At 57.6% G+C, this 115,343-nt stretch carries 101 protein-coding genes (2 of these 101 cut by a window edge); 53 read left to right on the forward strand and 48 right to left on the reverse strand.

Annotated features, from left to right (window positions below):
- From SBL51_RS16185 to SBL51_RS16195, 3 genes are all read left to right on the forward strand, one after another.
- Window positions 1–544, forward strand: partial view of a DUF502 domain-containing protein gene (locus SBL51_RS16185; RefSeq protein WP_317932131.1) — the 3' portion only. 77 nt of this gene lie to the left of the window's left edge; 544 of the gene's 621 nt are visible here — the last part of the coding sequence; its start codon lies beyond the left edge, outside the window; it ends in the stop codon at window positions 542–544.
- 242 nt (window positions 545–786) lie between these two features.
- Complete coding sequence (locus SBL51_RS16190) at window positions 787–3,123, forward strand: TonB-dependent receptor domain-containing protein (protein WP_317932132.1); 2,337 nt, start codon at window positions 787–789, stop codon at window positions 3,121–3,123.
- Between the two features lie 63 nt (window positions 3,124–3,186).
- Window positions 3,187–4,329, forward strand: coding sequence for an alkaline phosphatase family protein (locus SBL51_RS16195; protein ID WP_317932133.1), 1,143 nt, complete (start codon window positions 3,187–3,189; stop codon window positions 4,327–4,329).
- Between the two features lie 9 nt (window positions 4,330–4,338).
- Here the strand turns inward: SBL51_RS16195 and SBL51_RS16200 are convergent, their stop codons facing one another.
- The gene (locus SBL51_RS16200; protein ID WP_317932134.1) at window positions 4,339–5,229 is read right to left on the reverse strand and encodes a DMT family transporter; all 891 of its coding nucleotides are present in this window, start codon (window positions 5,227–5,229) and stop codon (window positions 4,339–4,341) included.
- 117 nt (window positions 5,230–5,346) lie between these two features.
- A complete protein-coding gene (locus SBL51_RS16205; protein ID WP_317932135.1) occupies window positions 5,347–6,210 on the reverse strand; it encodes a YicC/YloC family endoribonuclease in 864 nt (287 codons plus the stop codon).
- A 162-nt stretch (window positions 6,211–6,372) separates the two neighbouring features.
- On the opposite strand from SBL51_RS16205, the gene rph reads away from it, so the two are divergent.
- A complete protein-coding gene (rph, locus tag SBL51_RS16210) occupies window positions 6,373–7,089 on the forward strand; it encodes a ribonuclease PH (protein ID WP_317932136.1) in 717 nt (238 codons plus the stop codon).
- 36 nt (window positions 7,090–7,125) lie between these two features.
- Here the strand turns inward: rph and SBL51_RS16215 are convergent, their stop codons facing one another.
- A complete protein-coding gene (locus SBL51_RS16215; RefSeq protein ID WP_317932137.1) occupies window positions 7,126–7,896 on the reverse strand; it encodes an exodeoxyribonuclease III in 771 nt (256 codons plus the stop codon).
- Between the two features lie 96 nt (window positions 7,897–7,992).
- Between SBL51_RS16215 and pyrE the strand changes: the two genes are divergently transcribed.
- A complete protein-coding gene (gene pyrE, locus SBL51_RS16220) occupies window positions 7,993–8,640 on the forward strand; it encodes an orotate phosphoribosyltransferase (RefSeq protein ID WP_317932138.1) in 648 nt (215 codons plus the stop codon).
- Window positions 8,641–8,713: 73 nt separating this feature from the next.
- Window positions 8,714–9,301, forward strand: a complete 588-nt coding sequence (locus SBL51_RS16225) for a hypothetical protein (RefSeq protein WP_317932139.1) — start codon at window positions 8,714–8,716, stop codon at window positions 9,299–9,301.
- On the opposite strand, the gene slmA is transcribed toward SBL51_RS16225, so the two are convergent.
- The 4 genes from slmA to coaBC form a co-directional block, all read right to left on the reverse strand.
- Window positions 9,298–9,912, reverse strand: a complete 615-nt coding sequence (gene slmA / locus SBL51_RS16230) for a nucleoid occlusion factor SlmA (protein ID WP_317932140.1) — start codon at window positions 9,910–9,912, stop codon at window positions 9,298–9,300. The genes SBL51_RS16225 and slmA overlap by 4 nt on opposite strands.
- Before the next feature lie 364 nt (window positions 9,913–10,276).
- A complete protein-coding gene (gene argB, locus SBL51_RS16235) occupies window positions 10,277–11,185 on the reverse strand; it encodes an acetylglutamate kinase (RefSeq protein ID WP_317932141.1) in 909 nt (302 codons plus the stop codon).
- 111 nt (window positions 11,186–11,296) lie between these two features.
- Window positions 11,297–13,711: a phosphomannomutase/phosphoglucomutase gene (locus tag SBL51_RS16240; protein ID WP_317932142.1), complete on the reverse strand. Its 2,415-nt coding sequence runs from the start codon at window positions 13,709–13,711 to the stop codon at window positions 11,297–11,299.
- Between the two features lie 43 nt (window positions 13,712–13,754).
- The gene (coaBC, locus tag SBL51_RS16245; protein ID WP_317932143.1) at window positions 13,755–14,960 is read right to left on the reverse strand and encodes a bifunctional phosphopantothenoylcysteine decarboxylase/phosphopantothenate--cysteine ligase CoaBC; all 1,206 of its coding nucleotides are present in this window, start codon (window positions 14,958–14,960) and stop codon (window positions 13,755–13,757) included.
- A 262-nt stretch (window positions 14,961–15,222) separates the two neighbouring features.
- Here coaBC and radC point away from each other — a divergent pair, with 262 nt between their 5' ends.
- From radC to rpmG, 3 genes are all read left to right on the forward strand, one after another.
- Entirely contained in the window at window positions 15,223–15,897 is a 675-nt protein-coding gene (gene radC / locus SBL51_RS16250) for a RadC family protein (RefSeq protein WP_317932144.1), read from the forward strand.
- A 217-nt stretch (window positions 15,898–16,114) separates the two neighbouring features.
- Window positions 16,115–16,351, forward strand: a complete 237-nt coding sequence (gene rpmB / locus SBL51_RS16255; protein WP_317932335.1) for a 50S ribosomal protein L28 — start codon at window positions 16,115–16,117, stop codon at window positions 16,349–16,351.
- A gap of 29 nt (window positions 16,352–16,380) precedes the next feature.
- Window positions 16,381–16,536, forward strand: coding sequence for a 50S ribosomal protein L33 (rpmG, locus tag SBL51_RS16260; protein WP_317932145.1), 156 nt, complete (start codon window positions 16,381–16,383; stop codon window positions 16,534–16,536).
- A 708-nt stretch (window positions 16,537–17,244) separates the two neighbouring features.
- On the opposite strand, the gene SBL51_RS16265 is transcribed toward rpmG, so the two are convergent.
- Window positions 17,245–19,266, reverse strand: a complete 2,022-nt coding sequence (locus tag SBL51_RS16265) for a hydantoinase/oxoprolinase family protein (RefSeq protein WP_317932146.1) — start codon at window positions 19,264–19,266, stop codon at window positions 17,245–17,247.
- Window positions 19,267–19,399: 133 nt separating this feature from the next.
- Between SBL51_RS16265 and mutM the strand changes: the two genes are divergently transcribed.
- Window positions 19,400–20,224, forward strand: coding sequence for a bifunctional DNA-formamidopyrimidine glycosylase/DNA-(apurinic or apyrimidinic site) lyase (gene mutM / locus SBL51_RS16270; RefSeq protein ID WP_317932147.1), 825 nt, complete (start codon window positions 19,400–19,402; stop codon window positions 20,222–20,224).
- A 28-nt stretch (window positions 20,225–20,252) separates the two neighbouring features.
- On the opposite strand, the gene coaD is transcribed toward mutM, so the two are convergent.
- Both coaD and rsmD read right to left on the reverse strand, forming a co-directional pair.
- The gene (gene coaD / locus SBL51_RS16275) at window positions 20,253–20,732 is read right to left on the reverse strand and encodes a pantetheine-phosphate adenylyltransferase (protein WP_317932148.1); all 480 of its coding nucleotides are present in this window, start codon (window positions 20,730–20,732) and stop codon (window positions 20,253–20,255) included.
- A gap of 97 nt (window positions 20,733–20,829) precedes the next feature.
- The gene (gene rsmD / locus SBL51_RS16280) at window positions 20,830–21,432 is read right to left on the reverse strand and encodes a 16S rRNA (guanine(966)-N(2))-methyltransferase RsmD (RefSeq protein ID WP_317932149.1); all 603 of its coding nucleotides are present in this window, start codon (window positions 21,430–21,432) and stop codon (window positions 20,830–20,832) included.
- Window positions 21,433–21,564: 132 nt separating this feature from the next.
- On the opposite strand from rsmD, the gene ftsY reads away from it, so the two are divergent.
- The 7 genes from ftsY (at window position 21,565) to SBL51_RS16315 (ending at window position 27,350) form a co-directional block, all read left to right on the forward strand.
- Window positions 21,565–22,662, forward strand: a complete 1,098-nt coding sequence (gene ftsY / locus SBL51_RS16285) for a signal recognition particle-docking protein FtsY (RefSeq protein WP_317932150.1) — start codon at window positions 21,565–21,567, stop codon at window positions 22,660–22,662.
- A 60-nt stretch (window positions 22,663–22,722) separates the two neighbouring features.
- Window positions 22,723–23,424 carry a cell division ATP-binding protein FtsE gene (gene ftsE / locus SBL51_RS16290; protein ID WP_317932152.1) on the forward strand — a complete coding sequence of 234 codons (702 nt, stop codon included), beginning with the start codon at window positions 22,723–22,725 and terminating at the stop codon, window positions 23,422–23,424.
- Complete coding sequence (ftsX, locus tag SBL51_RS16295; RefSeq protein ID WP_317932153.1) at window positions 23,417–24,454, forward strand: permease-like cell division protein FtsX; 1,038 nt, start codon at window positions 23,417–23,419, stop codon at window positions 24,452–24,454. The genes ftsE and ftsX overlap by 8 nt, the downstream gene beginning before the upstream one ends.
- 157 nt (window positions 24,455–24,611) lie before the next feature.
- Complete coding sequence (rpoH, locus tag SBL51_RS16300) at window positions 24,612–25,472, forward strand: RNA polymerase sigma factor RpoH (RefSeq protein ID WP_317932154.1); 861 nt, start codon at window positions 24,612–24,614, stop codon at window positions 25,470–25,472.
- A gap of 100 nt (window positions 25,473–25,572) precedes the next feature.
- Window positions 25,573–25,965, forward strand: coding sequence for a DUF423 domain-containing protein (locus SBL51_RS16305; RefSeq protein WP_411860493.1), 393 nt, complete (start codon window positions 25,573–25,575; stop codon window positions 25,963–25,965).
- 21 nt (window positions 25,966–25,986) lie between these two features.
- Entirely contained in the window at window positions 25,987–26,694 is a 708-nt protein-coding gene (trmB, locus tag SBL51_RS16310) for a tRNA (guanosine(46)-N7)-methyltransferase TrmB (RefSeq protein WP_317932155.1), read from the forward strand.
- An 89-nt stretch (window positions 26,695–26,783) separates the two neighbouring features.
- Window positions 26,784–27,350: a hypothetical protein gene (locus SBL51_RS16315; protein ID WP_317932156.1), complete on the forward strand. Its 567-nt coding sequence runs from the start codon at window positions 26,784–26,786 to the stop codon at window positions 27,348–27,350.
- A 30-nt stretch (window positions 27,351–27,380) separates the two neighbouring features.
- Here the strand turns inward: SBL51_RS16315 and SBL51_RS16320 are convergent, their stop codons facing one another.
- The 11 genes from SBL51_RS16320 to SBL51_RS16370 form a co-directional block, all read right to left on the reverse strand.
- Window positions 27,381–28,379 carry a hypothetical protein gene (locus SBL51_RS16320; RefSeq protein WP_317932157.1) on the reverse strand — a complete coding sequence of 333 codons (999 nt, stop codon included), beginning with the start codon at window positions 28,377–28,379 and terminating at the stop codon, window positions 27,381–27,383.
- A gap of 142 nt (window positions 28,380–28,521) precedes the next feature.
- Window positions 28,522–29,004, reverse strand: coding sequence for a sigma D regulator (gene rsd / locus SBL51_RS16325; RefSeq protein ID WP_317932158.1), 483 nt, complete (start codon window positions 29,002–29,004; stop codon window positions 28,522–28,524).
- Between the two features lie 189 nt (window positions 29,005–29,193).
- Window positions 29,194–30,321, reverse strand: a complete 1,128-nt coding sequence (locus tag SBL51_RS16330) for an osmoprotectant NAGGN system M42 family peptidase (RefSeq protein WP_317932159.1) — start codon at window positions 30,319–30,321, stop codon at window positions 29,194–29,196.
- Window positions 30,321–32,105, reverse strand: coding sequence for an N-acetylglutaminylglutamine synthetase (ngg, locus tag SBL51_RS16335; protein WP_317932160.1), 1,785 nt, complete (start codon window positions 32,103–32,105; stop codon window positions 30,321–30,323). The genes SBL51_RS16330 and ngg overlap by 1 nt, the downstream gene beginning before the upstream one ends.
- Before the next feature lie 2 nt (window positions 32,106–32,107).
- Window positions 32,108–33,880, reverse strand: coding sequence for an N-acetylglutaminylglutamine amidotransferase (locus SBL51_RS16340; protein ID WP_317932161.1), 1,773 nt, complete (start codon window positions 33,878–33,880; stop codon window positions 32,108–32,110).
- Between the two features lie 430 nt (window positions 33,881–34,310).
- The gene (locus tag SBL51_RS16345; RefSeq protein ID WP_317932162.1) at window positions 34,311–34,616 is read right to left on the reverse strand and encodes a chaperone modulator CbpM; all 306 of its coding nucleotides are present in this window, start codon (window positions 34,614–34,616) and stop codon (window positions 34,311–34,313) included.
- Between the two features lie 12 nt (window positions 34,617–34,628).
- Window positions 34,629–35,579, reverse strand: coding sequence for a DnaJ C-terminal domain-containing protein (locus SBL51_RS16350; protein ID WP_317932163.1), 951 nt, complete (start codon window positions 35,577–35,579; stop codon window positions 34,629–34,631).
- 149 nt (window positions 35,580–35,728) lie between these two features.
- Window positions 35,729–36,925, reverse strand: coding sequence for an ABC transporter permease (locus SBL51_RS16355; RefSeq protein WP_317932164.1), 1,197 nt, complete (start codon window positions 36,923–36,925; stop codon window positions 35,729–35,731).
- Window positions 36,926–36,927: 2 nt separating this feature from the next.
- On the reverse strand, window positions 36,928–38,139 hold the full coding sequence (locus SBL51_RS16360) for an ABC transporter permease (RefSeq protein ID WP_317932165.1): 1,212 nt from the start codon (window positions 38,137–38,139) through the stop codon (window positions 36,928–36,930).
- Window positions 38,136–38,819 (reverse strand): ABC transporter ATP-binding protein, encoded by a 684-nt coding sequence (locus tag SBL51_RS16365; protein WP_317932166.1) that lies wholly within the window; start codon window positions 38,817–38,819, stop codon window positions 38,136–38,138. Before SBL51_RS16365 ends, SBL51_RS16360 begins: the two co-directional genes overlap by 4 nt.
- Window positions 38,812–39,951 (reverse strand): efflux RND transporter periplasmic adaptor subunit, encoded by a 1,140-nt coding sequence (locus SBL51_RS16370; protein WP_317932167.1) that lies wholly within the window; start codon window positions 39,949–39,951, stop codon window positions 38,812–38,814. Before SBL51_RS16370 ends, SBL51_RS16365 begins: the two co-directional genes overlap by 8 nt.
- Before the next feature lie 175 nt (window positions 39,952–40,126).
- Between SBL51_RS16370 and ftsH the strand changes: the two genes are divergently transcribed.
- Window positions 40,127–41,971, forward strand: coding sequence for an ATP-dependent zinc metalloprotease FtsH (gene ftsH, locus SBL51_RS16375; RefSeq protein WP_317932168.1), 1,845 nt, complete (start codon window positions 40,127–40,129; stop codon window positions 41,969–41,971).
- Here the strand turns inward: ftsH and SBL51_RS16380 are convergent.
- Together SBL51_RS16380 and SBL51_RS16385 are read right to left on the reverse strand one after the other, a co-directional pair.
- Window positions 41,968–42,627, reverse strand: a complete 660-nt coding sequence (locus SBL51_RS16380) for a hypothetical protein (RefSeq protein ID WP_317932169.1) — start codon at window positions 42,625–42,627, stop codon at window positions 41,968–41,970. The two genes, ftsH and SBL51_RS16380, sit on opposite strands and share 4 nt — an antisense overlap.
- Before the next feature lie 182 nt (window positions 42,628–42,809).
- Window positions 42,810–44,369, reverse strand: coding sequence for an amidase (locus SBL51_RS16385; protein ID WP_317932170.1), 1,560 nt, complete (start codon window positions 44,367–44,369; stop codon window positions 42,810–42,812).
- 165 nt (window positions 44,370–44,534) lie between these two features.
- On the opposite strand from SBL51_RS16385, the gene SBL51_RS16390 reads away from it, so the two are divergent.
- Together SBL51_RS16390 and SBL51_RS16395 are read left to right on the forward strand one after the other, a co-directional pair.
- On the forward strand, window positions 44,535–46,496 hold the full coding sequence (locus tag SBL51_RS16390) for a tetratricopeptide repeat-containing diguanylate cyclase (RefSeq protein WP_317932171.1): 1,962 nt from the start codon (window positions 44,535–44,537) through the stop codon (window positions 46,494–46,496).
- A 32-nt stretch (window positions 46,497–46,528) separates the two neighbouring features.
- The gene (locus SBL51_RS16395) at window positions 46,529–46,915 is read left to right on the forward strand and encodes an ankyrin repeat domain-containing protein (RefSeq protein ID WP_317932172.1); all 387 of its coding nucleotides are present in this window, start codon (window positions 46,529–46,531) and stop codon (window positions 46,913–46,915) included.
- Window positions 46,916–47,068: 153 nt separating this feature from the next.
- On the opposite strand, the gene SBL51_RS16400 is transcribed toward SBL51_RS16395, so the two are convergent.
- Both SBL51_RS16400 and SBL51_RS16405 read right to left on the reverse strand, forming a co-directional pair.
- The gene (locus SBL51_RS16400; protein WP_317932173.1) at window positions 47,069–47,425 is read right to left on the reverse strand and encodes a VOC family protein; all 357 of its coding nucleotides are present in this window, start codon (window positions 47,423–47,425) and stop codon (window positions 47,069–47,071) included.
- A gap of 54 nt (window positions 47,426–47,479) precedes the next feature.
- Window positions 47,480–47,941 (reverse strand): Lrp/AsnC family transcriptional regulator, encoded by a 462-nt coding sequence (locus SBL51_RS16405; protein ID WP_317932174.1) that lies wholly within the window; start codon window positions 47,939–47,941, stop codon window positions 47,480–47,482.
- Between the two features lie 242 nt (window positions 47,942–48,183).
- Here SBL51_RS16405 and leuA point away from each other — a divergent pair, with 242 nt between their 5' ends.
- Window positions 48,184–49,869 carry a 2-isopropylmalate synthase gene (leuA, locus tag SBL51_RS16410; protein WP_317932175.1) on the forward strand — a complete coding sequence of 562 codons (1,686 nt, stop codon included), beginning with the start codon at window positions 48,184–48,186 and terminating at the stop codon, window positions 49,867–49,869.
- A gap of 125 nt (window positions 49,870–49,994) precedes the next feature.
- Here leuA and SBL51_RS16415 read toward each other — a convergent pair whose 3' ends face one another.
- Entirely contained in the window at window positions 49,995–50,618 is a 624-nt protein-coding gene (locus SBL51_RS16415; protein WP_317932176.1) for a TetR/AcrR family transcriptional regulator, read from the reverse strand.
- A 113-nt stretch (window positions 50,619–50,731) separates the two neighbouring features.
- Between SBL51_RS16415 and SBL51_RS16420 the strand changes: the two genes are divergently transcribed.
- Both SBL51_RS16420 and SBL51_RS16425 read left to right on the forward strand, forming a co-directional pair.
- Window positions 50,732–52,195 carry a sodium:solute symporter family protein gene (locus tag SBL51_RS16420; protein WP_317932177.1) on the forward strand — a complete coding sequence of 488 codons (1,464 nt, stop codon included), beginning with the start codon at window positions 50,732–50,734 and terminating at the stop codon, window positions 52,193–52,195.
- Between the two features lie 1,132 nt (window positions 52,196–53,327).
- Window positions 53,328–54,242: a PHB depolymerase family esterase gene (locus SBL51_RS16425; protein WP_317932178.1), complete on the forward strand. Its 915-nt coding sequence runs from the start codon at window positions 53,328–53,330 to the stop codon at window positions 54,240–54,242.
- Between the two features lie 50 nt (window positions 54,243–54,292).
- Here SBL51_RS16425 and SBL51_RS16430 read toward each other — a convergent pair whose 3' ends face one another.
- The 8 genes from SBL51_RS16430 to SBL51_RS16465 all read right to left on the reverse strand — a co-directional run bounded on the left by SBL51_RS16430 (window position 54,293) and on the right by SBL51_RS16465 (window position 62,482).
- Window positions 54,293–55,378, reverse strand: a complete 1,086-nt coding sequence (locus tag SBL51_RS16430) for a nucleoside hydrolase (protein ID WP_317932179.1) — start codon at window positions 55,376–55,378, stop codon at window positions 54,293–54,295.
- Window positions 55,379–55,523: 145 nt separating this feature from the next.
- A complete protein-coding gene (locus tag SBL51_RS16435) occupies window positions 55,524–56,441 on the reverse strand; it encodes an HDOD domain-containing protein (RefSeq protein WP_317932180.1) in 918 nt (305 codons plus the stop codon).
- Window positions 56,442–56,713: 272 nt separating this feature from the next.
- Complete coding sequence (locus SBL51_RS16440) at window positions 56,714–57,139, reverse strand: diacylglycerol kinase (RefSeq protein ID WP_317932181.1); 426 nt, start codon at window positions 57,137–57,139, stop codon at window positions 56,714–56,716.
- 31 nt (window positions 57,140–57,170) lie between these two features.
- The gene (locus tag SBL51_RS16445) at window positions 57,171–57,563 is read right to left on the reverse strand and encodes a DUF971 domain-containing protein (RefSeq protein ID WP_317932182.1); all 393 of its coding nucleotides are present in this window, start codon (window positions 57,561–57,563) and stop codon (window positions 57,171–57,173) included.
- Window positions 57,564–57,605: 42 nt separating this feature from the next.
- Window positions 57,606–58,925 carry an ATP-dependent protease ATPase subunit HslU gene (gene hslU, locus SBL51_RS16450; protein ID WP_317932183.1) on the reverse strand — a complete coding sequence of 440 codons (1,320 nt, stop codon included), beginning with the start codon at window positions 58,923–58,925 and terminating at the stop codon, window positions 57,606–57,608.
- A gap of 40 nt (window positions 58,926–58,965) precedes the next feature.
- The gene (gene hslV / locus SBL51_RS16455; protein WP_317932184.1) at window positions 58,966–59,505 is read right to left on the reverse strand and encodes an ATP-dependent protease subunit HslV; all 540 of its coding nucleotides are present in this window, start codon (window positions 59,503–59,505) and stop codon (window positions 58,966–58,968) included.
- 87 nt (window positions 59,506–59,592) lie between these two features.
- On the reverse strand, window positions 59,593–60,177 hold the full coding sequence (locus tag SBL51_RS16460; RefSeq protein WP_317932185.1) for an SPOR domain-containing protein: 585 nt from the start codon (window positions 60,175–60,177) through the stop codon (window positions 59,593–59,595).
- A 100-nt stretch (window positions 60,178–60,277) separates the two neighbouring features.
- Entirely contained in the window at window positions 60,278–62,482 is a 2,205-nt protein-coding gene (locus SBL51_RS16465; RefSeq protein ID WP_317932186.1) for a primosomal protein N', read from the reverse strand.
- 164 nt (window positions 62,483–62,646) lie between these two features.
- Between SBL51_RS16465 and rpmE the strand changes: the two genes are divergently transcribed.
- Entirely contained in the window at window positions 62,647–62,859 is a 213-nt protein-coding gene (rpmE, locus tag SBL51_RS16470; protein ID WP_317932187.1) for a 50S ribosomal protein L31, read from the forward strand.
- A 74-nt stretch (window positions 62,860–62,933) separates the two neighbouring features.
- Here rpmE and SBL51_RS16475 read toward each other — a convergent pair whose 3' ends face one another.
- Complete coding sequence (locus SBL51_RS16475) at window positions 62,934–65,669, reverse strand: penicillin-binding protein 1A (RefSeq protein ID WP_317932188.1); 2,736 nt, start codon at window positions 65,667–65,669, stop codon at window positions 62,934–62,936.
- A gap of 154 nt (window positions 65,670–65,823) precedes the next feature.
- Between SBL51_RS16475 and SBL51_RS16480 the strand changes: the two genes are divergently transcribed.
- From SBL51_RS16480 to SBL51_RS16535, 12 genes are all read left to right on the forward strand, one after another.
- Window positions 65,824–66,891 (forward strand): pilus assembly protein PilM, encoded by a 1,068-nt coding sequence (locus SBL51_RS16480; RefSeq protein ID WP_317932189.1) that lies wholly within the window; start codon window positions 65,824–65,826, stop codon window positions 66,889–66,891.
- Window positions 66,891–67,472, forward strand: coding sequence for a PilN domain-containing protein (locus SBL51_RS16485; RefSeq protein WP_317932190.1), 582 nt, complete (start codon window positions 66,891–66,893; stop codon window positions 67,470–67,472). Before SBL51_RS16480 ends, SBL51_RS16485 begins: the two co-directional genes overlap by 1 nt.
- Window positions 67,473–67,475: 3 nt before the next feature.
- On the forward strand, window positions 67,476–68,081 hold the full coding sequence (locus SBL51_RS16490; protein WP_317932191.1) for a type 4a pilus biogenesis protein PilO: 606 nt from the start codon (window positions 67,476–67,478) through the stop codon (window positions 68,079–68,081).
- Window positions 68,082–68,093: 12 nt separating this feature from the next.
- Window positions 68,094–68,660 carry a pilus assembly protein PilP gene (locus tag SBL51_RS16495; protein WP_317932192.1) on the forward strand — a complete coding sequence of 189 codons (567 nt, stop codon included), beginning with the start codon at window positions 68,094–68,096 and terminating at the stop codon, window positions 68,658–68,660.
- A gap of 3 nt (window positions 68,661–68,663) precedes the next feature.
- Complete coding sequence (locus SBL51_RS16500) at window positions 68,664–70,811, forward strand: type IV pilus secretin PilQ family protein (RefSeq protein WP_317932193.1); 2,148 nt, start codon at window positions 68,664–68,666, stop codon at window positions 70,809–70,811.
- Between the two features lie 13 nt (window positions 70,812–70,824).
- Window positions 70,825–71,358, forward strand: a complete 534-nt coding sequence (aroK, locus tag SBL51_RS16505; RefSeq protein WP_317932194.1) for a shikimate kinase AroK — start codon at window positions 70,825–70,827, stop codon at window positions 71,356–71,358.
- A gap of 41 nt (window positions 71,359–71,399) precedes the next feature.
- Entirely contained in the window at window positions 71,400–72,500 is a 1,101-nt protein-coding gene (aroB, locus tag SBL51_RS16510; protein WP_317932195.1) for a 3-dehydroquinate synthase, read from the forward strand.
- A 44-nt stretch (window positions 72,501–72,544) separates the two neighbouring features.
- Window positions 72,545–74,053, forward strand: a complete 1,509-nt coding sequence (locus SBL51_RS16515) for an SPOR domain-containing protein (RefSeq protein ID WP_317932196.1) — start codon at window positions 72,545–72,547, stop codon at window positions 74,051–74,053.
- 250 nt (window positions 74,054–74,303) lie between these two features.
- Window positions 74,304–78,752, forward strand: coding sequence for a glutamate synthase large subunit (gene gltB, locus SBL51_RS16520; protein WP_317932197.1), 4,449 nt, complete (start codon window positions 74,304–74,306; stop codon window positions 78,750–78,752).
- 32 nt (window positions 78,753–78,784) lie between these two features.
- Window positions 78,785–80,203 carry an FAD-dependent oxidoreductase gene (locus SBL51_RS16525; RefSeq protein WP_317932198.1) on the forward strand — a complete coding sequence of 473 codons (1,419 nt, stop codon included), beginning with the start codon at window positions 78,785–78,787 and terminating at the stop codon, window positions 80,201–80,203.
- A gap of 92 nt (window positions 80,204–80,295) precedes the next feature.
- Window positions 80,296–81,360 carry a uroporphyrinogen decarboxylase gene (gene hemE / locus SBL51_RS16530; RefSeq protein ID WP_317932199.1) on the forward strand — a complete coding sequence of 355 codons (1,065 nt, stop codon included), beginning with the start codon at window positions 80,296–80,298 and terminating at the stop codon, window positions 81,358–81,360.
- A 260-nt stretch (window positions 81,361–81,620) separates the two neighbouring features.
- Complete coding sequence (locus tag SBL51_RS16535) at window positions 81,621–83,000, forward strand: HD-GYP domain-containing protein (RefSeq protein ID WP_317932200.1); 1,380 nt, start codon at window positions 81,621–81,623, stop codon at window positions 82,998–83,000.
- Window positions 83,001–83,113: 113 nt separating this feature from the next.
- On the opposite strand, the gene SBL51_RS16540 is transcribed toward SBL51_RS16535, so the two are convergent.
- Together SBL51_RS16540 and SBL51_RS16545 are read right to left on the reverse strand one after the other, a co-directional pair.
- On the reverse strand, window positions 83,114–84,184 hold the full coding sequence (locus tag SBL51_RS16540) for an acyltransferase (RefSeq protein ID WP_317932201.1): 1,071 nt from the start codon (window positions 84,182–84,184) through the stop codon (window positions 83,114–83,116).
- 223 nt (window positions 84,185–84,407) lie between these two features.
- Entirely contained in the window at window positions 84,408–85,343 is a 936-nt protein-coding gene (locus tag SBL51_RS16545) for a helix-turn-helix domain-containing protein (protein WP_317932202.1), read from the reverse strand.
- A gap of 132 nt (window positions 85,344–85,475) precedes the next feature.
- On the opposite strand from SBL51_RS16545, the gene SBL51_RS16550 reads away from it, so the two are divergent.
- The 4 genes from SBL51_RS16550 (at window position 85,476) to SBL51_RS16565 (ending at window position 89,635) form a co-directional block, all read left to right on the forward strand.
- Window positions 85,476–85,886 (forward strand): rhodanese-like domain-containing protein, encoded by a 411-nt coding sequence (locus tag SBL51_RS16550; RefSeq protein WP_317932203.1) that lies wholly within the window; start codon window positions 85,476–85,478, stop codon window positions 85,884–85,886.
- 105 nt (window positions 85,887–85,991) lie between these two features.
- Window positions 85,992–88,259: a hypothetical protein gene (locus tag SBL51_RS16555; RefSeq protein ID WP_317932204.1), complete on the forward strand. Its 2,268-nt coding sequence runs from the start codon at window positions 85,992–85,994 to the stop codon at window positions 88,257–88,259.
- Between the two features lie 168 nt (window positions 88,260–88,427).
- Window positions 88,428–89,333, forward strand: a complete 906-nt coding sequence (locus tag SBL51_RS16560; protein WP_317932205.1) for a lactate/malate family dehydrogenase — start codon at window positions 88,428–88,430, stop codon at window positions 89,331–89,333.
- A gap of 95 nt (window positions 89,334–89,428) precedes the next feature.
- The gene (locus SBL51_RS16565; protein ID WP_317932206.1) at window positions 89,429–89,635 is read left to right on the forward strand and encodes a hypothetical protein; all 207 of its coding nucleotides are present in this window, start codon (window positions 89,429–89,431) and stop codon (window positions 89,633–89,635) included.
- A gap of 433 nt (window positions 89,636–90,068) precedes the next feature.
- Here SBL51_RS16565 and stpA read toward each other — a convergent pair whose 3' ends face one another.
- Entirely contained in the window at window positions 90,069–91,316 is a 1,248-nt protein-coding gene (stpA, locus tag SBL51_RS16570; RefSeq protein WP_317932207.1) for a glucosylglycerol 3-phosphatase, read from the reverse strand.
- Window positions 91,317–91,542: 226 nt separating this feature from the next.
- Window positions 91,543–91,833, reverse strand: a complete 291-nt coding sequence (locus tag SBL51_RS16575; RefSeq protein ID WP_317932208.1) for a DUF6156 family protein — start codon at window positions 91,831–91,833, stop codon at window positions 91,543–91,545.
- Between the two features lie 145 nt (window positions 91,834–91,978).
- Here SBL51_RS16575 and SBL51_RS16580 point away from each other — a divergent pair, with 145 nt between their 5' ends.
- The 6 genes from SBL51_RS16580 (at window position 91,979) to SBL51_RS16605 (ending at window position 98,253) form a co-directional block, all read left to right on the forward strand.
- Complete coding sequence (locus tag SBL51_RS16580) at window positions 91,979–92,731, forward strand: enoyl-CoA hydratase/isomerase family protein (protein ID WP_317932209.1); 753 nt, start codon at window positions 91,979–91,981, stop codon at window positions 92,729–92,731.
- 101 nt (window positions 92,732–92,832) lie between these two features.
- Entirely contained in the window at window positions 92,833–94,239 is a 1,407-nt protein-coding gene (locus tag SBL51_RS16585; RefSeq protein ID WP_317932210.1) for an ethanolamine ammonia-lyase subunit EutB, read from the forward strand.
- A complete protein-coding gene (eutC, locus tag SBL51_RS16590) occupies window positions 94,239–95,075 on the forward strand; it encodes an ethanolamine ammonia-lyase subunit EutC (protein WP_317932211.1) in 837 nt (278 codons plus the stop codon). Before SBL51_RS16585 ends, eutC begins: the two co-directional genes overlap by 1 nt.
- A gap of 226 nt (window positions 95,076–95,301) precedes the next feature.
- Window positions 95,302–95,808 carry a TRAP transporter small permease subunit gene (locus tag SBL51_RS16595; RefSeq protein WP_317932212.1) on the forward strand — a complete coding sequence of 169 codons (507 nt, stop codon included), beginning with the start codon at window positions 95,302–95,304 and terminating at the stop codon, window positions 95,806–95,808.
- Window positions 95,808–97,130, forward strand: a complete 1,323-nt coding sequence (locus SBL51_RS16600; protein WP_317932213.1) for a TRAP transporter large permease subunit — start codon at window positions 95,808–95,810, stop codon at window positions 97,128–97,130. The genes SBL51_RS16595 and SBL51_RS16600 overlap by 1 nt, the downstream gene beginning before the upstream one ends.
- Window positions 97,131–97,212: 82 nt before the next feature.
- Entirely contained in the window at window positions 97,213–98,253 is a 1,041-nt protein-coding gene (locus SBL51_RS16605; RefSeq protein WP_317932214.1) for a TRAP transporter substrate-binding protein, read from the forward strand.
- A gap of 52 nt (window positions 98,254–98,305) precedes the next feature.
- On the opposite strand, the gene SBL51_RS16610 is transcribed toward SBL51_RS16605, so the two are convergent.
- Complete coding sequence (locus tag SBL51_RS16610; RefSeq protein WP_317932215.1) at window positions 98,306–99,067, reverse strand: hypothetical protein; 762 nt, start codon at window positions 99,065–99,067, stop codon at window positions 98,306–98,308.
- Window positions 99,068–99,548: 481 nt separating this feature from the next.
- On the opposite strand from SBL51_RS16610, the gene SBL51_RS16615 reads away from it, so the two are divergent.
- Complete coding sequence (locus tag SBL51_RS16615; protein WP_317932216.1) at window positions 99,549–100,106, forward strand: hypothetical protein; 558 nt, start codon at window positions 99,549–99,551, stop codon at window positions 100,104–100,106.
- Between the two features lie 97 nt (window positions 100,107–100,203).
- On the opposite strand, the gene SBL51_RS16620 is transcribed toward SBL51_RS16615, so the two are convergent.
- The 3 genes from SBL51_RS16620 to SBL51_RS16630 all read right to left on the reverse strand — a co-directional run bounded on the left by SBL51_RS16620 (window position 100,204) and on the right by SBL51_RS16630 (window position 103,667).
- On the reverse strand, window positions 100,204–100,731 hold the full coding sequence (locus SBL51_RS16620; protein ID WP_317932217.1) for a hypothetical protein: 528 nt from the start codon (window positions 100,729–100,731) through the stop codon (window positions 100,204–100,206).
- Window positions 100,732–100,979: 248 nt separating this feature from the next.
- Window positions 100,980–102,290, reverse strand: coding sequence for an MFS transporter (locus tag SBL51_RS16625; RefSeq protein WP_317932218.1), 1,311 nt, complete (start codon window positions 102,288–102,290; stop codon window positions 100,980–100,982).
- Window positions 102,291–102,866: 576 nt separating this feature from the next.
- Window positions 102,867–103,667 carry a class III extradiol ring-cleavage dioxygenase gene (locus tag SBL51_RS16630; protein WP_317932219.1) on the reverse strand — a complete coding sequence of 267 codons (801 nt, stop codon included), beginning with the start codon at window positions 103,665–103,667 and terminating at the stop codon, window positions 102,867–102,869.
- 206 nt (window positions 103,668–103,873) lie between these two features.
- Here SBL51_RS16630 and SBL51_RS16635 point away from each other — a divergent pair, with 206 nt between their 5' ends.
- Window positions 103,874–104,725 (forward strand): AraC family transcriptional regulator, encoded by an 852-nt coding sequence (locus tag SBL51_RS16635; RefSeq protein WP_317932220.1) that lies wholly within the window; start codon window positions 103,874–103,876, stop codon window positions 104,723–104,725.
- Between the two features lie 104 nt (window positions 104,726–104,829).
- Here the strand turns inward: SBL51_RS16635 and SBL51_RS16640 are convergent, their stop codons facing one another.
- On the reverse strand, window positions 104,830–105,198 hold the full coding sequence (locus SBL51_RS16640; RefSeq protein WP_317932221.1) for a DsrE family protein: 369 nt from the start codon (window positions 105,196–105,198) through the stop codon (window positions 104,830–104,832).
- Between the two features lie 150 nt (window positions 105,199–105,348).
- Here SBL51_RS16640 and SBL51_RS16645 point away from each other — a divergent pair, with 150 nt between their 5' ends.
- Together SBL51_RS16645 and SBL51_RS16650 are read left to right on the forward strand one after the other, a co-directional pair.
- Window positions 105,349–106,038, forward strand: a complete 690-nt coding sequence (locus SBL51_RS16645) for a helix-turn-helix domain-containing protein (protein ID WP_317932222.1) — start codon at window positions 105,349–105,351, stop codon at window positions 106,036–106,038.
- A gap of 150 nt (window positions 106,039–106,188) precedes the next feature.
- Entirely contained in the window at window positions 106,189–108,285 is a 2,097-nt protein-coding gene (locus SBL51_RS16650; RefSeq protein WP_317932223.1) for a PQQ-binding-like beta-propeller repeat protein, read from the forward strand.
- A 15-nt stretch (window positions 108,286–108,300) separates the two neighbouring features.
- Here the strand turns inward: SBL51_RS16650 and SBL51_RS16655 are convergent, their stop codons facing one another.
- Both SBL51_RS16655 and SBL51_RS16660 read right to left on the reverse strand, forming a co-directional pair.
- Window positions 108,301–110,025 (reverse strand): diguanylate cyclase, encoded by a 1,725-nt coding sequence (locus tag SBL51_RS16655; RefSeq protein ID WP_317932224.1) that lies wholly within the window; start codon window positions 110,023–110,025, stop codon window positions 108,301–108,303.
- A 133-nt stretch (window positions 110,026–110,158) separates the two neighbouring features.
- Window positions 110,159–111,343: a MaoC family dehydratase N-terminal domain-containing protein gene (locus tag SBL51_RS16660; protein WP_317932225.1), complete on the reverse strand. Its 1,185-nt coding sequence runs from the start codon at window positions 111,341–111,343 to the stop codon at window positions 110,159–110,161.
- Between the two features lie 133 nt (window positions 111,344–111,476).
- Here SBL51_RS16660 and SBL51_RS16665 point away from each other — a divergent pair, with 133 nt between their 5' ends.
- Entirely contained in the window at window positions 111,477–112,919 is a 1,443-nt protein-coding gene (locus SBL51_RS16665) for a PLP-dependent aminotransferase family protein (protein WP_317932226.1), read from the forward strand.
- 6 nt (window positions 112,920–112,925) lie between these two features.
- Here SBL51_RS16665 and SBL51_RS16670 read toward each other — a convergent pair whose 3' ends face one another.
- Together SBL51_RS16670 and SBL51_RS16675 are read right to left on the reverse strand one after the other, a co-directional pair.
- Complete coding sequence (locus tag SBL51_RS16670; RefSeq protein ID WP_317932227.1) at window positions 112,926–113,543, reverse strand: DUF2799 domain-containing protein; 618 nt, start codon at window positions 113,541–113,543, stop codon at window positions 112,926–112,928.
- A gap of 175 nt (window positions 113,544–113,718) precedes the next feature.
- The gene (locus SBL51_RS16675) at window positions 113,719–114,315 is read right to left on the reverse strand and encodes a TetR/AcrR family transcriptional regulator (protein WP_317932228.1); all 597 of its coding nucleotides are present in this window, start codon (window positions 114,313–114,315) and stop codon (window positions 113,719–113,721) included.
- Between the two features lie 265 nt (window positions 114,316–114,580).
- Here SBL51_RS16675 and SBL51_RS16680 point away from each other — a divergent pair, with 265 nt between their 5' ends.
- Together SBL51_RS16680 and SBL51_RS16685 are read left to right on the forward strand one after the other, a co-directional pair.
- Window positions 114,581–114,898 (forward strand): 2Fe-2S iron-sulfur cluster-binding protein, encoded by a 318-nt coding sequence (locus SBL51_RS16680; RefSeq protein ID WP_317932229.1) that lies wholly within the window; start codon window positions 114,581–114,583, stop codon window positions 114,896–114,898.
- A 95-nt stretch (window positions 114,899–114,993) separates the two neighbouring features.
- Window positions 114,994–115,343, forward strand: the beginning of a protein-coding gene (locus SBL51_RS16685; RefSeq protein ID WP_317932230.1) for a cytochrome P450. The gene runs 928 nt beyond the window's last position; the window shows 350 of its 1,278 coding nt (coding positions 1–350); it begins with the start codon at window positions 114,994–114,996; the stop codon falls past the right edge of the window.

Genomic DNA, 115,343 nt, shown 5'->3' on the forward strand with positions numbered 1-115,343 from the left:
TTGGTTGGCGGCTACCTTGGAGACTCTCTGTCGCGAGCTGTTGATTCTGCTGTTGCCCAATTTTTGGTATTTCCCGGGCTTGGGTTTGATCACGGCCCTGGCGCTGTTGGTGGCCGGTGGCCTGCTGATGAATGTCTATGGCATGCGCTACCTGGTTGGTCTGGCCAATCGCCTGGTGCAGAAGATTCCCCTGGCCAAATCCATCTATGCCTCCATCAGCGATATCATCACCGTCTTCAGCCTGGGTAAAAACAGCGACCTGAGCAGTGTGGTGAGTGTCGATATGGGTAACGGTTATTACCAGATCGGTTTTGTCACCGGTGAAAATGCCGGGGCCAAACTCTTTCCCGGCCAGGATCGCGTCGGGGTTTATATGCCCATGAGTTTTATGATTGGCGGCCACACCATGTACATTAAGCGCGACCAGTTAATACCACTCGATATCGGCATCGAAGAGGCGATGCGTTTGGCGATTACCGGCGGCGCGCAAAAAAAGCAGGAGCACAAACCCGCTGCCGTGGTTAAACCGCTGGAGCAAAAATAGATGGCTGGCGTTTGGCAAAACCGAACGTAACTATTGAACGTTACTTCTACTTGCCGGCGCGCCCGCACCGCCATTTACCTTTGGCTTCCCTTCCTCTAAAAATTGCCACGCTTAGCCATCGTCGGCTTCAGCCGACGTCATCTATTGTTCATCTTCTTTAAAATAAAACGTCACACAAGCTAAATAAACTTCGCGCCCAGCAAACCCCTACGAAAAATCACGAACACATTAGGTGCTGGGCCATGATCACACGCAAACTTCTTGTTACCGCTATTGCGGTAGCGAGCACCACCGCCGCTTGGGCGGAGACCTCCGAAACAGAAATCGACTCTTCCGTGCTGGAAGAGGTGGTAATTATTGGCAAGTACAAAACCTACGCCAATAACGCGGTGACTGACTCCATGTTGGATCAGCAGGCGGGGCTGACCAGCGTTACTGCGGTTATCGATAATATTCCTGGCGTGCTGGTGAACGAAGGCGATACCTTTGGTGCCGACGACTGGTCCACCACCGTCAGCATGCGCGGCTTTCAGTTGAGTTTGGATGCCCAGCAGATTGGTATGACCATCGACGGTATCCCCAACGGCAACTCCAACTACGGTGGTGGCTCTAAAGCTAACCGTTTTATCGACACGTTGAACCTGGCCGGTGTTGAGGTCTCCCAGGGTACCGCCGATATCTCCTCCCGCTCTCACGAAGCGCTGGGTGGTACGCTCAACTTTTTAACCAGTGACCCGGAAAGCGAACGCGGCTTTACCGTCAGTGGCGATGCTGGCGAGTACGATGCGAAAAAAGTGTATGTGCGTATGGATACCGGCGAGCTGTTTGGTAACACCTACGCCTGGTTAAGCTACTCCAATGCTGAGAGCAGTGACTGGATGGAGGGCTCTGCAGAAAACCAACGCAAGCACGTGGCGGCTAAATTTATCAGCGAGCTGGGCGATTACAAACTCACCGGTTACTACGCCTACGATGACACCGAGGAGGATAACTACCAACGTATCACCGCCACGGAATTTGATATCAACGACGAGTGGGACCGTTTGACCGGCGACTGGACCGGCATTCCCTATGTCGATCAGGTTTACCGTCGCGCCTGGTCGACCCTGCGCGAAAATAATCTGGCCTACTTAAAACTGAATTTCGACAACGGCGCGCTGAAGGCCGAAGCCGCCACCTACTATCACGTCAATAGCGGCCGTGGTGACTGGGTACCGCAATACGTGGTCGATCCAAATAGCGGCAACCGCATCACTTTCGTCGATGGTAACGGCAATACTCTGGCCTTTATTGGTGCCGACGGCTCCGACAACCCCTCCATTGCCGGCTGCTCCGGCAGCTTGGACTTCCCCTATGGCGGCACCAGCTATGGCGCCTACGATCCGGCCTGCCAGGTTGACGGTGCCATTCCGGTGGGCTCTTATCGTCACACCCACTACAACAAAGAGCGCTTTGGTATAACCGCCGATTTTGAGTGGGCCGTGGCGTTGGGTGATAACATGAACACTTTGCGCGGTGGTTTGTGGTATGAAGATTACACCCGTGAAGAGTCGCGCAACTGGCACCAGGTAAAAGACTCCCGAGTGAGCTTCAGCTACGAAGGCGCACCCTACTGGTTGCAGTATAAAAATGAATTTCCGGTCGACACCACCATGGTCTATCTGGAAGACAGCTTCCAAATTGGCGGGGTTACCCTGCGCGCCGGTGGCAAACAGTTTTTTGTCGAACTGGATAAAAAAGATAAGTTGAGTGGCGTTAATGGTCCAAGCCTTAACTCCGATTCTGACCTGCTGCCCTCGTTCGGTATCCTCTACCAGACTCCAGTCGATGGTCTGGAGCTGTTTGCCGGCTACGCCGAAAACTTTGCGGCGATTAAAGATGTGGTATTGGAGTCGGCTGAAGCCACCGCTGACCTGGAGCCGGAGACCGCCGACAACCTGGATGTGGGTGTGCGCTATCAGAACGACCAGCTGCAGTTGAGTGCGGTCTACTACGAGATCGAATTTGATAATCGCATCACCTACATTGCCGGCGTTGATAACGGTACCGGTCAGAACGACTACCTGAATGAAGTGGAAGGCACCTACCAAAACGTGGGCGGTGTTGAGTCCAATGGTGTGGAACTGGCCGCGACCTATTTTCTAAATTCCAATTTGTCCGTCTATAGCGCCTACACCTACAACGACGCCACCTACGTCGGTACCGGTAATGCCGCTATCGACGCGGCGGTGGGTGTAGTGCCGGGCAACACCGTAATCGGTTCGCCGGAAAATATGTGGGTGTTGTCGCTGGATTGGACGCTGGGCAACTACCGGGCCGGTATCAGCAACAAGTGGGTGGACGACCGCTTTATCACCATCGATAACAGCGCCGCCAATGTGGCGCCGGACTACTCGGTGGTGGATCTCTACCTGGGTGCGGAGATTCCCTTTAACTCGGCCTATGTCGACAGTGTCGATCTCCACCTGACCGTGAACAACCTGTTTGACGAGCGCTACCTGGGCGGTATCGCCGGCAACTACGGCGCCTGGCTGGGAGCGACCCGCACAGCGGTGCTGGGTGTAACGGCGAAATTTTAATTAACAAAACAAAACCGAAAACTGCGGGGCTTAGGCCCCGTTTTTTTTCACCGCGAGGATGAGATGAAAAATTATTTTGGCGTGGTCGCCGGGCTGCTGTTACTGGGTTTCGGCCTGGCCGCCAATGCGGCCGACAATTTGGTGCTGGTGACCTTGGATGGCCTGCGTTGGCAGGAGCTGTTTCGCGGTTATGACGAGGCGCTGCTCAACGACGAAAATTATACCGAACAGGCTGAGGCGTTAGCGGCGCGTTTTGGCGGCGCCAGCAATAGCGTTCGGCGGGAGAAACTGATGCCCTTTATTTGGCAGCAGGTGGCGGCCAACGGTGTGCTGGTGGGCAACCGCGATGCCGGCTCGGCGATGGCGGTTACCAACCCCTGGTGGTTCTCCTACCCCGGTTACAACGAAATTTTAACCGGCCTGGCCGACCCGGGCATCGACTCCAACGCCGCCACACCCAACCCCAACGTCACCTTTCTGGAATGGTTGAATCAGCAGCCGGGCTATAACAACAGCGTCGCGGCGTTTGGCAGTTGGGATGTTTTTCCGGCGATATTAAATGTGGGCCGCAGCCGGCTGCCGGTGAATGCCGGCTTTATGCCCGCCGCATGGCCAGAGCTTTCAGAGCGGGCCGAGGCGCTGAATGAGTTGCAGGCCCAGACGCCGAGCCCCTGGCACAATGTGCGCCTGGATGCCTTTACCATGGGTTTTGCCAAGGAGTATTTGTTGGCAAAACAGCCGAAGGTGCTGTTTGTCTCATTGGGGGAGACCGACGACTTCGCCCACGATAAGGAGTATCACCAGTACCTCAACTCCGCTCATCGGGCGGATACGTTGATTGCCGACCTCTGGCAGACCTTGCAGTCACTGCCTGGTTATCGCAATAACACCAATCTGATTATCTCGGTCGATCACGGCCGCGGTTATACGCCCAGCGGCTGGCCCCACCACGCCAGCGCCCGCGCGGCGACCACCATGTTCAAGGGCGTGGATGAGTTTAAGGCCGGGATTGTGGGTTCGGATCAGATCTGGCTGGCGGCCATCGGCCCGGATATCAAAGCCCTGGGTGAGCTGCATAACAGCCCGGCCTATTTTCAAAATCAGATTGCGGCCACGGCGCTGCGCCTCTTGGAGCAAAACCCTGAGCAGTTCAATCCGGCGATAGGTAAACCGTTAACCGCACTTGTGGCGGTGGGCGCAGATTAGCCTGCCTGTCTAACGGGCTTGCAGCAGCCACTGGCGCAGCATCGGCCAGCGGTTGATGAGCATGGCGCAGAAGATCAGCACACAGCCGAGCAGTTGCAATTGGCCCAGCTGCTCGCCAAACCAGAGCACGGCGGCGATGGCCGTCCAGACCGGCTCCAGAATCATAATAATGGCGCTGTGGCTGGGGGCGGCCAGGCCCATGGCGTGAGTCTGCAGCAGAAAGCGGATGCAGGTGGCGATGATCAGGCTGGCGGCAAACCAGCTCCAGGTGGCGGCCGTAAAATCGAGACTCCAGGGCTCCATGGGCCAGGAGGCGACGGCGGTGATTACGCCGGTGCAGAGCATCTGCACCGAGGTGAGTGCCAGAGTGGGAATGCGGGCGGCGGCGTGAGCGATCAAAACAAACATCACCGCCAGCAGCAGCGCCGAGAGCAGGAAAAAGCCTTCGGCCGGGCCCAGTTGGAACTCCCCATCCAGTGACAAGCAGGCCAAGCCGCCAATGGCGACAGGCATCGCGATATAGACGTATTTGCCGGGGCGATCACCCGCTAACAGGCTGATCACTGGCACCATCACCAGCCCCATATTGCTGAGAAAGGCGCCCACGCCCACGTGGCTGGTGAGCTTCAGCCCCATAATCCAAAACACCATGGCGACGCCGAAGAGGGCGCCGACACCACTGGCCAGCCGCCACTGGGTCGGCGTCAGCCGCACCAGATGGCGCCAGCCAAGCAGCGCCATCAAACTGCCGGCTAGAGTAAAACGCAGCGCCATAAACAGCAGCGGCGGCATGCCGGCTACGGATTCGCGCGAAAAGATCCAACCCGCGGCGGCCAGTACGGTGACCAGCAGCAGGATCAGGTCGGCTTTCAGGTGTGTAGGCAGTGACTTAGTGGACACAGAATAGATCTTGGCTGAAGGGAGATGGCCCAATGGGCGCCAACGAGGCCGCTATTCTGCCTGTGAAATGTGGTTAGCTCAATTGGCGCTTGGTCGGTTGGCCAGGCGTTGGCAGGGTTACTCGATATTTTGCACCTGCTCGCGCATCTGTTCGATCAGTACTTTAAGATCGACCGCAACCTGGGTGGTGTCGCTGACGGTGGATTTGGAGGAGAGGGTGTTGGCTTCGCGATTGAACTCCTGCATCAGGAAATCCAGCCGGCGGCCAATGGGGTTGCTCTGTTTAAAACAGTGGCGCACTTCGGTGACGTGGGTGGTGAGGCGATCGAGCTCTTCGTCGACATCGGCTTTCTGGGCGAAGTAGACCAGCTCCTGCTCCAGGCGACCCTGGTCGACATCCACCTGCAGGCTCTCAATCTTCTCTAAAATCTTCTGGCGCTGATTGGCGGTAATCACCGGCAGTAGCGTGCGTACTTTGGCCACCAACTCCAGTACGGTGGTGAGACGGGCCTCGATAAAGCCCTGCAGCTCGGCACCCTCGCGGCTGCGCTGTTCGATCAGTTTGGTCAGTGCCTGATCAAAGCAGCCAAGGGCGTCGATTTCGATCTGCTCCTGATCTACCGGCCGCTCCTGAATAATGCCAGGCCAGCGCAATACCTCCAGCGGATTGACCGGCGCCGGGTTAGCGAGGGTGGCGGCGACTGTGTCAGCGACGTTGGCGAGATCGACCAGAAAGGGGGTATTGAGTGTGAGTGAGGACTCCTGCTGCAGCGGGTGCAATTGCAGATTGACCTCAACCTTGCCACGGCTCAGCTGATGACGCAGCCGATCGCGCAGTTTTGGCTCCAGTGGGCGCATATTCTCCGGCAGGCGAAAGTGCGGCTCCAGGTAGCGGTGGTTGACGGTGCGAATTTCAAACGCCAGGCTGCCCCAAGCGAAATTACCTTCGTGGCGGGCGAAACCGGTCATGCTGCGTGTCATTGCCAATACCTTGCTGTGCGAGAAGTGGAATGGTTAGACGCTCTTCTTCGGGAAGGGTTTCAGCGCCGGCCGTGCATGTTAACACAGCCAAGCTTGGTTATAATCCCGGGCCCAAGTGCACTTTACATACAACAGCGGGTTAACCGCCAAGAGAGTTCCGTTATGACAAGACCCAGCGGTCGTCAGCCTAATCAACTTCGTCCCATCCGTTTTCAACGCAACTACACCAAACATGCCGAAGGGTCGGTGCTGGTGGAGTTTGGTGATACCAAGGTGCTCTGCACCGCCACGGTGGAGGAGGGGGTGCCGCGTTTTATGCGTGGCGAAGGACGTGGCTGGGTAACGGCGGAGTATGGCATGCTGCCACGCTCCACCGGCACGCGCATGGACCGGGAGGCGGCACGCGGTAAACAGGGTGGCCGCACGGTTGAGATTCAACGGCTGATCGGCCGCTCATTGCGCGCGGCGATCGATCTCACCGCGCTCGGCGAAAACACCGTCAAAATCGATTGCGACGTGATTCAGGCCGATGGCGGCACCCGCACAGCGGCTATCTCCGGCAGCTGCGTTGCCCTGGCCGATGCGATCAGTTTTCTGGCTGGCAAAGGGCTGATCAGCGGCGAACCACTGCCGAAGATGGTGGCGGCGGTGTCGGTGGGCATCTATGAGGGTAGGGTGGTGCTGGATCTGGATTATCCGGAAGATAGCGCTGCCGAAGCCGATATGAATATTGTGATGTGCGAAGGCGGTGGTTTGGTTGAGGTACAGGGTACAGCGGAAGCGGACCCGTTCAGCGAGTCACAGTTTGCCGAGATGTTGAGTTTGGCGAAAGCGGGTTTGGCGGAGATTCACCAGCTGCAACGTCAGGCGCTGGCCTAATTTATTTAGGCAAGCGATCGAGCTTTGAGCGGGGGTTCAAAGCTCGATGTCGTAGTCGATAATTACCGGCAGGTGCGATGAGAACTCTCGGTTTTTGTAGATCACGCCGTACTCGACCCGGTTTTTCAGGTTGTTCGACACCACTTGTAAATCAGTGCGCCAACCGTCGCCCTTGCCGATCTGGCCACTGGGCCACCAGGTGTACTCGTCGTTATCTTTATTGACCTTGCGGAAGGCATCGACATAGCCAATCTGGCGATAGAGCTGGTCCATCCACTGGCGCTCGTGGGGCAGATAGCCGGAGTTGTCTTCGTTGTTGGAAGCGTGTTGGACATCACTGGGGCGGTGGGCCATTTGCCAATTACCGCAAAAGATGTACTCTCGGCGTTTGCGGGTGATTTTGTGCAGGTGGGCCTGGAAATCGTCGAAGAATTTAACCTTCACTTCGAAGGATTCCATCTCTGACGAGGCGCTGGGCGCCAGCAGAGAGCCGATACTGATATGTTCGAAGTCGGCTTGCAGGTAGCGGCCTTCCATATCGACACCGCTGCTGAATCCCAAGCCGTAGATCAAAGCTTTGGGCTGATGGCGGGTATAGATGGCGACGCCGTTGTAGTGCTTTACGCCGGAATCAAAGAAGTAGGCGAAGTAGCCTTCCGGATGAAAAATATCGTGGTCGAGTTCGTACTCTAGAGCACGCAAGTCCTGTAAGCATACGATATCCGCGTCTTGCTCGGACAACCACTCGTATAGACCTCGCTGGGCGGCCTGATGGATGCCGTCCACGCTCAAACTGATAATTCGCATATTCGCCCCTTTATAACGGACTGTGTATGATACCGGCGTTTTAAGAAATATGTTAGATAGTCGCAGTTGATATCTGATTTACATGAGTATTCTTTAATGCAGCCATTCCAAAAAGCCTTCATTCAACTGGCCATTGCCCAGCAAGCCCTCAGCTTTGGCGAATTCACCTTGAAGTCTGGCCGTAAGAGCCCATACTTCTTTAACGCCGGTCGCTTTCAAACCGGCGCCGCCTTGGCGGAGTTGGGGCGTTTTTACGCCGAGGCTCTCGTGCACTCTAACGTGCCTGTGGATATGGTCTTCGGCCCGGCGTACAAGGGCATTCCTCTGGCGGCGGCCACGGCGATCGCGCTTTACGATCGGCATCAACGCGATCTCCCCTACTGCTTCAATCGCAAGGAAGCAAAAGATCATGGCGAGGGTGGCCTGTTGGTGGGCGCACCGCTGACCGGACGGGTGGCGATTGTCGATGATGTGATTACCGCCGGAACAGCCGTGCGGGAAGTGATGTCTATAGTGGCTCAGGCAGGCGCGACACCGGCGGCGGTTTTAATTGGCCTTAACCGGCAGGAGCGGGGCCAGGGCAGTACCAGCGCCATCCAAGAGGTGGAGCAGGAGTTCGGCGTGCCGGTGATCAGCATCGTCAGCCTGACGGATATTATCGATTATCTAATGACTGAGACCGAGGGGCAGGAGTCCCTGATCGCTCGGGTAAAAGCGTATCGTGAAGAGTTTGGAGTGGATTAGTTTGCTTAGCTGTTCTCGCCAATGGTGGTTAAAAAACGGGAAGCTTAAAAACGGGTGGCTGCCAAGCCTGCTGGTGTCTGTTTGGGCGCTGGCGCTGACCCCCGCCCGCGCCGAAGAGCTGTTGATGTATCGCTACCTCAATGATCAGGGGGTTAAGGTGATCAACCACACCATCCCCCCCGAATACGCGCAAAAGGGTTACGAGGTGGTCAATATCCACGGCGATGTCCTGCGGGTGGTGGAGCCCAGCATCGACCCTGAACAGCTGGCTGAGCTGGAGCGCCAACGCGAACAGCAGGCAGCCATGGAGCAGTGGGATAAGGCACTGCTCTCGCGTTACAGCAGTGTTGGCGATGTCGAGGCCGCCAAAAAACGGCGCCTGCAGGAGATCGATGCGGCCTTGGCGATGTTGAAAGGGAATATTGTCGGCTTGGACTCTCAAATTGCCCGGGAGCAGGCCAAAGCGGCGGAACGTGAGCGCAACGGTCAGAATGTGCCGGAAGCGATTCTGTTGAACATCAAGAACTTCAAAACCGAAAAAGAGGCCAACGAGCGGTTAATTGAAACCCGGGAGTCGGAGTATATCGACGTCTCGGCCAGCTTCGACCGCGACATCGAGCGCTTTAAGGTGATTCAGGATAGGATCGGTCGTCGCCGTTAGTTGACACCGGCCAGGGCCTGGCGAAAGAAACTCGCCGTTAACAGGCCCCACTGTTCCGCCCAATTCTCTGTGGGTGGGCGTTTAAATCCACTGCGCACATATTGCGCTATCCGCCCTTCGGCGGTGGCCATCAGCAGGTTGGCTGCGGCTGTCAGGCCAATTTGTGGCCGTACCCCCTCGCGTATCTCTGCTTCGCGAATAATCTGTTTGATCTGTGTTTCCAGGCGGTCATAGAACTGTACCACGCGATTGTGCAGGCGTTCATTTTCGCCGGTCAGGGCGTCGCCGGTGAGGATGCGGGTGATGCCGGGATTGCGCTCGGTAAAGGTGAGCAGCAGCATCAGGATCTTTTCCAGGCGGATGAGCGCCTCGGCGTGCTCGCTTAAAATCAGATTGATGCGGGTGAACACCGTCTCTTCAATGAATTCAATCAGCCCCTCGAACATTTTCGATTTGCTGGGGTAGTGCCGGTAGAGCGCGGCTTCAGAAAAGCCGACCTGCTTGGCCAGCGCGGCGGTGGTAATTCGGGTGCCGGGCGAAACCTCAAGCATGTGGGCAAGGGCTTGCAGTATCTCCTGCCGCCGGGAGACTTTCTGTTCAGATTTGGTCATATTGGGAGGCGATGATTGTTGTAGTGGTTAGTCTGTGTTTATCCATGGTTGCGCCACGCGCGCGGCTAACCAATTCCTTATCGATACAACGCTGTTTCGGAGGGGGAAGGCTACTCTCCTCCCGGTGGCGGCCAAAAAATAGCTGGCCGCAACAACAGGTTACTTCTGGTAGGTTGCGGCTTCGGGCGCTCAGTCGTTGTACAGAAACAGAGCGCGGATGGTGCCGCAGTCTTCTCCTGTGACAGCTGTCACGGTTTGATCCTAGCGGCATCGGGCCTGCTCATCAATAGATGCGCTAGTAATTTCCCCATTTCCTGAAACGAATCAATGGCCAAACACCTTACACAGCCAGAGGTTGTTGCGGTCAGCTGGTGGGTTTGCGGTTGGTGATCAGGGTGCCGACTCCGGCATCGGTGAAGATCTCCAGCAGCACGGCGTGATCAACCCGGCCATCGATGATGTGAGCGGAGTTGACACCGCCCTTGACGGCGTCCAGGGCGCACTGAATTTTCGGCAGCATGCCGCCGTAGATGGTGCCATCTTCGATCAGGTCGTCCACCTGCTGAGTGCTGAGCCCGGTTAATACCTCGCCGGTTTTACTCAGCAAACCGGAGACGTTGGTCAGCAGCATCAGCTTCTCTGCACCCACCACTTCGGCGATTTTGCCGGCCACCAGGTCGGCGTTGATGTTATAGGAGGCGCCATCGGCACCGACACCAATCGGCGCGATAACAGGAATAAAGTGGCTGTTGACCAGCATGTCGATGACGCTCTTGTTGATCGACTGCACCTCGCCCACGTGGCCGATATCGATAATTTCCGGCACGCTCATCTCTGGAGTTTTGCGTTTTACCGAGAGTCGTCGGGCGCGGATCAGCTGGCCATCCTTACCGGTAATGCCGATCGCCTGGCCGCCGTTGTTGTTGATCAGGTTGACGATCTGTTTGTTGACCGTGGCGCCCAGCACCATCTCCACCACATCCATGGTGGCGCTGTCAGTGACGCGCAGGCCATCGATAAACTCCGACTGGATATTGAGCTTCTCCAGCAGCTGGCCGATTTGCGGACCGCCGCCGTGGACCACGATGGGGTTCATACCCACGGTCTTCATCAGCACCACATCGCGCGCGAAACTGTTTTGCAGCTCCTCACCCTCCATCGCGTTACCGCCAAATTTGACGACAATGGTCTTGCCGGTGAAACGTTGAATGTAGGGCAGCGCCTCGGTTAATACCTGGGCGATATTCATGGCGGCGGTGCGATCCAGGGACATGGGGCGGCTTCCTCGTGCTGGCTGTGTGGCGTGGTTGGTTTGAATGGTTGGGTTTGAATTATCGGGTTGTGGGCGGCCTGGCCGGCGCCGGTGGCCGGCCCACGGCCCGACTTAGAAATCGAGCGGCAGGCTGGCGTCCACTTTGGTCAGCTCGCGCTTGAACAGCAGTTTCAATTGCGCGATCACCTCCTCGGTATCGCCCTCAAAGCGCAGGGTCAGCTCCGCGCCGGTGTTGGAGGCTCTCACCAGCCCCCAGCCTTTGGCGAAGTCGACCCGCAGACCATCGACGGTGGTGGCGGTGCCACTTTGAAAATCACCGGTCTCGATCAGGTTTTGAATGATAGAGAATTTTTTCTCTTCTGGCACCGGGATGCGTATCTCGGGCGTGGCCGGCAGCACCGGGAAGGAGGCGAAGATGTCGTCCAGGCTCTGTTCGCGCAGCGACATAATCTCCAGCAGGCGAGCCGCTACCAGCAGGCCATCATCGAAGCCATACCAGCGGTCTTTAATGAAGATGTGGCCGGAAAACTCGCCGCCAAGCAGGGCTTCGGTCTCCTGGATTTTGGCCTTCATGTGGGCGTGGCCGGTCTTCCACATAATTGGGCGGCCGCCGTAGCTGCTGATCAGGCTGCCCAGCTGGCGGGTACATTTCACATCAAAGACGACATCGGTACCGGGGTTGCGCGAGACAATATCTTTGGCAAACAACATCAGCAGGCGGTCGGCGGTGATCACCTGGCCACTTTCGGTCACCACAAAGATGCGGTCGCCATCGCCATCAAAGGCGACACCCAGATCGGCCCCCTCCTCAATCACCCGATCGATAAGATCCTGGAGGTTGTCGGCGTTGCTTGGGTCTGGGTCGTGGTTGGGGAAGTTGCCGTCAAAATCGCAATAGAGCGGCACCACCTCACAGCCCATCTCGGAGAAGAGCAGTGGTGCGATATCGCTGGTGGCGCCGTTACCGGCATCGATCACAATTTTGACATCGCCCATCAGGGCGACATCGGAGAGGATCTCATCGATGTAGGGTTCCACCACCTCCACCTGCCGGGTGGAGCCGTGGCCGGTTTGGAAATTGCCGGCTTCCATCGCCTGGCGCAGCTGCTGGATCTCGTCATCCGCCAGGCTCTGGCCGTTAAGGGTGATTTTGAAGCCGTTGTAGGCGGCACCGTTGTGGCTGGCGGTGACGATAACGCCACTTTTGCAGTTATCGCTGGTGGCGACCGCGTAGTAGAGCAGGGGCGAGGGGATGAGCTCCAGCTCCAGGGTGTTGGCGCCGGTGCTGAGAATGCCGTCAATCAGCGCGTTGTAGAGTTCTGGGCTGGAGTTACGGCCATCGCGGCCGACGAACAGCGCATCGCCACCATCGGCCAGTACCCGGGTGCCGAGGGCTCTGCCCAGTTGCGTGGCCAGTTCCCGGGTGATCTCCTGGCCGGCCAGGCCGCGAATATCGTAGGCGCGAAAGACGTGGCCGGGGAACTGAATATTCACCGGCTCCGAGGGCTGGCTGCGCTTGCGACCGGCAGATTCACCGGCCAACAGCTGCTGGTCTTCCTTGGCGACTTTGACCTTCATCACCGCATCGAGGGCGGGTTTACTACCACCAGCGCTAAGCCCCTCGGCGGTGGGCTTGCGGGTCAGCTGCTGGCGCTGTTGCTGTTTGGCCAGCCAGCGGGAGGAGGCCCAGTGCGCCAAAAAGAGCGATAACAGCAGCGCCACGAACCACAGGCCATAGAGCCAGATGGGGTAAAACCTGGATTGCTTGATGAGGGCTTCGTTGGCCTGAAACTGCACCGTCCAAAACTGATTATAACGGGCGCTGACCACCGGGCCGGCGCCATCACCCACCTCGATAACCGGTTTCGCATTGCTCCCGTCAAAGCCCTGCTGCAGGCGCACCAGGCCATCGGGAGTGCCATCACCGCGCAGGGCACTGCGCAAAATGGCGGTGGGCAATCTGGCGATGACGGTGCCAACGATAGGGCTGTCTTGGTTGAGCCGGGCCGGCGCAATCAGTGAGAAGGTCTGGTTGGGCGCGCGTCCGCCCACCTCCGGTGCCGGTTTATCGCCCTTCTCGGCATGGTTGATCATGTCGAGCTCGGCAAAGCGAAAGCCGAACTCCGGGTATTGGCTCTCGGGCGCGGCGTAGGCCCGCACCAGCGCGGCCTGATTGCCCTCGGGCAGCAGCTGTTGCAGGCTCGAGAGCCAGGGGCTGAGATCGGTGGATTGCACGCTGAGCGCGGCCACCAAGGCCTGGCGTTGACCGTATTGATCGAGCATGGTCTGCAGCTTGTGCACCTGAAAGCCGAGGCGCTCGATGGCGGACTGAGCCTGCTTCTGGCTGAGGGCTGTCAGCCGTTGCTCCTGTTGCACGGCGATATACCACTGGTAACTGGAGAAGATCAGGCCGGCATTGATGGCCAGTGCCGCGGCAAACGCGCCGATTTTTGCCATGGGCAGAGCGGCTTTGGGTTTGGCTTCAGTGTCGTCGGACGCTGTCTTTTTACGGGATAAAGAGAGCACTCGGGATCCTTAGAGTCTAGTGTTCTTGGCCATTGATCGGTGGTTATTGCGGGGGTAGGCGCTCGGCGATAATCGCCATGAGTCGTTCAGCCAGCTCCGCCTTACCCAAGTTGGGCAAAGCCTGCTCCCCCTCTGGCCAAAATAGGCAGACTTCATTGTTATCGGCATTAAAGCCAATATCTGAGCGCGAGACATCATTGGCGATAACCATATCCAATTTTTTACGCATCAGCTTATCTTTGGCGTAGGAGGCAACCTGATCGGTCTCAGCGGCGAAGCCAACGGTAAAGGGCTTCTCCTCCAGAGCGGCCACGGCGGCGATGATATCGGGGTTCTTTATCAGGTTGATCTGCAGCGTGTCGTGGCCGCTCTTTTTGATTTTGTTGTTGGCCACCTGCTCTGGCCGATAATCGGCCACCGCCGCCGAACCGATGAACAGGTCGCAGCCGGCCAGATTGGCCATCACCAGCTCGTACATGGCTTGGGCGCTGTCGGTATCGATGCGGGTGACGCCGTCGGGGGTGGGCAGCTGAGTTGGGCCGCTGATCAAGGTTACCTGGGCGCCCATGGCGGCCGCGGCGGCGGCCATGGCGTAACCCATCTTGCCGGAACTGTGGTTGGAGATGTAGCGCACCGGGTCGATGGCCTCGCGGGTAGGACCGGCGGTTAACAGCACCCGTCGGCCCGCCAGCAGGGGGGCGGGGCTGGTGAACAGGTCGCTTACCAGGCTGACCAGCTCTGCCACCTCCAGCATGCGCCCCGGGCCGATATCGCCGCAGGCCTGGCTGCCGCTGCCCGGACCCAGGCGCAAAATGCCGAGATCATCCAGGCGTGAGATATTGGCCTGGGTAGCGGGGTTGCTCCACATAGCCTGGTTCATCGCCGGTGCCACCGCCAGCGGGCAGCGGCGGGCCAAACAGACAGTGGTTAACAGGTCGTCGGCCAGGCCGTGGGCAATGCGCGCGATGACATTGGCGCTGGCCGGAGCAATCAGGATAAGGTCGGCCCAACGGGCCAGCTCAATGTGGCCCATACCGGCTTCGGCCTCGGGGTTGAGCAGCTCGGTGTGTACCGGATTGCCCGACAACGCCTGAAAAGTCAGCGCGGTGACGAAATCTTGCGCCGCTGCGGTCATAGCGACACGCACATCGGCGCCGGCCTCTTTTAAGCGGCGGACCAGGTCGGCAGATTTGTAGGCGGCTATTCCCCCGGAGACTCCCAGAAGGATTCGTTTGTCCTGTAACGGCATGGTGCGGTTCTTCTTCTACTTCTTCTTTTATTACGTCGATATGACAGCGGTAGTGGTTTGGCCATCCATCCTACCGAACCTCTAAGTTTAATGCTCGAATTGGATGTTGATGACGGCTTAGTGCAAATTGGTTCACAAAAAGTAGCGAAAACTGTTGAGTTTACCCCGCCTGTGGGCGATGGCGAGAGTTTGGGCCGCACAAGTGTGATCGAACAACGACACCCAGACAATCGAAACCCTTTACTTTGTGCAGGTGGAATCCATGGCAATTGCTGACTGGCCCAGTGCGGAACGGCCCCGTGAAAAGCTGCTGCAACAGGGGGCGCACAGCCTCTCCGACGCCGAGCTGCTGGCTATTTTCCTGCGTACCGGCTGTGCCGGGAAGAGCGCGGTTGATCTGGCGCGGGAGCTGCTGCACGAGTTTGGCAGCTTGCGGGCGCTATTGTCGGCCAGCCAGACGGCGTTTTGCCAGGCCAATGGCCTGGGTCCGGCCAAGTATGCGCAGCTGCAGGCGGTGATGGAGATGGCCAAGCGCAACCTGGCGGAAGTGCTCAAGCGCGGTGCCGCGCTCACCGACCCCGGCCGGGTGCGCACGTTTCTGAAGGCGCAATTGCGCCACCAGCCGAGCGAGGTGTTCTGCGTGCTCTATCTCGACAGTCAGCACCAGATGATCGCCTACGAGCCGCTATTCCATGGCACCATCGACGCCGCCGCGGTCTACTGCCGGGAGGTGGTACGCAAGTGCCTGGTTAATAATGCGGCGGCGGTGATCTTCGCCCACAACCACCCCTCCGGGGTGGCGGAGCCGAGCCTGGCCGACCGGCAGCTCACCGAGCGGTTGATTGAGGCGCTGGCGTTGGTGGATATCCGGGTGCTCGACCATATGGTGGTGGGTGAGCAACGAGTGGTCTCATTTGCCGAGCGGGGCTGGTTATAGAGGACTTAAAATAGGGGGCTGAAACAGCGCTAATCCGAGTTTCCGGTTGCTATTGGCAAATGCTTCTGGTATAAAACGCGGCTCTTCGCGGAGGGGTCGTTATTGCCCAGGGCATTGGGCCTTAAAAACGGACCTCCTACCATACAAAATTACTTGCCTAAGCCAGCCTGTGTCACAGGCACAGTCTTTGGCGTTCAACAGCAAACGAGGCTATACGATGTCCAGAGTATGCATGGTCACCGGCAAGCGTCCGGTTACCGGAAATAACGTATCACACGCTAAGAACCACACTAAGCGTCGCTTCCTGCCCAATCTGCAAACACACCGTTTTTGGGTTGAGTCAGAAAACAAATTTGTGAAGCTTCGCATCTCTACCAAGGGTATGCGAATCATCGACAAAAAAGGCATCGATCAGGTGCTGGCTGATCTCCGCGCCCGCGGCGAAAAAGTTTAACTGCCCCACCGGATTAAAGGAGCTATCCCATGCGTGAGAAAATCCGTCTGAATTCCAGCGCCGGCACTGGTCACTTCTACACCACGACCAAGAACAAGCGCACCATGCCAGAAAAGATGGAGATCAAAAAGTTTGATCCCGTCGTTCGCAAGCATGTTATCTACAAAGAAGGCAAAATTAAGTAACTTGCCTTCGGTGGTGATCAGCCGGTCACCACCAACTCCCCCTCCCTCCTAGATAAAATCCCCATATTACTTAAGCGTAATATAACTATTCCCAAAGTTATCCACAGAAACTTTTAAATTTTTGCTGGCTTATGGCAGCTTTCCTACACGAAGGTTACTGTTTTGTAATCTTTTGGAATGGAGCAGTGCCACGCCAGCCGAAATTGAATGGCCATAGCGGAATTTGGTCAAGAATAGTTGTTAGCCCCTGTATTGGCCTATAAAAGGTTGAATTTATTGATAAAAAGATATGATCCACAGCGTATCAATATAAATTACTGACCAAATGGACAATATTTATGGGCGTCCGCAGATGGGGTGCCCGGCTAGGCAGTAACCTGCTTGTCACCGTTATGTAACATACTAACCAAAGCTTGTAAGGTTCAAACGCTAACTGCTGCTGATTTTTATTCACAGAAAAAATTTTGCTAAATCTGCTGTGGATAAAATTTGCACAAGGGGTGATTTAGTCAGGAATAGAGAGCAATTCAGGCCCGCTGGCAGGGCTGATTTTCCCTGTGCGCGAGAGTGGACGGCCTGTTTAACAGTTTTTTACATTGGTTTTGAAAAGTTGACTTTGGCGCGTCAATACAAATTGGACCTCTTGGCTTGGATCACAACCATTTGCCGATAGAGTGATGCTGCAAGGGGCTGCCGGTAAGTAGTTACTCAGCTTCTTGTCAGCAAGATATTCCCAAAGTTATCCACAGTGGCATGCCAGCCAGCAGCTACCAGGGTGGTGGCCAGTGGCTCCCAAATTATTGCCGGCCCGGTGAGAGTTTCGCCGGGTGTCAGGCTTTGCCGGGCACGGATTTTCGTTGCTCCCAACTGCGCTAGTTCAACACTGGCGATGGATTTGTTCAAATGCCTGCCATTTTCGGTAGAGCCCCCGTCTTGCATAGGCTCCAGCAATTCCGCTGGCGCACTCACCCGAACCCTGATAGTGACCAGTTCCACCGGCAGAGAGAGCCGATGGCCGTACAGTTTTTCGTGCTGTGTATGAAAATCCTGCTCCGCTTGTGCGACGTTGTGATAGCCGACATTGAGTGTGAAAGACTGCCCCTGATAGCGCAGATCGACACTGGCACGATGTTCTATGGAAGAGATATCCACACCCTCCGCAGCGAGTTGTTCACTGCCTTGTCCACTGAGGGCGGCGATAGCCTGTTGCAGCTGACTGTGGTCGTACTGCCGCAACAGACCTGGCTTGGAGAGGGAGAGTTGGCGGACCTTCTCGGCGGTGAGCATGCCCAGGGCGGAGAAGACCCCGCCCATGGCCGGTACCACCGCGCGGGTCATGCCCAGGTTGTCGGCCAGGGCGCACACATGCAGGCCGCCAGCGCCGCCAAAACAGCAAAGGGTGAACGCCCGTGGATCCCGCCCCCGGTTCACGGAGATGACCCGCAAGGCGGCGGTCATGTGTTCGTTCACCAGAGATACCACACCAGCGGCGGCCGCCTCGACCGAGAGCTGCAGGCGCTCTGCCAGCCGCTGCAGGGCATGTTCGGCCGCTGCGCGATCCAGCTGCAGATGGCCGCCCAGGGGGCTGTCACTGGGCAGGCGACCGAGCACCAGATTGGCATCGGTGACGGTAGCCTCAATGCCGCCGCGGCCGTAGCAGGCGGGTCCGGGGCTGGCGCCGGCCGACTGGGGGCCTACCTGCAGCAGGCCGCCGCCATCAACCCTGGCTAAAGAGCCACCGCCGGCGCCGATGGTGTGCATATCGACCATTGGTACCGCCACCGGCCAGTCGGCCAGGCGGCCGTGGGTGGTAAGGCTGATGTCGCCGTCAATCAAGGCGACATCGGTGGAGGTGCCGCCCATATCAAAGGTGAGAAAACGACTTTCACCCAGCGCCCGGCCCAGGAATTGGGTGGCGGCCAAGCCGCCAGCGGGGCCGGATAGCAACAGGTTTACCGCCCGCTGGCTGGCCTGTTCGGCATCGATGGTGCCGCCGTTGGACTGCATCACCGAGAGTGGGCAGGGCGCAACCTGCTGCTTTAATTGATTGAGGTAGCCCTCGACCCGGGGCCCCAGATAGGCGTTTAACCAGGTGGCCATACCGCGTTCGTACTCGCCGGGTTCGGGCAGCACATACGAGGAACGGGCGACAAAGTAATCTGCTGCCAGGGCGGCGGCAAGCCGCTGCTCATCGCTGTCATCCAGGTAGGAGAAGAGTAGATTGATGGCCACCGCCTCGGGCTGCAAACGCCCGACTTCGGCCACCAGTTCGGCGATGGCTTGGTCGGTTAGGGGAGTGACGGTTTCGCCCTGGGCATTGAGGCGGCAGTCCGCCTCCAGGCAGAGCTGCTCGGCGACTGGTGGTTCAATCGGCGCGACCTGCAAATGGTAGAGGTGGGGCCGGGTTTGGCGGCCGATGCTGAGCAGGTCGGCCAGGCCGCGGTTGGTGATAAACGCCGTACGCACACCTTTGCGCTCCAGGGCGGCGTTGGTGGCGACGGTGCTGCCATGCACCAGGCAGAGGCGGCCGCTGCTGAGCTCCCCCGCCAGACCGAGATCGTTCAGCCCCTGCACAATCGCCAACGCCGGATTGGCTGGCGTCGACAGCACCTTGTGAGCGCGGAACTGGCGACTTGAGAGATTAAAGGCCACGAAGTCGGTGAAGGTGCCCCCGGTATCGACACCCACCAGATGGCTGAACGGTCGGGTTTGGCTGGAGTGGGTGGTCAAGTGGGTGGCCTTGGTTGGATGGCAGCGAAGCGTTGCAACATAACAAAAAAGCGACAAGGGTTGAATGCAGTTGCGTTATCATCGCCTGCTTTTGTCAGCCCTGTTTTAACCCCCATGTATTGGACAGACCGCCATGCCTGAATTACCGGAAGTAGAAACCACTCGCCGTGGCCTGGAACCCCACGTCGTGGGCCGCACCGTGAAAAGCCTGGTGGTGCGCAACCCCAATCTGCGCTGGCCGGTGCCCGCAGAGCTGGCTGCAGCCATCAGCGGCAAAAAGCTGAAAGCGATCGAGCGGCGCGGCAAATACCTGCTGTTGCACTTTGCCAACGGCACAGCACTCTGGCATTTGGGTATGTCGGGCTCGTTGCGGGTGTTGCAGGGTGAGCTGCTCAAGCAGCCCGCGGCGGTGCACGACCATGTCGACCTGGTATTGAGCGGCGGCGTGGCCGTGCGTTTTACCGACCCGCGCCGGTTTGGTGCGCTGCTCTGGACCACCGAGCCGCTGGCGGAACATCCACTGCTCGCGCACCTGGGGCCAGAGCCGCTCACCGATGCTTTCAATGCCAACTACCTCTACGCCAAAACCCGCAAGCGCAGCCAACCCATCAAAACACTGATTATGGACAGCAAAGTGGTGGTGGGGGTGGGGAATATCTACGCCAACGAGGCGCTGTTTGCAGCGGGTATTCGGCCGGGTACCGGGGCGGGGCGGCTCAGCAAGCCAAAAATCGCCGCTCTGGTTGAGGAGATCAAAAAAGTGTTGGCCAGTGCCATCACCCAGGGTGGGACTACGCTGCGGGATTTCACCGGCGGCGATGGCAAGCCGGGTTACTTCGCCCAGCGGTTGTCGGTCTATGGCCGGGGGGGCAAACCCTGCCGGATCTGTTCACAGCCGCTAGTGGAGGTGCGCATGGGCAATCGCTCGACGGTCTACTGCCGTCAATGCCAGAAATAGCTGTCAAGGTGGCGCAAATAGCCGCGAACTAACGGTTAAATTTCTCTTTCAGGCTGTTAACAACGATGGGGGGTACGAAGTTGCTGACATCACCCCCCAGGGAGGCGATTTCACGTACCAGGGAGGAGGAGATGTAACTGAGGTGCTCGGCGGGGGTGAGGAACAGGGTCTCCATCTTGTCGGAGAGCGCCCGGTTCATATTGGCCAACTGGAACTCGTACTCGAAGTCGGAGACAGCGCGCAGACCGCGCATCACCGCCTGGGCGTTGAGCTGCTCCACCAGGTTGGCGAAGAGAATATCGAAACCGATGACGGTGACGTTATCCAGGTGGGCCAGCACCTGTTGTACCTGATTCACACGTTCATCCAGGTCGAACAGGGGGTTCTTTTTGGTGCTGGCGGCAACCGCTACTACCACGTTGTCGAACAGGCGGCAGGCGCGCTCGACCAGATCCACGTGACCATTGGTGATAGGGTCAAAGGTGCCAGGATAGACGACTTTTTTCATAAATTACTCCCAATTGACCCTTTTTCCGTCATGGTCGATGAGTTTGCGGCAATGTTACCAATTTGCTGCAACAGCACAAAGAGCCGCGATTTATACCTCAGCCCGCCACCTGAAACAATTGAAATCTGATCGTTCCGGCGGTTTTGCTGCGATGCAGGCGCCACTGGACAGGGACTGTCACGGCTTCATCCTTGGGTGTTTCTATGTAAATCCAGGCGTCGCTGGCCAGTAGCGGGCTCGCGGCCAGGGCCTCAATCGCTTCGGCCCAAAGCCCTTTGGCAAAGGGCGGGTCGCAAAAGACCACCTGCACTGGTGTTTGGCCGCTGTGCAGACTAGCAGCCGATTGTTGCAGCCAGGTAACGGCGTCGGTCTGCAGCACTTGGGCGGCTGTACAGCTGAGCTTGGCCAGGTTGGCCTTAAGGGCCTGGCAGGCGCTGGCCTGGCTGTCGATGAATGTGCAGTGGGCGGCGCCCCGGGAGAGCGCTTCCAGCCCCAAGGCGCCGGAGCCGGCGAAGAGGTCAAGGCAGCGGGCGCCGGGCAGTTCCGCCTGCAGCCAGTTGAAGAGGGTTTCGCGGATGCGGTCGCCGGTGGGTCGCAAGCCGTCCAGGGCGGGAAAGGCCAGCTTTCGCCCGCGCCACTGGCCAGCAATAATACGCAGCTGGCCGTCGGCGGTGTGGCGTGGTTTGGAATGTCTCGTCATGGGTTGCGGGGCTCGTGCAGAAGTTAGGGGCTTGCGGTATTGGCCGGAGATAACTGGTGATAGAATGCCGCGTTCGATGGTCCACCAGAACAAGTGGTGATCACGCCACCAAGCAGTGCGGAATTCCAATTTATGTTTTTTAAGCGCAAAAACAAAAAGCAGCCCGAGGCTGCAGTCAGTGCCGACGAAATTATACGCACGGAGCAAAACCCGGGGCCAGCAGATCAACCCCCGGCCGATTCGGAGCCGGTTGCAGACGAACCGGCTGCTGTCGTAACAGAAGCGGCCAGTGAGCCCGCCCAAGCCGAGAAGCTCGGTTTCTTCCTGCGCATCAAAAAGGGGCTGTCGCGCACCAGCTCGTCACTGAGCAGTGGCCTGGCCAACCTGCTGCTGGGCAAGAAAGAGATCGACGAAGAGCTGCTCGAAGAGATCGAAACCCTGCTGCTGACGGCGGATATCGGTATTGACGCCACCTCGGAGATTATCGACGAACTCACCGCCAGTATTGAGCGCAAGCAGCTGACCAACGGCGACGCCGTCTACCAGGCGTTGCAAACTCATCTGGCCAACCTGTTGATCCCGGTGGAGCGGCCACTGGAGATAGACACCGCCAAAAAACCCTACGTCATTCTGGTGGTGGGGGTGAATGGCGTGGGCAAAACCACCACCATCGGCAAGCTGGCCAAGTACCTGATGGGCAGTGGCAAAAAAGTGGTGTTGGCGGCTGGCGATACCTTTCGGGCGGCCGCCGTCGAACAGCTGCAGATCTGGGGTGAGCGCAATCAGGTACCGGTGGTTGCCCAGCACACCGGTGCCGACAGCGCCTCGGTTATCTTCGATGCCATTCAGTCGGCCCAGTCCCGCGGTGCCGATGTGGTCATCGCCGATACCGCCGGGCGCTTGCACAACAAAAGCAATCTGATGGAAGAGCTCGCCAAGGTTAAGCGGGTGATGGCCAAGCTCGACGACAGCGCCCCCCACGAGGTGCTGTTGGTGCTGGATGCCGGCACCGGCCAGAACGCACTCAACCAGGCGGAGCAGTTTAAAAGTGCGGTGGGGGTCTCTGGACTGGTGCTCACCAAGCTGGATGGCACCGCCCGCGGTGGAATCATCTTTGCGTTAAGTAAGCGCTATAACATACCGGTGCGCTTTATCGGCGTTGGCGAAAGTGCCGAAGATCTGCAGCCCTTCTCGGCGCAGGCCTTTATCGATGCTCTGTTTGACCGCTAACCGGTGTGGCCAAAAACCGCGCCCAATCCAAAAAACGGAATTTTACCAAAGCCGACGACCATGATCCGATTCGACCACGTCGCCAAGCGTTACGAAAACCAGGATGCCTTGACCAACCTCTCGTTTGAACTGGCGTCGGGGGAGTTCGCCTTCCTGACGGGCCATTCGGGCGCCGGCAAAAGTACCCTGCTGAAGCTGATCATGCTGATCGAGCGCCCCTCCCGCGGCCAGGTGCTGGTGCTCAATCAAAACCTGAGCCGCCTGAGTGACCGCCACATACCGGCGCTGCGGCGGCAGGTGGGGGTGGTCTTTCAAAACCACCAACTGCTGTTTGATCGCAACGTCTTTGAGAATGTCGCCCTGCCGCTGCACATCGCCGGTATTCGCGGGCGCGAGCTGGGCCGCCGCGTGCGCGCCGCGCTTGATAAGGTGGGCCTGCTCAATAAAGAGAAGCACAACCCGGTCACCCTCTCCGGCGGTGAGCAGCAGCGGGTGGGTATTGCCCGGGCGGTGGTTAACAAGCCGCCGGTGCTGCTTGCCGATGAGCCCACCGGTAACCTCGACCCGGAGCTGTCGGCCGAGGTGATGAACCTGTTCCAGCAGTTTAATCAGGTAGGGGTGACGGTTTTGATCGCCAGCCACGATATCGCCTTGATCCGCACCATGGGCAAGCGGGTGCTGGGGCTGGCCCAGGGCCGCTTGGTGCACGATGGCATACTGGTGGCCCGCTCGGAGATGGCCGGGGAGCGCGCCGATGGCTGAGGGTAATCGACGGCGACAGGGAAAGCCCGTGCGCCGGGAAGCACCCCGCCCGGCCGCCAAGCCGGAGCCGCGCCCAGCCAAAAAGGCAGTGCGGCGGGTAGAGATAACCGTGGTTGAGCGGCTGGCGGCCTACTTTCGCCACCACCACACCAGTGCCCAGGAGGCCTTCTTACGCTTGGTGCAGAGCCCCGGCCAGAGCCTGCCCACCTGCCTGGTGATCGCCATCGCCCTGGCCCTGCCGGCTATGCTCTACCTGGGCTTGATCAACCTGGAGTCCCAGGCCAATCGCTGGCAGGCGCCGGCACAGCTGTCGGTGTTTCTGCACAAGCGGGCCAGCAACACGGCTATCACGGCTCTGCGCGAGCAACTTGCCACCCGTACCGATATCGAATCGACCCGATTCATCACCGCCGACCAGGCCTTAAAGGAGTTTGAGCGGGTCTCCGGTTTTAGCGATGTGTTGAACTCCCTGGAGAGCAACCCGCTACCGGCGGTACTGGTGATCACGCCGGCCAATTTGTCGGTGGAGGCCCTGGCCAAGATGCAGACGGAGCTGAGCGCGCTCACCATAGTCGACAGTGTGCAGCTCGACCTGGAGTGGGTAGCCAGGCTACAGCAGATTACCGCCCTGGTGGGCCGTATTGTCGGTGCTCTGGCGCTGTTGCTGGCGGTGGGGGTGATCCTGATAGTGGGCAATGTCATCCGTCTGGCCATCGCCAACCGCAAGGATGAGATCGTCATCGCCAAGCTGGTGGGCGCCAGCAACGGCTTTGTGCGGCGGCCATTCCTCTACACCGGCCTCTGGTACGGCTGTTTTGGGGGTATATTGGCGCTGTTGATGCTGGCCGCGGCCCAACTTTGGCTGGCCGGGCCCATCGCGCGCCTGGCGCAGCTCTACAACTCCGAGTTTGAGCTGGCCGGGCTTGGCTTTGCCGGTAGCTTCAACTTGGTTTTGGCGGCCGCCGTGCTAGGCTCTATGGGAGCCGTTTTATCCGTATCGCGCCACTTGGCGGCCATCAAACCCAGTTAACCCGGGCTGGGGTTGAAAACACGGAAACTGGCCCCAAGCTCTCTCAAATTGATTTGATCTGGATAAAATTAGCAGGTAAATCAATGAACTATCCGGTTTCTGGTAGTCTAACCTTGGCAATGATAGACTACCGCCCCTTACTCATCTGGAGGTATACATGGGAACCAACTTACTGCCTGTACAAGTGCTTGCCCCTGGGCAGAACCTAAACTCGTACATTCAGGCTGTAAATAGCTTCTCTATTCTCACCGCCGACGAAGAAAAACAGCTGGCTGAGCAGCTCTACTACGAAAATGATCTGGAAGCTGCCCGCCGCCTGGTAATGGCACACCTGCGCTTCGTGGTGCATATCGCCAAATCCTACGCCGGTTACGGCCTCAACCAGTCTGATCTGGTGCAAGAGGGTAACGTCGGCCTGATGAAGGCGGTTAAGCGCTTCAACCCGGAAAAAGGCGTGCGTCTGGTCTCCTTCGCGGTGCATTGGATCAAGGCCGAAATCCACGAATTCATTCTGCGCAACTGGCGCATTGTGAAGGTGGCCACCACCAAAGCGCAGCGCAAGCTGTTCTTTAATCTGCGTGGCGCCAAAAAACGACTGGCCTGGCTCAACAACGAAGAAGCCGCCGCCGTTGCCGCCGACCTGAATGTCGATGTCAAACAGGTTCGGGAGATGGAGGGTCGCCTGGCGAGCACCGATATGGGCTTTGACGCCGGTGTTGATGACGACGACGATACCGCCTTCCAAGCGCCGGCTAACTACCTGGAAGATGCCCGCTACAATCCGGCAACTCAGTTAGAGGAGTCCGATTGGGAGACCAACAGCGTCAACAACCTGGAGATGGCACTGGATCAACTGGATGAGCGCAGCCGCGATATTCTGGCCAGCCGCTGGTTAACCGACGACAAGCTCACCCTGCACGATCTGGCGGATCGTTATGGTGTCTCTGCTGAGCGAATTCGCCAGCTGGAAAAAAACGCCATGAAGAAGATCAAAGCGATGATTGAGGTGAGCGCCTAAAACGCGGGCCCTCAATCAGCGAAACAAAGCCGTGCACTAGCGCGGCTTTTTTTTGGGCGGAAAACCGGGTGCATTAAGAGTCATCCACAAGGGGAGATGAGTGATAAAATTTTTCGCAAGCTTTGCCTCAATCAGCGGCTTGTTGGCGGTGGTGCTTGGCGCCTTTGGTGCTCACGGTTTGAAGGGTAAAATTGCCGACCCGTTGTTAAGCGCTTATGCCACCGGTGTGCAGTACCACTTCTACCACACTCTGGCGCTGCTGTTTGTGGTGGTGCTGCTGTTGCTGCAGGGGCCGTCGCGCCTGCTGGGCGCCAGCGCTGGCTTTTTTATCGCGGGTATTGTTGCCTTTTCCGGCAGTCTCTACCTGCTGGCCCTGGGTGGGCCAAAATGGCTGGGCCCGGTGACGCCGCTGGGCGGCCTCTGCTTTATGGTGGGCTGGGTGTTGCTGGCCGCCTATTTCCTATTCTCTTTTTCCAAGTCTGCTTCTGTGTAGGCAGCATAACGACAGAATCGAATGACCGACGCCAGTTTTCCCCTGAAACCCGAATTTAAAAATAAATCGATTCGCAGCTTTGTGATTCGAGCCGGCCGCATGACCGATGGCCAGAAAAACGCCTTTGCCCGCAGCTGGCAGCAGTATGGCGTCAGCCTGTTTAGCGGGCCGATTAATGTCGAGCAGCTGTTTGGTCGCCAGGCGCCACTGGTGGTTGAGGTGGGCTTTGGTATGGGCGACTCACTGTTGCAGATGTGCAAGCTGGAGCCGGAGAAAGACTTTATCGGCATTGAGGTGCACCCGCCTGGTGTTGGTCGGTTAATTAATAATGCCGAATTGGACGGGGTGGCTAACCTCAAGGTCTTTATGGCCGACGCCACGGATGTATTGGAAGATTGCATCGCCGACAGCTCCCTGGCGCGCTTTCAGCTCTACTTTCCCGACCCATGGCACAAGAAAAAACACCACAAACGGCGTATCGTGCAGCCTGAGTTTGTGGCGCTGATACAGCGCAAACTGCAACCTGGCGGCATCTGCCATTTTGCCACCGACTGGCAGGAGTACGCGGAGCAGATGCTGGAGATTTTGTCCGCTGCCGAGGGGCTGGACAATTGTGCCGGTGCTGGTAATTATCACCCGCGCCCGGAGCACCGGCCGGTAACCAAATTTGAAAGGCGCGGCGAAAATCTCGGCCACGGTGTTTGGGATCTGATGTTTGCCAAACGTTAATCGATTTTGGGTGGTGGCGGCTGAGGGCAAGATGGCCCGGGGCTTGGTTGGCTGCCGACACCGGTGGTGTAAACAGTAAGAGATGGATGATGAGCTATCTGAATTTTGGTCGACAACGATTGTTGGTGGTCTTGGGCACAATGCTGCTGTTAGCGGGTTGCGAAACCGGGCATCTGCTCAGCCTCTACTCCCTTGGCTTTCAAAAGCGCGATGTCTATCTCGACAATCTGGCCGATGCCCGCGACGCCATGCGTTACTGTGTCGCACGCCTGGCGCCGGCGGTCGCTGCCGATAGCGAAGTGAAAAAGGCGATTAAGCGCTGCGATGAGTCGACGGCGGAATTTGCGTCAAAACTGAAAACCAGCAACCGGGTGGCGAAAGATTGGTTGGGCGACTGGCACAAGCATCCTGAAGAGTTCCAGTCGGGTAAGGCTTCTGTGGTTGAGGTTGAAACCGAGCAGCGCTTGCTGTTGCAACAGGGCCGGCAGTTGGCCGAATCGCTTAACGATGGCAGAAAAAACCTCGATCGAGGCGTAGCCATTGCTCCGGGCTGGCTGGCGGAGGCCGAAGCTTGGCTGGCGGCGGCCAACCAACACATCATCTGGCTGGAGTCGAGCAACAGCGGCTACCCTGTGCCCAAATCCGCTAATCCTTGAGTTAAGCCTTAGATCACTTAAGCCGGAGGCTTAGCGGCGTAGCTCGTGCTGAAAGCCATTCGCTGATAACGCCTGAAATACACCGGTGCCGGGGCCAAAGCCCACCGCCACCACCGCCGCGCCGGTGGGTTTCCAGGCGTTGCGTTTGGGCAGGTGCCACTCCTTCACCAAGCTCAGGCGTGCGGTATCCCACAGCTGCACCACCCGGTCCGGGCTGCCGGTCAGCAGCAGGCTGCTGTTGGCGCTGAATTCGGCGGCGGTAAAGCGGCTGCCACGCTTTAAGTGTTCCGCAGCCAGCGGCAACTCGCCAATCACCTCGCCATTGCTGGTGCGCCACAGCACCGCTTTATCGTACTGCGCCGCCGACAGCGCCAGGCGGCCGTCGGGAGACAATGCCACCTGTTGGACGTCGTCCTGGTGCTTAATGGTGAAGAGCGGCCGGCCGCTCTCCAGGTCCCAAAGCACGGCGGTGGTATCTTCCGAGCCGGTCAACGCCAGGCGGCCATCGTCACTGAGCGCCACACTGCGCACTGTGTTGGCGTGGTTCAAAACCCGCACGACACTGCGCTGGCGCAGGTTGTAGAGCAGCGCTTCGTTGCCGGTGGTGCCGACCAGGGCGTAGTTGCCGTTCTGGCCAAGCGCCACGTCGAGAATCTGGGCCGGGGCGGAGAGATAAACCACCGCCTTGCCGGTGGTGGCCGACCACAGTACCAGTGTCTGATCTTCCGCCGTCACTGCCCATTGACCATCGGGCGAAAAATCGGTGGCGACAATAGCACTCCTCTCCCCCGCTTTATGATTCCAGTTGAACAGCCGCTCACCGCGGCTGCTCCACAAGCTGCCGCCGTGGTAGATGGAGCCAATTACGAAATAGTCGCCACTGGGGCTGATGGCGCCGCTGTAGAGCCCCTTGGCGGCGACTTCGGTGGTGGCACTGGGCCCCGGGGCGGGATCACAGGCGGTTAGCAGCAGTGTGATCAACACCAGCAGAGGGAGGGGCAGGAGCCGACCCGTTAGGGTACACGTCATAGGATATCCAAACCGTTGTGCGAGTGGTGAACCACCCGCCTGTCAATTGCCGGCAGGGCCGGCAGCGCTCCGAAGGGTTATCGGCCGCTTTTGGAAAAGGTTAAACAGAGTGTAGCAATGTGGGGCGGCGGTGCGGGCGGGATTACTTGGTAATTTCCGGTTCCAGCAGTTGTTGGTGGGCGGTGTGCAGAACATCAATCATGGCGTCTTCGGCTTCAAACCGTTCCGCCAGGGTTTCACCCATGGTAGAGAGATCATTAACCAGGGTGGAGAGGTCGTCGACCTCCTGATACTTATCGTTGAAGTCGAGCAGGCTTTCGGTGGTGCCGTCGATGGTCTGATAAAGTTCGGCGGCCTTTTTCAGCCCGTCGGTATCGTCAAACTGTTTGCCTTCCTGGATCAGTTTTTCATACACCTCAAAGTGGCCGGCGGAGACGTAATCGACCAACAGTTGGCACAGTCGGCGAATTTTGGGGCCGTACTCGTCGTCGTTATCGGCAAAGGATTTAATACCGGAAAGGCTGCAGAAAATGACCAGAAGCTCTTTGCGCTCATCTAACCAACGATCGACGAGTTCATTAACACCACCCCATCGTTCGCGAGCTGTTTGGCAATTATCAAGCATGGTCAATTCCTAAAAATCAAAGAGGTTAGTTCGCGGTTTGCGTCGGTTCGCGGGAGAGTCAGAGTAAAATAACCGAGCGTCAGGGGCAAGAAAAACCGCTCGCTGCAATGGATTGGAATTAAACGGCGCAGGGTTATTAGGCCAGTGAACAACCGCGGCAAATGCAGGCTGTTCACTAGCGTTTGCCCATCAGAAACGCATGCGTTCGCTGGAAGAGATGAGCGGGTAATCCTGATCGTTGCCGATCACATTTTCGTGCTCGCCAAACAGCGGTTGTGAAAGCATGTACTGCGCCAGCAGCTGCGCGACGGCGGAGAGTGAACGCAGATGCGAACGTTCCCAACCGTGGGAGGCATCCAAGGCAAAACAGACCAGCGCCGTGCGAATATCATTACCGGCCTCCAGCGCGGCGGCGGCATCGCTGCGATAGTAGAGAAACACATCGCGGGAAAATTCGATCTCGGCGCGCTGGCAGAGGTAGATCAGGTGTTTGGTCAGGTGCCGATCAAACGGGCCGCTGGAGTCCTGCATGGCGATGGTCGCGCCAAATTCACAGGTGTTCTGATCGGGGGCGATGGTGCCGTTATCGACCGAGACCATCTCGGCCACCTCGCCGTGCAGAATGTGCGAAGCGCCGACACCCACCTCTTCTGAGATGGTAAACAGCAGGTGGCAATCGAGCACCGGTTTTTGGCCGCTGTCGAGCAGCGCCTTCGCCGCCGCCAAAATACTGGTGACGCCGGCTTTGTCGTCCAGGTGACGGGCATTAACAAAGCCGTTTTCGTTAAATTCCGGCTGGCTGTCGACGGAGACAAAATCCCCCACCCGGACACCGGTTTCCCAGAGCTGATCGACCGAGACGCTGGTTTCGTCGACGCGGATCTCCAGGTTGTCCCAGGCCGATGGCTGGCTGTCGATCTCTTTGTTGTAGGTATGGCCGGAGGCCTTGAGGGGCAGAATGGTGCCGTTCAGGACGGTGCCGTTGTCACAGTGAATCTTGACCCGGGCGCCCTCGGCGAAGCGGGCGTTCCAGTGACCGATGGGCACCACGCGCAGGCGGCCATTGCGTTTTAAGCCCTTGACCATGGCGCCCAGGGTGTCGAGGTGGGCGGCGATGGCACGCCGGGGTGATGACTGCTGGCCGGGAATGGTGGCGCGAATAGCGCCGCGCCGGGTCAGTTCGTAGTGGATGCCAAGCTTCTCCAGCTCGGCACACACCAGGCGCACCACTTCGTCGGTCATGCCCGAGGGGCTGGGGGTGGCGAGCAGCGTGTGCAGTGTCTGCTGCAGGTACTCATGGTCTATCGCTAATTGCATTACTCTTCCGAATCACTGTGGACGCTTTTGGTATGGGGAAACAGCAGATCGACAAAGCGTTCTACGGTGGGTTGTGGCTCATGGTTGGCGAGCCCGGGGCGCTCATTGGCTTCGATGATCACATAGTCCGGGCCGCTCACGCTAGGCACCAAAAAGTCCAAGCCTACCACGGGAATGTGCAGGGCTCGAGCCGCGCGCCGGGCGGCGGTGATCAGTACCGGGTGCAGCTGCGGTGTCACGTCGTGAATGGTACCACCGGTGTGCAGGTTGGCGGTGGAGCGCACTTTCACACGCTCGCCACTGGGGAGCACATCGTCGAGCTCAAAACCGGCCTGGCGCACACAGCGGGCGGTCTCGCTATCGACCGGGATGGTGCTCTCACCGTGGGTGGCAGCAGCGCGACGTTGGCTGAGTGCCGACACCAGCTCGGCCACGGTTTCACGGCCATTGCCAATAACATAGGGCGGCCGGCGTACAGCGGCGGCCACCACCTGGTAGTCGATAACGATAATGCGCAGGTCATCGCCGTCGACGCACTCTTCCAGCAGCACCTTGTCACTGTAGTTGGCGGCCTCACAGATGGCCTCGTGCACCTCATCGAGTTTGGTCAAGCCCACCTTGATACCGCGCCCCTGTTCGCCGCGCGCGGGTTTCACCACCACCCGGTGGTGGCGGTTGAGGAAGGTGGCCACGGTGTCGGCATCTTCCGAGGTGATCTGCTCGGGCACGCGCAGCCCTTCGTGCTCCAACACCCGGCGGGTAACAGCCTTGTCGTCACAGCGGCTCATGGCGATGGCGCTGGTCAGTTCGCTCAGGGATTCCCGGCAGGTGATCGAGCGGCCACCCAGGGTGAGTTTGAAGAAGCCACCTTCAGCGTCGAGGATTTCAACGCCAATGCCGCGCCTACGCGCCTCCATGGTGATAATTTTGGCGTAGATGTTAAGACCCTCTTCCGGGTCCTCGCCGACGAACCAGCGCTCGTTGATGGAGTTTTTCTTCTTGATGCAGTACACCGGCACCTGCTTGAAACCCAGGCGCTCATAAAGGCGGATCGCCTTGGTGTTGTTGTGCATCACCGACAGATCCATAAAGTCGCGGCCATCGGCCTGCAGCTTCTCGACCAGTGCCCGGGTCAGCCACTCGCCCACGGCAGGAATCTGGGCCTGCGGGTCGGCCACCAGCGCCCACAGGCTGCAGCCGTTGTCCGGGTCGTTGATGGCCAGGCGATGGTCGACACCGGTAACGGCGCCGATAATGTCACCGGTGCTGACATCCTCGGCCACCAGCATGGTGATCGCCGGTATCTCCTTCAACTTGCTGTAGAAGCCGTCGTAGGCGGGCACCATGTTGTGCACCTTATAGAGCCGGTCGATGTCGCGCTGATTGTCGTGCTCGTTAATGGCCCGGATGCGCACCGCCTGGGGCTGATCCGGGCGCGGCTGGTAGTGGCGAAAGTCGAGCCGATAGGTGAGCGACGGGTCGAGGAAGAGCTCTTGAGGGGCGCAGGCGAGAATCAGATTCGGGTCGCGCACGTAGAGGGCGATGTCGCGCTGATCGCGCTTTTCGCGGCGTAGAATCTCGGCCACGGTCTGCGGGTTTTGAAAGGTTTGGCCAAACAGCAGCCGCCCCCAGCCACAGTCCAGCGCCACCTCTTTAGCCATGGGCTCGTCAGTGGGGTCGGTGAGCGGGTCGCCCCAGTGCTTGAGCGAGGCCATCACCGAAGGGTCCATCGGATCGTGGTGTTTGTGGCCGCGCTCGTCGGTAGTGGGTGATTGCTTGGTCATGGTCAGATACCGTGTGTTTGCAGCCACATCTCCAACATGGCCACCTGCCAAAGTTTGGAGCCGCGCAGGGGAGTGATGTGATCCCGGGGGGCGGCCATCAGACTATCCAGATAGGGGCGCTGAAACAGATCGCGCTGGCGGGCGGTGTCGCTGTCGAGGTAGCCGCGCACAAACTCCAGATAGGGCCCTTCGATGTATTTCAGGGCCGGCACAGGGAAGTAGCCCTTGGGCCGGTCGATGACGGCGTTGGGGATAATCTTGCGCGCCACCTCTTTCAAAATGTGTTTGCCACCCTGCTGAATTTTCAGCTCTGCGGGAATGCGCGCGGCCAGCTCCACCACCTCGTGATCGAGAAACGGCACCCGCGCCTCCAGGCCCCAGGCCATGGTCATGTTATCAACCCTCTTTACCGGGTCGTCGACCAGCATCACATTGGTGTCGATGTGCAGGGCCTTGTCGACCGCGTTGGGGGTTTGCAGCTGGTGGAAGTAGTTGTGCACAAACTGCTGGCTGTAGTCCTCGTGCAGGAAGCGCGCGGTCACCGTCTGCGCGTACTCCTCTTCCGAGCGATCAAAAAAGTGCTGGCGGTAGGTGGCCACGGCATCGTCGCTGGCCACCATCGGCGGGTACCAGTGGTAGCCGCCAAAGACCTCGTCGGCGCCCTGGCCGCTCTGCACCACCTTCAGGTGTTTGGAGACCTCGTGCGAGAGCAGAAAGAAACCGACATTGTCGTAGCTCACCATCGGCTCGCTCATCGCCTTGAAGGTCTCCGGCAGGGTATCGAGCAGGCGGCTTGAGGGCACGCGAATCTGGTGGTGGTCGGTGTCGTAGTGGCGGGCGATGATGTCGGAGTATTTGAACTCATCGCCGGACTCACCGCCGGCGGCTTCAAAGCCCACCGAGAAGGTGTGCAGGTCAGTCTGCCCCTGCTCGGCCAGCAGGCCGACGATCAGGCTGGAGTCGAGGCCGCCGGAGAGCAGCACGCCCACCGGCACATCGGCGATGGAGCGGCGCGCCACCGAGCGTCGCATCACCGCCAGCAGTTCCGCCTGCCAATCGGCTTCAGTTTTGTTGGGGTCGTCGCCCACTGGCCCCATGGTCAGCGACCAGTAGCGGTATTCGCGGGTGTCGCCGTTGGCCTCTATTTCGCGCACCGTGGCCGGTGGCAGCTTGCGTACCCCCTGCAACAGCGTCAGCGGTGGCGGCACTACCGCGTGCCACTGCAGATAGTGGTGCAGGGCCACCGGGTCGATATCGGTGTTGATGCCGCCGCTGGCCAATATGGACGGCAGGGAGGAAGCGAAACGCAGGCCGCCGTCGATCTCCGCCAGGTAGAGAGGTTTGATACCAAAACGGTCGCGCGCCATCACCACCTTGCCGCTGTCGCGGTGGTGAATGGCAAAGGCAAACATGCCGTTAAAGCGCTGCACGCAGTCGCTGCCCCAGGCGTGGTAAGCCTTGAGGATCACCTCGGAATCACCGGTGGAGAAAAACTGATAGCCCAGTTGCTGCAGCTCGGCGCGCAGCTCCTGATAGTTGTAGATACAGCCGTTAAAGGCCAGGGTAAGACCCAGGGCCGGATCGTGCATCGGCTGTTGGGCGTGCTCGCTTAAATCAATAATTTTCAGGCGTCGGTGACCAAACACCATATTACTTTGCGCAAAGATGCCGCCCGCATCTGGCCCGCGAGGCACCAGTTTTTCTGCCATACGTTCGACCGCACTAACGGAGGGGAGGTGGTTGTTGAATCGAATTTCGCCGCAGATACCGCACATAATGGTTACTGTTTCGACCTTTTTGTTGTTGCTGAAGGCTCAGAAAATAAATTCTATAAGCCCTCAGACATTCATCGGGGTTCGACACAAGAGCGGAAAATTATTTAACCGAATTGACGCCGAGCTCGTGTGAGTAAAACTCACCGACACTTCAGTGTGCCGTTGTTTTCCGGCGGAAAACGCCGGTCCAACGTATGACTAGCCAAGGGGGCGCTATAACTAGTGCGCAGTGTAACGAAGCAGGTATTTATGAATTTTATTACCCATGCCCATTAACAATTTGTTACAGGAGAAACAAAAAAATGCTAACAAACAGGCTTCGGAATATCCTAGGCCAATCATTGAAAGTAAAACGCCGACCATTCTAACAGATTGAGGCGTTAAAATCAGGCCGGCGTTTTTTGCGGGAAATTAAGCGTTTTGACGACAATTAATCGATAACAATAAAGCGCCGTAACTGCGCGCGCAGGCGCTCGTTTTCACGTTTGAGATCATCAATTTGTTGCAGCAGTTGCATCGCTAGTGCAACACCGGGCCAGTCGATCTCCAACTGACGGTGCAGGCGCCAGGCCTGGCGCGCGGTGGCCAACATATCGATATCAAACTGCCAGTTGCGCTGTTCGCGCCCGGCGGGTTCGACAATGCCCAGGTGCACAATTTCGACAATATGTTCCGGCGCCAGGGGTACCTGCTGGCTGAACTGTTCCAAACTGAAATAGATAATTTGCTCGGTCATTAGTTGTCACCACTATTGCCAATCGGCGCGAGGATTAAATTGTGAGGCCTCCTGCAGCGCCTGCCACTGGGCCTGGGCGGCGGCATCGCTGCTGGCGGGTACCACAATTTTCAGTACGGCGAAGAGATCGGCGCGGCCGGTTTTGGTTTGCAGCCCCTTGCCTTTAATTCGCAATTTTTGCCCTGCCTGTGAGTTGGCCGGCACGGTGATATTGACCTTGCCTTCCAGAGTGGGTACCACAATTTTGGCACCGAGCACCGCCTCCCAGGGGGCGATGGGGACGGTCACCAACAGATTGTGGCCCTGCACATCGAACAGTGGGTGCGGCACCAGCCGGATACGCAGGTAGAGGTCGCCGTTGGCGCCGCCATTGTAACCCGGGCCGCCCTGGTTTTTCAGGCGGATTCGCTCGCCATCACTGACCCCTGCGGGGATTTTCACCTTCAAGGTTTTCGCCACCTTCACCCGCCGGCCCTGAGCATCGACCTGGGGCAGGTGGTACTCGATGGTCTTAGACTCTTCGCTTAAGGTGTCTTCCAGGAAGATGGGCAGTTCGGTTTCGATATCCTCACCCTTGATGGCGTAGCTGCGGCCACCGCCAGCACCGCGTTGAAAGCCGCCAAAGCCGGCATCGCCACCACGGTTGCCAAAAATCGAACTGAAAAACTCGGAAAAATCGCCCTCGTAGTAGCCATCGCCGCCACCGGCCGACTGCCACCCCGGCGGTGGTTGAAAGCGGCCGCCCTGGCCATATTTGCGCAGCTCGTCGTATTCTGCGCGCTTCTCCGGGCTTTTTAACACCTCGTAGGCTTCGGTGACCTCTTTGAACTTCTCCTCCGCCTGGTTTTCGGTGCTGACATCGGGGTGGTACTGCCGGGCCAGTTTGCGGTAGGCGGATTTGATGGCCTTGTCATCGGCGGCTTCGTCGACGCCGAGTATCTTGTAGTAGTCTTTAAACTCCATAGTGCTTGCGCCTGTGCATCAATCGGTGAATTCGTGGGGCTAGGTGATTGCGTCGGTTGTGAATGAATTTAGGCCCTATAAATTGTGCTGTTAAAGATGGGGGTGGCGCCGCCAATCCTCAAGTCTGCCAGCGCGAATGGCGCTTGGCGTTACTCATCGCGAAGCGCCTCAATCGGGTCTAAGCGGGCGGCATGCAGTGCCGGGATAATACCGGCCAGTAGACCGATCACCATCGAGAGCAGCAGGGCCAGCAGCAGGTAGCCCAGGTTGATGGCCAGGGGCAGGCTGGGTACCGCCAACAGCGCCGCGCCCACCAGGCTGACGGCAATAGCAATGCCGGCCACGCCGCCGCTGCCGGCCAGCACCACCGCCTCACCCAAAAACAGCAGCAGGATCTGCAGCCGGCGGGCGCCGAGGGCGCGCAGCAGGCCAATCTCCGGGGTGCGCTCCTTCAAGGCGGTGATCATGATGGTGAGTACCCCCACCGCGCCGACAAACAGCGAGATGCTGCCCAGCCCCGCCACGGCCAGGGTGAGGAAGGAGAGGATGCTGTCCAGGCTGGATAACATATCCTCCTGGGTAAAGAGGGTGAAATCCTCGCGGCCGTGGCGGCTGCTCAGGCTTTGGCGAATACGCTGGCCGATCTCGCTGCTGCTGATCTCCGGCCCAAACACCACATCCACCTCCATCAGGCTCTCCCGGTCGAACAGCTGCAACCCCCGGCCGGTGGGGATGTAGACCACATCGTCGAGGTCGAAGCCGAGCATCTGGCCCTTGGACTCCATCACGCCAATCACCCGGTAGCGGTTACCGCCCACACGGATCAGCTGTCCTAGGGGGTTCTGTTCGCGAAACAGCTCCTGCTTCAGTTTGGCGCCGATCACGGCGTAGGCACGGGCGGCCACCGGGTCGTCGTCGGGCAGGAAGCGGCCCTGAGCGACGGCCATCTGCCAGGCGCGGGCAGCCTCGTGGTTGGCGCCGATAACGTTGGTGTCGCGGCCCAGCGAGCCGGCCTCCACCCGGGCGGTGCCGCTCACCAGGGGCACCACGGCGGTGACGTAGGGCAGGCGTCGCAGGGATTGGGCGTCGTCAACGGTGAGCGGTTTTACCGAGCTGAGCATGCCGGCCATGCCCTGGGTGGTGACCCGCCCCGGGGTGACGGCAATGATGCGGGTGCCAAATTGGGAGAAGCTCTCCAACAGGTAGAGGCGCAGCCCCTCGCCAATGGAGGTGAGCAGGGTGACCGCGGTGATGCCGATGGCGATGCCGAGAATGGTCAACAGGCTGCGCTGGCGCTGACTAAAGACCGCCTTGGCCACCCACAGGAAAGCATCGCCCAGTTGCATGGTCAGCTCCGGTTCTGCAGCGCCACTACCGGCGCCAGGTGGCTGGCCCGGCGCGCCGGCAGCCAGGAGAAGAGTTGGCTGGTGATCAACGCCACCGACACCGCCATCAGCAGCGCCCACAGCGGTGGTTGAAACTGGGCGCCGCTAAACCAGTGGTTGCCGATCAGCACCAGGGCGAAGCCGGCAACCAGGCCAATCAGCGAGCCCAGCGCCGCTAAAATCAGCGCCTCCAGCAGAAACAGGCGCAGCACCTGGCCGGAGGAGGCGCCCAGCGCCTTGAGCAGGCCGATCTCCTGGGTGCGCTGGGTAACGGTGATGAGGGTGATGTTCATAATCAGCAGCCCGGCCACCAGCAGGCTGATGCTGGCGATGGCAGCCACGCCCAGGGTCATGGCGTTGAGAATGTCGCCAAAGGTGCTGAGCAGGGCATCCGGGCTGACCAGGGTGACGTCGAGTTCGCCCTGATGCAGTTCGGTCATCAGGGTCAGAATCTGTGCCTTGGCGCGCTCGAGGTTGGTGCCGGGTTGCATCTGCAGCAGCACGCGAAACAGCGCCTCGGTGTTGAACAGCCGCTGGGCGGAGGCCACGGGCAGCACCAGGCTGTCGCTCAGGTCCATGCCAAAGGCGTCGCCGGTGCCGGCCAAAACGCCCACCACCCGGCAGCGATAATCCTGCACGCGCACAATCCGGCCGATCACCGGCTGGTTACCGAACAGCGCCTGGCGCAGTGTTTCGCCAAGCAGACAGTCGTTATTGCCGCGGCGGATATCGGTAATGTTAAGGCCGTGGCCGAGGGCGAGCTCCATTTCGCGAATGGCGATAAAGGTATCGGTGGTGCCGAGTACTATCACCTCCCGCGACAGGCTGCCAAAGGCCACCTCGGCACTGCCCACCACCACCGGTGCCACCGCCGCTACCGAACTTAAGCGCTGGTCGAGGTAGAACATCTCCTCCAGGGTGATGTTACGGGCGGCGGCACCGGTGACCGGTGGCAGGCCGCCGGTGGTCTCATTGCGGCCGGGGAACATCACCAGCACGTCGGCCCCCAGAAAACTGAACTGCGCCAGCACATAGCGCTTGGCCCCCTCGCCGAGGGCGGTGAGGGTCACCACCGAGGCCACGGCAAAGGCCATGGCCAGCAGGATCATGGCGCTTTTAAAGCGGGTGCGCGCCAGCGCCTGCCAGCTGAACATCAGGTAGTCGCGCAGGCTCATGGGCCGGCGCCCTGAAGGTCTTCAACAATGGCGCCATCGACCATTTTAATGCGGCGGCGGGCGCGGGCACCGAGGGCGGCGTCGTGGGTGACCACCAGCAGGGTGATGCCGTCGCCGTTGAGCTCCTCCAGCAGCTTGACCACCTCAGCGCCGGAGTGGCTGTCGAGGTTGCCGGTGGGTTCATCGGCCAGGAGCAGGGCCGGCTTGCGCACAATTGCCCGCGCCAGGGCCACCCGTTGGCGCTGGCCGCCGGAGAGCTGCTTGGGCAGATGCTGGGCGCGGTCGGCGATGCCGAGCCGCTCCATGGCGGCGGTGGCCAGGCGGCGCCGTTCTTTGGCGGGTACCCCGGCCAGCATCATCGGCAATTCGATATTCTCCAGGCCGGTGAGGCGGGGCACCAGGTGGTAGGCCTGGAAGACAAAGCCGATCCACTGGCTGCGCAGTTGGGCCCGGGCCACCTCGGAGAGGGTGCGGGTGGCGGTCTCCTTCAGCCAGTATTCGCCGGAGTCGGGCCGGTCAAGCAGGCCCAGCATATTGAGCAGGGTCGACTTACCCGAGCCGGAAGGGCCCATCACCGAGAGGTACTCCCCGGCCGCCACGCTCAGGTTGATGTCAACCAAGGCGTGCACCGGCTGTTCGCCCAGGACGAAGGTTTTGTTAACCCCCTCGAGTTTAATCACCGTGGGCGACCGTTAGCCGGCCCTCGGCCAGGTTGGGTAGGTCGGGGCTGCGCACCACCCGGTCGCCGGCCTGCAAACCGCTGGTAACTTCGGTGTAGGTCCAGTTGCTGAGGCCGGTGGTGATCGGCTGGCGATGCAGGCGGTTGTTTTTGTCGATCAGCCAGACGCTGTTGTCGGAGAGGATGGCTTCACTGGGCAGGCGTACAACCGACGCCTTGGCTTGCAGAATAATGGTGATGTCGGCGCTGTAGCCGACCAACAGATGCACCGCTTCGGGCACGGCATCGAGGGTGACATCGACATCCACCGTGCGCGCCTGCTTTTCCAGGTCGAGTACATAGGGGGCAATACGCGAAACGGTACCGTTCAAGGTGATACCGCGAAAGGCGTCCAGCGTCACCCGCGCCGGCAAGCCAACAGTCACCGCGCCGGCGTCGATCTCATCGATGGGGGCGGTCACGTAGAGGCAGCTGTAGTCGATCAGATCGATGGCAGCCGGGGTGGGAATACCCGGTGGCGAGGGGGTGATGTACTCGCCCACCTCGCCGTTAATTTCAGCGATGATGCCGGCAAAGGGGGCGCGCAGCTGGGTGAGTTCGAGCTGTGCCTGGAATTGATCGAGAGTGGCTCTGGCTACCTGGCACTGGTGGCGGGAGGCGGAGCAGGCCAAGCGATGGCTGTCGGCATCGGTGCGGGCGGCGTCGACCTTATCTTCGGAGGTGAGTTTTTTATCGAGCAGCTGTTCCAGCCGTTTGGCTTCGCGCTCTTTTAAATCGGCGGTGAGGCAGGTGCTGCTCTCCTGCTCCTGCAGGGCCAGCAGCTGTTGTTCGGCCTGGTCGACCAGCGCCTGCTTGTCGCGGTTCCACAACTCCAGCAGCAGCTGATTGCCCTCGACGTGGTCACCCTCATCCACCAGCAGGTCGGCCACGGTACCGCCGGTGGGCATGGATAATTTAGAACGGCGACAGGCCTTCACAGTCCCTGTACGGGTGTTGGCGGCGGTCGCCTCCACCAGCCCCTGATCCACCACCACGCTAAACACAGCTATCGGGTGTTCCTGCCAGGGCCGCCACAAGGCGAGAATGACGATGGCAGCAATCACTAAGGCAATTATTAATTTTCGTTGACCCATGAAATCCCCGGTTGCAATGATCTTTCTGTTTATTGTGCAGCTTGGTGTTGTTATCGTGCTGACTTACATCAACGGCCACCCGGCGCCAGATTATCAGACCACAATAAAAGCGATCTGATTTTTTTCCAGCGGCGTTGGTTGGCAATTTTGAATGAGCTGAACCAGATCTACCACTATGGCTGAAACCGCACCCAGCAAACCCGAAAATCTTTGGCCTCAATGGCTGCCATTAATGTTGATGGCCTTCTCCGTTTATTACCTGGTCAAAGTGGTGTTACCCGGGCCCATTGCTAATTTGGCCTACTCCGATTTTGTCGACCAGATAAAAGCCGGTGAGGTGCGCGAAGTGATTATTAAAGGTGATCACATTCGCGGACGCTACAGCAATAATGACAGCGACACTGCTCGCACTCGTGTCGATTTTCAGGTAGTGATTCCGCAACTGGAAAATGAGCGGCTGCTCGATTTAATGCTCGAGCACGAGGTAAAGATTGTGACCGAAACCGATGCTGTTCCCTTTTGGGCACAGCTGGTCGCCGGTTTTTTACCGTGGATATTAATTATCGGCTTTTTTGTTTGGAGCAGCCGTGCGCTGCAAAATCGGTTGGGCAATGGTGCCGGTGGTGGCCTCTACGGATTTGGCCGCTCCCGCGCCCGGCGTTTTGAGAACAACCACGGTGGCCCGCACTACGAGGATATTGCCGGCCTGGAAACGGCCAAACAGGATCTGCAGGAGATAATTGAATATCTGAAAAACCCGGAAAAATTCCGCGCGCTGGATGCGCACATGCCCAAGGGCATTTTAATGATGGGCGCCCCCGGTACCGGTAAAACGATGCTCGCCCGAGCCACCGCCAACGAGGCGGGAGTGCCTTTTTTTTCGGTGAGTGGATCGGAATTTATTGAGATGTTTGTCGGTGTGGGCGCCTCGCGTGTACGCGATATGTTCAGCCAGGCTCGCAAAGAGGCGCCGGCGCTGATCTTTATCGACGAGATCGACTCTGTCGGCCGGGTGCGCGGTACCGGCCTCGGTGGTGGTAACGACGAACGGGAACAGACCTTGAACCAGATTCTGGCGGAGATGGACGGCTTCGAGGCGGAGGAGGCGGTGGTGGTGCTGGCCGCCACCAACCGGCCGGATGTGCTCGACCCGGCGCTGCTGCGCCCGGGCCGTTTCGACCGCAAGGTGACCTTGGAGCTGCCCCAACGGGCGGCGCGGTCGGCCATTGTGCAGGTACACTGCCGCCAGAAGAAACTGGCCGCGGATGTCGACTTCGATGCAATTGGCGCGGCCACACCGGGTTTCTCCGGCGCCGAGCTGGCCAACCTGGTGAATGAGGCGGCGCTGGCGGCGGTGAGTGCCGGGCGCGAGGCGATCGCCATGGATGATTTTCTCAACGCCCGCGACAAGGTGATGATGGGCGCACCGCGCACCGATCTGCTCAACCCCTCCGAGCGGCGCCGCATCGCCTGCCATGAAGCCGGCCACGCTATCACCGCCCACTACGCCGAACACAGCGACCCGGTGCAGAAGATCAGCATTGTGCCGCGTGGGCGGGCGCTGGGTATGACCGAACAGGTACCCGTGGAAGACCGCCACAACCTCAACCAGGATTTCCTGCTGGAGAAGCTGTCGATCTACATGGGTGGCCGTGCGGCTGAGCAGCTGCTCTGCGGCGGAGTGAGCACCGGGGCGGCGGACGACCTGCGCCAGGCGACCCAGCTCGCCTATAAAATGGTGGGCCAGTGGGGCATGGGCAAAAACATCGGCCCGGTGGGTTACAGCGTTGGCGAGGAGCACCCCTTTCTGGGGCGGGAGATGACCGAGCCCAAGGAGTTCAGTGACGAGACCGCCAAGGCCCTGGACGATGAAGTGCGCCGGATTTTAGTTGAGGCTGAAGCCGAAACCATGGCCTTGCTGGCCGAGCATAAGGCGGAGTTGGAGCGTTTGGTGGCGGCGTTGCTCGACCACGAGACCATCACCCACGAGGAGATGGTCACGCTTATCCAACAGCCCTAAAGGCTAATAATATTTTCGGCGATGATGCGGAATTCGATGTCCGCCTCGCGCCCGAAATAGCGTTTGATCACCACCTGTTCGGGCTGATCGCTGACCAGCTCCAACCAGTGCCAGCCGGCACTGGGAATCTCCAACTCATGCACCAACGTCTGCTGATCCAACTCCAGAATACCGCTGATGGTGACCGGCTGGCTGAAATAGACCAGCACCAGTGGGTTACCGCTGTTGCGATCGACAAAGCCGCCACTTCCGGCCGGTTCGCTGTAGTGGGGGTAGGAGTGGTAGGAGGCCAGGCGCACCACCTTGGTGTCGGCGGGGGTGACCACCAGTGACTCGGCTTGTAACGGCTGGGCGTAACGCTCGGCATTGGCGGGGAGGGTTAGGTGCAGTTGTCCGTCATGGGGATTTTCGGTCACCAGAATGGCCTCTGGTGGCTTGCCTAAAATGGCTCCGGGGATCACCCGAAACAGCAGTTGCAGGCCATCTTCGAAGGCGGTTTCACCGAGGCGCTCGTTACTGGCGGAGTACTTGTTGTAGCTGAGGTTGAAGCTCACGGTGGTGGCCGCGGCCGGCTTCGGTTTCTGGCCGCCACAACCCGCCATCGCCAATAGTGTTACCGCCATACCGGCTGCTATCAAAATTCGTAAACTGGCCATGTCTGTCCTGCTGAATACCGCTAACCGTTGGAGTTTACCAACCTGACTGCGGGTCGTCGGTAAGTTTGTTGGAAACTGCAAGGCAGCCCAAATAAAACGGCACTGCTTGGCGCAGCGCAGGCGGTCTGCCTGCCGGCAAAACCGCCAAAAATCACCTAGGACCACAAATTCCGGGAAAAATCCTATGGCGCCAGTGTCGGGATGAATTTTGGTGGCTGCCAACCCTGGTGGCTCTGTTCAAAGGCGTAGGCGAAGCTGATCAGTTTCGGTTCGCTCCACTTTTCGGCAAATAGAACTATTCCCACCGGCAGCTCATGCACGCGCCCGGCGGGCACAGTGATGGCTGGGTAACCCGATACCGCTGCGGCGGTTGAGGTGCCGAGAATGAAACCATCGCCCAATACCGGGTCTATGGGAAAGGCGGGTGTGTAGGCGGGGGCGACGATGGCATCCAGGTGGTACTTCTCCAGGGTGGCGTCAATCCCCTCGGGGCCGGCCAGTCGCTTGGCCGTGGCCAACGCCCGAACATACTCGTCGTCGGTGAGTTCGCCTTTGCTCTGGGCCTCGAGAAAAATATCCTGGCCAAACCAGGGCATCTCGACGCTCGCCTGGCGGCGGTTAAAGGCGATCAGGTCACTCAGGTTGGCCACCGGCAGCCCGCGACGCCGGCCGAGGTAGTGGTTGAGGTCGTGTTTGAAATCGTAGAGTAAAACGGTGTACTCGGGGTCGCCGATATCCTTCAAGGTGGCGATCTCAACATCGTTAACCAGCACCGCCCCCAACTGGCTAATGGTGGCCAGGGCATCGTCAAATACCTGGTCGGTGCCGGCGTGCTGGCCGGTTTTGCTGGCGAGAATGCCGATGCGTTTGCCGCTCAGGGCCTCGGCATCGAGGAACTGACGATAGTTGAGACCGCGTTGTGGCGCCCCCAGGGTGGCCGGGTCCTGGCTGTCCTCGGCGGCCAGCACGCTCAACAGCAGGGCGGCATCGGCCACCGTGCGCGCCATGGGGCCAGCGGTATCCTGGCTGTGCGAGAGCGGAATAATGCCGCTGCGGCTAACCAGCCCGAGGCTTGGCTTGATGCCGACGATACCGTTCATAGAGGCCGGGCAGATAATCGAACCATCGGTTTCGGTGCCCACTGCCAGTGGTGTCAGGCCGGCGGCCACCGCCACGGCGCTGCCCGAGCTGGAGCCACACGGGCTGCGATCCAACACATAGGGGTTGCGGGTTTGCCCGCCGCGCCCGCTCCAGCCACTGATCGATTGATTGGAGCGAAAATTGGCCCACTCGCTGAGATTGGTTTTGCCGAGCACGACGCCGCCGGCCTGGCGAATCCGGCCGACGATAAAGGCATCTTTGGCGGCGGGTTGGTCCGCCAGTGCCCGGCTGCCGGCGGTGGTCAGCATTTTGTCGCCGGTGTCGATGTTGTCTTTGAGGACGATGGGGATACCGTACAGCTCCCCCAGGGGCGGCTGGCCGTCGAGGGTTTTGGCGATCGCTAAGGCATCCGGGTTGAGCTCAATCATGGCGTTCACCTTGGGGCCATTGCGGTCGATGGTCTCTATCCTGGCCAGGGCAGCAGTCACCAGCTGGCTGCTGGTGAACGCCTGCTGTTGCAGTTCGGTGATGGTGGCGTAAGGGTCTGGGTTCTCTGCGTCGGCCAGCGCCAGGCCGGTGACGAGCAGATTGATCAGTAACAAATGGCGTAGGCAAAGTGCTGCTGTTTTTGAACGCGTCATGCTAATTTCCGGTAGTCGTGGAAGTTGATATCAAGATTAATGGAGCTAATGTGCGCTATTCATCGAATGTTGAAACAGGTGCCCCGCTGTGCTTGGCGGTGACGGGCCAGAACTGATAATCTAGCGCGCCCCTTAGGGGTTCTCGCGGTCTCGGTGCAAAAATTAATGAACAACACCCTGATTACACCTCTGCGTCCAGTGGTACCTGCCCCTGTGTTGTTGCGCCGGCTGTTGGCGTTGACACTCTGCTGTTGCACCCTGCAGTGGGCGAGCGCCTGGGCCATTGAGGCACCAAGCAATCACACTCTGGTCGATTTCGCCCCCGCCTTTGGCAATTGTGACGAACGTTTAATTGCCAACCCCAATGCGGTGGTCAGCGAATATTTGGCGTTGGACGATGCAACACTCACCAAAGAGCAGCAAGCCGAAAAGCGCTACTGCCTGGCGGGTGCCTACCTGGCGTTAATCTACCCGCAAAAATCCCTCGAGCAAAGTGAAGCGGCGCTGGCACTGGTTGCTGAGCAGCTACAGCCGCAGCTCTATTACGCTATTCAAGTGGTGCGCGCCGAAGCGCTCGACGCCCTGGGGGAATCCTCTAAAGGCATGCCGGAGTTAAACAAAGCCATTCTTTGGGCGGAATTTAACCAGCAGCGCCACCTGTTGTTTGTTTCGCTAAGGATGCGTGGCTTACTGAAAATTTCGCTGCTCGATTATGTCGGCGCACTGCGCGATTTCAACCAGTCTTATCAGATTGCCGAAGAGCTGGACCGGGAAGATTACCGCATTTCAGTGGCCAGTTATCTGGGCCTGGTTTACGAATATCAAAAAGAGTATGAACTGGCGATTCCCTATTTTGCTCAGGCCGAAAGTTACTATCGGGCGCACGACATCAGCAGTGAGTTGAGTATTGCCCTCTATGGCATGGGTAATGCGAATAACAAATTGGGTAACTACCCCCAGGCCCGCCAGCAGCTGGATGAATCCTATCAAATTGCTTTGCAAATCGATGATCGCCAGGGTGCGGCCTACGCCTTAAAGGAGCTGGCCTATACCGATCTGCGCTCGGGTGACCTGGTGCGTGCCGAGAATCGATTAAAAGAGACCTTAAAAATTGCCGAGCAGTCGCAAAACCCCTACCTGGAAATTAATGGCTGTAAATATCTGGTGGATGTCTATTTAGCCAGTAACCGCCCGGATTTAGCCGAGTTCTATGCCGACCGGGCCGAGGCCATTATCAATATCGATTCCATGCCCTGGCATCATCTGGCGTTGCAGGAGCAGCGGGCAAAAATTGCGGCGGGTCGGGAAGATTACCGCAACGCTTACGAAATATTGCTGTCGCTCATCGCTTTACGTGAAAGCATTCAAAATAAAGAGACGGCCAAGCAGCTGCTGCAGCTGCGTTCCCAATATGAGCTGGACGCCAAGGAGCGGCGCAATCAACTGCTGGCCAAAGAGAAGATAGTCGCGGAAACCGAACTGGAGGTGGAGAAGAGCCGCAATGCCCTGTTGAGCCTGTTGGCGGGGATGATTTTTGTGGTCTGCTGCTTTTTGGTTTACATCGTCTATCGCAGCCGGGTGACCAGCCAGCGGTTGGAACTGCTGGCGCACCAGGATGTGTTAACCGGTGTTTATAACCGCCGGCGGGTGTTGCAGCTGATTGAAAACCAACTCAAGCTGGCCCGTCGCCATGACTACCCATTGGCCGTCGCTATTTTGGACCTGGACCATTTCAAAAGCATCAACGACAACTTTGGCCACCCCACCGGTGACCGTGTGCTGGAGGCGTTTGGCATTCTCTGTCAGCACTCGCTGCGCGAAACCGACATCGTCGGTCGTATTGGTGGTGAGGAGTTTATTGTTGCGTTTCCCCATACCGAGGTGGAGCAGGCACTGGGGGTGATTAAACAGCTGCAGTCGAAAGCGGCCAATATTCCTGCCGTTATCAATAATTCGCAATTAAAAGTGACCTTCTCCTGCGGTTTGTGCAATGGCCAGCGCGAGAACTCCGTCACCGATATTTTGGCGGTGGCGGATAAAGCCATGTACCGAGCAAAAGAGGCCGGCCGTGATCGCATTGAGGTGGCCTCCGCCACACCAGCACAGGCGGAGCCGGCCGAGTCATGATTTTCAGTTTTGATGTTTAAGGCACAGTTGAGATGAGCTCGGCATCGGATGGATGTTCAGAAACAGAACTTCACGCGGCCGCTTGGTCTGGCGATGTAAATTACCTGAAAGAAATTCTCGCTAAAGGGATTGATGTCAATGTGACCGATTCCATCAACGAGACGCCTTTGCACGGAGCCTGCGGCTGGGGTCGCATTGATGTGGTCGACTATCTGCTAGGGCAGGGTGCCAATCCGAATTGTTTTAGCGCTGATGGCTTAACGCCTCTGCATTGGGCTTGCAGTCATGGCACGGTAGAAATTCTTGCATTGCTGATTAAGCACGGGGCTCTACTGCAGGCCAGTAAAGCTGGTTTATCCCCGATGGAGATTGCCAAAAAGCATAACAATCAACGTGTAGTGGCCTGGTTAAAAAAATAGACCTGGGGGCTAAGCCAGCAGCACCTTCATTGGAGGTGATTTCTGGTCATCGCAAGCGGTTCCAGCACCATTGTTATCAAGCTTCTTTTAAACTCTTTTGCTCTCCAATCGTTGAACAAATCACCTTGGTGGTGCGCAGCTGGCTGCAACTGTTTATTCCGCCTCTGACCAAACCGCAAATTCGTTGCCACTGGGTTCGGTGAAATGAAAGCGTCGGCCACCGGGAAAAGCGAAGATCGGTTTAACGATGGTGCCACCCGCGGCGCAGACTGCCTGTTCGGTTTTGCTTAAATCTTCACTGTAAAAAACCAACAGGGCAGCACCGTTTTGGCTGCTTGAGTGCATTGGGCTGCGATAAAAGCCGCCATCCAAACCCTGTTTGGCAAAGGCGCAGTAGTCGGGGCCGTAGTCCTGAAACTGCCAGCCAAACACTTGGCTGAAAAATGCTTTGGTGGCGGTTAGGTCGTGGGCTGGAAATTCAACGTAGTCGAGCTTGTGGTGGCTGGCCATCGGTTAACTCCTTGTGAGAAAAGGTGGAGCAGATCGGATGATCGCGATAGTACATTACAGGGGAATTTCGGTGGTATCTTTAGCCCGCCGCATGACAAAGCTGGACTGCACACCGGTAACCCCCTCCAAGCGGGTTAGCTTACCCAGCAGAAACTGCTGGTAGGTGTCCATATCCTTCACCACCACTTTCAACACATAGTCGGCCGCCTGGCCGGTAATCAGATAGCACTCCTGTACCTCCGGATAGCGGCCCACCTCCTGCTCGAACTGTTCAAAGCGATCGGGGGTGTGGCGATCCATGCTGATGTGAATAAGCGCGGTGAGCGTCAATCCCAGCGCTTTCGGGTCGAGCAGGGTGACGGTTTTGCCGATTACGCCGGTCTCCTTCAAGGCCTTTACCCGGCGTGCGCAGGGCGAGGGCGAAAGCCCCACCCGCTCGGCCAGCTCCAGATTACTGAGGCTGCCATCGCGTTGCAGCTCGGCCAGAATACGGCGATCGGTGCGATCCATTTCCATCGTGCGGGTACCCTTTGCGGTGACTGGTGCTGGGGTGATAGGGAGGTTTTTGCTGTCAATTCTGTTAGGTTGGGTGAAAATAGCTAATTAATTGGCAGTAATTGGCGATTTTAGCCCTATTTATAGTGAATTAACACTAAATTTAGTGAGTTTCGCCCCTCGCCTTTGACTATACTGTGCAACCAATGCTGAGGCCATCCGGCAATAACCCAGTAGATAGCCAACTAAATTTTGAGGAAGTTATGAACACTCCCGCCAGCTTCAACCACAAGAAATACCGTCGCAGCCCGGTGATCAACAAGCCCGATCGCCGCTGGCCGTCGCAAGTTATTGCACAAGCCCCTATCTGGTGTGCAGTGGATTTGCGGGATGGCAATCAGGCTCTGATCGAGCCGATGACGGTGGCTCAAAAGCAAAAGCTGTGGAAGTTGCTGGTTAAGGTGGGGTTCAAGCAGATCGAAATTGGTTTCCCCTCGGCTTCACAACCAGATTACGACTTCTGTCGCTGGTTGATTGAAGAGAATCAGATTCCCGACGATGTCTCCATCCAGGTGTTGGTGCAGGCGCGGGAGGAGTTGATTGCTCGGACCTTTGAAGCCTTGCAGGGTGCCAAACAGGCGATTGTGCATGTTTATAACTCCACCTCACCGGTGCAGCGCGACAAGGTATTCGGCCTGGAAAAGACCGGTATTGTCGATATCGCCCGCCGCGGTGCCGAACTGCTGCGCGATTACGCGGCGCGCTACCCGGAGTGCAAGTTTACCTTCGAGTACTCCCCGGAGAGCTTCTCCAGCACCGAGATCGATTTCGCCATTGAGGTCTGTAATGAGGTGATCGAAGTCTGGCAGCCGACCCCGGAAAACAAGGCGATTTTCAATCTGCCGGCCACGGTTGAGTGCGCCACACCCAATGTCTTTGCCGACCAAATTGAGACCTTCTGTGACGGTATCAATCGCCGCGACTCCATTATCGTCAGTGTCCACACCCACAACGACCGCGGCAGCGCCGTGGCGGCGGGTGAATTGGCATTGATGGCCGGTGCCGATCGGGTAGAGGGCACCCTGATGGGTAATGGCGAACGCACCGGCAACATGGATGTCGTCACTATGGGTATGAACCTCTACAGTCAGGGTATTGATCCGGAGTTGGACTTCGCCAACGCCGACGAAATTGTGCGGGTGGTGAGTGAGTGCACGCAAATTGAAGTGCATCCCCGTCACCCCTGGTTGGGTGAGCTGGTCTACACCGCCTTCTCCGGCAGCCATCAGGATGCGATTCGCAAGTGCCTGGCCAAGCAGGGTGAGGAGGAGGCCTGGGATGTTGCCTATCTGCCTATCGACCCGCGTGATATCGGCCGCGATTATCAATCGGTGATCCGCGTGAACAGTCAGTCGGGCAAGGGCGGCGTTGCCTATATTCTTGAGCAGGAGTTTGGTTTGGCCATGCCGCGCTGGATGCAGATTGAAGCCAGCCGCAAGGTACAGGCCCACGCCGAGCAGGCGGCCAGTGAGGTGAGTTCCAAACAGATTTGGGAGATTGTCAAAGAGGCCTTTATGACCTCCGAAACCGGCTTCCAGTTAACCGCCTACTCGCTCGACCGCAGCAATGACCACGAAGCGGTGCACGCCACCTTGAAAAACGACAAGGGCGAATACAAAACCATTCAGGGGCAGGGTGATGGTGCGCTCTCGGCTTTCTGCCACGGCATTGAGGCGAGCCTGGGCTACACCATTGAGATTGTTCACTACGACCAGCACGCCATTGGCTCGGGTACCGATGCGCAGGCGATTGCCTATGTGCAGGTTAAAATCAACGGCGAACGCTTCTGTGGCATCAGCCGCAACCAGGATGTTTTAAGCGCGAACTTGAACGCGATTTTAATCTGTGTGAACCAGGCAATTGGTGAAGGCCTGCAGATGAGTGCCTAAACGCAGGCAGCCTTTAACGGGGTACGAGATTTGTACCCCGTTTTAATTTAACTTTGCGCTCTCTTCTTTCTGTTTTTTCTTTACGTTCTTTCCGCTGCTCTCGTTTTACTTCCGCCGCTCTTTTTTCAGCCGCACACTTCGCGCAAGCCCGCTGCCATAAACGGCACCATCAATTCATAGGCGGTATCGAAATCGGTGGAGCGACAGCGGTTTTTGGAGAGCCGGTCAATTCGCCCGGTTTGTGCCAGCGTTAACGCCAATGCCCCGGACATATAGTGGTAGCACCAGTGGATTTTCTCATCTTGGGCGTTGGGGAAGATCTCTTTCAGGGCGGCGACAAATTCACTGACACGCTTATCGAATACCTTGCCCATCAGCTCTTTGTTCCAGATGGGCGAGGTCATCACGTAGGAGAGTAGCGCCAGGTAGTTGCGCCAGCCGGGGTCGCCCGTCTGCTGCGCCATTTTTAATGGCAACAGGAAGGCTTCGATAACCTGATCGAGGCTCTGTTGTTTGCCCTGTTCACGTTTTAACACCTCCTGTCGGGTATCACTCAGCAGCTGCGCCCGGCGATCAAATACAGCCTGGAACAGATCGAGTTTTTTGCCAAAGTAGTAGTTGGCCAAGGCCACATCCACCTCGGCGGCGGAGGCGATTTGTCGGATAGAGACGCCATCGTAACCGTGAATGGAGAACAACTCTTCAGCGACATCGAGAATCCGGTCTTTGCGATTTATTTCTTGGGTCATAGCAGTTCAGGCAGCGATTAAGGCGGAGGATAGAGCCATCTTAGAGTCTTGCGCTTGTATATTCAACAGTTGTTGAATATAGTGCTAGGCAAATTTGCTGGAGAATAATCATAATGACTCCTGAGCTTTTCAAGTATCTTTTGTGCGGCGTTTATGTCGTTATCATCTATTGGCTCTCCTGGGTGGGTATGCGCCGCACCCGCGATATCCGCAGCTTTTCCATCGGTAACAAAGATATGGGGCCGGTGTTGATTGGTATCACCTTTGCGGCATCGGTGGCCTCTACCGCCACCTTTGTGATCAACCCTGGTTTTGTTTATGTGCATGGCCTGTCGGCGTTTATTCACTACGGTATTGCCGCCAGTCTGGGCATCGCCTGTGCCCTGATTATTTTATCGCGCCGTTTTTTGCGGGTCGGCACTCAACACCAGGCGCTCACCATCCCGGATTGGATCTACCACCGTTATCAGCACCGCGGTTTTAGTCTCTTCTTTGCCCTGATCAATCTGCTGTCGATCACCTTTGTGGTGTTGATTTTGGTGGGCTGCAGTCTGTTGATGACGGGCCTCTTCCCGATCAGCCAGAAAGCCGCGTTGGTGATTGTGTTGGTGTTTGTCTTCTCCTACGTGTTAATGGGCGGAACCTATGCCCACGCCTACACCAACACCCTGCAGGGCATTATGATGCTGGTGATTGCCGTTGCCCTTTTTGTGCAGGGGATTGGCTATTTTGATGGCGGCTTTTTCTCACAACTGCAGAGCGTGGGTGTCAATTACGCGAAGGTGTTTAACCCGGACAGTAATCTCTACTTCAGCTTTTTTTCGGTTTTCATCTCGGGTTTTATTGTCACCTTCGCGCTGATGTTGCAGCCCCATATTCTGACCAAAGTGCTCTATATAAAAAGTGAAGCGGATGTAAACCGCTTTATATTCGTGGCGGTGCTGGTGGGTTTCTGTTTCTCATTAATGTTGGCCATTGGCTTTTATGCGCGCCTGTCCGGCCTAGAGATAGAACAGCAGGACAGTGTTGTGCGGGAATACCTGTTGTCCGAATTTAGCCACTCCACGTTTGGTCAATATCTGCTGACCTTTGTCTTTATCACTCTGCTGGCGGCGGGCATGAGTACACTCGATGGCATATTGGTGGCGCTGTCGGCCATGGTGGTAAAAGATATTGTGGTACCACTGACCGGTGACCACAGCCGGGGTTTACAGATGTCGCGCTGGGTTTTGGTTGGCGTGGGTGTGATTGGTGGGGTGATCGCCTGGCAGCCGCCGGCGTTGATTGGCCTGTTTGCCCAGAAAGGGGTGTATGGTTTGGCGGCGGCCTCGTTTGTGCCTATTTTATTGGGTGTGATGAGCCAGCGGCAGCTGCCGGTATGGCTGGCCTTTTCCGCTGCGGTTCTGGCACTGGTTACGCACCTGCTGCTCAATTTGGCCATGGGGGTGACCAACCCGGCGGTCTCGGCCAGCTACGCTATTTTACTATCCATGGCCTACTCATTGGTTTGTCTTATTTTTGTTCGCAGTAAAAAGCTGGAGATCATACAAAAAAATAATCTAACATCGACGCCTTGAAATTCAACATCTGTTGAATTAGTCTGTGTCCTATCTTTACCGGCTGCTGCCTGCTTGCGGTTTATGTAAGCGGGCTTCGCAGCTCCACACGCTTTTCCCGCTCGCTATTTTAAAACCGGAAGCTTGGTTGTTAACTGAGTGGTTGATCTGTTCTGCAGTTAAAGGGTTTTAACGCACCACCGTTTGCTCTCATGTTGGTTTATGCTCCGAGCAAGCTTGCTCTTAAACGAGAAAACCGTTCACATAGGGTGTTGGTTATTTTTGGTGAACAACTGGGTGTTACTTGGTGCCTTTGTCGGCTAAGCCACTAATCAATCGACCAAATAACCAATCGACCAAATAACAAATCGATAGTGGTAAAACAGAATTAAAAAATCGCAGGCTGGCACGCGGGCCAGATCAAAAAGGAGCATGGGAAAGCGGTTGCTGATCAGCACTTTCTTGCAGGCAGCTCCTTGAAGGTGGCTTATTGAGGGTGACTTATTGAAGGTGACCCCTTAATAGCGGCTTTTATAAATCGCTTTTTTATGACGTGATCAAATGACGATAATAGAAAGGCGAAATAAAAGCTGGCAGCTATTGGGTGTTACCTGTGGCTGCCGATGATTGGCTGGGTATGGGAGAGTTGGCAACTTTGGAGCACTATTTTTTTAACACTGCCCGTATGATGTTGAGGGCATGTTCGTTTTGGCCTCTTTGTTTGGCCTCTATGTTGGGGATAGCCGCTAGGGAAAGAAGTCAGGGAAAGGCGTCAGGGATAGGGCTCACGGATGGGAGCCAAGGATAAAACCATAGCTAAGACTCATAATTGGAAGTCATGGGTAGAGCTGTTGAATCCAGGCGCAGTCTGTTGTGATCGGCCGCGTAAGCGCCTGGCTCTATTTGCTATTGCGGTATTTCTATTGCTGTATGTCTATTATCTGTATCGCACGCGAGTGAATTTTTTGCTGATTGATATTTTGTTTAACCTCAGATTTTCTCTCCAGGGTTCGGGGGAGGTGTACTCCCCCATTTTTTTGCCCTGCGTCTCTTAATTGCCATGGTTTGATGGTAGCCAAGGTTTAATTTTTCGGTTAGGAAACTATTTATGTCGTCTACGCTGTGTTGCTCTTGGTTTAGGGCGGCTTTGTTTATGCTGGTATCGATGGGTTGCTGTGCGGGAGATTGGCAGAGTACGGTAATTGCCGATATGCCGACCCAGATATACCTGCCGTCGACGCCGGCCAAAGTCGCTAGCGGTCGGGCGCTGATGGTCAGCCTGGGTGGCTGTGGCCAACAGGATGCCGACGACACCGAATTTCGGGATCAGAGCAATTGGCCGGCAACGGCGGATGAATATGGCATGGTGGTGGCCATCCCCAACGCCCCCGATGAGGGGGTCACCTGGGCCGGTTGCTGGGACTACTATAAAAGTGATCACAGCCGCAGTACTCGCCACGATGACAATCTGCTGCAACTGGTGGCCGAATTGATCGGGCGCGCGCAACTCAACATCGACCCCAATCAGGTCTATATCTCGGGCCTCTCATCCGGTGGTGGCATGGTGAATGTGCTGCTCTGCCTGGCGCCGGAGCTATTTGCCGGTGGTGGCATTGCGGCCGGCCCGGCATTGGGCAGCAGTATGTGGCAGACCCGCAAGGTGGCGGTTAGCGTCGAGCAGGTGGTGGCCGGTTGTCGAACCCTGGCTGGTAGTCAGGCGGAGGCACTGCAAACACAAATCGCGGCGATTGTCTGGGGTGACCAGGACTCCTTGGCGGCGCCGGGTTATGCCGAGGTGAGTGCCGCAGCCTATGCCCAGTTGTATGGCGCCACCAAAAATGCTGCGGTTACAGCGGTGCCGGGCGTAAAACTCAATGGCCTGCAGGAGAGCTGGAGCGATAGCCGCGGCCCGCGCGTCTTAGCCATTACCATCGCCGGGCTCGGTCACGCCTGGCCGGCGGGGGGTGGTAGTGGTGCCAGCAAATATATGGATAACAGCTCTATCAACTTCCCCCGGGTATTAACCGATTTTCTATTCGCCAATAACCGAAGGGTGCAGAAGCCTTAGGGGTCGAACAGTGCTTGGCTTAACGTCCCGCTGATCGACCCCCAAGCGCTTTAGAAGCGGTGATTGAGTGTTTGGGTAAACAGGCTGAAGGCCCGCTCGGGAAGGGTGCTGGTGCAGATTTTCACGGGCGGGTTGTCGCCACCCAGGTGGGTGATACCCGATTTGGCCGGGTCCAGGTGGTTGCGTTTGCTGCCGTCGGCGCGCAGGGCGGGGATGTGCTTGGCGTCCCAGGCGCTGGGTTGGTCGGCAACCTGGTACTCCACCCACACCGGCTGCATCTCGCCTTCACAAAAGGCCGGGTCGATCACCACCAGCGCTGCCAGTACATCCCAAAAGTAGTACTCACCAGAGTCGATAAACCAGTCGTTATCGTCCAGCACCATATCCCAAAAATCCGCCGCCGGCGTGGAGGCCTTCTGTTTAAACTCTTTGGCGAAGGCTTGAGTTACCTGTACCTGGTTGGTGACATCCAGGCCAACCACCTCTATGGCCAGGCCGGAGGCAAACACCTGACTGGCGGCGAGGGGGTCGACATAGATATTCCACTCGGCCTGGTTGTTGGGATGGCCATCGGTAAAGCCGGGCACAACGATATTGCCGTGCACCTTGAAGGCACCGCCCATAATCACCAGGCGGCTCACCTTGCTTTTGTCGTCCGGGTATTTGGCCAGCCACTGGGCAATGTTGGTGAGGCTGCCGGTGGCGATGAGGGTGACCGGCTGGCTGGATTTAGCCAGTGATTGATGGATAATCTCCACGGCGTGGGCCTCACTGGCGATGCGGTCTGATGCGGGTACGGCAACGCCGGAGAGGGTATCGGCCTGCTCCCGCCAGGGGTCGGGGAAGACAAAAAAGCCATCCATAGGGTAATCGTCACCACAGCCAAAGCTCACCTCGGCGGCTTTGGTGAGGTCGAGCAGGGCGGGGATATTGCGCAGGGCGGGTTGGCAGTGGGTTTCACCCACGCCGTTGGCGGTTACCGCCAGTAACTCCACGTCTGGGTGGTTGGCCAATAGCAGCAGAGCCGACCAGTCATCAATGGCGACGTCGGTATCGAAAATAACCGGTGTGGCTGAGCAGGCCCCCGCCAGCCAGAAACAACCGCTGACTACGGCGGTTTTAATAAAACGTTTCACTGTCTACCCCTTATATGCGTTGTGCTGCCCTTGATTAATTGGCAGGCGACGGGCTACTGCCGCCAGTCTGCGTTGGGCTGACTAATAACTTTAGATTAAAACGAACGAGGTGGCCTTAACCAACAAGGCCGATTTGCGACAGCGGCTATAAAAAGGTGTTGGCCAGGCGGGCGATGACACTGCGCTCGGCCATCACCAGGGCGAGTTGGCCGCGTTGGTCGGTGGCTTGCAGCGAGGCGGGAAGTTTCTGATAGGCCACCAAATCGGTGAGGGCGGGCAGCTTCAGGCCGGTGGGTAGCATAGTGGCGGCATGGTAGTGAGCCAGGTTGATAACATCGATCAGCTCCAGCTTGCTGCTACCGGCGTAGCCCCAGTTGCCGCACTGTTTGAGGGCGGCCATGTATTCGGGTTCGCATTGCCATTTGCGCAGAATCAGGCTGCCCAAGGAGACCGCATAGCTGCGGCAGAGCAGTTGGTAGCTGGGCAGATCGGGTACCTGGCCGGCGCTGCGCAGAGCCGAGAGAATGGCCAGGGAGCCCAGCTCGGTGTAGATGGCGGCGAGCATGGCCTGGTCGCTGGTGCGAAAATGGAGTTTCTGGGCAAAGAGTGAGGCCAGCGCCGCTTTCAGCGCCAATTGGCGCCAGGTGAACTGGCACAGCGGCTTGAGTTGGCGATCGTGATTGATAAACAGGCTCTTCACACTGTGCAGCATGGTGAGGTTGTTGATGGTGGAGAAGCCCAGCAGCGGGATTACCGTGCGCAGGCTGGGATTGCTTTGCTGGTTGTGGTAGATGGGGCTGGAGGCGGTGCGCAGCAGGAAGGCCGACAGCGCCGGGTCGCGTTCGATCATCTTCTCGAGCTCAGCCACCTGGGTGTTGGGGTTGGCCAAGCCCTTGCGAACCCGCACACACACGGTCGGCAAACTGGGTAGATGTTCGCTGTTCTCGCGAATGTCATTCACAATTTTGCGAAACAGCCCGGTTGGCGTTTTGCCTGAGCCGTTGTCAGCGCCGGTCACGGCCTGATCGTTTTCGATAATATCCTGCGCCACGTAGAGTCCCATTTCACACCCGTTGTTCTCGTCAGTCGCCCTGAGCGGGAAGGTTACACGCCGCTACCGCTGATTATTTTTTCGGCAGGTGTGAACAAAACATGACGAGGATTAAAAGTGTATAGCACAGCCTCGGCGATATGAGGCAAAGCTTATACAAAAAGCGCTAATTTTCGGCTGGGCGGAGGCCCCTGGGCGCTGGGGTGCGCGGCATACTACGGATATCAGTAGTGGTTGGCGGGGTGTTGCAATTGGCGGGGGTGGTTATGGCCGGTGACGGCCAATCAGGTGATGGCAATCACCAGCCAGGTGGCCATGGCCAACAGAATGGCCAGAAAGACGGCGGCAGAGCCGGCATCCTTGGCGCGGCCAGAGAGCTCATTGTGCTCCCGGCCGACGCGGTCGACGATCATCTCGATGCCGGTGTTGAGCAGTTCAACGATCATCACCATCACCACACTGCCAAGCAACATCAGGTAGTCGAGGGCGGAATTGGCGATGAGGTAGGAGAGGGGGACGGCTGCCGCCAGGGCGTAACACTCGAAGCGAAAGGCCTGCTCCTGTTGAAAGGTGGTGCGCAGCCCCTTGTAGGAGTAGTAGCTGGCTTTTTGTAGCCGCTGGCCGGGGGTGACCGAGCGCTTCACCCCATATACGGGTGGCTCTTCAGAGTGCACAGTGTGGGCGGTTGAATTCGATTCGCCTGGTGTCATGGTATAGCCCTGCCCGGAGTGCTCCGGGGAATTAAGTGATCAGTTTGATGACTTGCAGCTCTGGGTCGCGGGAGAGTCCTGCCTGGTGCAGCTTCTCCAGGTAGCTCTGCCACAGTTCTGCCTGGTTGCTGCACAGCTCTTTCAGATAGCCCCAGGAGTAAAGGCCGCTGTCGTGGCCGTCGCTGAACACCAGTTTCAAGGCGTAGTTGCCGCACGGTTCCAGCTTGTCGATGGTGACCCGCTGCTTGCCAAACTGCAACACCGCCTCGCCCTCACCGTGGCCGCGCACTTCGGCGGAGGGCGAGTGCACCCGCAGGAACTCAGCGCTCAGCCGGTAGCTCTGGTCGCCGAAGAGCAGTTCCAGCTCTTGCGTCTGGCGATGGAACTTAATCTTGCTGGGTGGTGCTTGCGCGTCGGATCTCATAGCTCAATAAACCGGACTGCTCTGCCGAAACTGGCACTGATATTAAAGGATATATCGGCTTAGGTCTTCGTTTTGTGCCAGCTGGCCCAGCTGGCTTTCGACAAAGCTGGCGTCGATCTGAATTGTGGTTTCGCCCTTGCCGGAGTTGAAGGAGACCTCTTCCAGGAGACGCTCCATCACCGTGTGCAGGCGCCGGGCACCGATGTTTTCGGTGGTTTCATTAACCTGGTAGGCGGTCTCTGCCAGTTTGCGGATACCATCGGCGGTGAAGTTGAGGGTGACCCCTTCGGTGGCCATAAGCGCGGTGTGCTGCTCGGTTAGCGAGGCGTTGGGCTCGGTGAGGATGCGCTCGAAGTCGTTAGGGGTCAGCGCCTGCAGTTCCACGCGAATTGGCAGCCGCCCCTGCAGCTCGGGGATCAGGTCCGATGGTTTGGCCAAGTGGAAGGCGCCCGAGGCGATAAACAGAATGTGGTCGGTTTTGATCATGCCGTATTTGGTGCTGACCGTGCAGCCTTCAATCAGTGGCAGCAGGTCGCGCTGCACCCCCTCGCGGGAGACATCGGCACCGCTGGCGCCCTCGCGCTTGGCCACCTTGTCGATCTCGTCGATAAAGACAATGCCATTCTGCTCGGCCGCTTCGATGGCTTTGGCTTTGGTCTCCTCCTCGTTGATCATCTTGCTGGCCTCTTCATCGGCCAGCTGCTTCATCGCCTGCTTGATGGTCAACTTGGTTTTTTGGGTTTTGTTCTGATTGATGTTGGAGAACATGTTCTGCAGCTGGCTGGTCATCTCTTCCATGCCCGGCGGTGCCATGATCTCGACCCCCATCTTGGTGGCGGCTACCTCCAGTTCGATCTCTTTGTCGTCCAGCTCGCCCTGGCGCAGCTTTTTACGGAAGACCTGGCGGGTGCCGGAGTCGGCTTTGCTCTCTTCATCCAGGCCGCGGGCGGGGGGCAGCAGGGCATCCAGAATGCGCTCCTCGGCGGCGTCCTGTGCGCGGAATTTTACCTTCTCTTTCTCTTGCTCGCGGTACATCTTGATCGACATATCGACCAGATCGCGGACGATGGAGTCGACATCCCGGCCGACGTAGCCCACCTCGGTGAATTTGGTCGCCTCCACCTTCATGAAGGGGGCATTGGCGAGCTTGGCCAGGCGCCGGGCGATCTCGGTTTTGCCGACGCCGGTGGGGCCGATCATCAGAATATTTTTGGGGGTGATCTCATTGCGCAACTCTTCAGCCAGTTGCAGGCGGCGCCAGCGGTTGCGCAGGGCGATGGCCACGGCGCGCTTGGCGTCCTGTTGGCCGACGATGTGTTTATCGAGTTCGTGCACAATCTCGCTGGGGGTCATGCTGGACATAGTCACTCTCTTAAATCGGTGCTCGAGTGAGCGGCAAACGTTAGTACTCTAAGCACTCAATCACGTGGTTGTGATTGGTGTAAACGCAGATATCAGCGGCTATGGAGAGCCCCTGCTTGACGATGGCTTCAGCGCTCATCTCGGTGTTGTTGAGCAGTGCCCGGGCGGCGGATTGGGCGAAGGGGCCGCCGGAGCCGATGGCGATCAGGTCATCCTCCGGCTGTATGACATCGCCATTGCCGGTAATGATCAGTGACGCCTCCTGGTTGGCCACGGCCAGTAGGGCCTCTAGGCGGCGCAGGGCGCGATCGGTACGCCAATCTTTGGCCAGCTCCACCGCGGCGCGGGTAAGTTGGCCGCCAAAGGCCTCAAGTTTTGCTTCAAAACGCTCAAACAGGGTGAAGGCATCGGCGGTGCCACCGGCAAAGCCGGCCAACACCTGATCGCGGTAGAGGCGGCGCACCTTGCGGGCGTTGCCTTTCATTATGGTGTTGCCCAGGGATACCTGGCCATCGCCGCCAATAACGACCTTATTGCCGCGGCGCACGGAGAGGATGGTAGTGCCTCGGTACTGTTCCACAGGGAGTCCTTGATGATGGTCGGAGGAGAAGTTGAATAGGCACAGTGGGGGCGTGCCCGGGTCATTTCAAGGGAAATGGCGGCCCGCTTACTTGGGCCGCTTGAGTACCAGCGGGTTGATGTTGTTGGCCACCAGCTGGTTGCGGGCCTTGGTCATTTGCGAGCGGTTGCTGTAGGGGCCAACCACAACTCTATGCCAGATCTGGCCGTTGCTTAAGGTGACCTGTTCGACCACCGCATCCAGGTTAAGGAGGATCAGCTCGGCGCGCATGCGGCTGGCATCCGTTGCCTGGCGGAAGGAGCCGGCTTGCAGAATGTACAGGCTGTCGTCGACGGTTTCGCGGATCTCGGGAATCTTGGAGTCCGGGACGGCGACCTCGTTCTCCTTCAACAGGTCGTAAAACTGTAGGCGGGTGTCGGGTACTTTTTCGCTATTACTGGCCTGTTCATTTTTGGTGGTGGGTTCCACGGCTGCCTGGCTGGGAGCGGGCGCTGCCGGTGCCAAGCCGTTAAGGTGCAGCAAAAACATGGTGAAGGCGCCCACCAAACCACCGGTGAGCAGCCAAAGCCAGGCGGGAATGGGTGCTTTGCTCGCCTTTTTCTTGCTCACCCGACGGTTAGGGCGTTTTTTGGCAGGGGTGGCGCTTTTCTTTCTGGCGAAATCTTGGGGCATGTTGGTGTTTTTGAGTAACAGCTTTGGCGGGGTGCCTATTCTAGCCAACTCAATGGGGCAATAGAAAGCTGAATGCCGCAGCGGGGGTTAGTGGCGCGGCTTAGGGTATTTCCATCGGGTCGACATCCAACGACCAGCGCAGGCTCTTTGGCCAGCGCTGCTTGTGCAGCTCTGGGGTGAGCAGGCTGAGCAGCCGGTGCAACAGCTTGCGATCGCTGCACTTTATCTGCAGCACCAGCCGGTAGCGTTGATTGACCCGCTCCATAATGGCCGGCATGGGGCCCAGGTATTGGCACTGCGGGTTGGGCGGCTGCTGGCTGTTGAGCACTCCCTTGGCCAGCTGCAGCAGCGCCTGGGCCTGGCTTGGGTCGGTGGATTCGGCGCGCAAAATGGCGAGGTGGGCAAAGGGCGGCATGTCGCCCTGGTGGCGCTCGTTGAGGATCAGCTTGGTGAACGCCCGGTAGCCCTCGCTAAACAGGGTGGTGAACAGGGGGTGGTCGGGGTTGTGGGTTTGGATAAGCACACGCCCGGGTAGATCGGCTCGCCCGGCTCGACCGGCCACCTGCAACAGCATCTGGCCGGTGCGCTCGGCGGAACGAAAATCGCTGCCGAACAGGCCTCCGTCGGCATCCAATACCACCACCAGGGTCACTTTGGGAAAGTGGTGACCCTTCACCAGCATCTGGGTGCCGACCATCACGCAGGCATCGCCGGCGTGCACCGGCTGCAACAGCTGCTCAAAGGCATTCTTGCGCTGGGTGCTGTCGCGGTCGATGCGGATGATCTTGTGGCGGCCAAAGCGCTCGCCCAAAAACTGCTCCACCTTCTCTGTGCCGGCGCCGAGGAAGAGGAGGTTGCCGCCAAAGCATTGCGGGCACTGCCGGTAGAGTGGCCGCTGAAAATCACAGTGGTGGCAGCGCAGGTGGCTGGGTTGCTGGTGCACGGTGAGGTTGCTGTCGCAGTGGTTACAGCGCGCCTGCCAGCCGCAGTCGTGGCAGAGCAGGGTGGGGGCAAAGCCGCGCCGGTTGACGAACACCAGCACCTGCTGGCCCGCCGCCAGGGTGTTGCCTATCTCAGTCAGTGAGTAGTCGCTAAAACCCTCCTGCAGTGTTTCGCTGCAGAGGTTGTGCAGGTCGATGGTGGCGTGGCTGGCACCCCCCGGGCGGCCCTGCAGGCGCAGATGCTGGTAGCGCCCGAGGGCGATGTTGTGGATTGTCTCCAGGGAGGGTGTGGCGCTGCCCAAAATGACCGGGGCGTTGGCCATCTGCCCGCGCACCACGGCCAAATCCCGGGCCGAGTAGCGCAGGCTATCCTGCTGTTTGAGCGATAGGTCGTGCTCCTCGTCGACCACGATCAGCCCCAGGCGCGGCAGCGGTGCAAAAATGGCAGAGCGGGTGCCAATGACGATGTCGGCCACACCCTGCTGGGCTAACAGCCAATGGGCCTGTCGTTCGCTATCGTTCAACGCCGAGTGCAGGGTGATGATTTGTGCCACGAAGCGCTCCTGAAAGCGCGCCAGCGTCTGTGGGCTAAGGCCAATCTCGGGAATGATCACCAGGGCCTGTTTGCCGGCGGCCAGAGTTTGGGTGATGGCCTGCAGGTAGATTTCGGTTTTGCCACTGCCGGTGGCCCCTTCCAGCATGGTGGTATTGAAGTGAGTGAGTGTTAACTTCGAAAGTGCATCCTGCTGCTCTTCGGTGAGCGCGTGGGGTGCCGGGCGGCTGCTGGGTGGTTGCCGGTGGCGGGCCAACTGCTGCTCTGCTTGCACCAGCCCCTTCTGATGCAGCTGTTTAAGGCTGGTGCGGCTGAGACCGTGCTCTTTCAGTTGGCTATCTTCCACGCTGCCTAACTGGCGTAGCTGATCGAGTGCCGCCTTCTGCTTGGGGGCCTGCTTTAATGAGGTTTCGGCCAACCCCAGAGCCTGTACCGTCAGCTGCCAGATGGTTACGGTGGTGGGTTCGGCACTGGCACCGGCGCGCAGTTTTTTGGGTAGGGCGGCGGCCAGGGTTTCGCCAATGGGGTAGTGGTAGTAGCGGCTCGCCCACTGGCAGAGGGCCAGGATGGCCGAGTCGACCAGGGGTTGCTCATCGATCACCTCGGCGATGGTTTTCAGCCCGGTGGCTGTGTCGCCGTCAGCGCAGGCTTTGTGTGCAACCACAACTCCCACCAGCATGCGGCCAGCGCCGCGCCCAAAGGGGACTTTTACCCTGGCGCCCACGGCAATCGTTGGCGAATCCGCGGGGGGCAGATAGTCAAAGGTGGTGTCGAGCGGGACGGGTAGGGCGATGGCGTAGAGTTGGGGCACGAAGCGATTACAGGCCAATTGATGAAAAGTTAAACGGAAAACTTGCCAAGGATGCGGATTCTGATACTATGCGCCCCCTCTTTAAATACCAGCGCTTAACATTAACCGTAGTGCGGTGCCCAACACAAGCTTGGGTGGCGGCACAAACACGAGTGAGCAGAAACATGAAAGCCGATATTCATCCAGCCTATTCCGAAATTACCGCTACCTGCAGTTGCGGTAACGTCATCCAAACCCGTTCAACCATGGGTAAAGATATCCACCTCGACGTCTGTTCCGTTTGCCACCCCTTCTACACCGGTAAACAAAAAGTAGTCGACACCGGTGGCCGTATCGACCGCTTCAACAAGCGCTTTGGCAGCCGCATCAAAAAGTAAGTTGCCTATTCCGCCGAAGTCAAAAAAGCGCCCCTGGGGCGCTTTTTTTATGGCTGTGATTTGAGGAGCCGTTGTTAAAACAGCTCTTCGATGGTTTCTGTCGCCTCGCTGGCCTCGCCTGCCTCATCCAAGGGTGGCGGTGCATTCTCCTCCCGAAACACTTCAAAAATGGCATCCGGGTCGTCTGAGCGAGCCCGTTCTCCGGTCTCTGGATCGATTTTAATGGAGACGATGCCATCGGGCTGGCGGAACTGATCCTCGGGTACGTTGGCGAGTGCATCCGCCATAAAGTTGATCCAGATGGGCAGTGCCGCCGAGCCGCCAAATTCGCGGGTGCCGAGCAGCTGGTTCTGGTCGAAGCCGACCCAGGTGGTGGCCACCAGGTGGCTGTTAAAACCGGAGAACCAGGCGTCGGTGGGGCCATTGGTGGTGCCGGTTTTACCGGCCAGGTCGCTGCGTTCCAGTACCCGGGCCTTGCGCCCGGTACCGCGGGTAATCACGTCGCGCAACATGGAGTTGATCAGATAGTTGACCCGCTCATCCATCACCCGCGGCGCTTCGGGCAGCGGAGCATCGATTTGTGGTTGGTCGCTGTTGGGGTCAGCCTCAATCGTGGGATCGAGTTCGATGATGGTACTTGCCGCGGCAACATCCTGTTCGGTAATGGCGCTTGGTTCGGGGGTGGTGTCTGGTTCGGCGGTGAGGATGCTCTCGTCGAGTAGCGCCAGCTCGGCGGCGGCCTGGTCGGCCAACAGCTTGCGCTCTTTCTCCTGCTGACATTCGTTGTCGCAGACGGTGACCGGGTTGGCTTGATAGATCACTTCGTCGTCACTCAGTTTTACGGCGTCGAGGAGGTAGGGCGAAACTTTATAGCCGCCATTGGCAAGGATGGTGTAGCCGGTGGCCAGCTCGACGGGTGTTAGTGCGTAACTGCCGAGTGCCAGTGAGAGATCCCGGGGCATGGCGCTTCGATCAAAGCCCAGGTGGCTAAGGCCTGTGAGTGCATTTTCAATGCCGACACTGCGCAACAGGCGGATGGAGACCAGGTTGCGGGAGTTGTAGAGTGCCTCCCGCAGCCGGGTGGGGCCGTAGAAACGGCCGCTGGAGTTCTCCGGGCGCCAGGTGCCTTCCAGGCTGTCGTCATCAAAAACTATGGGTGCGTCATTGATAATGCTGGCGGGGGTAAAACCCTGTTGCAGGGCGATGCTGTAAATAAACGGTTTGAAATTGGAGCCCGGTTGACGCGCGGCCTGCACTGCCCGGTTGAAATGGCTTTGCCGAAAATCGTAACCGCCCACCAGTGCCCGAATAGCGCCGTCGTCGGGATCCAGCGCCACCAGTGCACCCTGTGCGGCCGGTATTTGGCTGAGCTGCCAGCTGTCGCCATCGGCTTTTAATCGAATGACGTCGCCCAAAGCTAGAAATTCTGTCAGTTCAGCGTAGATGGCGCCGCGGCTATTCTCGCTTAAGTAGGCGCGCACCTTATCAAACCCCTGGGCTTGATTGAGCGGCAGTTCCTCGCCACTGGCGAGCAGGAGGGTGAGGTGGTCGCTGTTGATGCGAGTGATGGCGGCGGGGATTCGACCGGCGTAGGCGGGAATTGCCTTGAGCTGTTTTAACCACTCTTCGCGATCAAATTCGGCGGTGGTGTAGAGCTGGCTTTCCGGCAGTGGCTGTTCGATTTCCGGGCTCTCTTCCGCTGCCGGGTGTGCTGTCAAATCGCCACTGTTTTCGGTGGGGGCTTCAGTAATTAATTCATCACTGGTTGCGTCGTTTTCAGCTGGGGTGAAGGGTTCGGGCCACAGAGCTTCGCTGCTGCCAAGCACTGGTAACTTACTTTCCGGTCCTCGATAGCCGTGGCGTTGGTCGTACTCTTCCAGGCCTTCAACCACCGCTTTTTGAGCGCTCAGCTGCAGCCGGCTATCGACACTGACGTAGGCCTGGTAGCCATCGGTGTAAGCGTCGAGGCCGTATTTGTCGATCATCTGTTTGCGGGCCATCTCTGCCACATAGGGGGCATCAACCGCGACCACAGAGCCGTGATTTTTAGCGGTAATCGGTTCCGCTGCCGCTGCCTGGTACTGCTCTTCGGTGATGCGGCCCAGCTCATACATGCGCGACAAAATCCAGTTGCGGCGAATTAATGCGCGTGATGGGTTGGCCAGTGGGTTGTAGGCGGAGGGGGCTTTCGGTAATCCGGCGATCATCGCAATTTGGGCTAAACTCAATTCAGCGATGTTTTTGCCGTAATAAATTTGTGCAGCGGCTTGAATGCCGTAAGCGCGGTTACCGAGATAAATTTTATTAACGTAGAGCGTAAGAATCTCATCTTTTGTGAGCTCCTTCTCAATTTGCAGCGCTAATAAGATTTCATTGAATTTTCTGGTAAATACTTGTTCGCGTGTGAGAAAGAAATTTCTTGCCACCTGCATGGTGATTGTACTGCCGCCGCCTTGAATTTCGCCCGTTTGCAGTATTTGTGATACTGCTCGCAAAAGGCCTTTCAAATCGACACCGCGGTGCGAGTAGAATCTGTCATCCTCCGCTGAGAGGATGGCGTCGATGTAGTTTTTAGGGATTTCGGCAAAGGTAATTGGACTACGGCGCTTCTCGCCAAATTCTCCAATCAACTGCCCGTCACGGGTGTATATCCTGAGTGGAATCTGAAATTTAGTCTCCTTTAGCGTCTCGACATCGGGCAGCTTGGGGGCCAAATAGAGGTAGATTCCTGCGAAAGAGGCAAACAGGCCTCCGGTGAAGGTTAAGGTTAGCCAAAACGTGACGGAGATAACGGATTTAGTGCGCGGCATTTTTTCTATAGGAATTAGTAGCTTAGAGCTCAGAGGGTTGGATTAGATCATTATAAGAGCTTTTTGTTGCATTAACTAATTGTTCTTATATTGCACCTTCAAGTTAAAGTGCTATAACATAAAAACTGGCTAAGTAGCGGAAATAGATAGAAAAATGGGTATTCTCGATATCTTCGAAAGCAAGCCAAAGCCTGTGCTCGGGCTGGATATTAGCTCTACCGCTATCAAGCTGGTGGAGTTGAGCCGTCAGGGTAATGGTTATCGTGTCGAGAGCTACGCAGTGCGTCCGCTTCCGCCTAATGCTGTGGTCGAAAAGAACATCAATGAGGTAGAGCCAGTGGCGGAGGTGTTGCGTAATCTCATCACGCAATCCAAAACCAAATTGAAAAATGCCGCGGTCGCCGTGGCCGGTTCCGCCGTCATCACTAAATTGATTGAGATGCCCGCGGGCCTTTCAGACGATGCGCTTGAGAGCCAAATCACACTTGAGGCTGACCAGTACATTCCCTACCCCTTGGAAGAGGTGGCGCTCGATTTTGAAGTGCAAGGGGAGTCCACCTCTAGCGAGGGTCAGATCTCTGTTTTGTTAGCCGCCTGTCGCCGTGAACACGTTGACTTGCGCGTTGAGGTGCTCTCTCAGGCGGGCATAACCGCCAAGGTTATTGACGTCGAAGCTTATACCATGGAGCGCGCCTTCCAACTGATAGCTGATCAGTTGGAAGAGCAAGAAGAGCAAGTCATTGCTATTGTTGATATCGGGGCCACGATGACAACGTTAAGCGTGCTGGTTTCCGGCAAGACGGTCTACACCCGGGAACAGTTGTTTGGTGGTAAGCAGTTAACCGAAGAGATTCAACGGCGCTATGGCCTCTCTACCGAAGAGGCGGGCCTGGCGAAAAAGCAGGGTGGTCTGCCCGACGATTACCAGGTTGAGGTATTGGAGCCGTTCAAAGAGGCGGTGGTGCAGCAGGTAACCCGTTCATTGCAATTCTTCTTCTCCTCCAGCCAGTACAACGATGTCGACCATATTGTTCTGGCCGGTGGTGTCGCCACCCTTGAAGGGATGGCAGAGATGGTTGAGGAGAAACTCGGAACACAGACGACTGTCGCCAATCCATTCGCCAAGATGTCGGTAGCGTCCAAGGTAAATTCGGTAAGCTTGGCCAATGATGCCCCCGCGCTGATGATTGCGGTGGGTTTGGCGATGAGGAGCTTTGAATAATGGCAAAGATTAACCTTCTGCCCTGGCGTGACGAGCTCCGCGCCGAGAAGAAAAAAGAGTTTTACACAATATTGGCTGGTGTGGCGATATTGGGTGGTTTGGTGGCGTTTGCCTGGATCAGTATGGTGAATGGACAGATTGAGTCGCAAAAAGTACGCAACGACATGCTCAATCGGGAGATTGCCCAGCTCAATAAAAAGGTGGCGGAAATTAAGGCGCTGAAGAAAAAGCGTGCCGACCTGATTGAGCGCATGGAGGTCATTCAAAACCTGCAGGGTAATCGTCCGCAAATCGTGCGCGTATTTGATGACTTGGTGCGTAAAATTCCCGACGGCGTCTATTTGACTGAGCTAAATCGCAAGGGCAAGCAGATCTCGTTTAGCGGTATTGCCGAATCGAACAACCGTGTCTCGTCGTTGATGCGTCAATTGGATGAGTCGCCCTGGTTTGAAAAGCCCAACCTGCTCAGTGTTACCAAAACCCGTAACGGCGGTGGTGACGATGACTACAATCCCAACAGGTTCAATATGACGGTTCTGATTGAGACTCCCAAGGCTGATGACGACAAGGATGGGGCATAATTTATGGCGCTTTCCGATACCTTAGATCAGCTAAAAGAGTTTGACTTTAACGATCTTGATTTTGAACGAATCGGCACTTGGCCACTGCCCGGCAGGATATTTATCTGGGTGTTAGTGTTTATTCTGCTGTTGGGCGGTACCTATCTGCTGAAGGTAAAAGATCTTAATCTGCAGCTGGAAACCCAAGAGAAAAAAGAGCAGCAGTTACGCCAAACCTTTAACAAACGGGCCCATGAGGCCGCCAACCTGGAAGCTTACCGCGCACAGATGGTAGAAATGGAGGCGGCCTTTGGTGCGATGCTGGCGCAGTTGCCCAAGGAGTCCGAAGTGCCGGGTCTGCTGGAGGATATCACCGACCGGGGTGCGACCGCAGGCTTGGAAATTAAAAGTATCCGCCTCGAAAAGGAGGTTGCCCGGGAGTTTTATGTCGAGTTGCCAATTTCGATTCAGGTGGTTGGCAGCTATCACCAATTGGGCGCCTTCGTCAGTGGCGTGTCGGGGCTGCCGCGAATTGTGACTCTCCATGACTACAAAATTACCAAGGCTAATCGTGGATCATTGGATATGGCCATTCAAGCGAAAACCTACCGCTATAAGCCACAAGAGTAGGGGTTGAGCGCAATGGTTAAAATGAAAATGAATATTTGCGTATGTAAAGTTGTTAACACGGTGCTGTCATTGTTGGCGGTGACGATGGTCCTGTTGCTTAGCGGGTGTGGTGGTCGGGCCAATGATGACCTGGTGCAATACATCGAAGAGACCAAGCGTCGACCAGCCGGATCTATTGAGCCACTGCCCAGCTTCCGGCCTTATGAGGCATTCTCCTATTCAGCATCGACCGAACGCAGCCCGTTTGATCCTCCGGTAAAAGCGCTCGACATTTACTACGGCAGCGGCAACAGCGATATCAAGCCGGATTTAACCCGCCGCAAAGAGTATTTGGAAGAGTTTCCCATCGAGTCGTTAAAAATGGTGGGTACGCTGGAGCAGAAAGGGCAGCTGTGGGCCTTGATTGATGATCGACGCGGTGGCATTCACCGTGTCCAGAAGGGCAATTACTTAGGAAAGGATCACGGTAAGATTGTTGCGACCTCCCCAGGGCAACTTACTGTTGTTGAAATTGTGTCCGATGGTGTAGACGGCTGGATAGAGCGTCCTCGGACAATAGAGCTATCAGTGCAGGAATAGAATATGTATAAGTTAAACACTTCCGTCGTATCGGTGCTGTGGAGCGGACTCCTGGCTTTGGTGTTTGCCAGCGCCGTTAACGCACAGGGGTTGGTCTCACTCGACGACATTCAATTCTCTTCGCTGCCCGGTCAAAAATTTGAGGTCAGTTTAAAGTTCTCTGCGCCACCAGAAGATCCGGTGGGTTATATCATTGAGCAGCCGGCACGCATCGTGTTGGACTTTCCCAATGTGGAGAGCAAGCTCAGTGAGAAGCGTTATCCGCTCTCCTTCGGTAACGCCGAAAGCGCCATTGTGCTATCGACTGAAGACCGAACCCGTCTGATTCTCAATCTGACCGAAGCCTCGGCCTACACCACCCGCACCGATGGTGCCCGCTTTATCGTAACCGTTGGTGCTGAGGGCACCAGTGTCTCTTCGGCCATAACCGATGCCGGTGGTAGTGAAGTGTCACCAGCCATGGCTGCGCCCCGCTCAGCCATCACCGCTGGCAGAACCAGCGTCACCGACGTCGATTTTCGACGCACAGAAGATGGCGCAGGCCGGGTAATCATTCGCCTCTCCGATCCATCCGTAAATGTTGACGTGGAAGAGAATGCTTCGGGTATTGTGGTTAGTTTTCTGAATGTGGCGCTGCCGGAAGAGTTCCGCCGTCGTTTGGATGTTACTGATTTTGCAACACCGGTGAGCTTTGTGGACACTGATACCCAGGGGGGTGTTACTACTGTCAAAATTGATCCTCAAGGCGACTATGAGTATCTCGCCTATCAGGCCGATAAAGAGTACGTGGTTAGCGTTAAGCCGCTATCGGCTGAAGAGGAGGATCTGCGCAGTAAGAAATTCCAGTTTGTCGGTGAGAAGCTCTCACTCAACTTCCAAAATATTGAAGTGCGGGCAGTATTACAGCTGATTGCAGACTTTACCGACCTCAACTTGGTTGCCAGTGATACCGTTTCCGGTGCTATTACTCTGCGTTTGGAAAATGTGCCCTGGGATCAGGCGCTGGATATTGTGCTCAAGGCTAAGGGGCTGGATAAGCGCCAGATTGGTAATGTGTTGATGGTTGCCCCGGCGGCTGAAATCGCCAACCGCGAGCGCCAAGAACTGGAGACCCGTAAGCAGCTGCAAGAGTTGGCGCCGCTGCGTACTGAACATATCCGCATTCTTTACGCCAATGTAAAAGAGCTGTTCAAACTCTTTGATGTCAACAAAAAAGGCGGTGGTAATAGTGGTGGTGGTGGTCGTAATGAAACGGCAACAGCCAGTATTCTCTCCGAGCGCGGCAGTGTGATTGTGGATGAGCGTACCAACTCCGTGATTCTCACCGACACCGAAGAGAAGATCGAAGAGTTCAAAACATTGATCCGTCAAATCGATATTCCCATTCGTCAGGTATTGATCGAAGCACGTCTGGTTACCGCCAGCACCGACTTCACCCGAGATTTGGGTGTGCAGTGGTCGACTGGTTATCTGGATGTGAACAGTGATCGTGCCGTCTATTCCGGTGGTAACCTGGCCAACGACCTGGCGTTTGATAACGGTGTGTTGTCGGGTGATTTCGGTGCCGTGGATTTGGGTACGGTAGCCGCTACTGGCGATATTGCCTTCGGCTATGTTACCGATAACTTCCTGGTCGATTTGGAGCTGTCGGCGCTGGAGTCAGAAGGCTACGGTGAGGTGATCTCCCAGCCGAAAGTTGTTACCGGCGACAAGCAAACAGCGACTATTCGCTCCGGTTCGGAAGTGCCCTTCCAGCAGGCCTCCTCCAGTGGTGCGACCACTACGGCTTACCGGGAAGCGACACTGCGCTTGGAGGTAACTCCGCAAATTACACCGGATGACCACATTATTCTCGATTTGACCGTCAATCAGGATGCCATCGGTGAGGTGGTCGCCTTTGGTAACAGCAGTGCGCCAACCATTGATGTCACTGAGGTTAAAACCCAGGTGTTGGTCAAAAACGGTGAAACCATTGTTCTGGGTGGTATTTTCCAATCCACAGAAACCAATGCAGTGGCCAAGGTTCCGTTCCTGGGTGATATTCCGGTGGTGGGTAACCTGTTCAAACGTAAAACCCACGATACCGAAAAGAACGAACTGCTGATCTTTATCACTCCGCGCTTGTTGCAAGAACCTGTCAGACGCCAATAGATAGTGGCTGTTTGTGGGGGGTAGTTGCGACAACATAATCCTGGTCGGACCGATGGGGGTGGGCAAATCCACCATCGGCCGACTGCTGGCACAGAGCACCGGGCGCATCTTTAAAGATACCGATCATGTAATTGAAGAGCGCTGTGGTGCCGACATTCCCTGGATTTTCGACATAGAAGGTGAGGCGGGTTTTCGCGAGCGGGAGACCAGCGTGCTGACCGATTTGGTGGCCGAAGAGGGGTTGGTGTTGGCAACGGGCGGCGGCATTGTCATCCGTGAGCAAAACCGCGAAATCCTCCGCAACCAGGCCAATGTGGTCTATCTCACCGCCAGTATCGAGCAGCTGGTCAAGCGCACACGCCGAGACCGCAAACGGCCACTGCTGCAGGTGGACGACCCGCGGGCCAAAATCGTTGAGCTCATCCAAACCCGCCACCCGCTCTACAGCGAGGTGGCCGGCGTTCAGATCTCCACCGATAACAAAAGCCCGAAAGCGGTGGTGGAAATGATCAAATCCAAGTTGGCGCGGGGTGAACACCGCGGGTGAGTGTGGTAGATTGCCGCTGATTTGGTGTGGAGTGCAGCAGCATGATGGAGCTTAACGTCGACTTGGGTGAGCGCAGTTATCCCATTTATATTGGGCAGGTTCTAACGCAACCAGAACTGCTTGCCAAACACATTCGGTCCCAGCAGGTGTGTGTGGTCACCAACACTACGGTTGCCCCACTCTATCTCGACAACCTGCTCAAGCTGCTGGCCGGTTTTCAAGTCACCAGCGTTATCCTGCCCGATGGCGAAGCCCACAAAGATCTGCAAACCCTCAATAAAATCTTTGATGAACTGCTGCACGCCCGTCATAACCGCAACACCACGCTAATCGCCCTGGGTGGTGGGGTGGTTGGTGATATGACCGGCTTTGCCGCGGCCTGCTATCAGCGGGGCGTAAACTTTATCCAAATTCCCACAACCCTGCTCTCCCAGGTCGACTCCAGTGTCGGCGGTAAAACCGGGGTTAATCACCCGCTGGGCAAGAACATGATCGGTGCCTTTTATCAGCCGCAAGCCGTACTCGCAGATACCGATGTTTTGTTAACCCTGCCCGAGCGTGAGCTTTCAGCCGGTATCGCCGAGGTGATTAAATATGGTTTGATCACCGACGCCGAGTTTTTCCATTGGCTGGAGGTCAATGTCGAAAAGTTGCTCGCCTGCAATACGGAGGCTCTGGCCTACGCCATTCATCGCTCCTGTGTTAACAAGGCCTGGGTGGTGGCAGCCGATGAAAAAGAGAACGACCTGCGGGCAATATTGAACCTGGGTCACACATTTGGCCACGCAATAGAGACCGCGATGGGGTATGGTGTTTGGCTGCACGGTGAAGCCGTGGGCGCGGGCATGCTGATGGCCGTCGATCTCTCCTGTCGCATGGGGTTGGTCGAACCAGAGTTGGTACGCAGAACGCAGGCGTTGTTATTACGTGCCCATCTGCCGATTGCGACACCGTCCGAGCTGAGCGATGAACAATATTTGCAGTTAATGGCGGTAGATAAAAAAGTCATGGATGGCAAAATCCGCTTGGTATTATTAAAAGGTCTTGGCGAGGCGTTTGTTACCAGCGATGTGCCGAGGGACTTACTGTTGCAGTGCTTGCAAACGAGCCGCTTGAGTCCTGAGCACGCGCGGGCTAGTTAATCCCGCGAGGACGATAATCTCGACAATCCGAGGTTTAGGCCTGAATGTCAGAAAACAGCACAGCAGATGATTACCTGGCCAGTCTCGGCCTGCAGGAGTCCCCCTTTCTTCCGGCGAGTTTCCACTCTGCGCCTCTTATATCGCCCATTCGCGAGCAACAGCTGGCAAGGGCCGCCCACCTCTGTCGCTACGGCGAACAGATGTTGGTAGTGGTTGCCGGCGTCGGTGGCGGCAAAAGCTTTTTCCTTTCCAAGCTGGCTTTTGAGCTGGTCGATATCCCCCAGGTGCATCTGTTGGATGCGCTCGAATTCACCTCTGCTGAAGCCCTCTTTAGTGAACTGCTACAGCGCTTGCAGCCGGGTTTTGACGAAGAGCCCAGTGAGAACCTGGGCGCGGCCCTAGCCAGGTTGCGCTCATTTTTGAGCCAGTGCCTGGAGCCACCGCTGGTGCTGATCGACAACGCCGAACGGTTGACCGACTCCGAGCTTGCCATGCTGCTCAGTTTGATGGCCAGCCCCGGCGGTGCGGTGGCGATCAAAGTGGTGGTCTCCGGCGATGCCGACCTGGTAGCCCGGTTGGATGCCTTAAATAACCTCGATGTTATGATCTACGATCTGGAGCTGGCCGAGGTTACCGCCCAGCAGTGGCAGGATTACTGCGATGCTCAGCTGCAAAGTTGTGGCCTGGCGGGCACGCCGCTGTTGTCTAAAGATGAGCTGCGGAGCCTAATCAATGGTGCTCATGGCGATGTTGGTCGAGTGTTGCAGGGCATTGATGCCAAGTTGCAAGCGCAGTCCCTGGCGCCCAAGGGGGCAGGTTTTTCGTTGGGGTTGCCGCCGGCTCATTTGGCGGTATTGATTAGCCTGGTGGCCTGCCTGGTGCTGGTGGTGCTGGCCGGCGAGCGGTTGTGGGGTAGTGGTGGGCAGGAAGAGCCGGAGCCACAGTTGGAGGTGGTGTCGCTACCGGAACCATTGGTGCCGCAAACCCCTACGGTGGTGGCCGCTGAGCCCCTAACTGCATCGGCCGAATCGAGCCCAGCCAGGGTTGAGCCGGCGCCGGTGGCGCCTGCCGCCAATACTGTGGTGCCTACGGTCATCAGTGCCAAATCGGAGCCTGTGGCTCTGCCGGCCGTCCCGGCACCGCAGCCTGAGCAAATGTCTGTGCCGCAAGCAGAAAAACCCGCCGCCGAGGAGCCAGGTACAGCTATTGCATCCCCTACTCAGGTTAGCGAAGCGGCGAGCCCGGTTGCGGCGCCGGTTAAGGCTGGGGTCAATACGCTCAATTTGCCAGGCGAGCACTATGTATTGCAGATAATGGGTGCCAGTAAGAGCTCGGCGTTAGAGGATTTTGTGACCGGGCAGCCCAATCAGAGCAGTCTCCACATTGTCACCATGGCGCGTTCCGGTGGCAGTTGGTATGTACTTTTGCAGGGCGACTATGCATCCGCCGCTGCGGCCCGGGCAGCGATCAAAACTCTGCCGAAAAGTCAGCAAAAAGATGGCGTTTGGCCCCGGAAGGTGGCAGATATAAATCGCATTTTAACCGAAGATTGACGCATTTAGTCTATTTTAATGAAATATATACCCGTCAGATCGCTGCAGTTTCGGTGAGTGATTGCCTTAACACCCCTTAGCGGGTAACATCTTGCGCCCCTATGCCCAGGCCCCACTTATTTGGGGCCTTTTAGTCTGGCCCTGGTGATAAGGGACGCCGGGGCTGGATCTGCCATCAACGCCAGCGTGCACAGTCGCCGCCGCTTGAGGCAGCCGTACATTTCCCGTAGCAATAGTGAGAGACCGTCTTATGAGCCATGGCCTCTATAACCTGGATGAGTTCAAAGATAACTGTGGTTTTGGATTAATTGCCCATTTAAAGGGCAAGGCCAGCCATAAGTTATTACAAACCGCCATCGAATCACTGACTTGTATGACCCACCGCGGTGGTATCGCCGCCGATGGTAAAACAGGCGATGGCTGTGGTCTGTTGCTACAAAAGCCGGACAGCTTCCTGCGCCATGTGGCCATTGTCGAGTGTGGCAAAAACCTGGGTGAGGTCTACGGTATTGGTGCGGTAATGCTCAATCCGCAAGGTGATGCCGCTGCATCGGCCATGGTGGCGATGGAGGAAGAGCTCGCCGCTCAGGGCCTTACTAGCTATTTTTGGCGCGATACCCCAGTCGACCCCTCCTGCCTGGGGCCGATTGCACTGGAATCGCTGCCGCTATTCAAACACTTGTTTGTCGAAGGCGATGGCCTGGACCGTGCCCAGCTCAATGCCAAACTGTTTATGGCCCGACGCAAGGCGGAGATCCGTCTGAGCCAGGACCCTGCCTTTTATATTGCCAGCCTTAGCGAGAGCGTTATCTCCTACAAAGGGCTGATGATGCCGGTCGACCTGGATAAGTTCTATCTCGATCTGGCCAACCCGCTGCTGGAGACCGGTATTTGTGTCTTCCACCAGCGTTTCTCCACCAATACCCTGCCACGCTGGCCGCTGGCGCAGCCATTCCGCATGATTGCCCACAACGGTGAGATCAACACCGTGATGGGTAACCGCAACTGGGCGGTGGCGCGCACGCCAAAATTTATCAGCGAGCTGCTGCCTGACGTCGACCAGATTAAACCCCTGGTCAACCGCGAGGGCTCCGACTCCTCCAGTCTCGACAATATGCTTGAGATTCTGGTCACCGGTGGTATGGAACTGCACCGCGCCATCCGTATGCTGGTACCGCCAGCCTGGCAAAACGTCGAAACCATGGATGCCAGCCTGCGCGCCTTCTATGAATACAACTCTATGCACATCGAGCCGTGGGACGGCCCGGCCGGCCTGGTGATCACCGATGGCCGCTACGCCGTCTGTACCCTCGACCGCAACGGCCTGCGCCCCTCACGCTGGGTGATTACCAAAGACGACCACATTACGGTCGCCTCTGAAATCGGCACCTACGACTACAAACCCGAAGATGTGGTGGCCAAAGGTCGCCTCGGCCCCGGCCAGATACTGTCGGTGGATACCGAAACCGGCAACCTCTACCACACCGAAGATGTCGACAACCAACTCAAGCAGAGCCACCCCTACAAGGTGTGGCTGCGTAAGCACGCTCTGCGTTTGGAGTCGACTCTCAATGCCGAGCCGGAAGAGAAATACCTCAACGCCGATGAGCTGAAGACCGCCATGAAGCTGTTTATGGCGAGCGCGGAAGAGCGGGATCAGGTGTTGCGCCCCATGGCCGAAGGCGGCCAGGAGGCGGTCGGCTCAATGGGTGACGACACGCCGATGGCGGTGTTGTCACAAAAAGTGCGCACCCCCTTCGACTACTTCCGCCAGCAGTTTGCCCAGGTAACCAACCCGCCGATCGACCCGCTGCGGGAGGCGATTGTCATGTCGCTGGAGACCTGCATCGGCCGCGAGATGCCGGTGTTTGAAGAGTCTGAGGCCCACGCCGACCGGATTATCCTCACCTCGCCGGTGCTCTCGCCCGCCAAATTGCGGGCGCTGGAGGATATCAACCGACCCGGCTACAAACCCCAGCGCTTTGGTCTGAATTACGATCCCAACAAATTGAGCCTGAAACAGGCGATTGAAGAGCTCTGCCAGCAGGTGGAAGCGGGTATTCGTGCCGGTACCGTGATTGTGATCCTCTCCGACTACGGTGTGGAGCAGGGTGAATTGCCGATTCACGCGCTGCTGGCCACCGGTGCGGTGCACCATCACCTGACCGTTGCCGGTCTGCGCTGCGACGCCAATATTGTTGTCTCGACGGCGACGGCGCGGGATCCACACCAGGTGGCGGCGCTGATCGGCTTTGGTGCCACGGCGGTCTTCCCCTACCTCAGTTACCACATTCTCAACGATCTGATTGGTACCGGTGAGCTGTTGGTCGACACCGACACCGCCTACAAAAATTACCGCCGCGCCATCAACAAGGGGCTGTTGAAGATCCTGTCGAAGATGGGTATCTCCACTGTCGCCTCCTACCGCGGTGCCCAGCTGTTTGAAGCGATTGGCCTAGCCGATGAGGTGATCGACCTCTGCTTCCCGGGTACCCCAAGTCGCATTAAAGGCGCCAACTTCGACGATCTCGAAGATGATCAGCGCCTGCTGGCGGCTCAGGCCTGGATCAGCCGCAAGCCAATCGCCCCCGGTGGCCTGCTCAAATACATGCACGGCCAGGAGTACCACGCCTACAACCCGGATGTGGTGCAGGCGATGCACAAGGCGGTTAAAACCGGTGACTACAGCGCCTGGCGCGATGTGGCGGCGTTGGTCAATGAGCGCCCGGTGGCCACTATTCGCGATCTGCTCACCTTCAAGCCCGACCTGAAACCGGTGCCGCTGGATGAGGTGGAGTCGGTGGCCGATATCGTCAAACGCTTCGACTCGGCGGCGATGTCGCTGGGCGCGCTCTCGCCAGAGGCCCACGAAGCCCTGGCCGAGGCCATGAATACACTGGGCGGACGCTCCAACAGTGGTGAGGGCGGTGAAGACCCAGCCCGCTACGGCACTATCCGCTCCTCCAAAATCAAGCAGGTGGCCTCCGGCCGCTTTGGCGTAACGCCGCACTACCTGGTGAACGCTGAGGTGCTGCAGATCAAGGTTGCCCAGGGTGCCAAGCCCGGTGAGGGTGGCCAGCTGCCGGGCGGTAAGGTCAACGAGTTGATCGCCCGTCTGCGTTACTCGGTGCCCGGCGTGACCTTGATCTCGCCGCCACCGCACCACGATATCTACTCCATTGAGGATCTGGCGCAGCTGATCTACGACCTGAAACAGGTCAACCCGGATGCGCTGATCTCCGTGAAGCTGGTATCGCGCCCCGGTGTCGGTACTATCGCCGCCGGTGTCGCCAAGGCCTATGCCGACCTGATCACCATCTCCGGTTACGATGGCGGTACCGCGGCCAGCCCGCTCACCTCTATCCGCTATGCCGGCTCGCCCTGGGAGCTGGGCCTGGCGGAAACCCACCAGACCCTGCGCGCCAACGACCTGCGTGGCAAGGTACGGGTACAGACCGACGGCGGCCTCAAAACCGGCCTGGATGTGGTCAAGGCGGCTATTCTGGGTGCCGAGAGCTTCGGCTTTGGCACCGCGCCGATGGTAGCGTTGGGTTGTAAGTACCTGCGTATCTGCCACCTCAACAACTGCGCCACCGGGGTTGCCACCCAGCGCGATGATTTGCGTCAGAACCACTACATCGGCACCGTCGAGATGGCCAAAAACTTCTTCACCTTTGTGGCGGAAGAGGCCCGTGAGTGGATGGCCAAAATTGGTGTGCGCAGCGTCGCCGAGCTGATTGGCCGGGTCGACCTGATGCAGGCGATTGAGGGTACCACCCGTCGCCACGCCAAACTGGATCTGAACCCGATTATCCACACCGATGAGTTCCTGGAGAGCAAGCCCCAGTTCTGTGAAGTGGCGCGTAACGTGCCCTTCGACCCAGGTACCAAGGCGGAACAGATTGTCGAGGCTGTCCTGCCCGCCATCGAAGCCAAGAGCGGCGGTGAGTTTGAGTTCTACATCACCAACTGTGACCGCTCCATCGGTGCCCGGGTCAGTGGCGAAATCGCCAAACGCTACGGCAACCAGGGTATGAGCGATGCCCCCATCAAGCTGAAATTGACCGGTATCGCCGGCCAGAGCTTTGGTGTCTGGAACGCCGGCGGCCTGGAGCTCTATCTGGAAGGTGACGCCAACGACTACGTCGGCAAGGGTATGGCCGGTGGCAAGATTGTGCTGATGCCGCCCAAGGCCTCAAGTTTTGAAACCAACACCACCAGTATTATGGGTAACACCTGTCTCTACGGTGCCACCGGCGGCAAGCTGTTTGCGGCTGGCCGAGCCGGCGAACGCTGCGGCGTGCGCAACTCCGGTGCCCATGTGGTGGTGGAAGGTGCTGGCGACCACTGTTGTGAATACATGACCGGTGGTGTAATGACGGTACTCGGCGAAACGGGTGTTAACTTTGGTGCCGGTATGACCGGTGGCTTTGCCTACGTGCTCGACCAGAGCAACACCTTTGTCGACAAATACAACCACGAGTTAATTGAGATTCAGCGCATCCACCGGGAGGCCACCGAGGGGCACCGCAACCATCTGCGCGGTGTTATCGAGGAGTTTGTGGCGGAAACCGGCAGCAGCTGGGGCCAACACCTGTTGGACAACTTTGAAGATTACCTCGGCAAGTTCTGGCTGGTGAAACCCAAAGCCGCCAACCTTGCAAGCCTGCTAATCAGCGTGAAGAAGCGCGGCGAATAGCCGCTCACGCCGGAAATATCGGAGGTATACCCGTGGCCGAACGACTAGACAACAATTTCCAATTTATCGATGTGGGCCGTCAGGACCCGCTCAAAAAGAGCCTGCATACTCGCAAACATAAGTTTGTTGAGATCTACGAGCCCTTTGGCAAAACCCAGGTACAGGGTCAGGCCCACCGCTGTCTGGCGTGTGGCAACCCCTACTGTGAGTGGAAGTGCCCGGTGCACAACTTCATCCCCAACTGGTTGAAGTTGATCTCCGAAGGCAACCTGTTTGAAGCGGCCGAGTTGAGTCATCAAACCAACTCTCTGCCCGAGGTGTGCGGCCGCGTCTGCCCGCAGGACCGCCTGTGTGAAGGTGCCTGTACCCTCAACGATGGCTTTGGCGCGGTGACCATCGGCAACGCCGAGAAGTACATCACCGACACCGCCCTGGCCATGGGCTGGCGCCCGGATATGTCCAAGGTGGTGCCCACTGGCAAACGCGTTGCCGTGATTGGCGCCGGCCCGGCCGGTATCGGCTGTGCCGATGTGCTGGTGCGCAACGGTGTCACCCCGGTGGTGTTTGATCGCTACCCGGAGATCGGCGGCCTGCTCACCTTTGGTATTCCCGAATTCAAACTGGAGAAATCGGTACTGACCCGTCGCCGGGAGATCTTCACCGACATGGGTGTCGAGTTCCGTCTCAACACCGAGGTCGGCAAAGATATCAGCATGGCGCAACTGCTCGACGAGTACGATGCCGTGTTCATGGGCATGGGCACCTACAACTACATGAAAGGTGGTTTTCCGGGTGAAGATCTGCCCGGCGTCTACGATGCGCTGCCCTTCTTGATCGCCAACGTCAATCGCAATCTGGGCTTTGAAAAGGATCCGACCGACTTCATTGATGTCAGCGGTAAGCGCGTGGTGGTGCTCGGTGGTGGTGATACCGCCATGGACTGTAACCGCACCTCCATTCGCCAGCGCGCCCGCTCTGTCACCTGTGCCTACCGCCGCGATGAGGCCAATATGCCCGGCTCCAAGCGGGAAGTGGCCAATGCCCGGGAAGAGGGTGTTAAGTTCCTCTTTAACCGCCAGCCGGTGGCCGTGGTGGGGGATGGCAAGGTGGAAGGGGTTAAGGTGGTGACCACGCGCATGGGTGAGCCCGATGAGAAGGGTCGCCAGCGCGCCGAGCCGGTGCCCGGCAGTGAAGAGATTCTGCCCGCCGACGTGGTACTGATCGCCTTTGGTTTCCGGCCGAGCCCGGAGCCCTGGTTTGCCGAGAACGGCGTTAAAGTGAACGATTGGGGTGGTGTGGAAGCGCCGGAAGAGCAGACGTTCAAGTTCCAAACCAGCAATCCCAAGGTGTTTGCCGGCGGCGATATGGTGCGTGGTTCCGATCTGGTGGTCACCGCCATTTGGGAAGGTCGCCAGGCTGCCGAAGGCATCCTCGATTACCTGGGCGTTTAAAAGCTAACTGCCCCCAGGGAAGTTACAGTAAGATTCGACAGGGCCAAGGGCCCTGTTTTCTTTTCCGCCAACAACAAGACTTATCGCAAGGCATGACTGAACTTAAAAACGACCGATTTTTACGTGCGCTCCTGCGCCAGCCCGTGGATGTGACACCGGTATGGATGATGCGTCAGGCCGGGCGCTATCTGCCCGAGTATCGTGCTACCCGCGCCAAGGCGGGGGATTTCATGAGCCTGTGTATGAACCCGGAGTTGGCCTGTGAAGTGACACTACAGCCCCTGGCGCGCTACCCGCTGGATGCCGCCATTCTCTTCTCCGATATTCTCACCATTCCCGATGCCATGGGCCTAGGCCTCTTTTTTGAAGCTGGCGAAGGGCCGCGTTTTAAGAAATCGGTGACCAGTGTGGCCGAGATGGATGCCCTGCCGGTGGTTAAGCCGGCCGATCTTAGTTATGTGATGGATGCGGTGCGCTTGATTCGCCACGAGCTCAATGGCGAGGTGCCGTTGATTGGTTTTTCCGGCAGCCCCTGGACACTGGCCACCTACATTTTGGAGGGCGGCTCGAGCAAGGATTACCGTCGCACCAAAACCTTTATGTACAACGAGCCGGAGGCCTTTAGCCGGCTGTTGGACAAGCTCGCCGACTCGGTGGCGGCCTACCTCAATGCCCAAATTGAGGCGGGCGCCCAGGCGGTGCAGATCTTCGACTCCTGGGGTGGGGCACTGTCGCACAGCGCTTATCAAACCTACTCGCTGGCCCCTATGCGGAAGATCATCAGCCAGCTGCACAAAGAGTACGACGGGCGCGAAGTACCGGTGATTCTGTTCACCAAAGGTGGTGGCCAGTGGTTGGAAGCCATGGCCAACTCGGGTGCCCACTGTTTAGGCCTCGATTGGACCACCGACATCGCCCAGGCGCGGGCTCGGGTGGGGGATAAGGTGGCGCTGCAGGGCAATATGGACCCAGCCATCCTCTACGCCAAGCCAGAGCGCATTCGCGCCGAGGTGGCGGATATTTTAGCCGGCTACGGCAGCGGTAACGGCCATGTGTTCAACCTGGGCCACGGTGTTACACCGGAGGTGGATCCCGCCAATGCGGGGGTCTTTTTCGAAGCGGTACACGAGTTGTCGAAACCCTACCACTCAAACTGAGCCTGTTTCGACGGCGGCTAATGGCTACCCGCCATTGCGCGCCATTATAAATTTGGAATTTTTAGAACGAAAAATTCCAACACGCGCGCCGCTTGCTCCATTTTCAGCTACTTCCGTCTCTGAAAATGGGCTTGACATGGGCTAATCTAGCGATATCAGTTAATCTTATTGAGGGCAGGTGTCTCTGCCCCTTTTAAATTGTGGGCGGGCGGTGTAACCAACACCAGAGCCTGGATCATAGCCATAGTGCAGGTGACGCGTTGGGCGTAAAACAGGTAAAAATTGACGTAAACGAACTGGTCGTGGGGATGTTTATCTCCGGCCTCGATCGTCCATGGAGTCAAACACCGTTTCCGCTGCAAGGTTTTTATGTCCGCGACATGGACGAGATTCGCGAGCTGAAGGCGCACTGCCGTCACGTCTATATCGACGCCGTTAAAGGCCGCAGCCCGGTGGCGACCCGGCTAAAAACACTGGATGAGAAATCAACAGCTATCAGCCCCATCCGGCGGCCGGCGGCGAGGGCAAGCAAAAGCGAGCGCTTCAAGCAGAACGTCAGCCCCCTTAAAATCCGCCGCAACGCCTATGGTCCGGTGACCCAAACCCTAAGGGCTGAAATCAGCAATGCCCGCCAGCTGCACTCCCGCGTCTACTACGCCGTAACCGAGGTGATGTCGCAAATTGGTAGTGGCCACTCGGTTCCCCTCGCCGAAACCAAGCAGTTCGCCAGTGATATGGTCGATAGCGTGGTGCGCAACCCGGATGCTTTCACCTGGCTTACCCGCGTTAGAGAGACCGACGAACACACCTACGCCCACGCCGTGCGCTCGGCGGTTTGGGCGATTATTTTTGGCCGCCATATCGGCCTCTCCATCTCTGACTTGAACACCCTGGCCATGGGCGTTCTGTTTAAAGATGTGGGTAAAACCAAGCTCAACAAAAACCTGCTCATCAAATTACAGCTCACCAATGAAGAGGTGCGCGAGTACGAAAAATTTGTCGAGTACGGTGTCGAGATTCTGCGCAAAACCCCAAACGTCGAGCCGCGTACCATCAGTGTGGTGAAAACCCACTGTGAGCGCGTCAACGGCAGTGGCTTCCCGCAGCACTTGAGTGGCGACAAGATCCCCCTGCTCGGCAAAATTGCCGGTATCGTCACCTTCTACGACAGCACCATCAACGCCCGCGGCCAAAGCCAACCCCTGGCGCCTTCCCGAGCGGTTGCCAAGCTCTATGAAATGCGCGATGTCGAGTTTCAGGAGGAGCTGGTGGTGGAGTTTATTCGCGCCATCGGACTCTACCCCACCGGTACCCTGGTGGAGCTATCCAACGGAGAAATTGCTGTGGTGGTGGAGCAAAACTTCTCCCGCCGCCTGAAACCGAAAGTGATGGTGGTGATGGATGCCATGCGCCACACACTTAACAAGCCTTATCTATTGGATCTGGCTGAGGTGGAACAGAAGCACGCCAAACTGATTGAATCTTCCCGCAAAATGATCGATACCGATGTGGTGGAGATAGCCCGCGACCTGGAGCCTGGAAAATTTGATGTCGACATCGCCCAAATTCGCGACGATTACCTCTTTAGCCAAATTGGCAAAACCAAAAAGAGTTTCTTCTCTTTCTTTCGCAAGCACTAGGTTTTCGCAAGCACCTGGCCAAGCCGGATAAGTAACCTTAAGCCTCTCCAATTCGTTTCCCCACTGCCTTAACCCTACCTGGGCACCGTTACGCCCAGGCAGCGTTTGTGCGGTTAATAACCGATCATCATCCGGCTCTGTTTCGGTAGCAGGCGTTTGAGAATCAAGGCGGCCACCACGCTCATGGTCAGCGCGCCGATAACCAGCAAAATGTAGGTAAACCAGCTGTTAAGGCCAAGCAGCGGGGTTAGTCGGCTATCGAAGGCAACCGCTTTGTTGACCACTTTGAGCAGAAATATCAGGGCAAATTCGTGCAGGAAATAGATGGCAAAGCTGGTCGAGGCAATCACCTCCAGTAGTGGGTTGTGGCGCTGCTCGAAGCGGTGCAGCCACACCATAAAAAAGAGACACAGCACCACCTTCTGGCAGAACATTAAATCAACCCCGGCCCAGGCCAGCGGTGCCTTGTGGTAATTGCCAAAGTGGCCGGTGTAGCTCTCCAGGCAGGAGAGGCCAATGGCCAATGCCAGAATGAAAAGCTCCTTGCCACACAGCTTCTGGTAAATAAATTCGCGATGAATCGAGCAGAGAATGCCAAACAGATAGACCGGCGTGTAATAGAGCAGGCTTTGAAAAACCGGCAGTGGGTTATTCAAGGCGGGTCGATGCATAAACATGCTCACCAGCCCTAAGCTGATGGCAATCAGCAACTGTGTGGAAGTTTTCTGGTCGATAATTTTTTTGTGCAGCGGCGCGCACAAAAAGAGCAACACCACGAACGGGATATACCAGTAGGAGATGGGGTAGTTGCCACTTAAATAGAGTTTGATCCCGGGGACAATATACTCCTGAAAAAAACCATCGCCGGTGGGTTTAAAAAAGACCCCATAGTTGCCTTTGATTAGACGGCTGATAATGACCGGGGTGCTCAAAATTAAATAGGGCAGCAGAATATAACGGGCTTTTACCCGCAGAAAAGCGCTGTATGTGAAGCGCGAGTAATACACCTGATAAAAGAGAAACCCGGAAATAAATACAAACAAGGTGGTGCCACCATTAATAAAATTGATGATCGCACTTTCCAGAAAATGGTCCGGGTCGGGGCGGATGTATAGGTGAACATGCCAGACCACAATAAAAAAGATGGCAATGGCTCGATAGTAAACAAAGGAATTTAATTTCATCGGGTATACGGCTGGTGGGCCTTGACTGGCCGGTTCTGTGGACTTCCCTGTAAGCCGTATTAAACGCTTACTGGCATTGGCTGGTTAATGCAGTGCCGGAGTATAAAACGGGCCTATCTATAAAGCTATTGGCCTGGCTTTAACGCCGCCAGCGCCGGGATAAGTGGTCGCCTAGGCTGAACTCCCAGGCTGAACTCCCAGGTTGGAAAGAAATTAAAACCCGTTAAGCGGGGGTAAATTGCTGGCGATATTGCGAAGGGTTAATACCGAGGCTCTGTTTAAAGTGGTGGCGCATATTCAGAGCGCTGCCAAAACCACTCTCTGTTGCCACCTGCTCCAGGCTAAGCCCGCTCTCCGTCAACAGCTGCTGTGCCCGATGCACGCGCTGCTGCACCAACCACTGGTTGGCCGACTGGTTGTAAGCCTGTTTGAATTTGCGATCAAAACTGCGGCGCGACATGGCCGCACGCCCGGCCAGATTGTCAACGCTGATCGGTTCATGCAGATGGCCGATGGCCCAATCCAGCGTGTCGGCGAATTTGGTATCGAACTTGGGTAGCGGCGCCTCCACAAACTGGCTCTGGCCACCGCGGCGATGGGGCGACACCACCAATCGTTTAGCGACCTGGTTGGCGACCTTGTGGCCAAAGTCGTTGCGAATTACCGCCAGGCCCAGGTCGAGGGCAGCGGCGCTACCGGCGGAACAGCCCAGATTATCGGCGTAGGTGTAGAGTACATTGGGCTGAAAATGGACCTTGGGAAAGCGCGCCTGGAACGCTTCGGCGTAGCGCCAGTGCGTGGTGGCCGGGCGGCCGTCGAGCAGGCCGGTTTGGGCCAATAGAAAAGCACCAGAGCAGAAGCTGAGCAGACGGCCGCCAGCTTCGGCGAAGCGCCGCAGTTGTGCGATCAGTTGCGGGTTGTTGGGCGCCTGCACACTCCAACTGGGAATCACCAGAGTGTGGTAGCCGGCGAGCGATGTAATGGGTATGGCGCTCACTGCCACGCCACCGGTGTAGGTTAACGGCTCACTGTGGAAGCTGACCACTTGTGTCTGGTACCAGGGGTCCAGTTCTGGCCGGGGCAAGGCAAACAGCTCCACCGCACAACCCAGTTCAAACAGGGCGCCGGGCTCTGCCGCGAGAATGGCGACTTTATGCATGGCTTCTCCTCAAACCCGCTTCCACTCAAATTGGCTTGATATTATCGATTAATGGTATTTAAGCCAATGGGCGGGAGTACCGGTTCAGGCCATACTGCGCTCCATTCGATCATGCCAAACAGGAGCGTAGTAATGTCGTCCATGGTTACCCGGCCCGAAGCGGCCCAGCCAGCCGAGGCGTTGGCCCACTTTCAACAACTGCTGCGCTTTGAAACCGACTGTTGGGATGTGCACCATGCCATCAGCCAGGGGCGGCAGGATTTCGTGCTGCTGGATGTGCGCGGCGAAGCGCTGTTTGCCGCCGGCCATATTGCCGGTGCTATCAATCTGCCCCACGCCCGCATCAATGCAGAAGCGCTGGCCGCGCTACCGGAGACCGGCCTGTTTGTTGTCTATTGCGCCGGCCCGCACTGCAACGCCACCGAAAAGGCCGCCATCAAAATCGCCGGCCTGGGGCAGCCGGTAAAGAAGATGATTGGTGGTGTGGTGGGTTGGCTGCACGAGGGCTTTGCCCTGCAGGGTGAAGAGATGGAGCCCGAATAAATAGGCGTAATTGTCTAAAAATAGGCAGTGGCTTTAATGGCGGTGGCAGGTGGCCAGCGTGAGTTAAAAGACTTAGCATTGGCGGATTCCTGGGGGAGAAAAATAATGAACGCCAGCCAATCCAAGGGTTCTGCACCCGCCCTGCAGCAACTCGCCGCCGCCATCGTCGCCACCGGATTTACCGCCATAATTCTCATCTTCGGGGTGCTGTTAATCAGTGCCGTCGAGCAGATTCACGACATTCTGTTACAGGTCGACCGCAGTGATGCCATTGGCCCCCGCGTCGGCTTTGTCTTGGCCGGCATCTGGTTTTCATTGATGTGCTGGTGGTCTGCCCGGTTTGTATTTGATGCCATGGCCAATCTGACAGGCGAGCCGGGCAAGCCGCCCCTGGCCACTAATCTGCTGCAGGTAGTGCCGCCGGCTGAGGGGATCTCCAGTGGCTCGGCGCGCTGGTTGCCGAGGGTCTATGCCCTGGTGTTGCCGCTGGTGGTGTTTATCTACTGTCTGCGAGAAGCTCTCTGGCTGCTGCTGGTGCTCGATCTGCTGGTGGTGGCACCGGTGGCCTTACTGCTGGTCAAACGCCGGCAGTTGCTGGTGCGCCTGAAAAAACAGGCGGTATTTGGTGCCAATCGAATGCCGGCGCTGCTGGTGCAGCCGGCTTTCTGGACCAGCCTGGCGATGGCGCTCAATGGCGCGGTGGCGGTCTGGGCACTGGCCAGCCCCTTTCAGCTGGGCGCGCTTTTCGGAGCCTATTTTGTCGTCTTTTGGGGGTTGGGCAGTATTCTCTTTACCCTCACCTTTCTGGTCTGCTGGGCTTTGCCGGCCCTGCTGAATTGGCTCTTGGCAGGCTGGCTTCGTCAACACCCCAGTTGGCGAAAAACCTGCAACTGGCTTATCAATCCGCCACACCCGGTGTTAGTAGTGGTGTTGGTGGTGGCGATTGCCATCTCGTTCATTACCAACACCGATAACCATCTGGTACGGCGCGAGGCGGTCACCCGTGCCGACGACTACGCCTTTGCCAGCTTTGATGCCGCCTGGGGGCAGTTTCAAGAACAGCTGTTGCAGCAGGGGCTCTCAACCCAGGCGGGTAGCAGCCGAAAATACCCGGTCTTTTTTGTCGCCAGCCAAGGCGGTGGCTTGCGGGCGGCCTACTGGTCGGCACGTGGGTTGGCCGAAATGGAAGCCGCCATCCCCGGTATCAGCCACAATATTTTTACCCTGGCGGGTGTCTCCGGCGGCAGTGTCGGCAACAGTTTTTACGCCGCCAGTCTGTTTGAACAAAGCGGGGCTCTGGCGGAGTCCTGCGCGGCGCTGGCGGTGGATCGCCAGGCGACCTGTCGCATTGGCCATGCCGTGGGCCAGGATTACCTGTCGCCGGTATTGACCTCGTTCCTCTACAACGACCTCTTGTACCGTTTTCTGCCGGTGGCCAGCTGGAATTTCCTGGCACGGGACCGGGCGGCGGTGTTGGAACAATCCTGGGAGCAGGGCTTCCGCGCTGTTTACGACAGCGGCGCCATGGCGGGGTTTTTTCAGGGGCTCTATCGCCAGCAAGATCAGTGGCGGCCACTGGTGTTAAGTATGGGTTCCCACCAGGAGAGTGGCACCCGCCTGATCACCGCCCCCTTTCCGGTAGAGCCGGAGATCTTTACCAATCAGTACGACACCTATCAGTTAATGGGCTGCAGCGATGGCCGCCACCTGAGTTGTGACATGCGCCTTTCGACCGCAGCACTCACCTCGGCCCGCTTTCCCTACGTGACGCCGGCGGGCACCTTGGCCATGAAAAAATCGTGGTCCGAGAAGGACCATATTATCGATGGTGGCTATGTGGAAAATTATGGTCTGCTGGCCACCCGGGCGATAATCGATTATCTGCGCGCGCAGGGAAAATTAACCCTGGCGGGGGAGGAGGGGGCCATTGAGTTGGTGCCGGTGATTATCATCTTTGCCAACGATATGGCGCTGGAGTTAAAAGCCTTTAACCCGGAGCGCAGCGCCCCCTACTTAAACACCGGCAGCATGATTTTTAATGAGCTGACCAACCCCCTGCAGGGCCTGGCTGCCACCCGGGTGGGGCGCTCGGTACAGAGCCTGACCGAGACCATCGCCCTGCAACAGAGTGGTACTGAGCAGAGCCATCTGTTTGATTTTTACTACCAGGCCGATGCCACCGCCGCTGCGCCTTTGCTGTTAAAAGATGTGGCGCTGTTCAGGCTGCAGGCGGATGCCAACCCGGTGCGAGTGCCGCTCGGCTGGTGGCTTTCCAGTGAGAGCCAGGCCTATATGGCGAAGCAGTATACCACCCCTGGAACCGAGGCCTACCAGGTGATTGCCAAACTGCACCAGCAGTTGCTGGGTGAGTAGCGGGTCAAAGCCCCGCTTGGGGGCGGCGGAGCGTGCTGGCTGCCTAAAGCCTTAGTTGGCCTGGCACTGTTTATGCGTCTCGCTCACCGGCACTGGTGGCCCCTCGAACGGGCGGCTAAGTGATTAACCAATACCGGCCAGTGGCCATGGGCATTTGGAGGGTGGCGTATGAAGGTGACCGTCGTTGGTTTAGGCAAGGTTGGTTCCAGCCTGGCGTTTATTTTGGCGATCAGCAATTTTGTGCAGGAGCTGGTGTTGGTGGGCCGCAGCCGGGAGTCGGTGATGGGCGATGTGCTCGATCTGCGCCACGGCCAGCTGTTTGTGGATAACCCCACCAAGATTATCGCCGGCCTACCGGACGATACCGCCGACTCCGATATCATCGCCATCTGCGCCTCGGCACCCACGCCGACGGGCATGGAGAGCCGCCTGCAGTTGGCGCCGGTCAATGTCGCGTTGATGCGCCAGCTGTTACCGCCGTTGGCCGAGCGCTCACCCAACGCCAAAATCGTGATGGTCTCCAACCCGGTGGATGTACTGGTTTACTACGCCCTGGAGATTACCGGCTTTCGCCCGGGCCAGATTATGGGTACCGGCACCCTGGTGGACTCTGCCCGTTTTCGCCAGCTGCTGGCCGATGAGATCCATATTCATATGGAGGATATTCGCGCCTATATTCTGGGCGAGCATGGCGATAGCCAGTTCCCGGCCATGAGTTGTGCCGATGCCGGCGGCGAACCGGTGGACCCAACCCCGGCCCGCTACGCCCTGGCGGAGCAGGCCTGTAAAGCCGGGTATGAGGTCTACAACTACAAGGGCCACACCAACTACGCCATCGCTCTGGCGGCGGCACAGATTATTGAGTGCATCGCCCTGGACTCCAAGCGCACCCTGCCTGTCAGCCTGAAGGTGAACGGATTCCTGGGGGTGGATGATGTCTGTTTAAGCCTGCCGGCGGTGGTGGGTAAAAACGGCATAGAGCGGGTGCTGCACCCGTCGCTCAATGAGCAGGAGCAGCAGGCCTTCCTGCACAGTGCCCAGGTGGTGCGCGAGGTGATTGCCGCCTGCCGTTGAGATTAAAAAATTGACCGGCATTAGCCGTGGCCACAACTTGTTTAGCGGGGCGCTTTTTCTGGATGATACGGCCACCGCCTTAACAGCGACTGCTCATGACCCTGTGCACCCCCTCATCGATTAACGCCTATGCCCGCCAGGTCGCCCTGGTCTGTCTGGTTGCCGCCTTACTGTTCACCGCTGTGCTGCCCAACGGGGCCCGCGCCGATGGCCAGGTCTGCCCAGACGCGTTCAACGCCCCTGTGTCGCCCTGGTGCTGGGCGGTAGCGGTGCCCGCGGTGGCGCCCACATTGGTGGGCTGAAAGTGTTGCTGGAGCAGCGGATTCCGGTCGGCCACCAGCATTGGCACCTTTGTCTGCGGCCGCTACGCCTCGGGCAAAAGTGCCGAGGAGATAAACCTGCTGTTCCAGGCGGCCGACTGGGCTGCCGGCGACAAAGATGGCCTAAGTCGCAGCGAAATTCCCAACCGCCTGAAGCGGCAGCTGGACGCCTACCCCATCCACAGCTAGGAGCTGGCGGAGAACGATTTTGGGGCGTTGAGTCTACCGCTCTATTTGGGTTTTTCGGTGGAGGCGGGTAACGCCTGGCAAACCAAGGATGAGGTCAGCTACAGCGACCTGATCAACAGTGGCAGCCTGTTTATCGGTTGGAACAGCCCATCGGCCCCGCCTACTTTGCCTATGGCGCCTCCGACAACGGTGCCGAGAGCCGCTATCTCTTTCTGGGGGCCACCTTCTAGCGTTTAGCCGGTTCCGCCAGGGCGCAGAAAAACGGCACATACTCGCGGTGGCCGCCGGTAAAGATAAAGTTGAGGGTGAGCGGGTCATTCGGGTCGGTGATGCCGGCCAGGGTCTGCCAGCGGCGCTCGTCGGCCAGCCACGCCGGGTCGATATTGGGCCGGTCGAGTTCGCCGCCGCTGCTGTCGACCAGGCAGACGGCGTTATCCATTGCGAACTCTTCACCCAGGGACTGAACCAACTGCAGAAAGCCGCGGTCGCTGCCGCCGCGCAGGCCGCTGTTGGCATCGGTGGCGAGCGAGGTGACGGTGTCACCGACGCCGATAATTCTGGGCATCAGTTGTGGATCAAAGGCCGACCTGGCCAGGGCCATTAACTGCTGCTGGTCGCGCGGCGCCTGGCGGGCGTTGAACTCGGGCCCCAGTGGGTAGTGGCCGCTGGTCTGGGCGTAGTAGTGGTTCAAAATCACCAGCACACCCACCTCCTTGATTGCGCCTTGCAGCATGAATTGGAAGTCGGTGGTACCCGGCTGCCCGGCACTGGCCCACATCAGCCGCTCGCCCTCTGGCCCGCGCCCCAGGTTGGGAGCGTAGTGGCAGAAGAATGAGTCGGCCAGCCCCGCCGCGGCGGCCTCGGCCTGGAGCTCCGCCAACAGCTGTTGCAGTAGCTGTTGCAGGGCCCGCTGCCGCTGCCAGTCGTCGTTAAACCAGGGCCGAAAACCGTTGATGTTGACTGTGGGCGAGGCGGGGTTATCGAGGATGGTGACCGCCAGCGCTGCGTCGATGGCATCACCGCTAAGGCCAAAGGGGGGCTCGCTCAAGGGCCCGGAGAGTGCCTGCCGCAGCCGCTCGGGTACCGCCGCCAGAAAATCGATCTCCGCCTGGCTCACTCCCGGGTGGCTGACCTCGCCAAAGCGGTTCTGCCACTGCACGCCGCCGGCGGCCAGCCCTGGCAGATAGAGCCCCTCACGGCGGGCTTGTTCGGCATCGCCCAGGGTGCGCTCGACAATGGGGTTCACCCCGCGGCTGCCGATGTGCTCGCCATTGGTGAGCACGTAAAAGTTCTGCTCCAGCTTCTGCGCGGCCTCCAGGTAGTGGCGCTCCAACCGGCGGGTGAGAGGGTCGCGTACCAGCGCCATGCAGACGCCGTCGAGGTCTTGAATCATCAGCCAGGGACGGCCGCTGTGGAGCCCGGTTAACAGGGTTTTGTGGTCGGTGCTGAATATCTGCTTAGCCAGAAAAACCAAAAGAGAGTGCCTTTTTGTGCCGCCAAAAAGTTAGAGATAGGGGCGGTAGGGGGTGATATCAATCGGGATTGCCCGAAAACCTCTGCCGACTGGGGCAGAGATTGCGGCGAAATTGAGCGGGCGCAGGGGCGCTATTGGCGGGAATGGCTTGTTTAGCCTGGCCAGTAAAGCAGGCCAGTAAAGCAGGCCGGCAAAGCCTACGGGAACACCTTGTGGGTCAGTGCCTTTAGCGAATGGGGCGGCCGTTGTCGTCGAATTGCAGGTGCTCAACGTCGCCATCTTCATTGGTGATTTCGGCGCACTCTAAAACACCGCTGTCGCGATAGCGGTAGCGGTGGTCGAGATCGACCTCGCCGTAGACAATCCGTTGGCAGTGCACCAGGCGGTCCTGTTCGTCGTAGGTACCGACAAAGTAGGTATTGCGGTTATGCTGGGCCTCGCTGTCGATCTCGCCCACCAGTTTCAGGGGCAGGGCGACACCGGTATAGCTGGTGTACATGCGGGTGGATTGGGACATGGCGCTAAATACCAGAGTGCTGTGTGTTACCAAATAGCAGCGTGAGCGGTGGCTGCCGCGAAAGAAAGGCCATTCTAAATGTGTGGTTTAATATGGCAAGCAAAAACCCTGCGCCAGTTGGTCAAAATAAGAGTGGAGATTCACCATGCCAACAACCCCATCGGTACTCTGTGAGCTGGACAACGGCCTCTGCCGCCTCACCCTCAACCGGCCGGAGAAGTTGAACGCCCTCACTTTGGGTATGTTTCAGGAGATCAACGAGTACCTCGACGGTCTCGACTACAGCGCTGTCGGCTGCCTGCTGCTGAGTGGTGCCGGCCGCTCCTTTTGCGCCGGCCACGACCTCGACAGCCTGGCCGCGGGTGAGGAGGCGGGCCATGCCGAGCGGTTTGAGAACGGTCTGGTCGAGCGCCTGGCCAATCTGCCGTTTCCAGTGGTGGCCAGTGTCCGCGGCCACTGTTATACCGGTGGCCTGGAGTTGGTGCTGGCGGCGGACCTGATTATCGCCGCCGACAACGCCAAGTTCGCCGATACCCACGCCAAGTTTGACCTGGTACCTATCTGGGGGCTAACCCAGCGACTGCCCCGGCGGGTGGGCATGGCCAAAGCGCGGGAGATGATGTTTGCCTCGCGCACCTACAGTGGTGCGCAGGCAGAGGCGATGGGGCTGGCCAACCAGTCAGTGCCCGAGGCTGAGCTGGATGAGGCCGTGGTGGCTCTGTGCCGGGATATTCTGGCCAACAGCCGCCGCTCCAACCGCGCCATTAAGAAGCTGCTGCACGATACCGACGGCTTGAATCTCGCCGCCGGCAACGCCTGGGAACTGCACCACAGCGAGGGCCACGGCCCCGGCTTTGCCGAGGTGATCCGCGCCAAGCGCGCCCAGCAAAAATCGTGAGTGGCACAGCCGGCAGCGATTGCCGCCGGCACACTGTTTGCCTTTGTCTCTGTTTCTGCCGCTGGCAGTGATTAAACCCGCAACCCACAGAGAAGCGCTTCATGGCCGCCTACCACTTTACCCTGGGCGATAAACGCTACCGCTTTCACAGCCTGGCCGAGCTGATGGCCAAGGCGACACCACTGCGCTCCGGTGATCAACTGGCCGGGGTCGCCGCCGCCACCGCCGAGGAGCGGGTGGTGGCGCAGATGGCACTGGCGGAACTGCCGCTGGCCACCTTCCTTAACGACCTGCTGATCCCCTACGAGCAGGATGAAGTCACCCGCCTGATCATCGACGAACACAACGCCTCCGCCTTTGCCGCCATCGCCCATCTGACGGTGGGGGACTTTCGCAACTGGCTGTTGAGTGAGGCGGCCAGCAGCGAGGTGCTGGCGGCAGTGGCGCCGGGTATTACCCCCGAGATGGCGGCGGCGGTGAGCAAGCTGATGCGCAATCAGGATCTGATTCTGGTGGCGAAAAAGTGCCGGGTAGTGACCGCCTTCCGCTCCACCATCGGCCTGCCCGGGCGCTTCGCCACCCGCCTGCAACCCAATCACCCCACCGACGACAGCACCGGCATTGCCGCCTCCATTCTGGATGGCCTGCTCTATGGCAACGGCGACGCGGTGATCGGCATCAACCCGGCCACCGACAATGTGCGCCAGTGCAAGCAGCTGCTGCAGATGCTGAACGACGTCATCGAAACCTACGCCATTCCCACTCAATCCTGTGTGCTCACGCACGTTACCAACACCCTGGAGGCGATGGCGCAGGGGGCGCCGGTGGACCTGGTGTTTCAGTCCATAGGCGGCACCGAGGCCACCAACCGCAGCTTTGGTATCGACCTGGCGCTGCTGGCCGAGGCTGAGGCTGCCGCCCTGGCGCTTAAGCGCGGGACCGTCGGGCAGAATGTGATGTATTTTGAGACTGGCCAGGGCAGTGCCCTCTCGGCCAATGGCCACCACGGCCTCGACCAACAAACCTGCGAGGCCCGCGCCTACGCGGTGGCGCGCAAGTTCAAGCCGCTGCTGGTTAATACCGTGGTTGGTTTTATCGGGCCGGAGTACCTGTTCGATGGCAAGCAGATCACCCGCGCCGGGCTCGAGGATCACTTCTGCGGCAAGTTGCTGGGGCTGCCGATGGGGGTGGATGTCTGCTACACCAACCACGCCCAGGCCGACCAGAACGATATGGATAACCTGCTGACGCTGCTGGCGGTGGCGGGCTGCAATTTCATTATGGGTATCCCCGGCTCCGACGACATTATGCTCAACTACCAGACCACCTCCTTCCACGATGCCCTCTACGTACGCGAGGTGCTGGGCCTGCAACCGGCGCCGGAATTCGCCGAATGGCTGGAGCGCCAGGGTATCTTTGCCGAGGGCGGCACCCACCTGGCCAAGGGGCTGCCCGGCGCTTTTGCCCAGGCGCTCAACCATATTCCAAAACCCGACGAGGCCCACTAATGGCGGATCAGGATCAACCCCCGGTCATCAATAACCCCTGGAGCAAACTGCGCGCCTTTACCGCCGCCCGCATCGCTTTGGGGCGGGCCGGCAGCAGCCTGCCCACCGAGCCACTGTTGGCCTTTCAGCTGGCCCACGCTCAGGCGCAGGATGCGGTGCACCTGCCACTGAATGTGGCGCAACTGGCGGCCGAGCTGGCGTCGCTCGGCTGGGGTGAGGCCATCGCGCTGCACAGCCAGGCCCAGGACCGGCGCCACTATCTGCAACGGCCGGACCTCGGCCGGCGCCTGGAGCAAGCCTCTTCTGCCAGGCTGCGGGCACAGGTGGGTGTTGACCAGGATGCATCGGCCAGGCCAGAGGTCGATCTGGCCATCGCTGTGGTCGATGGTCTCTCCTCGCTGGCGGTGCAGAGCAACACCCTGCCGTTTTTACAGGCACTTAAGGGCTGCCTGGCGGCCGACGCTCAGCCCTGGTCACTGGCGCCGCTGACCATTGTCGAGCAGGGGCGGGTAGCCATAGGTGATGAGATCGGCGAACTACTCAATGCCCGGGCAGTGGTGGTGCTGGTGGGTGAACGGCCGGGGTTGAGTTCTCCCGACAGCCTGGGCCTCTACTACACCTGGCGCCCCCGGCCGGGTCGCACCGATGCCGAGCGCAACTGCATCTCCAATATTCGCCCCCAGGGGCTGAGCTACCAAGAGGCGGCCAACCGCCTGCGTTACCTGCTGAACGAGTCCTGCCGCCTGCAACTCTCCGGCGTCAACCTGAAAGACCGTAGTGATGATCAGGTTATAGAGCACCAGGGTGGAGCAAAAAACTTTCTCCTGCCTCAGTAACGGCACTTTTTTCGTCGCCAGGCCAGTCAGCATCTCCAGAAAAACCAAATTGAACCGGTTAAAAAGGCGGAAATTGCCTTTATAAGCGGCTATTTGGCTCAATTCGGCCTTTTTCTTATGAATTTTTTGTGACGGCGGGGGCTATCCGCCTTGGTGCATAAGGCTTAGCTAATTCGGGGCACAAAACTTGCTCAAGGCGTCAGGATTTGGGACTAGGGATAAGTAGATGCCGCGCTTTATTGTGGGTTATGTGCGGGTGGTGGATGCCATCAACCGCCGTATAGGCCGCCTGATGATGTATGGCCTGTTTGTCATGATGGCCATTCTGCTCTGGTCTTCCATCTCCAAAACCTTCTTTATGCCCTCCCTGTGGACGCTGGAGTCAGCCCAGTTTGCCATGGTGGCCTACTACATTTTGGGCGGCGCCTACGCCATTCAGCTGGGTGCCAATGTGCGCATGGACCTCTTTTATCACAGCTGGTCTCTGCGCCGTAAAGCCTGGTTCGATGCCTTTACCATCCTCTTTATGATCTTCTTTCTGGGGGTGCTGCTCTATGGCGGCGTGGAGAGCACCCTCTATTCGCTGGAGTACAACCAGCGCAGCCGCACCGCCTGGCGGCCCTATCTGTGGCCCATCAAAGCGGTGATGTGTATCGGCTTTGTGTTGATGCTGCTGCAGGCCTTGTCGGAGCTGTTTAAAGATGTTGCCCAACTGCGTGGGGAGGAGTGCTGATGTCCCACGAAATGATCGCGCTGATGATGTTTTCGTTGATGATGCTGTTGATGGTCACCGGCCAGCGGGTGTTTGCCGCCATTGGCGCCGTGGCCGCCTTCTCCGCCCTGGCATTGTGGGGCACCGGCGGCTCGGATATCCCCTTCTCGGCGGCGATGAAGCTGATGAGCTGGTACCCGCTACTGACGCTGCCCATGTTTATCTTTATGGGCTATGTACTGTCGGAGTCGCGCATTGCCGATGACCTCTACCAGATGTTCCATGTCTGGATGGGGCCGGTGCCGGGCGGCCTGGCCATCGGTACTATCGCCTTGATGGTACTGGTCTCGGCCATGAATGGCCTGTCGGTGGCGGGCATGGCCATTGGCGCCACCATTGCCCTGCCGGAGCTGTTGCGCCGGGGTTACGACAAGAAAATGGTGACCGGTGTGGTGCAGGCCGGCTCCTCACTGGGAATTCTGGTACCGCCCTCGGTGGTGCTCGTGCTCTACGCCATGATTGCCCGCCAGCCGGTGGGCCAGCTGTGGCTGGCGGGGGTGATGCCCGGGCTGGTGATGGCGGCCCTGTTTATCGTCTACATCGCCATTCGCTGCCGGCTGCAGCCGAGCCTGGGGCCGGTGCTGCCCAAGGCCGAGCGCCAGGTGAGCCTGGCGGAGAAACTGCGCCTGCTGCGTGCCGGCCTGCTGCCCATCGTTATTTTTGCGGTGATGATGGTGCCTTTTGTCAACGGCTGGACCAGCCTGGTGGAGAGCTCCGCCCTGGGTGCCATCGCCGCGCTGATTGCCGCTTTTCTTAAACGCCGCCTCACCCTGCCGGTGTTCGAAAACTCGGTGCGCCAGACCCTGGGCATCTCCTGCATGTTTATGTGGATCATTCTGGCGGCGCTGGGTTTTGGAGCGGTGTTTGATGGCTTGGGGGCGGTGAAGGCGATCGATCACCTCTTTACCGATCAACTCGGACTCAACCCGTGGATGATCCTGATTCTGATGCAGCTCTCGTTTCTGATTATGGGCACCTTCCTGGACGACACCGCCATGCTGGTGATCGTCGCTCCGCTCTACGTGCCGTTGGTGCAGCACCTGGGTTTCGACCTGATCTGGTATGGCGTGCTCTACACCATCACCACCCAGGTGGCCTACATGACGCCACCGTTTGGCTACAACCTGTTTTTAATGAGGGCCATGGCGCCGCCGGAGATCAGCCTGCGCGACATCTATGGCTCTATCTGGCCGTTTGTATCGGTGATGATCCTGGCTCTGGTGTTGGTGATGCTCTTCCCGCAAATGGCGCTCTGGTTACCGGAGAGTGTCTACGGCAAATAAGTGTCTACGGCAAATAATCGACTGTGAGTGAAATAGATTCCGCAAGTACCGCGCAATTCATACAAACACAAGGAGAACAACCATGAAGTCACGACGTAGCTTTTTAACCGGTGCCGCCGCCCTGGCCGGTACCGCCGCCCTAACACCGCCCAAACTGTTTGCCGCCAAGCCGAAGATCACCTGGCGGATGCAGACCTACGCCGGTCCGGCCCTGGCCGAGCATGTGATTAAACCGGCGATTGAGAGCTTCAATAAAATTGCCGGCGAAGAGATGCAGATCGAACTCTATTTTGCCGACCAGCTGGTCCCCACCGGTGAGCTGTTCCGCGCTCTGCAGAAGGGAACCCTGGATGCGGTGCAGTCGGACGACGACTCCATGGCCTCACCTACCGAAGTGACCGTGTTTGGTGGCTACTTCCCGTTTGCCAGCCGCTATTCGCTGGATGTGCCGGTGCTGTTCAACCAGTACGGACTGAAAGAGATCTGGGAGGAGGAGTACGCCAAGGTGGGTGTTAAACACATCTCGGCCGGCTCCTGGGATCCGTGCCACTTCGCTACCAAAAAGCCGGTCAACAGCCTCAAGGATCTGAAAGGGCTGCGCGTGTTCACCTTCCCCACCGCTGGCCGCTTTATGGCCCAGTTTGGCGTGGTGCCCGTCTCCCTGCCCTGGGAGGATGTGGAGGTGGCGGTACAGACCGGTGAGCTGGATGGCATTGCCTGGTCGGGTATTACCGAGGATTACACCGTCGGCTGGGCCAATGTCACCGACTACTTTCTTACCAACAACATCTCCGGTGCCTGGATTGGCTCCTTCTTTGCCAACATGGAGCGCTGGAACGAACTGCCCGACAAAATGAAAGAGCTGCTTAAACTCACCTTCGACAGCTCTCACTACTATCGCCAGTGGTGGTACTGGGGTGGCGAGGCCAAGCTGCGTGTCGATGGTACCAAGATGAAGTTGACCAGCATCCCCGATGCCGAGTGGGATCAGGTGGAGTCGGCGGCACACACCTTCTGGGATGAGATTGCCAAGGAGTCGGAGATTAAGGCCAAGGTGGTGAAAATCTTCAAGCAGTACAACGAGGATATGGCCAAGGCCGGGCGGCCCTATCGCTACAGCTAAACCAAAAATGGCGCCTTAGGGCGCCATTTTTTATGGGGGAGTAGTTATCGGCTTACCAGTCGGAGCTGCCCCAGCCGGAATTGCTGTTGATCACCTTATTGATGTTGCGGCGCTGCTCCTCAATGGAGGGGGTCTCTTTCTCTTCCGGTTTCTTCTCCGGTGCGGCGGCGGGAGCGGGTTTGGACTCGGGTGCTTTTTTGGCCGGGGTTTCATTTACCGCCAGAGCCGCCTCCCGGGCGGCACGTGCTTCGGCCTCGGCACGGCGCTTGTCGGCGTCGGCTCTGGCCGCCAACGCCCTTTTAGTTGCATCCGCTTGGGCCATCTCGGCACGCATCTGAGCGATATGCCCTTTTTGGTAGGTGACGGCCTCGGCCGCTTTTGACTCTTCCGCTCGCAGATTATCAATCTGTTGGGCAAGGTCCTGCTGGGCACGGGCGGCTCGGTCCAGTTCAAGTTGCGCCCGGCTGACGGTCAACTCAGCCAGTGTAAACTCGCGTGACAGTTTGCTCGCCTCGCGCTCGTTGTCAGGATTTGGCTTCTCATAATTGAGGGCGATGGCTGCCTGCATCTTGCTGCCGGTGGCTTCCATTTCGGTTTGCTTCTCGGCCAACAGTTGTTCGGCCTTGGTTACTTGGCCAGTGAGCTCAGGCATCTGCTGCTCCAGCTCGGCAATTTGCGGAGCTTTATTGCTCAGTTCCTGTTCCAACTGTTGAAGCTTGGCTTGAGCCTGATCCAAGGATTCCGCCACCGCGTGAGTTGCTAATGCGGAAGTGAAACTCAAGGCCAAAACCCATTTGAATACTGCTTTTGTCATAGGAACTGCACCGTCTATAACCAATATGAATGATAACCAGGGTAATAATGCGTGAAGTCGCACGTGTGGTAAAGAATATTAATTCTAGTGCCAATGGCGCGTTTTTTCTGGTTTATCGTAGACAAGATTAGAAATAAAGCGATATTCGGCGCGAAATGGCAGAGGAATTGTTAAATTGCTATTTGTATAGAGTATTTGTGTGAAATTTTTATTCTTTTTTGTTTGCTGTATTAAAAAAAATATAACTGCCTGAAGAAAAAAATATTTTTTCTGAGCGTATTCGTACGTGATTTTAATACCGCAAAAAAAAATTAATGGGAGAAAATTATGTCGCTGGTTATATCTCTCATTGTTATTGCACAGAAGTTGTATTTCTGTTGAGTTTACCAGGCGTTTGGTTTAATTCAGGTTCAGCAATATTTTTTTAACGATCAAATTATTTGGCATTTCGGAATGGCTATTTCCAGAGCCAGGTAGTTGTGTGCCGCCTTCGTTGCTTTATTGCGTAATGCCAACAGGCTACGTCAGCTATTCAACAGAAAATCTATTCCTGTTGAATTTCTTGTTACTGCGGTTTAATTCAAACGGAGAGGAATATTTTTTAACGGCTGAATTATTGGGTATGCCGGTTACCAATTTCCTGAGACGAACAGTTGCTCTGCTGAGCGAGTTATCTTTTGCGGGATACTGGCTTACTGAACCTGAACATAACGGCTGGATGACCTCCGAGCCAAAATCCCTTTTACCTGTTTATAAGATTCTGGAGCATGCCATGCAGCGTTATCGTTTTATAATGATACTGGTCGGTTTTATTTTGACTTCCTGTCAAAGTAACACGCAATCTTTGGTAGTTGATGCGGAGGTCACCGTCACTCCTGACGCGACTGTCTGTAACGAGCCGCGGCCAGAAATCTGTACGCGGGAGTATCGCCCGGTTTGTGCTCATTTGGCTGATGGCAGCACGAGCCAATATCCGTCTGGCTGTACCGCCTGTGCCGACCCAATGGTCGATGCCTGGCTGCCGGGTGAGTGCCAATAAGTTTACCCGGTGAAGTCGGTATCTGGCTGAATTACATTCGAGAAATGGCTGTATGACACGGCAGCGGATGGCTGGCTGCCGATCAACAACTATCCCGCTATTGTTCGCTGCTTGCCTCGCGTCGCTGCAGTATCGCTTGCCAAAGTTGACCGTAGGCCTCCTGACCCTGCAAATTATCTTTGCAGATGGTTATGGAGTTTTGCATTTTGACCACAAAGTTCTGTTCGGGATGAGCTAAAGAGGATTGCATATCCTGTTGAATTGCGACATTGATACGTCGACGCAACTTGGCGCCGGCTTCGCGGGCCGGGGGAAATGCCAGCTTAAAATCATCGTAAGAGAGATTAAACGGATAGTCCCGGCTGAACAGCGTCATATCCACTGCCAGGGCGGCGCCATTGCGCAGCTCTTTGGCTTTCTGTGAATTTTCAGGGTGCTGCTCCGCCAGGGTGTCGGCCATGATGTCGTACAGGACGGCACAGGTTGCCCAGGCTTCGGCCTGCTGCGCTTTGTTTTCGATTTGGGCAATGGGCTTGTTGATCAGCAGATAACTGTCGATCTGCGCGTGACAGAGGGCGGGCAGGCAGAGTAAAAAAAACGGGATCAATAATTGTCGGGTGGTCATTACGTAAAGCCTTGCAAGCAGGAGGGAGCTGGGCGGTTACTATAGCCAGAGCCTTGGCGACTGGCCAGAGAGTGTCAACATTGAGCGGCCTGCCGTGAGTTGGTTCCCTTGCCAAATCGCTCATTGGGTGATGCTAGGTGCGTAATAAACTGCCAGGGCCGAAAAAAGGGTCAACGCGGGTAGGATGGGATTTACATCGCAGTGGCCAATAACTCGTTTCCCAGCGGGGTATGCTCCGGCGCTAACCGCTAATCCCGTTTGGCAGTGGCTAAACGGGCTGGCAGTAGTAGCAACACCAGCGTCAAAGGCACTACAAAGAGAAAAATTCCCCACTCAAATACCTGGTTGCCGGCTTCGCTGGTGATGGTGCTGAAGCCGGCGAGCACGATGGCCGCCAGGGCGTTACCAGAGAGCCCACCCAGGGAGCGGTAGCTGCTGAACAAGCCCATCGCCAGTGCGCGGGATTCAGCCGGTGAGGCCTGCAGGGAAGTTTTTTGGGCAATCAACTGGCTGGCGGCCATGCCGATACCAAACAGTGCCAGAGCCAAGGCCAGGGTAAAACCGTTAAGGCAAAACAGAAACAGCAACAGTGGGGTGATCACAGCAGCCAGAGCCGCCCAGCGCAGATAGCGGTCGCCGTGTTTATCGAGCAGTCGGCCCAAGGGTGGGCTGGCGAGCACCTGGGCACCGGCGACCAGGGAAAAATAGAGCCCCATCATGCCGCTTTCAATACCGAGGGCGGCGGCACTCCAGGCGGGTAGGGTAAAGACCACTGCAAAGTGCAAAGCAATGGCGGTTAACATTAACAGGCAGCCCAGATTAAAAGGGAAGTTGGCAACGGTTCTGAATTGTTGCCGGGAGCTATGAGAGCGGCCAATGGCCAATGCCACAGCAGCGGTGGCGATGACAAATAACATTAGATCTAGCCAATAGGGTTCGCCCTGCACAATGGCCTGTAACGCCATGGCCAGGGGTAGCACCGGCACGCCAATAAAACTGAGCGCGGTGAAGTTGGCTGGTTGTTGCTGGCCTTTAGGAATATAAAAAAATGCCAATATAAGGGCACAAATTCCCAGTGGTACATTTAATAAAAAGAGCATCGGCCAATCAAAAAACTGCAGAATCATACCACCCAGGGTAAAGCCCAGAACGGTGGTTGCGACAAGGGCGGAATTGAGTAGGGCAACGTAGCTGGTGACTTTTTCCTTGGGGGCAACCTCGGCCACCAGTGCCATGCCGTTGGCCATAATGACCCCCGAAAAAGTTGCCTGGCCCACCCGCCAAAAAAGCAGTGCCGCGTAGCTATCAGACAGGCCGGCCAGTGCGCTGGAGAGGGTAAAACCGACCACACCCAATATAAAAACAGTCTTGCGCCCGAGGAAGTCGCCAATACCCCCGGCCAGCGGTTGGCCGACGGCGGTGGCTGCCATAAAGTACATTACCATGGCCGACAGGTGTGCGTAGGGAACGGCAAAGTGCTCCGATAAAATTGGGTAGGAGGTGACCGCCAGCGAGCCGTTGAGCGGGTTCAACACATAGCCGATCATAATGGCCATCATTGCGAGTAGGCGAGTGGTTTTTTTATTTGTCCCGTCTGTGGCTGGTTGCCAATTATTATTTGTATTCATAGATAATGTTTCGCATACACGAATATAAAATTTTTCAAAGAGGGGCATGGTAACCTAGCTGTGGCGTTAATCAAAAGTGCTGCTGCAACCGGTGGCTGGAATTGGATGGGTGCAAGGCGCTGTGGTTAGCGCGGTGGCAATATAAGATCAGCGCGTTGTTCGGTTTGCCTATGGCTGGGTATAAGGTGAGGGGAGCCTTGCGCGGAGTAAATGGTTAATCGATATGCACAGTAAACATTGGTAAATTCGCCGGTCAGTTCTCGGCCAGACGGCAGGGAAATAAAAAGTGTGGCAGGAGAGCGTTAAAGGAGAGCATGAAAGAGAGCGCGTATAGAAGATATAAATTAAAAGTGAAGGAAAAAGCGGCAATCAATTTCTGGGGCTGAACAGTGATTGGCTGAAGGTAGTTGGGCAAATGAGGTTGGGCAAACAAGGTAGGGTAAAAGTGATGGTGGCCAGTGATGCCTGTGCGGCCGAGGCGCTGTTTGACCACAGCGCCTGGAAATTTTAACGCCAGAGAAAAAAGCTGGATTTTTTACCGAGAATGGTCGGGTGGAATTGTTGGTCTGCGGCGCGACTGTTTAACCCGTAACAGACATGCAGCGGCAGCAGGTGCTCCTCGCGCGGGTGGCAGTAGCGGGCGTAGGGCGCCTTGTGCCACTCGAGCAGTCGTTGGTAGCGCTGCTCCTCGCTCAGTTGTGGAGCGCTGCAGGTCTCGATTAACCAAGCTTCAAATTGCAGGTTTTTGTTGGTCGAGCTGGCATCGGCGGCGGAGAAAAAAGCCGGCAGATTATGAAATGAGAAACCAGAGCCGATCACCAGCAAGCCCTCGTGTTGCAGCGAGCGCAACGCCCGACCAATCTGCAGGTGTTGTTCGGCACTCATTGAGTTGACCAACGACAGCTGCACGCAGGGGATATCGGCTTGTGGGTAGAGTATTGTCAGGGGCACAAACATACCGTGATCAAAGCCGCGCTGGTCATCCATCTGGGCGGCGATGCCGGACTTCCGCAGGGCCTGTAGAATCTTGCCGGCGAGCTGCGGCTCCCCGGGGCTTGGGTATTGAATATGGTAGGACTCCTCGGGAAAACCATAGTAGTCGTAGATCAGGCCGGGCTTTGGCGAGGCGGTAATTGTCGGTAGAGTGGCCTCCCAGTGGGCGCTGATCAGCAGGATCGCCTTGGGTTTGCTGAGCTCACCCGCGATCTGTTTGAGGGTGGTCACCATTTCGCGATGGCCGGGGTCGCCGAGCAGGGGTAATGGGCCGCCGCCGTGCGATAGGAATAGGGTTGTGGGCTGGGTAGACATAGTTTAGTAACCGAGCAGAATGGAAGGTTTCCAACTTTACCTAGGGTGGGGGCGGTAAGCCATCGCAAAAATTAGAATGCGATGTTCAAACTATTTGGCGAATAGGGTTAAACACCAGAATTTTTCGCATTGCGCAATTTCGATCAGGCATAGGTTGAGCGGGGCTGGCATTCTGCCCTGGCCAGTGTGGAACGAGCGAGCAGAGTATGAGTTACCAGGAGAAGATTTCTAGGGTGTGCGATTTTATTCAGCAAAACCTGGATGAGTCGTTGCCGCTCGACCGCCTGAGCCTGGTGGCCGGGTTTTCCAAGTACCATTTCGCCCGGCTGTTTGCGGCCAACACCGGCATCACAGTGAACCGCTTTATACAATTGTGCCGACTGCGGCGGGCCTCTTTTCAACTGGCGTTTGAGCCGGAGCAGAAAATTATTGAGGTAGCGCTGGTGGCGGGGTTTGATAGTCCAGAGGCGTTTGCCCGGGCTTTTCGCCGGGTGTTTGATCAGTCGCCTTCGGAATTCCGCGCAGCGCCTAACTGGCCCCATTGGCACGCCCAATTTGAATTCTCTTTGCCGAGATCTGAAGGACAAACCATGACTGTAACCATTGTTGATTTTCCAGAAACCAAAATTGCCTATTTAACCCACCGGGGGGCGCCGGAATCTGTGCTTAACACCGTCAGCCAATTTATCGATTGGCGCAAAACCACCGGTTTATCTCCGGTCAAAACCAGTGCCACCTACGGTATTCCCAATGGCGACCCGAACACCATGCCGGCGGAGGATTTCCGTTGGGATGTGTGCGGTACTATTGAGGCGGATGTGCCGGACAACGCGTTTGGTGTTACCACCGGTTTTATACCCGGCGGCCGCTGTGTTCGCGTACGCCATTTGGGCAGCCTGGATAATCTGGATCAGACTGTCTACCCCATCTACCGGGAGTGGCTGCCAGCTCAGGGTGAGGAGCCCGGTGATTTTCCCTGCTTTTTTCACTACCTCAATTTTGTACATGAGGTGGCAGAAGCTGAATTGATGACAGATGTCTATATTCCACTAAAGTAGCCAACTCACTTTTTTATTGGGTGCGAATAAATTATTTGCGCTCCCGCCAAATAAAAACCGGCCGAAAATATGGCCGGTTTTTTCTTTCGCAAAGTGTGCCACTTTTAAAAAGTCAGTGTTGCCGCGCCTTGTTTAATGCGTTCAAAAATAACGCTGGCACCGTGAATTTCCACCCCTTCGATTAAACTCTCCTGATCATAACCCCGGGCGTGGGTACAGGGTGGGCAGGCCCACACCTTACCGCCGCGGGCAATAAAGCTGGTGAGTAGCTCCTGCAGTTTTTCCATGGGGTGCACGTGGGTGTGTGGAATACCATTTTTGCGCACCAGATCAATGGCGTTGCTGGTCAGGAACAGGCCAACATTCATCTCTGCGGTTTGGGCGCCGTTGGCCAGGGTCAGGCCTACGGAAGAGACTTCGTCGTTGATGCCTTTGGTCATTACGATAATCAGATCGGTGGTTGCGTTAGTCATTGTCTTTCTCCTGGTAGTTATGGTTATTCAGTCTCTGTGACCGATGGGGAAAGCTTAGTGACAGCACGGTTGGCGATATAGGCCATAATCTGTACCATTCGAGTACAGATTTTGTACCTGATATTTTGTAACAGATAACAGTGATTAATCATGTTCGATTACGAAGAAGTCTGCCCGGTCTCAAAAGCGGCGAGTCTGTTGTGTGAACGCTGGACGTTGCAGGTGTTGCGCGAAATGTTTATGGGCGCAACCCGCTTCTCTGAATTTCGGCAATACCTGCCCAAGATGTCGCCCACTTTGTTGAACAGCCGTTTAAAACTGCTGGAGGAACAGGGGCTGATCATCAAAAAGCGAATACCCGAAAAGAAAAACCACGAGTATCAGCTCACCCCTATGGGTAGGGCCGTTAGACCGATTATTGCCGAGATGGGCAAGTGGGGCATACGCTACGCCTGGGAGAGTATGAACAAGCAGGCGATGAACGCCGCAGTGTTGGTGCGCGACTTTGCCGTGGCCCTACGCTTTGAGCAACTGCCCGAGGGTAACTTCTGCCTGCAATTTAATGTGCAGGAGGCGGAGGGTCTCTATCAATGCTTTGTCACCATTGCCGAGGGGCGGGCAGAGCGCTGTGAGGAAAATATCGGCCACGATGTTGACCTCTACCTCACCGCTGATTTAGAGACCCTGGCCAGGGTCTGGTACGGCGAATTAGCACCGGCCAATGCGGTTGAGAGTGGGCTGTTAAAGGTGGTGGGCCACAGCTACCTGGCCAAAACACTCTCCCAGTGGTTGGGCGTTAGTCAGTTTGCCGACTGTAATCCTCGCCGGGCGAGTGGCTAAACCGAGGCTATGCCGTTGCAGGCAAAAATGAGTGCGCTGTTGATCATTGGCAATTGCCGTAAGCGAGTTTTGAATTTAAGCTCGGTTCAGCGGAAGCAATCAGAATATTGATTCAGCCACCGACCGCTAAAAAAATAATAAGGATAAACAATGCGATTACTGAAACTCCTCACCCTGGCGTTACCGGCGGCGTTGGCGGCCTGTAACCACACCAGCCCACCCCCCACCAGCGACCACGACTGGCCCAATTTTGGCGGTGATGGCCGCGAGCAGCACTACACCGATCTCGATCAGGTCACTATGGCCACTATCGACCAGTTGAGCCTCGCCTGGTACTACGATCTGGAGCCGGGTTTCTCGGTGTCGGCGCCGGTAAAGGGTGGCGACAAACTGTTTACCACCACCGGTCATAACCATATCCGTGCCTTCAATGCCGCCACCGGCGAACTGCTCTGGGAGTATGATCCCGGCGTGCGCGACCTGGCCCAGAGCCCACTGCACATGAGTTGGGGTAACAAGGGGATCGCCTGGTGGAACGAGCGGGTGTTTATGGCCACCACCGATGGCCGGGTAATTGCCCTGGATGACACTACCGGCGAACCTGTTTGGCAGCAGCGGCAGTTTGAGCTCACCGAGCTGCGCAACAGCAATGGCGCCCCCCGGGTTTTTGACGGCAAGGTGATTGTCGGTCACGGCGGTGCCGATATCAGCCCTATCCGCGGTTATGTCACCGCCTACGATGCTATGACTGGCGAACAGTTGTGGCGCTTCTACACCGTGCCGGGTGACCCATCACAGCCGCCGGCCAATAAAGCCGAGGCGGTAATGCAGCCCACCTGGCAGGGCGACTGGTATGGCAAGGGCGGGGGCGGCACCGCGTGGAACAGTTTCAGTTACGATGCCGAGCTCAACCTCATCTACCTGGGGGTAGGCAACGGCTTCCCCTACAACCACCTGTTGCGCAGCCCCGGTGGTGGCGACAACCTCTTCCTGGCCTCCATTGTTGCGGTCAACGCCGATACCGGCGAGTACGTCTGGCACTACCAGGTGTGCCCGGCGGAGCAGTGGGACTGCACGGCCACCATGGACATGACCATCGCCAATGTGGAGTTAGCGGGTAAGCCGCGTAAGGTGATTATGCAGGCCCCTAAAAACGGCTTCTTCTATGTGCTGGATGCCGCCACCGGGGAATTTATCTCGGCCGAGAAGTTTGCCAAGGTGACCTGGGCCGAGAAGATCGATCCCGCCACCGGCCGGCCGGTGGAGAACCCCGGCATCCGCTACCAAAACAGCGGGGCAATGTTTGAGCTTTGGCCCGGGGTGCAGGGGGCGCACAGTTGGCTGCCCCAGGCCTACAGCCAGGAGACCGGCCTGGTCTATCTGCCGGTGATGGAGGTGGGCACCTTAATTGGCCCACTGCCACCGGGCATGGGCGGCTTCAGTGCCAACATGGGCGCCCTGGTGCTGCCCGATGCCGATCTGCCCGGTAGCCGCAAAAGCTTTCTAAAAGCCTGGGATCCAGTTGCACAAAAGGCGGTGTGGAGCTTGGAGCTGCCCGGCGACTGGCCGGGTGGGGTTTTGGCCACCGCTGGCGGCCTGGTGTTTCAGGGGCGGATGGATGGCTACCTGAAGGCCTATAACGCCAGCACCGGTGACGAGGTGTGGTCCTACAAAACGGTGGCGCCTATCGTTGCCCCGCCCATCGCCTACAGCGTGGCCGGCCAGGAGTATATCTCGGTGTTAACCGGTAGCGGCTCCCAGGGGGGCGGCATTCTGGCCACCGGCAATGCCGCTTACCGTACCGACTATGCCCTGCCGCGGCGGGTGCTCACCTTTGCCCTGGATGGCACTGCCCAGGTGCCAAGTTTTGCCATGCCCGAGCGGGTGGCGGCGATTGATCCCGACTTTGTGCCCAACAAGGAGCAGGTGATGGCCGGTGCCATGGCCTTCGCCACCAACGCCTGTATCGTCTGTCACGGTATGAATGCCATCGGCGGCGGTGCCGCCCCGGACCTGCGCTTCTCGGCCATGATTCTGGATGAGAGTGCTTTTAAAGCGGTGGTGCACGATGGGGTGCTCAAGGCGCGGGGTATGCCGCCGGCGCCGCAGCTCAACGACCAGCAAGTTGAGGCAATTCGCCACTATTTGCGCATGCGGGCGCTACAGGCGCCGGCGGAATTAGAGGCGCTCAAGGCCGGTGGCGCGCTGCCGGTGAGTGATGCCCAGCCGGTTAGTACTGGAACCTAAGCCGGCGCCGGTGGGCTAGTCGCTAATCACCAGGTTGCGGCCAGCGCGCTTAGCGCTGTAGAGGTTGTCGTCGGCACGGCGCATCAGAATCTCCAGGGTGCCATCGGCCGGGCTCTTCTCGGCAATGCCGACACTCACGCTGACTTGAATCTCACGCTCATCAAGGGCGATGCGGGTGGCGTGAATGGCCTGGCGGCAGCGCTCGGCAATGGCCAGCGCCTGCTCCTTATTGGTGTTGGGCAGCAGCAGGATAAACTCATCGCCGCCCCAGCGGACAATCACATCACTGGGTCGGCAGTGGCTTTTAATAATCTGCGATACCCGCTTGATCACCCGGTCACCCACCACGTGACCATGCTCGTCATTGATCCCCTTGAAACGGTCGATATCCAGTGCGGTGACACTCATGGGGGCGGCTTCGGCTTGCGCCCGTTGCCACAGCTGCGGGGCAATTTCATCAAAGGCGCGGCGGTTGAACAGTGAACTCAACGGGTCGATTTGCGCTTGGTACTTGGCCAGGTTGCGCTCGGTCTCTATCTGGTTGAGACGGTCGGCCAGCGCCAGGGAGAGCAACAGCGCCTCTCCCAACAGGCCCAACTCCACCGCCAGATAGGCGTAGTGGTAGAAGGGGATCAGCCCCCAGACGGTGACGCAGGTGATGCCGGCTCCGCTGACGCCAAGCAGGGTGGCGGCAAAAAAGTAGTTGGCCGAGGGCAGCTGTTTTTTCAGGGCGTAGAGGCCGAGCAGTGCCACCGCCAGGCTGAATTGCAGCACACTGGCAAAGGCCAGGGTGATCAGCGCGGCGTGGCTGGCGGCCAGCAGTGCCACCAGGGTGGCCACTACAATCAGTGCCTGGTAACCCAGAATCAGACGCTGCAACGCTGGTGCGTTCTTCTTAAGCTCTAGGAAACTGCAAGCGAAGCATAGCCCTGACAGCGAGAAGAGAATCATGAAGGTCGGGTTGCTCCACTGTTGCCAGATGGGGTTCTCCGGCCAGAGGCTGGCGAAGCCGTGGCCGGTGTAGGCGTAGTTCATGGCGATAAACGACGCTAGATAGAGGGCATAGATCAGCCCGGAGCGGTTGCGCAGTTTTAACCCCAGGAAGAGGTTGTAGATCAGCAGTGCCAGCACCGCGCCATAGAGCAGGCCGTAGTGGTAGCTCTCGGCTACCGCCCGGTCGGTGGCGATGGCGGGACTCTCAAAGTAGATGGGTGCCACCGCCGGGTCGAGGGAGTTGATGCGCAGCAGCAGATAGCTGCGTCCGGGGGGTAACTCCAGGTTTGCGGCAAAATAGCGGCTCTTAACCGGCCGCTTGGCAAAGGGGCGGGCGTCACCCATCGGGTAGCTGGCCAGGGTGGTGGACTGGTTGAGCAGATAGAGGTCGACCTGTTCCAGCCACGAGGACTCAACCCGTACCTGGCGGACTATGGCCTCAGTGCTGGCATTGTCGACGCGGGTGACCAGCCAGATATCCTGCCGGTTGGAGAGACCAAAGCTGGGTACATCTGTTTGTGATACCGGTAGTTCGCCGGCCAGATAGCGATTTAATAGGGTTTGCGGGGTAAGTGATTGGTCACTCTTCAGAATGGAAAAGTGGCGCCCAACCGGGTTGGGGTAGCTTTGCTCAGCCAGCAGGCCATCGGCGAGTGGGTGTGCAGAGACCGGGCGGATAAAAATTGCGCAAAGCAGAACCGGCAGCAACCAGGCCACGGCTGGCAGCTGAAGAAAAGGACGTACCATGAATAGAAACAGAAGGAGAATCTGGCGTAAATTTGATCATGGCAGTATAGAGGTAATCGGCGCCAGGTGCTACCAATAATGGCGCATAATTCAACATTATTATAGTTGAGCCAGGCGCCATGCGGGCGCGAATTTAGTAGGGCAGCTGCACCTCGGCAAAGCCGGTCAGAATGGTTTCGCCGGTTTGCGTGGTCATGCGCACCTCAACCTTCACCACAGGGCAACCGTAGGGAGAGCGATCGATCTTCTCCACCACCTCGCCATCCATATAGGTGATATCGCCTTCAAAGGCGGGGCTGCGGAACTGGGTTTTGGAGTGCCAGATAAATCCGTTGTGGCCGGCCCAGTAGGCGATGTAATCCACATGCCAGGCGTTCATTGAGGCGCCATAACCGTACATGCCGCCCATGCCGACCTTGGAGGCCTTCTCCAGGTTGACGTGGCCGCTGGAGGGCCCATGGTAGAGGCCATCGCCCAGGTGCGGGTCGACCTTGCGTGCCTCGTAGTCGTAGCTCATATCCTCGGCAAAGCCGGCTTTCTGAGTGGCCGGGTCGACCATCCCTTCGGGCACATTCCAGTGCCAGCTGCCCCACATGTTCTGGGTAAAGGCGCGGTACTCGGTGACGAAGGTGACCACGGTGTGCGGGCCGACCACGCGGCGTGGCAGTTTGTCGCCCACTTTCACGTCGCCGTAGGCGGGTGATTTGCCCTCGCGGTTGGAGAGTATCCAGTCGTAGCGCAGCTTGCGCACCTCGTCCAGCTCCTCTTTGCTCCACAGTTTCGGGCTTGCCTTTTCGGTACCATAGGCGCCGCGTTTGTTGGCCTCATCGCGGTTGTAGCGGATGGCGGTGGCTCGTTCACGGGCGATCAATACGCCGTCCTGGTTGCGGTGCTCGGTGTCGCCGCGGCTGAACACGGTGGGGCCGGCAAAGCCGGTCTGTTTGAGATCGTAGCCATCGAAACGGCGGCTCTGAGTCAGTTTGTCGCCGGGATAGATGTGATTGCCGTAGAACCACCACTCCTCACCGCCAAAGATCAGGTGTGAGTTCTCAATGTGGCCAACCCCCGCCGGGTGGCAGCCGTGGCCGTAATCCATCGCCACGGCAAAGGATTGCGGGGCGACGATGCCGCCGAATTGTGACTCCTTGGCAAAATTCTGATCCCAGTGGATAGGGTTGGGATTATCCATCGCCATTGCCCAACGGCGGATATCGGTGGCGCTGCAGGGCTCCCACAGTTCGGCAAATACGACCGGTTTGCCAACCCACTTATCCAGGTCACTCAGGTCGAGGGTAAATTCGTTGTCGTCGGCTGCCATCTCTCTTCTCCCATGGTTTTTGTTGGCCGGGCAGGGCAATGCCCTGCTAGTTGTGACGTGACTGATGCCAGTGTACGCTAGCCTGGCAATAGGTACAGATTCAGTTTTGTGTAACTTAAATGGGTACAGATTGATGGCAACAGCGGGTGACCGGGCAACCCTCTACGAAACCGTCGCCGAAGCGCTGGCAGAACAGATTCATGGTGGCTGCTTCCGGCCGGGAGAGAAGATTCCCGGTACCCGGTTGTTGGCCGACACCTTCGGGGTGAGCATCAATACCATCCTGCAGGCGCAGAAACTGCTGGAGAACTGGAACCTGATTGAGGCCGTCCCCCGCTCTGGTTTCTATGTGAAAGCCTCCTCTCCGCCCGTGCTTGCCCAGGCGCTGAGCCACTCGCAAACGCTGATGAAACCAGCTCTGGTGCGCCATCAGCGGCTGGCGTTGGAGCTGATTCAGGCCTCCGGTATGCCCGCTCTGCAGCAGCTCGGCACGGCGCTGCCGCATGAAAGCTTTCTACCGCTGGTGGCGCTGGAGCGTATTGCCGCGCGGGTGGCACGCAGCGGCGAGCACGGTTTTGCCAGCTACGAAGTACCCCCGGGTTTGCCCAGTCTGCGCGAGGCCCTCGCCCAGCGCATGGTGGGGCTGGGTTGCCGGGTGGCGGCGGACGATATTCTGATCACCAATGGCTGCCACGAGGCGCTCTCCCTGGCGTTACGCTGCGTGACTGCAGCCGACGATGTGGTGTTGGTGGAGTCGCCCACCTACTACGGGCTGTTTCAGGTGTTGGATGCCTTAGGCCTGCGGGCATTGACCATCCCCTGTCATCCGCACACGGGCATCAGTCTGAAGGAGATTCGCAAGGCTTGTGAACAGTGGCCGGTGAAGGCCTGTATTCTGCTGAGCAGCTTCGGCGCGCCGCTGGTCAGCTGCCCGCAGGATGAACACAAACAGGCGCTGTTGCAGCTGCTGGCGGAGTTTAGTGTGCCGCTGGTGGAGGACGATATCTTTGGCGATTTGAGCTTCGACGGCAAACGACCGCCGCCCTATAAAAAATTTGATGACCGGGGTGAGGTACTCTATTGCAGCTCGTTTTCCAAATCGGTGGCGCCGGGTTTGCGGGTGGGATGGCTGGCCGCTGGTCGCTATGTGGAAAAGGCTAACTACTTGAAGTTTGCTCAGAATATTGCCACGCCCAAGCTCACCCAGATGGTACTGGCCGAATACCTGCGCCACGGCAGCGTCGATAAACAGATTCGCAAGGTGCGGCGCATCTATGCGGCGAATATTGCCCAGGTGATTGAATTGATTGAGCGCCTCTTTCCAGCGGGGACGCAAACCTCGCAGCCGCAGGGCGGCTTTATACTGTGGGTAAAATTGCCGGAACACTTTGATACCGCCCAACTGTTCCAACAGGCACTGATTAAAAATATTTTTATTGCGCCGGGAAAACTCTTTTCGAGCGATCGCCGTTTCCGAAGTTTCTTGCGCATCAACTGTGCCCAGCCTTGGGTTACCGTGTTGCAACCGGCGTTAACCACTCTGAGTCAATTTCTGGCAGGCACTAACGTTGGTTAAGCGCAATTACTGGTAGCTCTGCCCCTGAATTAACAGCTCCATATTGTGCTGTTCAATGGCCAGTGCCTGCTCCATATCGTTCAGCTCTATATGGAGCACGTTAATGTTGTGCTCCAGAGTGCGCATATCCCGCAGCGCCTGCTCCCGCTCTTCGGCACTGCTCTGGTCATCGGTGAGCACCGCCTCTAGATAGGCGATATCCTCTTCGTGTTGTTGGATGAGCGAGTGGTGTTGATCCATATCCGACGCTATGCGGTTGATCAGTTGATTTTGCTGGCGTCGTTCCAACCCATGCTGGTAACCCAGCTGGAACTCGGCGCGGGTGGGCGCTGGGCAAAACTGTGGCAGCACGGCGCCGTTTAAGCCAAAGCCCAGGCCATTGTTGTAGTTGCAAAAGCGCATCAACCCCTGTTCGTGGCCCTCTTCATAAGCGGCCAGGTCGGGGGTGACACCGGCCTTGGCGCAGGCCTTGCGGTGCTTGGCCAACCACTGACTGCTGCGCCCCAGGCTGCCATCTTCCAGGCCGATTTGATACCAGTCGGCCACCAGGCACTCCTCTTCAGAGAGGGTCGCACAGCCGGTTAACACCAGTAAAATTGTTGTTAGTAACGTCAGACGAATCATGGGTGCTCTCTTCGTTATCGGGCAGCCGAGCGGTGGCTGGCACGATCGCTTTTTTATTAAAGTTAGCAGTTTAAAAATAGAGCGTGAACCATGGCTGAATTTAGCGACGGACGGTTGAAGATGTGTATTTGCTAATTCAGCGGCGAAGGTGTGGCAATAAACTCTGTTCGGTGCTTCAACTGAGGTGGGTAATGCGCTCGATATTATGCGACAGGATCTGCGCTACCTCTCGGGCGGGTATCGGTGTTGACTGGCGCAGCCACCAAGCCAAGGTTTCGAGCATGGTGCTCACACTTAAAATAACCTTGAGCTCCAAATACTCTTTATCGCTTGCCGTGTTGGAGGGGGTCAGCACGGTTGCCAGCTGCCGGGAGATATGCAGTAGCTCCGCCTTTAAAATATTGGCCGCGCCGCCGGTGAGCAGGGTGGTCCAGAGTGTGCGGTGTTGCTGCACATAGTTACACAGCTCCAGCCAGGCGGTATCGATATCCGTCCCCTCTGTTTTGGGTAGGGTGAGGTTTACGATCCAACGAATTTCGTTGGTGGCGACATCGTTCAACAACGCCTCTTTGGTGCCGTAGTGGCGATAAAAGGTGGCATGGCCAATACCCGCTGCCGCGGCAATGTCGCGCACCGAAATCTGATCCAGCTGGCGCTCCTCCAGCAGCGCTAAAAAGCCCTTCCGCAACGCTTCGCGGGTACGAATCTGGCGAGCATCCAGTGGCTGTTTGTCGTTGCTGTCGGTGAGTGGATCCATAGTCGGATTTGGCATCGGAGTTGGGTGCTTGGTTGGGCTAACGGGTTGTGTAAATTGGCTGTGACACAGCAATAGCAACGGATTAAGCATGAAACCGCAACAGAGTGCAACCAACCCGGGTTACTGTTCTGGCATCTGCAGAAGCCGGCAGCCATTTAATTTCTTTGACACGAAGTTGCGCATAAAACTATGATACACCATGTATCATAATAATAGAGGGGCACGGTAGCGTGCTTACTTCGCGCCAGTGCCTGCCAGTTATACAATCCGGACGCCGCTAATGTTTGAGATATCGATCACCGATAGGGCAGGTGCCACCAGCACCATTATTTACGAGCCGGGGATGACGCTTATGCAAGCCATCACCGAGGCGGGTGTGGATGAGCTGTTGGCCTTATGTGGTGGCGTCTGCTCCTGTGGCACCTGCCATGTCTATATCGATAAGGAGCAACAGGGCCTCCTGCCGGCCATTTCTATCGATGAAGAGGCGCTGCTAGCGGCTAGTAGCCATCGCCGAACGGCTTCGCGTCTCTCCTGCCAGTTACCACTAACGGATAAGCATAATGGTTTAACCCTGGTTATCGCCCCGGAAGAGTAAGTTTCATTAATTTATTCAGCTCGTGCTCCGTTGCTGGGTAGCGCATTTAAACAGATTAACTCCACCAGAGCCCAATAATAAAAATGGAGGCAGCTATGTCAGTAGCAGCAGTGCTTGAGAAAGACTATTTTACGGATTATTCAATTCTCCTCGATCCCTACGAATATTTTGATGCTATGCGTGCGATTGGCCCGGTGTGTGAAATGCCAGCCACGGGTGCCTTGCTGGTTACCGGCTTTAAAGAGGCGGTGGAGGTTCTGCGCAACAATGTCGATTTCTCCTCCATTAATTCCACGGTTGGGGCCGGTGTGCCATTGCCGTTTGAGCCTAATGGCAGCGATATCAGTGAACAGCTGGAGCAGCATCGAGACTTCTATGTCGGTGGCGACCTGGTGGTTACCTTTGATGATGGCCGGCACCGGGCACTGCGCTCTATTGCCAATAA

Source organism: Halioxenophilus sp. WMMB6 (genome assembly GCF_033283405.1).
GTDB lineage: Bacteria > Pseudomonadota > Gammaproteobacteria > Pseudomonadales > Cellvibrionaceae > Halioxenophilus.

Excerpts from the sequence above, each read along its gene's own strand:
- SBL51_RS16190 (WP_317932132.1), top strand. The coding sequence starts at position 787 with ATGATCACACGCAAACTTCTTGTTACCGCTATTGCGGTAGCGAGCACC.
- SBL51_RS16195 (WP_317932133.1), top strand. The coding sequence starts at position 3,187 with ATGAAAAATTATTTTGGCGTGGTCGCCGGGCTGCTGTTACTGGGTTTC.
- SBL51_RS16205 (WP_317932135.1), bottom strand. The coding sequence starts at position 6,210 with ATGACACGCAGCATGACCGGTTTCGCCCGCCACGAAGGTAATTTCGCT.
- rph (WP_317932136.1), top strand. The coding sequence starts at position 6,373 with ATGACAAGACCCAGCGGTCGTCAGCCTAATCAACTTCGTCCCATCCGT.
- SBL51_RS16215 (WP_317932137.1), bottom strand. The coding sequence starts at position 7,896 with ATGCGAATTATCAGTTTGAGCGTGGACGGCATCCATCAGGCCGCCCAG.
- pyrE (WP_317932138.1), top strand. The coding sequence starts at position 7,993 with ATGCAGCCATTCCAAAAAGCCTTCATTCAACTGGCCATTGCCCAGCAA.
- slmA (WP_317932140.1), bottom strand. The coding sequence starts at position 9,912 with ATGACCAAATCTGAACAGAAAGTCTCCCGGCGGCAGGAGATACTGCAA.
- argB (WP_317932141.1), bottom strand. The coding sequence starts at position 11,185 with ATGTCCCTGGATCGCACCGCCGCCATGAATATCGCCCAGGTATTAACC.
- coaBC (WP_317932143.1), bottom strand. The coding sequence starts at position 14,960 with ATGCCGTTACAGGACAAACGAATCCTTCTGGGAGTCTCCGGGGGAATA.
- radC (WP_317932144.1), top strand. The coding sequence starts at position 15,223 with ATGGCAATTGCTGACTGGCCCAGTGCGGAACGGCCCCGTGAAAAGCTG.
- rpmB (WP_317932335.1), top strand. The coding sequence starts at position 16,115 with ATGTCCAGAGTATGCATGGTCACCGGCAAGCGTCCGGTTACCGGAAAT.
- rpmG (WP_317932145.1), top strand. The coding sequence starts at position 16,381 with ATGCGTGAGAAAATCCGTCTGAATTCCAGCGCCGGCACTGGTCACTTC.
- mutM (WP_317932147.1), top strand. The coding sequence starts at position 19,400 with ATGCCTGAATTACCGGAAGTAGAAACCACTCGCCGTGGCCTGGAACCC.
- coaD (WP_317932148.1), bottom strand. The coding sequence starts at position 20,732 with ATGAAAAAAGTCGTCTATCCTGGCACCTTTGACCCTATCACCAATGGT.
- rsmD (WP_317932149.1), bottom strand. The coding sequence starts at position 21,432 with ATGACGAGACATTCCAAACCACGCCACACCGCCGACGGCCAGCTGCGT.
- ftsY (WP_317932150.1), top strand. The coding sequence starts at position 21,565 with ATGTTTTTTAAGCGCAAAAACAAAAAGCAGCCCGAGGCTGCAGTCAGT.
- ftsE (WP_317932152.1), top strand. The coding sequence starts at position 22,723 with ATGATCCGATTCGACCACGTCGCCAAGCGTTACGAAAACCAGGATGCC.
- ftsX (WP_317932153.1), top strand. The coding sequence starts at position 23,417 with ATGGCTGAGGGTAATCGACGGCGACAGGGAAAGCCCGTGCGCCGGGAA.
- rpoH (WP_317932154.1), top strand. The coding sequence starts at position 24,612 with ATGGGAACCAACTTACTGCCTGTACAAGTGCTTGCCCCTGGGCAGAAC.
- trmB (WP_317932155.1), top strand. The coding sequence starts at position 25,987 with ATGACCGACGCCAGTTTTCCCCTGAAACCCGAATTTAAAAATAAATCG.
- SBL51_RS16315 (WP_317932156.1), top strand. The coding sequence starts at position 26,784 with ATGAGCTATCTGAATTTTGGTCGACAACGATTGTTGGTGGTCTTGGGC.
- SBL51_RS16320 (WP_317932157.1), bottom strand. The coding sequence starts at position 28,379 with ATGACGTGTACCCTAACGGGTCGGCTCCTGCCCCTCCCTCTGCTGGTG.
- rsd (WP_317932158.1), bottom strand. The coding sequence starts at position 29,004 with ATGCTTGATAATTGCCAAACAGCTCGCGAACGATGGGGTGGTGTTAAT.
- SBL51_RS16330 (WP_317932159.1), bottom strand. The coding sequence starts at position 30,321 with ATGCAATTAGCGATAGACCATGAGTACCTGCAGCAGACACTGCACACG.
- ngg (WP_317932160.1), bottom strand. The coding sequence starts at position 32,105 with ATGACCAAGCAATCACCCACTACCGACGAGCGCGGCCACAAACACCAC.
- SBL51_RS16340 (WP_317932161.1), bottom strand. The coding sequence starts at position 33,880 with ATGTGCGGTATCTGCGGCGAAATTCGATTCAACAACCACCTCCCCTCC.
- SBL51_RS16345 (WP_317932162.1), bottom strand. The coding sequence starts at position 34,616 with ATGACCGAGCAAATTATCTATTTCAGTTTGGAACAGTTCAGCCAGCAG.
- SBL51_RS16350 (WP_317932163.1), bottom strand. The coding sequence starts at position 35,579 with ATGGAGTTTAAAGACTACTACAAGATACTCGGCGTCGACGAAGCCGCC.
- SBL51_RS16355 (WP_317932164.1), bottom strand. The coding sequence starts at position 36,925 with ATGCAACTGGGCGATGCTTTCCTGTGGGTGGCCAAGGCGGTCTTTAGT.
- SBL51_RS16360 (WP_317932165.1), bottom strand. The coding sequence starts at position 38,139 with ATGAGCCTGCGCGACTACCTGATGTTCAGCTGGCAGGCGCTGGCGCGC.
- SBL51_RS16370 (WP_317932167.1), bottom strand. The coding sequence starts at position 39,951 with ATGGGTCAACGAAAATTAATAATTGCCTTAGTGATTGCTGCCATCGTC.
- ftsH (WP_317932168.1), top strand. The coding sequence starts at position 40,127 with ATGGCTGAAACCGCACCCAGCAAACCCGAAAATCTTTGGCCTCAATGG.
- SBL51_RS16380 (WP_317932169.1), bottom strand. The coding sequence starts at position 42,627 with ATGGCCAGTTTACGAATTTTGATAGCAGCCGGTATGGCGGTAACACTA.
- SBL51_RS16385 (WP_317932170.1), bottom strand. The coding sequence starts at position 44,369 with ATGACGCGTTCAAAAACAGCAGCACTTTGCCTACGCCATTTGTTACTG.
- SBL51_RS16390 (WP_317932171.1), top strand. The coding sequence starts at position 44,535 with ATGAACAACACCCTGATTACACCTCTGCGTCCAGTGGTACCTGCCCCT.
- SBL51_RS16395 (WP_317932172.1), top strand. The coding sequence starts at position 46,529 with ATGAGCTCGGCATCGGATGGATGTTCAGAAACAGAACTTCACGCGGCC.
- SBL51_RS16400 (WP_317932173.1), bottom strand. The coding sequence starts at position 47,425 with ATGGCCAGCCACCACAAGCTCGACTACGTTGAATTTCCAGCCCACGAC.
- SBL51_RS16405 (WP_317932174.1), bottom strand. The coding sequence starts at position 47,941 with ATGGAAATGGATCGCACCGATCGCCGTATTCTGGCCGAGCTGCAACGC.
- leuA (WP_317932175.1), top strand. The coding sequence starts at position 48,184 with ATGAACACTCCCGCCAGCTTCAACCACAAGAAATACCGTCGCAGCCCG.
- SBL51_RS16415 (WP_317932176.1), bottom strand. The coding sequence starts at position 50,618 with ATGACCCAAGAAATAAATCGCAAAGACCGGATTCTCGATGTCGCTGAA.
- SBL51_RS16420 (WP_317932177.1), top strand. The coding sequence starts at position 50,732 with ATGACTCCTGAGCTTTTCAAGTATCTTTTGTGCGGCGTTTATGTCGTT.
- SBL51_RS16425 (WP_317932178.1), top strand. The coding sequence starts at position 53,328 with ATGCTGGTATCGATGGGTTGCTGTGCGGGAGATTGGCAGAGTACGGTA.
- SBL51_RS16435 (WP_317932180.1), bottom strand. The coding sequence starts at position 56,441 with ATGGGACTCTACGTGGCGCAGGATATTATCGAAAACGATCAGGCCGTG.
- SBL51_RS16440 (WP_317932181.1), bottom strand. The coding sequence starts at position 57,139 with ATGACACCAGGCGAATCGAATTCAACCGCCCACACTGTGCACTCTGAA.
- SBL51_RS16445 (WP_317932182.1), bottom strand. The coding sequence starts at position 57,563 with ATGAGATCCGACGCGCAAGCACCACCCAGCAAGATTAAGTTCCATCGC.
- hslU (WP_317932183.1), bottom strand. The coding sequence starts at position 58,925 with ATGTCCAGCATGACCCCCAGCGAGATTGTGCACGAACTCGATAAACAC.
- SBL51_RS16460 (WP_317932185.1), bottom strand. The coding sequence starts at position 60,177 with ATGCCCCAAGATTTCGCCAGAAAGAAAAGCGCCACCCCTGCCAAAAAA.
- rpmE (WP_317932187.1), top strand. The coding sequence starts at position 62,647 with ATGAAAGCCGATATTCATCCAGCCTATTCCGAAATTACCGCTACCTGC.
- SBL51_RS16475 (WP_317932188.1), bottom strand. The coding sequence starts at position 65,669 with ATGCCGCGCACTAAATCCGTTATCTCCGTCACGTTTTGGCTAACCTTA.
- SBL51_RS16480 (WP_317932189.1), top strand. The coding sequence starts at position 65,824 with ATGGGTATTCTCGATATCTTCGAAAGCAAGCCAAAGCCTGTGCTCGGG.
- SBL51_RS16485 (WP_317932190.1), top strand. The coding sequence starts at position 66,891 with ATGGCAAAGATTAACCTTCTGCCCTGGCGTGACGAGCTCCGCGCCGAG.
- SBL51_RS16490 (WP_317932191.1), top strand. The coding sequence starts at position 67,476 with ATGGCGCTTTCCGATACCTTAGATCAGCTAAAAGAGTTTGACTTTAAC.
- SBL51_RS16495 (WP_317932192.1), top strand. The coding sequence starts at position 68,094 with ATGGTTAAAATGAAAATGAATATTTGCGTATGTAAAGTTGTTAACACG.
- SBL51_RS16500 (WP_317932193.1), top strand. The coding sequence starts at position 68,664 with ATGTATAAGTTAAACACTTCCGTCGTATCGGTGCTGTGGAGCGGACTC.
- aroB (WP_317932195.1), top strand. The coding sequence starts at position 71,400 with ATGATGGAGCTTAACGTCGACTTGGGTGAGCGCAGTTATCCCATTTAT.
- SBL51_RS16515 (WP_317932196.1), top strand. The coding sequence starts at position 72,545 with ATGTCAGAAAACAGCACAGCAGATGATTACCTGGCCAGTCTCGGCCTG.
- gltB (WP_317932197.1), top strand. The coding sequence starts at position 74,304 with ATGAGCCATGGCCTCTATAACCTGGATGAGTTCAAAGATAACTGTGGT.
- hemE (WP_317932199.1), top strand. The coding sequence starts at position 80,296 with ATGACTGAACTTAAAAACGACCGATTTTTACGTGCGCTCCTGCGCCAG.
- SBL51_RS16540 (WP_317932201.1), bottom strand. The coding sequence starts at position 84,184 with ATGAAATTAAATTCCTTTGTTTACTATCGAGCCATTGCCATCTTTTTT.
- SBL51_RS16545 (WP_317932202.1), bottom strand. The coding sequence starts at position 85,343 with ATGCATAAAGTCGCCATTCTCGCGGCAGAGCCCGGCGCCCTGTTTGAA.
- SBL51_RS16550 (WP_317932203.1), top strand. The coding sequence starts at position 85,476 with ATGTCGTCCATGGTTACCCGGCCCGAAGCGGCCCAGCCAGCCGAGGCG.
- SBL51_RS16555 (WP_317932204.1), top strand. The coding sequence starts at position 85,992 with ATGAACGCCAGCCAATCCAAGGGTTCTGCACCCGCCCTGCAGCAACTC.
- SBL51_RS16560 (WP_317932205.1), top strand. The coding sequence starts at position 88,428 with ATGAAGGTGACCGTCGTTGGTTTAGGCAAGGTTGGTTCCAGCCTGGCG.
- SBL51_RS16565 (WP_317932206.1), top strand. The coding sequence starts at position 89,429 with ATGACCCTGTGCACCCCCTCATCGATTAACGCCTATGCCCGCCAGGTC.
- SBL51_RS16575 (WP_317932208.1), bottom strand. The coding sequence starts at position 91,833 with ATGTCCCAATCCACCCGCATGTACACCAGCTATACCGGTGTCGCCCTG.
- SBL51_RS16580 (WP_317932209.1), top strand. The coding sequence starts at position 91,979 with ATGCCAACAACCCCATCGGTACTCTGTGAGCTGGACAACGGCCTCTGC.
- SBL51_RS16585 (WP_317932210.1), top strand. The coding sequence starts at position 92,833 with ATGGCCGCCTACCACTTTACCCTGGGCGATAAACGCTACCGCTTTCAC.
- eutC (WP_317932211.1), top strand. The coding sequence starts at position 94,239 with ATGGCGGATCAGGATCAACCCCCGGTCATCAATAACCCCTGGAGCAAA.
- SBL51_RS16595 (WP_317932212.1), top strand. The coding sequence starts at position 95,302 with ATGCCGCGCTTTATTGTGGGTTATGTGCGGGTGGTGGATGCCATCAAC.
- SBL51_RS16600 (WP_317932213.1), top strand. The coding sequence starts at position 95,808 with ATGTCCCACGAAATGATCGCGCTGATGATGTTTTCGTTGATGATGCTG.
- SBL51_RS16605 (WP_317932214.1), top strand. The coding sequence starts at position 97,213 with ATGAAGTCACGACGTAGCTTTTTAACCGGTGCCGCCGCCCTGGCCGGT.
- SBL51_RS16610 (WP_317932215.1), bottom strand. The coding sequence starts at position 99,067 with ATGACAAAAGCAGTATTCAAATGGGTTTTGGCCTTGAGTTTCACTTCC.
- SBL51_RS16620 (WP_317932217.1), bottom strand. The coding sequence starts at position 100,731 with ATGACCACCCGACAATTATTGATCCCGTTTTTTTTACTCTGCCTGCCC.
- SBL51_RS16625 (WP_317932218.1), bottom strand. The coding sequence starts at position 102,290 with ATGATGGCCATTATGATCGGCTATGTGTTGAACCCGCTCAACGGCTCG.
- SBL51_RS16630 (WP_317932219.1), bottom strand. The coding sequence starts at position 103,667 with ATGTCTACCCAGCCCACAACCCTATTCCTATCGCACGGCGGCGGCCCA.
- SBL51_RS16635 (WP_317932220.1), top strand. The coding sequence starts at position 103,874 with ATGAGTTACCAGGAGAAGATTTCTAGGGTGTGCGATTTTATTCAGCAA.
- SBL51_RS16640 (WP_317932221.1), bottom strand. The coding sequence starts at position 105,198 with ATGACTAACGCAACCACCGATCTGATTATCGTAATGACCAAAGGCATC.
- SBL51_RS16645 (WP_317932222.1), top strand. The coding sequence starts at position 105,349 with ATGTTCGATTACGAAGAAGTCTGCCCGGTCTCAAAAGCGGCGAGTCTG.
- SBL51_RS16650 (WP_317932223.1), top strand. The coding sequence starts at position 106,189 with ATGCGATTACTGAAACTCCTCACCCTGGCGTTACCGGCGGCGTTGGCG.
- SBL51_RS16655 (WP_317932224.1), bottom strand. The coding sequence starts at position 110,025 with ATGGTACGTCCTTTTCTTCAGCTGCCAGCCGTGGCCTGGTTGCTGCCG.
- SBL51_RS16660 (WP_317932225.1), bottom strand. The coding sequence starts at position 111,343 with ATGGCAGCCGACGACAACGAATTTACCCTCGACCTGAGTGACCTGGAT.
- SBL51_RS16665 (WP_317932226.1), top strand. The coding sequence starts at position 111,477 with ATGGCAACAGCGGGTGACCGGGCAACCCTCTACGAAACCGTCGCCGAA.
- SBL51_RS16670 (WP_317932227.1), bottom strand. The coding sequence starts at position 113,543 with ATGATTCGTCTGACGTTACTAACAACAATTTTACTGGTGTTAACCGGC.
- SBL51_RS16675 (WP_317932228.1), bottom strand. The coding sequence starts at position 114,315 with ATGCCAAATCCGACTATGGATCCACTCACCGACAGCAACGACAAACAG.
- SBL51_RS16680 (WP_317932229.1), top strand. The coding sequence starts at position 114,581 with ATGTTTGAGATATCGATCACCGATAGGGCAGGTGCCACCAGCACCATT.